This window comes from Ruegeria sp. AM7 (assembly GCF_056535965.1).
This window is the reverse complement of record NZ_JBQFJE010000003.1, coordinates 1,289,821-1,400,041: the sequence shown is the minus strand read 5'-3', so window position 1 is coordinate 1,400,041 and position 110,221 is coordinate 1,289,821. Positions and strand designations below refer to the sequence as shown.

Genomic DNA, 110,221 nt, shown 5'->3' with positions numbered 1-110,221 from the left:
CGCCTGCATAGTGTTCAATGAGACCCATATCCGAACGACGCAAGGGGCGTAGATCGAACCGCTCGGTTTCGATCACCGGCTGGTTTATTATTGTCTCAAACTTCATGAGTGCGGTCCTCCTCCGAACAACACGTAAATTACGGACGCAACAGTGAAACCAATTAACGTCCACATCAGATATTTGCGGCCCAGACGATCTTCAACCGCATGGGCAATGCGTCCCTGAAACAGGGGCGGTATTGTGCTTGCTGCGTGTGTCATCGGGCTCATAGGTCAAAACTGTGTTAAAAACGAGAAAGGGGACCGGCATTTTCTGCCGGTCCCCCATTTATTTCTAAACCTTTAGGGTTTCGGCTTACTCTGCGGCCTCCGCCACTGGCAGGACCGAAATAAAGGTGCGGTTCTTGAGTCCCTTGTGGAACTTCACGGCGCCATCAACAGTTGCAAAGATGGTGTGATCTTTACCCATGCCCACGCCTTCGCCCGGCCAGAACTTGGTGCCGCGCTGACGTACGATGATGTTGCCTGCGATGGCCGCCTGGCCACCATAGAGTTTCACGCCAAGGCGGCGACCAGCTGAGTCGCGACCGTTACGGGAGGAACCGCCAGCTTTTTTATGTGCCATTCTCTCTCTCCTTAGCCTTGAGCCAGCTCTTTGGCTTGCTCAACCCATTCGGGCTTCACTTTGATGGTGTCGATAGCAGCAATCTGCTCATCCGACAAGGCGGCCAGAGCGGCAAAGCTCTCGATACCTGCGTCGTTCAGCTTTTTGGCAGCGGCGGGGCCGACACCGTTCAGCTTGGTCAGATCGTCAGCAGCAGCAGCGGCGGGTGCCTCTGCTTTGGCTTCCGCTTTCTTGGCAGGCTTTGCAGCAGGTGCCGCTTCGCCAGCCGGTGCAGAACCGGTAGCCGCTTTGATGCCCGACTTGTCAGCGCCCGACGACAGGATGTCGGTGATCTTGACCAGGGTCAGTTTCTGACGGTGGCCAACGGTACGCTTCGAGCTGTGCTTACGACGGCGCTTGACGAATTTGATGACCTTGTCACCTTTGATCTGTTCGATCACTTCGGCCTGAACGCCTGCGCCTTCGACAAACGGTGCACCAACAACCGGAGCGTCGCCGCCCAGCATCAGAACATCGTTGAATTGAACTTTTTCACCTGCGTCGGCAGCCAGCTTTTCAACGCGGAGCACATCGCCCGCTTGAACCTTGTACTGCTTGCCGCCAGTCTTGAGGACCGCAAACATGCGTCTTTCCTTTTCCAACCCGCGTTCTGTGGTCCCCGATTGGGTGTTTCTGGCTTTCGCCACCTCGAACAGCGCGCCCTTTTCGGGCTGTGTGACGACCCTTGGGACAGGCCCGATGGGTCAATAATAACGAGACCCGGCGCGGAGGAACCGGCCGGGATGCGCGCTTATTTCCGGAATGCTCGTGAAAGTCAACAGCAAAAGCCCGCCTACAGCTCCGAAGCCGTCAACGCATGTGAAACTGCCTGACCAAGTCGGTAATAGATGTTGTCATACATTTGGTCAAAGCTATCAAAGAAAGCCTTGTTTATCGCGCGCCCCGTCTCGGTACGCGAAAAGGCGATGTTTTCTCGCATCTGCCCATCCTCTAACGGCTGATAGGCCATCAACAAAAACGAATACAACCATGTTTCCGTATCTTGAGTGATGGCGTCCTTTTCGGTTAGCAGTTGGGCCAATATTTCCTGATCATCCGCGCCGACATCCTCGTTCAGCCCTCGAAAGAATTGGAAATCTGCACTGATGGCGCTGTGGACGTTTTTGGCGATCAGATCGTTAACCTCGATGTATTCGTCAATAAGGCGGTAAAGAGACACATCGTGATTGCCCGTCAAAAAGCTGTCCTTGGCCATCTCTAGGATGGTCTCGTCGCCAATCGCCTCGCGCGCCGAATTCTCAAGGGAAACAAGCGTCTGGCCAAGGTCACTTTCATAGAAAACGATTGCGCGATCCAGTTGACCTTCAGTCAGCGCCTCTTGGAAAACATCGCTGATCTGATCGTGCATCCATTCCGCATCGTAAATGACGTCCAGTTGCGCCGAAAAATATGACCCACCGGAATTGCCCAGAAGCGTTTCGTTTAACTCCTTGGCCTGTTCGCGCCCTTCACTTCGAAGAATGTCGATTACCTGTTCAAGGCGTATGGCATCCATCAGACGATCCACTTTTTCCGAGGCCGACCCGATTGTCGCCGACAGCGTGATCACCAAGAAAAGGACACCCACTCGCATCAGATATCCTGAGCCGGATGCAGATCCGCCATACGTGCTGCAAGATCTTCGAATTTCATGGCCATGATTTCATACTGGATCGCGTTCAGAAGTTCATAAACCTCCTGCATCAGGGGTTCCTCAAGCGCGTCTGAGTACGCGATGATATCCGCATCCGAGAAATCCTGGTACGTATAAGCCGCGCCTGCCAGAGCAGACAATTGCAGCGACTGACGCATCCCGGCTTCGTTCTGGCGCATCAACAGTCTTAGGTCGTCTGCTCCCATCTGTAGGTCAATAACACCCGAAGCGCTTGCTGCGAGAAGGAACCGCAGCTGGATTTCTTGAATGGCACGCAGGGCTGTTCCACTAGAATCAACGGCTGCGTTCATCCGCTTCAGCTCTTCCACCCGCATCGAGCCCTCACGGATCAGGTCTGACACGATCTGCTGACCCTCGAGCTGCTTGGCGTCTTCATCTTCAATCAGATGCGACGCATTTTCGGCCTTGACCAGTCTTTGACCCAGATCGGAGGCATAGAACTCAACTGCATGATTCAGAGCGTCATCACTAAGTGTCTGCTCTAGAATTGAAACGGCGGTTTCATGCATCTCTTGGACGTCAAACACATCTTCGGTCAACCGCGCCCAATCCGAACCGAATCCGTCTGGGTCAATCCCCAGCATTTCCGGTGCTGATGCCGAGGCCAGCGCGATACTTTCCAACGCGACGTCAAAGCCGGTGGTTGCCAGAAATGCCTCGATCCTGTCCCGCTCGGCAGCGAGCGATGAAACCGGAAGGGCGAATAGCGTTGCGACCAACACACAAAAGGGCAGAAAGGCGGTGCGATAGATATATGTCATGCCACAGAGCCTAGGTGTTTTACGCCGTCAGGCAATGGAAAATCCCTTCTTAGTGAATTTCGGGAATTTTCTGCTTGCACCCCTGCCCGTTCCTCACTAAATCCCCCCCTCACAGACCCCCGCGGAGAGGTGCCGGAGTGGTCGAACGGGGCGGTCTCGAAAACCGTTGTGGGTGCAAGCCCACCCAGGGTTCGAATCCCTGTCTCTCCGCCACTATCCCTACGCAAAAAACGGAAAACAACGCATTTCGGGGTGTGATATGATTTCCGTTGTTGCGATAGTTTGGATCAAAGCCGCTATACTAATAGCCTTTTTTGAACTTTGGTAACGCCAGCCTTATTCCTTTTGAAGCCTACTACGGCGACTTTGCTCTATTCTCACACTTAGTCAGACAACCCAAAAATACCCTGCGTCCGCAGGATAGCTTTTGAATTTTGAGGTTTTTGTCGACTTCAACAGACTCATTGTCTCCATCAGCTTGCACCCGGGCGATTTCCACAAGTGTGAGGCAAGGCAGGAAACAGCGCTCTATGTTAAGCACCCGTGCTGAAATTCCGCAGGAAACGTCAGGCTAAATCAATTAAGAAAGATGCCAAAACTCAGCCAAGACTGAGGTATGGTCGCGTATCGACCGTGGCACCTGAGCGCGCTCAGTCGGCTCAGCCATGAACTGCGAGGGCATTGCCCTTACCGACCTGCATTTCTTGACTGCCGGAATGGGCGCGAGGCAACTATTGCACCTTGGTCCCGCCGCCTACTTTGTAAAACAAGCGTATTTCTCGACGCATTAAGCCAACAGGTCGCTGCGTCTGGACGAAAACGAATAGTAAAACCTGTGCAACCTGTTGCGTTGACATATAAACTACTGCTTAGGTTGGCGGGTACTGGCTATCTGTGCCGTCCAGTGCAGATTTCAAAACTCCATCCTGCGTTAGGAAAGCCAATAGTGCTGATCCACTTAAGCGCACTACAACGGCACGTGATCCTTCCGGCTCAAAGTGATCTGATTGTAACCACTTAGTCATGCATGATTACTACAAAAGCCTCTGCTCAGTTCACTCCAAGTTCTTTTGACAATACTTCAGCTGACATTTTTCCTCGGTCAAACAAACCTGTTCACATAGTTTTCCAGAATTTCCTGACGCCCAGATCGCGGTTCCGGGTTGATATTGTCCTGTAAAACTCGCGCAGAGATGTCCTCAAGACTACTGTTCAGCATAGACGCCGCTTCCGGAGCGTTCCAACCGGAATACCGTTCAGACAGCGCATCCTCCAGACCGCCATCTTCAATCATAGCAGCCGCGGCTTTCAAGCCTCTTGCACAGATGTCCATTCCGCCGATGTGTGCTGCAACAAGATCTTTTGCATCAAGCGACTGGCGACGTACTTTAGCGTCAAAGTTGGTGCCCCCAGTTGTAAAACCTCCGGCTTTCAGAATGTAGTAATATGCCAAAGCAACCTCTGGCGTGTTGTTAGGAAATTGATCTGTGTCCCACCCTGACTGATAATCGTTTCGGTTCATATCAATCGAACCCAGCATCCCCTCGGCAGCGGCAACTGCTATTTCATGCTCGAAACTATGGCCGGCGAGGATCGCGTGTCCCTGCTCAAGGTTCAACTTCACTTCGCTTTCCAAACCGTATTTCCTGAGGAATCCAATACAGGTCGCGGCGTCGTAGTCGTATTGGTGCTTGGACGGCTCCTGAGGTTTGGGCTCTACAAGGATGGTGCCTTTGAAGCCGATTTTGTGTTTGTAATCTACGACCATGTTCAAGAACCGGCCCATATGGTCCAGTTCTGTATTCAGGTCCGTGTTTAGCAGAGTTTCATAGCCTTCACGCCCGCCCCACAGTACATAGTTTTCGCCACCAAGCTTGTGGGTCGCATCCAAGCACGACTTTACCGTTGCTGCCGCAAAAGCAAAAACATCCGGATCGGGGTTGGTGCTTGCTCCTGACATCCACCGACGGTGGCTAAACATGTTGGCGGTACCCCAAAGGAGCTTGGTGCTGGACGTTTGCATTTTTTCACCGATGTAATCGGTGATTTCTTCCAGAGTTTTCAAGTTATCGGCAAAATTGCCCTGCTCGGGCCGAATGTCAGCGTCGTGCCAGCAGAAAAAGGGCTGACCCAGAAGCTCGAACATTTCAAAAGCAATGTCCGCCTTTAATCGGGCCCGTCCCATGTCGTCCTGAGGATGCCACGGGCGTTCGAATGTAGGTCCGCCAAAGGGGTCTCCACCCTCCCACGCGAAGGAGTGCCACCAGGCGACCGCGAACCGTAGATGGTCTTCCAAGCGCTTTCCCATGACAACTTCGTCGGGATTGTAGTGGCGGAAGGCCATGGGGTTGTCGCTGTCTACGCCTTCAAACCGGATCTCTTCGATCCCTTCAAAAAATCCGCTTGGCATATCTGCCCCCTATTCTGCTTTTTGTTCTGGCTGCTTGCCGAGAATGATCATCGACAACAAATCGTCATCTGTTACGTCTGCAATATCGACGGTCCCAACCAATTTTCCGTTCTTCATGACCGAAGCGCGATCGCATAGCTCCATTACAGCATGCACGTCGTGATCAATCAGGAAGATGCCGATGCCTTGCGCCTTTAACTGGTGGATCAGGTCGGCCACCATCTTTGTCTCATGCGGCCCCAGCGCCGCTGTCGGCTCGTCCATAATCAGAATACGAGCGTTAAAATAGACAGCCCGGGCAATCGCGACCGACTGTCTTTGTCCACCCGACAGCGCAGAGACAGGGTCATTAAACTTCTGAAAGTTCGGATTGAGCTGCGCCATGATCTTTCGGCATTCGGCCTCCATGGCGGCATCGTTGACCAACCCCAATGGCGTCGTCATCTCGCGTCCCAGGAAAAGGTTTGATGTCGCGTCCAGATTGTCCGCCAGGGCAAGCGTCTGGTAGATCGTCTCAATATTGTTCGCCCGGGCGTCACGGGGATTGCCAATCTCGACTGGCTTGCCATCGATCAGAATCTCGCCGTGATCCATTTGATATGCGCCGGACAGAACCTTGATCAACGTCGATTTTCCAGCCCCGTTGTGCCCAAGCAGACCGACCACTTCACCCGGGTAGAGATCGACTGACACGTGGTCGACAGCCTTGATCCCACCGAACGAGATCGAAATGTCTCGCATTTCGACCAATGGCGCTGCGCCGGAGCCGCGCCCAGATTTTGAGGGTGTTTTCTGCGTGCCTTGATCTTGCATCACTTGGCCCCCAATCGTTTGCGATAGACGATGTCGATATAGACGGCCAACACAAGAACGCTGCCGACCACAATATTCTGAAACGGCGCGTCTACGCCAACCATGGCCATACCGGATTGGAGCGCTTGCATGATCAATGCACCAAGGATGGCGCCGTAAATCGTCCCGATGCCACCGGACAACGCGGTCCCACCAATTACAGCGGCAGCAATAACCCGTAGTTCATCCAGCGTGCCAATGTCGTTTGAATGGTTCGCGAGGCGCGCAGAAGCAACCACCGCAGAAACGGCGCATAGGAAACCCATCAGTGCAAAAATCTTTACGGTCAGCAGCCGCGTATTGATGCCGGAAAGCTCTGCCGCATCCGGGTTTCCACCGGTGGCAAAGATGTAGCGTCCAAACCGGGTTTTCCGCGCCACAATTGTCAGGGTTACGGCTACGATGATCAATATGAGGACAGAAATCGGTATGCCGTATCCGACGACCAGCCCCTCTGGCATTGTCTCTCCGCGCGCTTCGAACATACGTTGCAACCGACGCGTCGGAATGGCGTAGCTGTTTACGATGTAAACGTAACCAAGGATGGCAATTGCGATTATCCCGGCCAGAGTGGCCTCTGCCCAGACGGGTTTGACAGGGAAACCATGTGCCGCCTTTGCACGACGACTGCTCCACAACGCCCAGATCGCGATTGCGGTGGCGAACAAGCCGAACAGCCAGCTTGTCGTCGTGCCTAATGTTCCGTTCGTCCCGCCAAACATCAGGAACGTACTATCCAGAGGGCCAATCGTCTGGCCGCTGGTCAAATACCACGCCACGTTTCGCCAAACCAGAAACCCGCCAAGCGTAACGATGAAGGCTGGTATCGTCAGATACCCAACCATCCAGCCATGAAACGCACCAATCAGCGTGCCGACAAACAGGCCGACGACAATGGTGATCACCCAGGTTGCAGGGTTGTTCAATCCCATCCCAAGTACCTGCGGCAAAAGCTCGGTTTGCGTCATTGCCATCACGGCTGACGTCGTTGCAAGCAGCGCTCCAACGGATAAGTCGATGTGTCGCGTAACAATGATGAACACCATCCCGCACGCCATTATGGCCACCGAAACCGTCTGAATGGACAGATTGAACAGGTTCCGAGGCGTAAGGAACCGTCCATCCGTAAAGATGTTGAACCCTATGCACAGGATGACAAACGCGCCGATCATTCCCAAAAGCCGCATATCCAGTTCCAACTGCTGGAACAGGCTGGGTTTTGCTTTTTCCGGTATCGGCTGAGACGAAGTTTCGGTCATTTCCGATCTTTCATATTCAGCAATGGTCCCCGGCCCAGACAGGGCCAGGGACTTTGAAGTTTAGTTACAAGGGGCAGGTCCGTTTTCGACACCCTGGCACAAATCCTCCAATGGGATCCATCCGGCGTCCACAACAACAGACAGGTTGTCCTTCGTGATTGGTACAGGTGCAAGGAAGACCGAGTTCATCTGGGTACCGCCAGGCGACGTCCAACTGGCCGCACCCTCCACGTCGGCGGGGCTTGTTCCCCCACTCAGCGCGACTGCGATTTCACCTGCTGCCTTACCAAGTTCGCGGGCATCTTTCCAAACCGAAACGGTCTGAGTTCCCAGCGCGACACGGTTCAATGCTGCATGATCACCGTCCTGACCGGACACCGGGATGCCTTCCATGCCCTGCGCAGTCAAAGCTGCCACAACGCCACCTGCAGTACCATCATTTGATGCCACGACTGCATCCACATTGTTTTCATTGGCGGTCAGGATCTGTTCCATATTTCGCTGTGCGTTCGCGGGCAACCAGCCGTCCGTGTAGGCCTCACCAACGATGACGATATCGCCACTGTCAACAGCAGCCCCGATGATTTCTTGCTGACCACCCCTGAGGAAATCAGCGTTGGGATCAGTAGGAGAGCCCTTGATCATCACGTAATTACCCTTAGGCATGGCTTCGAAAACAGCTCGGGCCTGCATTCTGCCGACTTCCACGTTGTCGAAGGTCAGATAAAATGCACGGTCGTCTTCAATCAGGCGGTCATAGGCAATGACCGGGATACCTTCGTCGGCCGCAGCTTGAACAGCTGGTCCGATTGCCTGCGCGTCCTGCGCCAAAATGATAAGCGCGTCCACGCCTTGCGCAATCAGACTTTCAATATCTGACAACTGCTTTGCAGAGGATGATTGAGCGTCTGCCGAAATATACTCGGCACCGCCTGCTTCAAGCGCAGACTTGATGGCCGCTTCGTCCGTCTTCCAGCGTTCTTCCTGAAAATTCGACCAACTCACACCGACCACTGGCTCTGCGAATGCGGTCGAAGCCAACAGCGTGGCCACAGCAGAGAAGCTGAGAATTCTTTTCATGTTTTCCTCCCATTTGCCGAGCCATCGTGTTTCGATTCGCGGCTCTCACGAAATTGAATACCATATTTAATTCAGCCGGTAAAATATTTACTCTGTTAGGGCGGCCGGAATCCAAATAGACTGAGGCAAGAACCAGATTCGCGAGACCAAGATGCTGAAAAGCAAAGCTTCTCAAAATGCTGCGGACCAGCGGAACATCACCCGACTTCGGGTGTTGGAACATATCCGGACAGAAGGCTCGATTTCGCGGATAGATATCGCCAGCGCTTTGCAAACCAGCCCGGCGACAGTTACTGCAGCGACAGCCGATCTCATTTCGGCAGGATTGATCAAAGAGATCGAAACCGAACACCAATCCAAGTCCGCCAAAAGGGGACGACCCAGAGTTTTACTTCAGTTGGATGGCGGATCTTATCTTATTGCGGGCCTTAAAGTCGCGCGCCACATGATCTCGGTCATCCTTGCAGATTTCGAAGGAAACGAGGTTACGTCATACAAATATCCGCTGGATGACGTCCGGATGACGCCAGGCGCATTCGTAGAAACCATTCGCACGGCCATAGATCTAGCCTGTGCACAGATCAACGCGACCCTGAACTCCCTGTCCGGAGTGTCAATCGGGATTGCCGGTCTGGTAGACGCTGAACGGAACTTTGTACACTGGTCCTCATCCCTTACCGAGAGAAACGTCGACTTTAGCCAGTTTCTGGAAACAGAATTGCCCTGCCCTGCCTTTATAGAAAACGATGCCAACCTGGTGGCAAAGGCCGAACAACTTTTCGGGTTAGGCAAGGGTCTTAAGAATTTTTTGGTCGTGACGATCGAACACGGCGTAGGGCTTGGAATTGTGCTGGACGGCAAGCTGTATCGCGGGGAAAGAGGCTGCGGAGCAGAGTTTGGCCACACCAAAGTTCAACTGGACGGCGCGCTTTGCCAATGCGGCCAGCGAGGGTGCCTTGAAGCCTATGTCGGCGACTATGCATTGATCCGGGAAGCAACCGTTGCCGATCAAGGCACTGGAACGGAAACGGTTGCAGAGATCCACAAAAACGCGCGATCCGGAGACGAAAGGGCGAAGTCCGTTCTGACCCGCGCGGGCCAGATGTTTGGCCTGGGGATATCCAACCTGATCAACCTGTTTGACCCTGAATGCATTATCCTGTCCGGGGCTCAAATGGACTTGGAACACCTGTATTCGGACGAGGTGATGGCCCGAATCCGCAGCGGCGTCGTGAATGTCGACACCCTCTTGCCGGAAATCAAAGCGCATCACTGGGGCGATCTTATGTGGGCCAAGGGTGCTGCGGCGTACGGGATTGAGCAGGTCTCGATCCTTAAGGTAAAAGAGCTGGCAACAAATGCGCCCTGAGCTTTTTATCCTGCTCGCTTTTGCATCTGCGGCCAGTGCAGAAAGTCGCGCTCCTCAGTTCCAAAAGATTGACATAGGTTCTCATATCTATGACGGCGGCTGGGAACATTTTGTGGGCGGCGGGGTCGCCGTTTTCGATTGTGACGGCGATGGGCTGCCCGAACTCTTTGCCGCGGGCGGCACCAACACATCCAAACTGTTCAGAAACACATCGCGCGAAGGATTATCGTTTCGCGCCGACACCCCCGAGCCGCTTGCCATAACCGGCGTAACTGGGGCTTACCCGCTGGATGTCGACAGTGATGGAATTCTGGATCTGGCCGTTTTGCGCGTGGGCCCCGATTTGCTTTTGAAGGGTGAGCCTGATTGCAAGTTCCGCCGCTTCAGCACCCTTGGCTTCCAGTCGGAGGATCATTGGACAACCGGATTCTCTGCCACATGGGAAACCAATCAGACCCTGCCAACACTGGCCTTCGGAACCTATGTTGATCGTCGCAATCCCGACGGCCCATTTGAAACTTGCGGACCCACGGTCCTATTCCGCCCAATTGGTGACAGCTACCAGCCACCGGAACATCTTGAACCAGGCTATTGCGCGCTGTCTATTCTGTTTTCTGACTGGTCGCGCACCGGGCAAGCGGATCTGCGCGTCAGTAACGATCGCCATTATTATGTGCGTGGCGGCCAAGAGCAGTTATGGGCAATGGAGGAAACACCACGCCCTTATTCTAAAGAAGACGGATGGTTGCCGTATTCGATTTGGGGGATGGGCATCGCTTCGCGGGATTTGACAGGAGATGGCTTTCCCGAAGTTTACCTGACGTCGATGGGCGATCAGAAGTTGCAGATTTTCGATCCCAAAGCCGGTGGTCCGACCTGGCGAGACGCCACCTTCGGCAAAGGCACGACCGCTCACAGGCCGCATACGGGAGGCGACGGCCGCCCATCGACCGGATGGCATGCACAATTTGGGGACGTCAACAACGACGGTCTGGACGATATCTTCGTCGCCAAGGGAAATGTCGAGCAGATGCCAGATGCGGCTTTGGATGACCCCAACAACCTGCTTTTACAAAAGGAAAATGGTCAATTTCTAGAAGCTTCAGTCGAGGCTGGCATTGCCTCTTTGGCCAAGTCTCGCGGTGCGGCTTTGGCTGACCTCAATAATGACGGTTGGCTGGATCTGGTGGTGGTTAACCGAGGCTCGGAACTGGAGGTCTACCAAAACCAGCCTAACACCGAGAATTGGGTGATGCTGGACATTTCTCAAAACAAGTCAAATCGCTTCGCGGTCGGCAGCTTTATCGAGGCCAAAACCGCGTCAGGTATGGAAACCCGAGAAATCACAATCGGTGGAGGGCACGCAAGCGGCATTGCAGGGCTGCATCATTTTGGGCTGGGGGATGCAGAAGCAATAGAAGTTCGCGTAATTTGGCCAGATGGTGAAAAAGGAGCATGGAAGGAATATCAATCGGACCAGATCATTCGCATTGAGCGCTGATCATTGATCGACTGGCAGTCCACTTGGAACATGATCCGGAACTCCAAGGCGCTCTGCGGGATCTTCCAGACTGCCCAGAAAGCTCAGAAGTGCGCTGATCTCCTGATCCGTCAAACTTATCCTCGGCAGATCGCTGCTTCTGGCAATCGCATCCAAATTCTCTGGGTTCGACAATGACCGTTGATCCTGCGCACCAGGGAAATAGGGTAGTTTCGCCATTTCCAACGTGTATGACCGCAGTGAAGCCTCTGGGTTGAGATGATGGCGCACGATATCTTCAAGCCGTGCATAGGCGCCGTTGTGCCCATAAGGGGCCGTCAGCGTTACATTGCGCAACGAGGGCGTGCGAAACGCAAACGCGTCCTCTGCGTCACCAGTCACGCGCAGGCGTCCATCATCTCGGGTATGGCTTTCAAACCGCGCTGCTTTTCCCGGTCCGATCTGCGGCAGCGCAATCGAGTGAAATTTATGGTCTGTTTGGAACCAGCCCGAATGACAGGTACTGCACCCTGCTTTCCCGTAAAACAACTGCATGCCGCGCTGTGCCTCTTCGGGCAATGCTGCTTCCCCCCGCATCGCAAGGTCAAACGGGCTGTTGTCGGCGCGCCATTCGAACGCAATGAAATCTGCAATTACATTCGCAATAGCCGCGAACGTTATCGCGTCCCCAGGAGCGGTTAAGGAAAAACGGTGTTCATATTCTGGGATGGCCGCGACGCGAGCTGCAATCAGATCCCACGCCCCCCCTTCCTGAGTAAGCATCCCTAGACGTACAGCCTGACTGACATCATTCTCGGAATAGTGGCCTGCCATCTCATCCGGCGACAGCACCGGAAACATTGCCTGAGCTGCCAAAGCTGAATTGAAACCTGACCGCATATGCGTGCCCAGCGGCGTCCTGATACCGTTCTCGCGTGTCGGATCAGTTTCAAGGCGCCCATCATGAAAGAAGGTCGTGAATTCGGTTGCACCAAGATTCCAAAGCCCCGGCGAATTGCGTGGAATACGTTGCTCCGGCGGGTTGTCCATGTCAATTTTGCGTCCTGCCCCCAAACCCGCACCCCCTTCGCCGATCCCAAGCGAGAGCCCATCTGACGTGCCAAGCTTGGGGTGGTGACAAGTTGCGCAGCTGATGTTCCTGTTTCCCGACAAAATCGGGTCATAGAAAAGCAGCCGTCCCAGTTGGATACTAGCCAGATCAGATTCAACAAATTCTGGGTTCGGACCGAGGTTCTGAGACGTTGCGGTCGTGATCGACGCAATCACCACGCCGAAAGCAATAATCGGTGCAGCAAACCTCATGCGTCACCCTCGGAAATTTCCAAAATCAAGGTCTGCTCGTAAGGGGTTTCGGGCGTGCAAATGATTGACGGGAATTCGGGGATGTTAGGCGCATTGGGATAACCTGACGGCTCGATGCACACACCGGCGCTTTTGTGAAAGGGTTTCGTCAGGTGAGCGCCAGAGTAAACCTGCGCCCCTGCCTGATCTGACCAGACAGACAACTTCAAACCGTTGGGTGCAGTAAGGTCAGCGACCGGAAACCCATTATCTCGTTTGCAGTCAAAAACGAAATAGTTGTCCAAATCCGTCAAAGCGGCACTGATCGCTTTCGGCACAGTGAATTGCATCTCACTCTCACTTGCATCCACAAATTTGCCAGAGGGAATTCCCCGATTGTCAACTTGAAGATAGCGGTTTGAGGTCAGCCGCAGACAATGCTCGGAAATGCCCGCCGCTCCACCCAGGCAGTAGTAGTTGTGCTGCGCTATACTTATGGGTGTCGGCCGATCAGGTTGCGCCGAAATGGAATAGGTCAAACGCGGGTAGTCCAGCCTTACCCGCACTTCAAATTTAATTTCTCCCGGAAACCCGCCGGAACCCTCTGGGGAAGTGAGGCGCAATATGGCCTCGTTTACTGTTATCCTCTCAAGAGCCCAATTATGATGCGATAGCCCTGCGCGCCCACCATGCAAAGAATTTTGACCGTCGTTCGCGTCAAGCTCATAACGAACGTTTCCCATGTCAAAATGCGCTTGCCCGATCCGATTGGCGACACGCCCGACGATTGCGCCCAGATAATTTTTGTCGGCGACATAGTCCTGCGGGTTCTCGTATCCAAGGATCATTGGCAAACCCTTGTACCACCAGCCTTGAGTTGTGGCTCCGTAGCTAAGCAGCGACACCCGCATATCGCCATCACCCAGAACGACCCTGTCGATCTGAGGAGATATGTCCCGACTTGTGTTCATCGTTTGGCAAAAGGTGCCAAAGCCGAATAATATTGCCGGTAGCGTTGGTACTCGGTTTCGAAAGCATCGACCAAGTCCTGACGAGGTTCGATGACCCTGTCGATTTTGGGAGACGTCATTATAGTGCCCGGGGGTGCGCCAGTGACCGAGCACATTGCCAGACGGGCGGCGCCGATGGCGGCTCCGAACTCACTGCCCTGCGGCAAGGCTAGGGGCGTATTGAGCACAGTGGCCAGACTTTTCAACCAATAATGAGATCGCGCACCGCCGCCAACGGCCAAAAGGCTCGTTGGTTTTGTTCCGGTACTCTTGAGGGCCTCTAAGCAGTCCCGCATTGCAAAGGCGACGCCTTCCATGACTGCCCGCGTCAAATCGGTGGCCTCCGAGGAAATATCCACACCCAGAAACGCACCGCGGATCGCACTGTCATTGTGCGGCGTCCGCTCACCTGAAAGATACGGCAGAAACGTGATCTCTGATGGGCCATCCAGATCAGCAGGCAGCGCAGCAACCAAGTCGCCAACGGGCTGGCCAAGGTTGCGGGAGAGCCAGTTCAAACTATTTGTCGCAGACAGGATTACACCCATCTGAATCCACCTGTCAGGGACAGAATGGCAAAAACAGTGGACAGCTGTTTCTGGCGCTGGAGCATACTTGTCCCTAGACACCAGCAGCACACCCGAGGTTCCGAGAGACAAAAAGCCAGTGCCGTCGCTGATACTGCCTATCCCACAGGCAGCAGCGGCATTGTCCCCTGCTCCGCCAGCAATCACGACTTGTCCGGACACCCCCCATTCTTGCCGCAACTCGGACCGCAATTCTCCGCCCGGATCACTGCCTTCGACCAATCGGGGCATTTGTTCGATGTTCATGTGGCTTTGTTCCAGGGCAGTTTCCGACCATCGCCGTGCACCTACATCCAGCCATGAAGTCCCCGCACTGTCAGACATGTCACTGACGTAATCTCCTGTCAGCCAGAGCCGCAAGTAGTCTTTCGGTAGCAGAACTTTGGAAATTTTGACGAACAGGTCAGGTTCATTTGCACGAACCCATTCCAACTTGGGCGCCGTAAAACCCGGAAAAACGATATTGCCTGAACTGGCACGCATACCGGGTGATTGATCAAGAATCTCTGCTTCTCTCGAAGCCCTTGTGTCGTTCCAAAGAATGCACGGCCGCAACACGTTGCCATTGGCATCCAGAAGGGTCGCACCATGCATGTGTCCGCTCAAACCAATGCCACGCAGCGCGGAAAACGACGTTCCGTGTGCTTCGCGAAGCTGAAGGACAACTTCTTTGCAAGCCTCTATCCAGTCCGAAGGCGACTGTTCGGACCAACCAGGCTTTGGGCAAGACGTGAGAATTCTAGACTCGGCACTACCTTCAACGATACCCGCGTCGTTGACAAGAATTCCCCTAAGACCGGATGTTCCCAAGTCCAGACCGAGATACATTTTCAAACCACCCATATTTTATTTTAGTTACTAAAATTATTTTACGGAAAGATATTGTCAATAAAAGTTTCAAGCAATTTGGTTTCCAGTGCGTTAAACCTTCGCCACTACGGACTTTAGAAAATAGCGTGACGCGGTTTCCTAGGCCCAACTTGCCTATTTTACCGCCATTAAAACCGTTTTTTTGATGCAAGAACGTCTGATTTGATTTCGAAAAGGGTCTCGAAAACCGTCATGTGTGCAAGTCCCAACACGGTTCCAGCCGCCATCTGGCCGCCATGCTTCCTACAATGGCTAGGACGCGAGGCAAATTTGCGGCACTTTCTTGCCACGCGCTGACAAGTAATGGGCGTAGCATGGCTCATTTTTCTAAATTGCTGCGGTGCTTGAGGTTTTCCCCTTATATTCCTCTTAGCGTTTTCACATCTCATTCTTATTCATAAATCAGGAGACTACTATGTCACGTACTCTTGTTCTCGGCGTTCTAGTTGCCGGTATTGGCGCCGGTATCTACTATTATCTCACACAACCCGAGCCCACGCCGGCCGAACAGTTGCAATCCGCGGCTCAGGACGCAGGTGATGCGGTCAGCGACGCTGTTGAATCCGTTGCAGAACAGGCTGCAAACGCGTCCGACCAGGTCGAGCAATCCGCGACCGACTTGGCAAATCAGGCATCCGAAGATGTCGCCGCCTTGGCCAGTCAAGGTCAGGATCTTTTGAACAGCTGGATCGAGGACGGCACGTTGGCCGTTCAGAACTTTGACTATGACAAAATGGTCGCATCGGTGAAGGACAGCGCACTGACCAATGATCTGAAAACTCGCGCGATAGCCATTCTGGATGAAATCAAGGCTTCTCCCGAAGTGTTTGCCGCCAAGCTCGAGGAACTGAGGGCACTTCTTACCCAACAGTGATCACGATCGCCGAAGGCGCAGAGTTTGCCTGCAAATCAGAGTTTCAGGCAGACCTCCTGTAACGTCACCAAGCAGCAAAGTTGACGTTTCGATAACCGTTTGCTTGGCTACTCAAACTTGGTGCCGCCCCTTTTCGATGCAATCTGCCGAGTACAAGGGGCGGCCCTATACAAATACAGGATAGATCATGACCTCCCTTCCCTCGACCATGTACGCGGTTGTTCAAACACATGATGGCTATTCCGAAACGGCTACCGGTCCGACCATTGATGACGCCGCTGACTGGCTGGCAGCAGCCGAGATGCAAGTTCCTGTGCCGGGTCCCGGTGAGGTTCTTATTAAATTGCGCGCGGCTTCTGTAAATCCGTCGGATATTCACTTCATCAAGGGTGAATACGGCCAGCCCCGCGTTCAAGGCACAGCCGCCGGGTTCGAGGGCTGCGGCGACGTAGTTGCAACCGGAGCAGGGGCTGAAGCCCTGCAAGGACAGCGCGTGGCTTTTGTGGCCGCGCAGGCAGGGGCATGGGCCGAGTACATCACGACACCAGCGATGATGTGTATACCACTGCGCCCCGACATCTCGGACGAGGACGGCTCGGCGCAGATCGTGAACCCTATGACCGCAATGGCGATGGTAGATATCGCGCGAAATGCGGGAGATGCCTTTATCGTTTCCGCCGCGACCAGCCAGTTGGGCAAACTGATGTGCAGTCTGGGCCGGGATCTGGGGTTGAAGCCCATCGCGCTTGTCCGCCGCGACAATGCGATTACACCCTTGAAAGAGCTGGGCGCACAGGAGGTTCTGGTGACCTCGGACCCCGAGATGCCCCAGAAACTAACCGCGCTCAGCCGCGATCTCAAACCCCGCGTGTTTCTGGATGCCGTGGCCGACCAGATATCTGAACAGGTCTTCTGCGCCATGCCCAACGGCGCGCGCTGGGTGTGTTACGGCAAGCTCAGTTCGGATCTGCCCAAGCTGACACAGATGGGTCAACTGATCTTTATGGGCAAGCGGATCGAGGGGTTCTGGCTGACGCAGTGGATGACCACCACACCACCCGCCGATCAGATGCGAGTGGTAGCCGAGGTACAGGCGCGGTTCGCCGATGGGCGCTGGAAAACCGACGTTTCCCAGAGGGTTGCGTTGAAGGATGTGATTAAAAATCTGGCTAATGCTCTAAAAAAGGGTGACGGAAAGGTGATCATCACGCCATAGTAGAATAACGCGTCGGACCAAGGAGGATGGTCAGAGGCACCAAAAAGCCGGACAAACCGGCATTGGGAGGTGAATTTGGATAACGCACAGCTGCTGATCAGCGGGCTGGCGAATGGTTGTGTCTACGGCCTGATCGCGCTCGGTTTTGTTCTGATCTACAAGGCGACCGAAGCGGTGAATTTCGCGCAGGGCGATTTCATGATGCTGGGTGCTTTTGTCACCATCGGTCTGACCAATACGGAATATATGGGGCTGCCCTTCTGGCTTGCGCTGCCGATCTCATTGGGGATCATGGGGGCGCTGGGGTATCTGGTGGACCGGCTGATCATTCGGCGGCTGTTCGGCGAAAGCCAGACGGCAGTGGTGATCCTGACAATCGCCCTTGGCTTCGTGATCCGATTTGTCGCCGGGCTGATCTGGGGGCACGAGCCGCAGACGCTGCAGAACCCGCTGGCCGGGAAAGAGGTGCGGTTCGGCGGGCTGGTGCTGGGGATGGAGGATGTGGCCGTCATCATCGTCACCATCCTGCTGACATGGGGGCTGTATGTGTTTTTCAGCCGGACCAAGCTGGGACTGGCGATGCAAGGCGCCTCGCAGAACCAGCTGGCGGCTTATTACATGGGCGTTCCCGTAAAACGCGTGCAGGGCTTTATCTGGGGTCTCGCAGGCGTTGTCGCCGGGATCGCGGGTATCCTGTTTGCCGCCAAGGGTTCGGTCGATCCGACCACTGGTCTGCTGGGGATCAAGGCGTTCGCCGCCGCTGTGATCGGCGGCTTCGGTAGCCTGCCTGGCGCACTGGCCGGAGGGTTGATCGTCGGCGTTATTGAGCCCTTTGCCAGCCGCTATATCGCAGCAGGGTACAGCCAGATTGCCCCTTATGCACTGTTGCTGGCAGTGCTGATCTTCCGGCCCAACGGGCTGTTCAGCCAAGTTCGGGTGAAAAAGGTCTAGGCAGATGCGGATTGTATTCAAAACCAACTACATGCAGGATATCCGGCCGTGGAAAGACGGCTATCAATTGACCCTTTACCTGATCCTTCTAGGCGTAGTGGCCGCAGCCCCATGGTTGCTGGACGATTTCTATTTGGGTGAACTGACCAACGTCCTGATCTGGGCCATCGCCGGTCTGGGCCTGATGGTTCTGACCGGGCACACAGGGCAAGTCAGCCTGGGCCACGCGGCGTTTCTGGCCTTTGGCTGCTATGCAAATGTCATTCTGCTTGAGGCCGGCGTGCCCTTCCTGATCGCCTTTCCGCTGGCCGGTATCCTGACCGGCATCGCAGGTGTGACGGTGGCCATCCCTGCTCTGCGACTGCACGGCATCTATCTGGCGATTTTCACCATGGCGCTGTCGATCCTGATGGATGATGTCATCGTCCTGGCCGAGCCGATCACCGGCGGCGTGGGCGGCAAGTTCATCGGCGGTGTCGACATTTTCGGCCTGACAATCGACCGCTGGGGCACCCCTGCCCCGTTTTTCTGGCTGGTGCTGGCGGTCGCGGTTCTGGTGACGCTGGGCTATATCAACCTGCTGCGCGCGCCCTTGGGGCGCAGCTTTATCGCGGTGCGGGATTCCGAGGTTTCGGCACAGGCGATGGGCGTCGACATCGCGCGCACCAAGATGATTTCATTCGCGCTGTCCTGCGCCGTCACCGGTTGGGCGGGCGCGTTGATGGGGATGTATGCGGGCGCGTTCAACAATGAGACGTTCAGCGTCCTGATCTCGATCCAGTTGCTGATGATGATCGTGATCGGCGGGCTGGGGTCGATCCATGGTGCGTTTCTGGGCGCGATTGTTATCGGGTTCCTGCCGCAATTTCTGTCGATCTCAAAGGAATATGTCGGCGCCTTGTTCGGCGGCAGTACCGTCGCCATTCCGGGGCTGGAGTTCGGCATTTTCGGCATGATCCTGATCGGGTTTATCCTGTTTGAACCCATGGGCATGTATGGCCGCTGGCTGAAAGTCCGCACCTGGTTCGAGCTGTTCCCCTTCTACCGCAAGGACATGTTCAAACGTCAGAAATCCTACCTCAAGACGGAGCGCCTGAGATGAGCCTGCTCGCGTTCGAAAACGTCACCCTGAAATTCGGCGGCCTGACGGCGGTGAATGACCTGTCCTTTTCGGTCGAGGAAGGCGAGGTCTTTGCCATCGTCGGCCCCAACGGTGCGGGCAAATCGACCGTGTTCAACCTGATCTCGCGGTTCTACGACCCGTTTGACGGGGCGATCCGGTTTGACGGGCATGATCTGCTGCAGGTCAAACCCTCGGGCGTGGCGGCTTATGGCGTGGCGCGTACGTTCCAGAATATTGAACTGTTCGAACATGCCACCGTGCTGCAAAACCTGCTGGTCGGGCGGCATCGGCATCGCAAAACCAACCTGTTGTCCGAGGTACTGTTCCTGCCCTCAGCCCGGCGGCAAGAGCTGGAAAACCGTGAAAAGGTTGAAGAGATCATCGATTTCCTCGACCTGCAGGCCTATCGCGACAAGATGATCTCGGGCCTGCCCTATGGCGTGCGCAAAGTGGTCGAGGTCGCCCGCGCGCTGGCCACCGATCCCAAGCTGTTGTTGCTGGACGAACCGGCCTCGGGCCTGTCGGTCGAGGAGACGACGGATATGCGCTGGTGGATTGACGATATCCGGCGGCAAATGGGGATCACGGTGCTGATGGTGGAACATGACATGGGGCTGGTCTCGGGCGTATCCGACCGGGTGTTGGCGATGGCTGATGGTGCGATGCTGGCGCTGGGAACACCGGCGCAGGTGCAATCCCACCCGGCGGTGGTCGAGGCCTATCTGGGGAAAGCCTCATGAACGCGCCGATCCTGACTATCCGCAATGTCGAAAGCTTCTATGGCCCGATCATGGCCATTCGCGGCGTGTCGCTGGACGTACATCCGGGTCAGATCGTGTCGATCCTGGGCGCAAACGGCGCGGGCAAGACGACGCTGATGAAAACCGTGTCCGGCGTGATGGACCCCGAAAAGGGCAAGATCACCTTTGACGGCGACGAAATTCAAGGGTCCGAACCGCATAAGGTCGTGCAAAGAGGCATCGTCCATGTCCCCGAAGGGCGCGAGGTGTTCCCCCTGATGACCGTGGACGAAAACCTCAGCCTCGGGGCCTATACGGCGACTGACAAGGGGCAGATCGACCATGATCGCGAGCTGGTTTTCTCGTACTTTCCGATCCTGAAAGAGCGCCGAAATCAAGAGGCCGGAACCCTGTCGGGCGGGCAGCAGCAGATGCTGGCCATCGGGCGCGGGCTGATGGCGAACCCCAAAATCATGCTGTTGGACGAACCCTCACTGGGTCTGTCGCCGCTGCTGGTGCAGGAGATTTTCGGCATCCTCAAACGCCTCAATGACGAGCAGAACATGACCATGATGCTGGTCGAACAGAACGCCAATGCGGCGCTTGAACTGGCCCATCATGGCTATGTGATGGAGGTCGGCCGCATCGTCATGGACGGCGCGGCGGATGTGTTGATGCAATCCGAGGACATCCAGAACTTTTACCTGGGCGTGCAGGAAGAAGGCGCGCGGGAGAACCGCCGCTGGAAACGCAAAAAGACGTGGAGGTGACCGGCATGAATATCAGCACCCTGCCCCCTCAGACCAAGATCAACGGCATCCAGTTCAACGCCACCCCAGGCCAGCGCCCTGTGCTGGTGGATGAATGCACGACCCTGTGTCACCTGTTCCAGAAACGCTGCGCCGATCTGGGCCACCGTACTGCGCATCGCGAGAAAGATTTCGGCATCTGGAAATCCTATTCCTGGGCCGATTACTGGCAACACGCCAAATGGATCGGGCTGGCCCTGCGCAAACTGGGGCTGCAACGCGGTGAGGTCGTCTCGATCCTGTCCGAGGACCGCAAGGAATGGGCATGGTTCGATATGGGCATTCAATGCGTCGGCGGGATTGCCTCGGGCGTCTATACAACGGATTCCGCCAAGCAGTTGAAATACCTCGTGAATGACAGCGACAGCCGGTTCCTGATCGTCGAGAACGAGGAACAGCTGGACAAGTTTTTCGAGGTTGAGGCCGAGCTTCCCAGCCTGCTGAACGTCATCATCCTTGAGGATGAGGGCCTACACGACCTGAACCACGACCGCTGCATGATGATTGCCGACCTTTACGAGATCGGACGACAGGCCGAGGCCGAAGACCCCACCCGGTTCGACGCCGAGATCGCGCTGGCCTCACCGCAGGATACGGCCTTGCTGGTCTACACCTCTGGCACCACCGGGGCGCCCAAAGGCGCGATGCTGAGCCATGAGAATATTCTGGCCGCCATCGAGGCCGGGGCGCATTCCCTGCCCACATTCGAAACCGATGAGCAGCTGTGTTTCCTGCCGCTGTGCCACATCCTTGAACGCGACGTGTCGGTTTATTTCCCGCTGGCCGCGAAATGCGTGGTAAATTTCGCCGAAAGCCCCGAAACCGTCTTTGCCAACCTGCAAGAGGTCTCGCCCAGCACATTCACCGCCGTGCCCCGCGTTTGGGAAAAGATCTATTCGCAGGTCAAAATCCTGACGCAGGAGGCCACGCCCACAGGCCGCGCCGCCTTTGGCATGGCACTGAACGCCGGGTTTGCAAGGGCCGAATACCTGCTGGCCGGCAAACCGGTGCCCGCTGGTGTAGCCGCCCAGTTCTGGCTGTGGGATCGGCTGGTCTTGCGCAATCTGCGGCGGATGCTGGGGATGGACAAACTGCGCCGCGGCGGCAGCGGGGCCGCGCCCATCTCGGCCGATCTGCTGAAATGGTACTGGGCCATTGGTGTGCCACTGGTCGAAGGGTTCGGGATGACCGAAACCTCGGGTCTGGCGACGCTGAACACCACCGAGGACAACAAGATCGGCACCATCGGCCGTGCGGTGCCGGGCAATGACGTGCGCATCTCGGATGACGGGGAAATTCAGCTGAAAGGTCTGAACATCTTTCAGGGTTACTGGCGCAACAATGCCAAAACCGCCGAGACGTTTACCGCCGATGGCTGGCTGCGCACCGGCGATATGGGCAAGATCGACGCCGACGGGTTTGTGACCATCACCGGCCGCCTCAAGGACATCATCATCACGGCGGGCGGCAAGAACATCACCCCGGCCGAAATTGAAAGCCGCCTGAAGTTCAGCCACTATATCTCGGACGCGGTGATCATCGGGGATGCGCGCAAATATCTGACGGCGCTGATCATGATCGATCAGGAAAATGTCGAGAAATTCGCGCAGGATCGCAAGGTACCGTTTTCGAACTTTGCCTCACTCTGCGCCGCGCCCGAGGTGCTGGAACAGATCCGGGCCGAGGTGGACGCCGTCAACAAGGAATTCGCGCGGGTCGAGCAGATCAAGGACTTCCGCCTGATCAACGTGCTGCTGACCGCTGATGACGAAGAACTGACCGCCACGATGAAGCTCAAACGCAGCTTTGTTGAGAAGAAACACGCACATCTGATTGAAGACATGTACAAGTAGATAAGGGTCTACCCAAAGGGAGGAAAAACATGAGGAACGTGATCAAACGACTGGCGGCCGCCACCGCTTTGACGGCTGCGGCGACAATCGCAAATGCCGAGACGCAAGGTGTGAGCGACGATGAAATCGTCATCGGCTCGGTCAACGACCTGAGCGGTATTTTCGCCGCTGTGGGTGTTCCCGCAACCAAGGGCGCGAATGTGGTGTTTGACCGCGTAAATGCCGAAGGCGGCGTGCATGGTCGCAAAATCCGTTTCGTGGTCGAGGATAACGGGTACCAGATGCCGCGTGCGATGCAGGGCTATAACAAGCTGCTGAATCGCGACAAAGTGTTTGCGATGCTGCAATCGCTGGGCACACCCATGAACGTTGCTGGGTTCAAATTGTTGGACCCTAAAGGCATTCCCAATGTTGCACCCTTAACCGCAGCGCGGCAGATGCTGCAGGAACCGATGGACAATAAATTCACGTCCTTCTCGACCTATTTCGACCAAAGCCGCGTGGGTGTGAAATACCTGGCCGAGCAATTCGGAGGGCAAAAGGTCTGCACCATGTATCTGCCAACCGATTTCGGTGAGGAAATTCTGGAAGGCAGCAAAGCCGGTGCCGAAGAGGCCGGCATCGCCTTTGCGGCGGAAACCACGCACAAGCCAGATGAAACGGATTTCGTTGGATCTTTGAGCAAGCTCAAGGAAGAAGGATGCAATATCGTCACCATGGCGCTGGGCGTACGGCAGGCGATCACCGTGGTTGGAACGGCCAAGAAGATGGGCTTGGCCGATATGAAGTTCCTCGGAACGTCCGCCAGCTTTCTGACCGTTGTGGCGCAGGTACCCGGCGGTGTTACAGACGGGTTTTATGCCGCCGCGTCCTGGCAAGATCTATGGGCGCGCGCGGATGAGCCTGCCCCGGCCGCCTTCATCGAAGAATACAAAGCCGCGACCGGCGAAGACCCGGTTGGCTTTTCCATGCTGGGCTATTCGGCCGCCGAAATGATGGTCAAGGCGCTCGAGGCCGCCGGCCCCGACCTGACTCATGAAAGCTTTATCGCCGCAATGGAATCTCTGGACTATCAGGACGAGCTGGTTGGCAACCATATCACCTACGGCCCCGATGATCACCAGGGCGCAGACTCGGTCTATGTGAGCGTTGTAGAGGACGGCGCATGGAAGATCGTCTACGAAGAGTGAAACACCGGTAGATGTAAACCAACAAAGGGCCCGTTCATGCGGGCCCTTTTCAAATAGTCGCCACATGTGGCTGGTGTTTCTCGCTCGACATCGACAGTCGAACCTCGAAGTTCCGTTGATCCTTTGATCCTTTGATCCTTTGATCCTTTGATCCTTTGATCCTTTGATCCTTTGATCCTTTGATAGAGACCGAACAAAAGCTTTTCCCAAAAGCCCGTAATTTTTCCGAAAAATTAAATGCATGGGAATTTCCAAAATGGAAACACCCAATCTTTTCAACGCGGTTTTAGCGGAATAATGGCGCACCTGAGAGGAATCAAAGTTATCTTTGAGCTCCTTTTACCCCTTTGTTTCATAAAGATTTTATTCTACTCTCGTGGCGCACAACAGGAATTAGGCCCACAAATAGGCCCACGAGATGAGCAAAAGAAACACAGCAATTCACCGGTTGAAAGACTCTCAGCTTAGGGGCACTCAGAAAGTCGAAATAAACGACGGCGGTGGTCTCTGGTTCAAACGAGAGAATGCGAACAGCGCATCCTTTTTCTTTCGAACAAGGGTAAAGGGCATGCCGACCAAGACCGGGCTTGGCGCGTATCCGGCAATGACGTTGCAAAACGCGCGAGCACTGGCGGCAGACTGTAAGGCAGCAGTATCAGCGGGAATTACCCCCCGCGAAGTCGTGAACAAGTTCAAAGGTAAAGACGTTGACCATCTAACCTTTGCAGAGGCGGCAGAAGAAACCTACGAGAGTAAGAAGCCCGGCCTTCGTGGGAAGAATGAGTCTGGTGAATGGCTGCAAGTTCTGAAAACCCATGCGTTCCCGAAACTCGGAAAGCTGCGCTGCCGAGACATAACGGTGGATGACGTATATCAAGTCTTAAAGCCTCTCTGGAAAGACAAGTATCCCACTGCCAAAAAAGTGCGTCCAAGAGTAAAGGCCGTTTTGACGTTCGCAAAAGCGAAGGACCCGGCAGTAAACATTGACCTTACAGATGCCGCAGCGACGTTGCTGGGCCACCACAGTCATGTGGTTAAACACCACCCCGCCCTTCCCTATAAAGACGCTCCGAAGCTCTTCGACAGCTTGCTTGATGACAATATTAAGGACCTCGCATTCCGGTTTTATCTTCTGACATTACCACGGGGCGCACCTGTTAGATTCATGAAGTGGGGTCAGGTCCGAGACGAGGCTTGGCATATTCCCGGTAAAATCATGAAGAGCGGTCGAGATTTTGTTGTGCCGCTTCCTCCTGCCGCCAAAGCCCAACTGGTTCTGGCACGAAGGCTGGTGAAATCAGTATCCGCTGATGATTTTGTCTTCCCGAATGCAAAGGCGTTCAAACACGGCGTCGTCACAGAAAACAACTTCAATGACTGGCTGAAAGATAAGGGTTTTGACAGCACCTCCCATGGGCTTCGCTCAACATTTAACGACTGGGCAGATGACAACGAAATCTGTGATCCAGTGACGGCAGATTTGGCGCTAGATCATGAAGTAAAAGGACAAGTGCAAAAAGCGTACTGGCGGAGCACTCGCTTTAAGCAACGGTTTGAAGTTATGGAAAAGTGGGGGCTTTTCGTGTCAGGGGGATTTACCATTGCTAGCCCGCTGATTGTTCGAAACGATGACGACGGTAATGACTGGTCGGTTTCGCTTTCGGATATTCTTTCAGAGCAAGAGGCCTTGGCATCAAGCAAAAAGCGCAAGTCGAATGCCGCCTTCAATAGCGACAAGCAGGCTCTTGCCCAATGGTTGCGCGAGGATGTGGTGGAAACTATTCAAACAGTTACAGGCCAACGTTAAACTGTTTCAATGGACCAATAGAGTCTCGACCGTCACATTTTGCGTGATTCGTTTTTGTGTGCTAAGATGTGTCAAGAGAAAATTCCCCTCACACATCGGAAACACTAAAATGGCTATCGACAATCTGACGTCGTTCAAAAAGTTGATCAACGGCGAAAACAACCAAGAAATGAAAACGTGCGCTCAGGAAGCCGCTGCAAACGTCATCGCGCAGGCTGCGCAACAAGGCATTCAGATGACCGTTGATGAGGCGTACAGCCTTCCGTCCTTGCGTTTGCAAGTCATGCTGAACGAAAGCGAACCCGTTGGCGACTGGATTGCGGAAGCTGAGGCCCATGGGCTGGAAAGCTTCCGTGCGGCTGCGGAAGAAAAAGCGCTTATGTCTGCCGTTGCCGATAATAAAAACAGCGATCACGCCCAAGCTGTTGAAGCGCTGGAAGCTGAGCTTTCCAAAATGTCACCCAGTGAGCGCATGGCCCGTGGTCGCGCGCTTGGTCAGCGCCTCCCCGGCCCGAAGACCGGCAAACAGAGGGCACCGATGACACCCGACGAAAAAGCCCACGCGCTGGCAGAAATGGAACGCTTGCCTGCCAGTATGAAAATGGCGCGGTATCGCGAGGTTTTCGGATGAAATACGTTAGCAATTCGGACATGGCGGAAGCTCTGGGAGTCGACTTGCCCACGTTTTCGAAGTTTTTGCGGGTTGCTGGACGCCCGCAAGCGCCCACGGAATCAATCCGGTCACGCCGGTCTGCATGGCAAGAGCGCGGCGTTCCAGTGAATGTCGCTGTTGACTTCCTGTATCGTCACAGCCGCCACTTCGGGGCAAAAGCTGAGGCCCGGTTGCGGGGATTGGCGCGCCCTGCGGTTCGCGAGGCAGTGTGATGACTGGCGTCAATGCTGAGGCGGCAACCGATGGCACGTAGCAAGTACGATTGCCCAGACGGATCACTGCCGCCGGATGACCCGGAGGCGGAAGCGTTTTGCGTGTATGTTGGTGTGCATCAAATGGGCCTGCAAGACGCATATTGCGCTGCCCGTGGCGTGCCGAAGTCCGACTCCGCGCGGGTTCAGGCGACCCGTTGGAAATCCTACTACGCAGTGCGGATTGAATTCCTTCGCGCCGCGCACGCTGCGGCTCAAAATGACGCCCAGCCGGTGGACACTTCACCACAAGCCATCGCGATTTTGCAGCGGGAGATTTCTTCAGCTCTCCAAGAAGCCGCCCGTCAGGCCAAGGCTTTTGGCCATTCCCGGCTGAGCAATCAAATCAAGGCCAGCTTGGTTCGCCATGTCGGGCGCGTCCAACGCGTCGAAGCGCGGCGCACAGAGCCATTGCAGCCTGAAACAGATGAGGGTGAAGTACAGATGTTCGCACACAACATCCGTTTGAATCTGCGTCGCTGTGAGTGCAAACAATGACTGACACCCCGCCAGAAAGCCTCGTCTTTGTCGCAGAAACCTCTCTCGCAGACCTGCGCCAACATCTCCGCCACCTACAAACCGCACCGTCGAAAACCGTTCCTAATTTACTCAAACAAATCAAAGAAATCAGCGACGTGCTAAGCCAAAGCCTCGATAAGCTTTCGGTCTATACAGATACGCTAGAAGGTGATCAGCGCACGACTAACAGTGCGCCAGAAGCCAACCGTGGCCTCTTGCTAGCCGCACTTGAGCTAGGGCGTGCCGTTGAAAACGGTTTCTGTACATGCGGCGGCGTTAGCCGTGGCTGACATGCCAACGACAAAGGAAGAGGCCATTGCCATGGGGTTGCGCCTCTATTGTACCGGCACACCTTGCCCCCGGTGCCATCAAATTGCCCCACGCAGGCTACGTGGCGGGCGGCGCGGATCAGAATGCGTCGGGTGCATCAAGCGGCGCGAACGCCGCCGCCGGTTGCGGCGCATGAATGAGGATTCCTGAAATGACACGCAAAAACCGACTTGACAGCGGGCACAATCCGCAGGCCGTAATCCTCAGCAAGACTGGTGCGTTGCAAACAGGTGCCGGTCAACAATTCCTTGGATTGGCGTTCCCCTGCGATCTGATCAGTTACGAAGCTGGGACATTCGATGTGGCGCAGGACGAAGCCGAATTGCGGACAGCAATCGAACGTATCGGGCGTGTGCTGGGCAAGAGCTTCGATGCTGACGCTGCAATCGCCGACGCCATGCAGTCAGCACCCGTCAGGGTGCGGAACGAATATGCCGAACAATGGGCGGCGCAGGCGCTGGATGTGCGTTTCCTAATGTACTGAGCACATTTCAAGTTGAAAAGTTTTCATTACAATTCGAGTGAGCATAATTCTCATTCATTAAATTGTATGAATTGGGAGGGGTTTGGAAACAAAAACAACCAATTCGACATAATCAAGTGAAAATGGAAATTTAGCTTGCAAGAAAATACTTGACACCGAAACCGAGGTGATTCGACAGGCGACAAAACCGCGCCTATAAGAAAAGGTATGGCCCGCACTCATCGTTGGAAGCGATGTGTTTGCGAAGGAAAGCAAACGGGCGGGCCAAGTAATATCAACACCCGGAACCATAGTGGCAAATGCCGAATGAAGCAAGCTGCGATGGTCCAAAATCGAAGGAAAACAATATCAAATGAAAGGTAATACTGCGCCCGTTTATTCGGGTAAGAAACCCGGCCCCAACGTTATGGCGGCGTGGGCAGAACAGGAACGTCAAGACGCCAAAGCTGCTCTGACAGGCCAGAGGGCTGCCGCGAAAGAGGCAGAATATCGGGGAAATGTCGGTGCTATCGAGATTGACCTTGATGCACTCGATCTGACGCCCAAACCGGCTCTTTCCCCCGACCATCCCGACTATCAAGAACGCGAGCACGAGAACGCGAAGCTTGTTGATCTGGCAGAATGGCGTGAAGGCGCGCGTATGCGCGCAGCCGCAGCCGCATTTGAACTGCCGAAAGATCGACCCACCCCGCCGCCTATGGTTTCGCTTATCAAAGTGACCGATGAAACACGCCAGTTTGCCGATAGCGCCTTGGAGTGCGCCCGCGAACTGATCGCGTCTGTCTCGTCGGAGGATGACGTGCGCGAAGTCTGGCGCGACATCGCCAGCGAGCTTGTAGAGGCTGAGTTTTTCTCAATGGGCGGGCTGAGCGTAGACCCGGACGGTGCAGATTGGGAACCTTTGCCCGACCAAGCCGCCATTCTCGATCAATTCGCGACCGATCACCGGGACGCTTGGCCGGGCCAAGCGGAACAGGAAGGACTCTTTGCATGGAATAATGCGCGCCAAATGCTGCGTCAGGAGAAGTGGGCAGTCCTGAAAGCTGAGCGGGCGGCTGGGGTGCGGCGTGAAGCGGAAAAAGCTGAACGCAAAACCAAAGCCGAACTGCCTGTCGAACTCCGCGTGGTGGACTCGTACCTCCACAAGATCAACGGTCCCGTTTCAACGCATAATCTCAAGTCTGGTTTGCGTGGGTTGATCAAGCGGAACCATCTGGAAGACGATGCGCAGGCGCAAAACCGGCTGGTGGAAGGACTTGTGACAAATGCCCACGTCTCGCTGGGCAGGCTCCCTGCACGGCGGCTGGTGGCGGATGCCGTTAGCGACGTGTTGAAGGAAAACAAGCCTTCGCGCAAGATGACCGGCAACATCATCAATCAAGATGATTTCAAAGATCAATTGGCCTATGCCCGCGCCCAACTGGAAAAAGCACACGCGAACGAGCCGGGAATCTTCCGCTATGGTACTGGTGTCGGGCGTGCCGAGCACGTCGTCGAGGAAGGCACTACCTCCGTGAATGTCCTGAACCAAGCCGGACTGCGGGCCGAAATCAACAAAGTCACCAACTTCAAATCCATCGACGGAAAGGGCGATTTCAAAGGTAAGGCCACGCCGCCGGACGTAGCAAGCGACCTCTACCACGATCACCAGTTGCCTCTGCCATATCTGCGCGGCGTCAGCACTTATCCTCAATTCGACGCGGACGGGGTGTTTCTGGCAAAGGGCGGATACCACGAGTCCGCATATCTGTTCATGCAATTGCCTGATGATCTGGTGTTGCCAGACCTCAGCACCACCCCCACCAAGGCCGAGGTTACGGCGGCGCTGCGCCTGTTGATCGAAGAGTGGCTGGCGGACTTTCCGTTTGATGGATACAGCCGCCGCGAAATTCTGTTGGCCTGCGGACTCGAAAAACCGCGCCCGCCCGAGGCAACAAAAGAAATTCCGCCGTCGCTGGCGAACTTTCTGGCCTTCTTGCTGCAAATGATCACGCGGGCGATGATTGGGAACCATCCCGTTCCGGCGACCCTGATCACCAAACCCGAAAGTGGCACGGGCGCTTCGCTTCTGGTGTCGCTGGTGCAACTCTTGATCACCGGCAAGCCGTCCGTTCGCCCGCCCTTTCCGAAAGATCAGGACGATCAGCGCAAGGAAGTGCTGGCGGCACTTCTGGGAGGCGATCCGTTTATCTTCCTCGATAACGTAGTCGGCAACATGGATAGCCCGGTGCTTGCCTCGCTTCTGACCTCAACCTATTTCACAGGCCGGATTCTGGGCCGTAGCGAGGAGGTGAGCGTACCCAACCAAGCTTCAACGATCATCACTGGCAACAACCCAAGGTTCACCCGCGAACTACAACGCCGGTTGAGCCTCGTGCGGCTGAACGCCGGGATGGATCACCCGGACCATCGGAAAGACTGGCACCTTGACGATATTGAGGAATGGACAACAGGGCATCGCGGCGAGCTTCTGGGGGCGCTCGCGACGCTGGTGATGTACTGGCAAGCCCAGCCGGAAGAGGAACGTAAGCCTTCCGGTACGCCGCTAGCGTCCTATCGTGCATGGTACAATGTTGTCGGTGGTGTGCTGACCGCCTGCGGTTTTGGCGATGCCTTCCAAGCAAACCGCGACCAAATCGAAATGGTTGCCGGGAACGACGATGACGACCCGATGCGCGAGTTTGTAGGGAAGTGGTTTGAAGTGGCTACTAAGCCCGGTAGCGATCTGGACCTTTCTGGGGTATACGCCAAGGATTTGGCGACGTTGGCAACCGCCTATGAAATCGAGCTTCCAGTTGCCAAACATATGGTGGACGACGAGCGCGTCTATAAGACCGACGCATTCGGCAAATATCTCGGAATGCAGGCCGAACGGGTGTTTGCGATGGACGGGGTAAGCCTGCGGATCGAACCCGGCAAGAAAACGAAGTCCGGGAAGCCGTGGGGACTGGTGGTGTCGCACGACGAGTAGGTTCTACACGACTGAAATATATAAGGCCCGCGTTAGCGGGCCTTTTCTTTTTTGGCGGGTGCGATACTTAGCGGCGTCAGCCGCGAGTAACTGTTCTCAGGTTCGACTTGCCGGGTTTTGGCGACTCCCGCCCCGCAGGGTGACGGAGGATGACGGCGGGTGACGGTGAAAAATCTCCGTCACCTCTTCCGTCACCCATTTTTGATCAATTAACACAGTTACTTAATTCGGAAAGGTGACGGAGTGACGGAAAAAAGGAGTCCTAGGTGAGAATCCTGAATTTTATTTTTTGGATGGATTTGCCAAGAATTGGTGCGCAACACCTTCCCAACTTGGGGTGATGAAACCCCTGCGAGGCCAGCCTCGCCAGAAATAGAAAAAAGGGATTCGTATATGGCGGGGGAGACCAGAATCTCCGTCACTGTCACCTCTTCGACGATAAGGTACTGATAATACGCCGATAAATTCCAATGACGGAGATTTTTCACCGTCACCCGCCGTCACGCCCCGTCACCTGCTGTCCTGAAAAGCCGCAATCCGCTATCCTGCTCGCAAACAAGAGGCGAGCATGTTGACCCCGACACTGACACCACATCCCGCAAATCAGGCGATCCGCTTGCGGAATATCATTTGCCCATATTGCGGCTGCGATCTCGCGTCCGACAACACCACCAAAGAACATGTCGTGGGTCGCCGGTTTGTGCCCAAGGGAAAACTGAATGGGCACTGGAATCTGATCGTGAATGCTTGCGGACCCTGCAACAACCGCAAGGCTGATCTGGAAAACGACATATCGGCAATCACACTTCACCCGGAGCATGGCGAGGCGCATCCCGACTATGACGATGCTGCCAAAGCGGATGCGAAACGGAAGGCCGCGAATGCGATAAGCCGTCGGACGAAAAAGCCGGTGAAGGATAGCCACGAAAACATGAAATTCAATGCGCCCCTTTCGGCGGGGGCGAGTGTCAGTTTCAACATGACTTCGCCACCCCAAATCGACGAAGCTCGCGCCTTCGAACTGGCGCGACTTCAACTTGCCGGGTTCTTCAACTGGATCACGTACCAAGAACACGAGCAGCGCGGCTATTGGTGGACCGGCGGCTATCATCCGCTGATGATGGTGCGTCGCGCAGACTACGGCAACACGATCATGACGGACTTTGCCGACGCGGTTGTGGATTGGGAGCCGCGCGTGTTGGGGCATACAGCCGAAGGGTATTTCAGTGTTTGCATCCGACGCCAACCAGACGCGGAATGCTGGTCATGGGCGTTGGAATGGAACGGCTCTACCCGCCTTGTCGGTTTCGTGGGTAACAAGGACGCCGCCCAGACTATGGTGGACGGGTTGCGAAAGCTTGAAATGCACCACCAAGACTTACCTGGTGGCGGGCACATTCGCTTTCGAACTGAGGTGCCGCTTGCCCCTGAGAATGACCGGCTTTTTGCTCCACCAGCTTGAAAGAAGATGCGTTAACATCTGTGTTTTGCGTGAACAGGCATAGGCGCAATGTGCAAGTCGGAAATACAAATGTGAAAGCCCCACAAACGCGAACGATCATTGGCCCCAAGCCGCTAAATTGGGGCACACAAAGGCTGCGACATTTTCGGTAGAATTCGCCGAGCACCGGGCGCGTGAGCGCCCAGAGTCAATTTATTTTTGTAAACGATTTGAAATCACATCAAGGCGCTACCGGGCTTCCATCAGTCCTTCCGAAAAAACAGAGCATTTCCTCATTATCTATCGGGTCAAGATACTCCGAAAAATTCTGACGCAATTCCGGTTCGTCTTCCACGGCGATGGAGAACGTCGCGGCGAATTCACAAATCATTGTTGCACCCATTTTCGCCCAGAGAGCTTGTATAGCTTCCTGTGCTTTGGCGTCCTTGTGCTTGAAGATCATGATGTGTGTCGGTGCGCTCACAGCGGAATCCTTTCAATGAATGTTACGAATGCAGAACAACTACATAAAGCAATAGCGCTATCAATAGGCACGTCCCCAGTGATCTTTGAGAAAACACCGAAAAAGCCTATCAAAAACGGCTGGAATCGACCCTATTGATAGGTTATCATTGACTCTAAAAGCTTATGAGAATCGGAGTGTTGAGGTATGGAGAAATGGGGTTACGTCCGTGTCAGCGTAGACCGGGCCACGCAAGCGGCGGGATGGGCAGACCAAATCGCTAAACTTGAGCAAATGGGCTGTACGAAAATCTACAAGGAAGAGGAAAGCACCCGCAATCGCCGCCCGGTGTTTGAGCGTATGCAGAAAGAAGCTCTTCTGCACGCCAAGAAGGACGGCACGGTGTGTTTGGTCGCAACCAAGTTGGACCGCGCTTTCCGCGACCTCTCTGCCGCTGACGCGGCCATTAACGACATGCCCGATAGTGGCGTTGTGTGGCTCTTGCCTGATGTATCAGATCGCCCGCTAGACCCGTCTGACGCAGGGCAGATGCTCTTAATGCGCCTATTGGGCAGTGTGGCACAGTTTGAGCGCGACAGGCTGGCTGAACGCCGTGCGGTTGGTATCGCAAAAGCAAAGGCGGACGGTAAGTATAAGGGCCGCAAAGCGACTGCGCGCGCCAAAGCCCCGGAAGTCCTGAAACTGAAGGAACAGGGCTTGAAACCGGGGCAGATAGCCAAAGTCGCAGAGATTGGCGTTGCATCGGTTTATCGGATACTGGCTGACGCCAAGGCCGGGGCCTCATAAGTGATCCGGTTGCTCGACATAACGCTTCTCTGCGCCGCGCTCATAATCCTTCTGCCAATGTGGGGCTAATGCCCGTGCCTTCAATCTATCGCTCTGCCCCCACCAGCCCGCCACAGCGGCCCTGACGGGCCTCAATCACACTCTTCCAACCAACCAACCCAACCAACCCGACAAGCCCGTTCAGTGACCATCTGAGCGGGTTTCTTGCTTTTTGATATGGCGGGGTACTGGGTTGATGGTAGCCCGCGTTTAGCGGGCGGTGTTGGTCAGATTGGCGGTGTTTTGGTGACGCCTGAGCCGTACCCTGATACGAGGCCGCGTAGCGCCACGTTGAGCGCCTAACTCATTGCGTGCCTCGCTAGTCGCGGAAGGTCAGGAACGCCGCTCAGAAAACGTCTGGGGTCCCGTCTTGGGGGGGTAGGTATAGGGGTGCCCGGCGCGCGCAGTAGCTGCGCCTATGCGCAAGCCAAATGTTGCAGTAGGTGAACGGGGACCCGCCGGACGTTATGCGCGATGCGGACACGCCTTGCATAGCACTCTGAAGATTCACAAAATAGGAGCATTGTTACATACCCTCAAATATTTCATAGCAGCGTCAAAATATGAACAAGATACATAGCAAACACGACATTGTTTAATAGTGATTTAGGAGCATTCTTTTGAAGAAAGTAGTTTTGGTTATCGGCCTCGTAGCTGGGCTTTCCGCGTGCCAGTCCACCGTGATGCAAACTGGCGCGAGCTATCCACCGATCAGCCCAGAAGATGTAAAGATTTCCTTCGCTTCGACACCGAATTGCGCCAACCCCAAAGAAATTGGTCTCATCCCCCAAGTAGGAGCAAACAAACACGCTCAAAGTCGCGCAATAAATGAAATCAAGCGTCAGGCTGCGTCACGTGGTGCGAACTTGGTTTTGCTGGATACAACGGCAACAAGCCTTTTGGGCGATATGTTGATTGATGCCGTGATGTATCGGTGCTTGTAGTCAGGTTCGGGGAAAAACCTTAATGTCTAAGGTGTTGCAACGCCTAATCGATAGTGATGATCCATTTGAGAACGACTTAGCCAAAGTCTATCTACACTGGCAAGATGTTAGAAGAACCCAAGGGGAGCACGCGCGACTTGGCTATGAGCCGCGAGACATCAATGCCCGAGGAACCATTGAGGTCGTTTCAAGGCGCGTATTGAACGCGTCCCAAGGATTTGAGGAAATTGATCCTAAAAAGAGCTATGAAGCGCTTGTTCTAAAGTACCCCGAAAAATTCTCCAGCGAAGTTGTTTCAGCAGCGCAAGAGCGATTGAAACTTGGGCCGAGTAGAGCGCGTTCCTTTCGCCAACAGGATATCCAATTCTTCGTCAAGTCCCGCGCAATCGAGCTATTCGAAGAAAGTGGCGTCCAACCATTGGCAGAAAGCTGGGCTGGGCGTGAGGCAACACTTCCCGAACTTCACAAGGAGAATAGCTATGCAGACGAATTCCTGTTCAAAGGTTTTCGGGGGCTTGTATGGTTGCATGAACAAGAACAGGACGGCGAGCGCGGACGGGGGTTAACGGCCGTGATCGAATTTGGCCCCATGCAGCCGGGGCGACGTGCACAGGTACTTGATGCGGTGTTTTTTGAGCATCCTGTGGGAAAAGAACTTCTGGAAGCGCACAAAGATGATGGGAGTTTCATTTCCCAGATTGGCGCGAGCCGCCATAGCCGCATTTGGCCGATTTCAGAAGATGACGTGGACGTACTGCTATCAGCAGTACGACAGAAAGTTCATAAGATTGCCGAGTACGAGAACCAGACCCCAGACCTTGAGGACGCCCTGAATCTTGAGGCTATCGAAGATAAAACAGTCCTGCGCCAAGTAGTCTTGCGCCACTATCAAGGTGCGTTTCGGAAGGCGCTTTTGGCGCAACGCCCAAACTGTTGTGCGATTACCGGCACCAGTGAGGTTTCGGTACTCGAAGCCGCCCACATCATCCCGTATGCAGAGAGATTTGCTGACCGTGACAAACCGGAAAATGGCCTGTTATTGCGAAGCGACATTCACAAACTTTTCGACGCGCACCTTATCTCTATCAACCCGGAGACTAAGGAGGTTGAAGTGTCCGAACGCATCGGATCGCAAGACTACCTACGCCTGCGTGGCAACGTTGTCGAAGACGCTGTATCAGGTAAGAGCCTGTCGTATCACTTCGATAAATTCTGTAGCTCGTAGTTTCCAGATGCCTTGGGGCGGGACGGCCAATAGCTAACGGAAAGAGCGACTGTTAGCCGCTATTCGGCGGCTGACAGCGTGCTTTTTGATTTCCGATCATAGTTTGACTGACCGTCAAGCATTTTCACAAACGCTTCATTGCGATTGCTCGCCCGGTCTACTAATCGGTCGAATGCAAGGACCTCGATTATCAGGTTCAGTTCCTTATAATACCGGTAAGCCATCTGACCTCCAAAATTGGTCAAAATGAAATCTTCGATTTTTAAGTAACGCTCAAGTTTGTCGTTCCAATCAGCCAAGATGTACCCGCGAACCATTGATGTTTCTTCTATGACCCTTTCGCGCCCGCCGGAATCTATAATCTTACCCCGCTCGCGAATGTCCATAATTTGGTTTTTCAGTTGGTCTACTGGATTTTTGGTGTCGGATTCTTTGGAGCTATCGTAATCTTTCTTTTGAGGTCGTTTCATCTCAACAACCATAAGCTCATTTTCATTATTTATGAGCAAATCATGGGCAAAATCGCCTTTCCTACGCGCGTTACCTTCGGGTGTCCGGTCGCTGGAAATATATCTGGCATAGGCCAAGTCATCGTCTATCAACCAAAGGTTATGCGATGAATAATCAATCTGCTCACTGTCCCGATAGCGTGGGTAAATCAGTTGATGTACCCTGTCTTCTGTTGCAAGCCCGTCTTCATCCCGGTTGAGTAACTGCCGGAAGATTTGAATGACGTGGTTGCGGTAGGCGACATAAACGGCGAGCGCCTCTTTGGCGTCTTCCGGTATCTTGTTTCTGACCACGTTTACAAGATCATCTATGCTGGCGTCTTCGCTCAATTTCGTGAAGTCAAACTTCTGCCGAAAACGTTCCACGAAAAGGTCTTGTGCAAGTTGTTCGCGCGTTTCGGTAATACCACGTTTTTTCACGAAATCTTCGCTACTTTTGCCACCCAGCCCGCGTCGCAAAAGCGGATCAATGGCAATAAGATGGTCAACCTGATCCTTCATTTTTGTCCTGCGACCAGATGTGTAGGCTTTCTCCAACTCAAGAATATGCGCTTTGGCAAGTACTATCAGATGTTCCTTAATGGTCTTCTTTTTCTTGTTATGTTCGATTTTGCCGTGAAGGTTTGTGATACGGTCGCGCGACTGCGACGACTTGAAAAAATCACTTGAGACAGCGACAAGGTAATAATAACGCACCTCATCGTCACCTTTGGTTTCAGTAAAGGGGTTCGCATTTAACCCCGACGATATGTTCTCCAATTCACTCGCGGCGCGGTTATTAGCATAAAAATACAATCTGTGCTTTTTGGCCTGCTCTTCCCCAACCTTGAAATAATCAAATGTGAACTCTACGGTCTCATTTCCGATTAATATTTCCTCCGTGCGCTTTCCGCCCACGGCAAGAGATTCATGGAAGTAGTTGTATAAATTGAACTTAGCGCCTTGGATTGTAAGCGTGAAATGCTTCGGCACTTTCTTTTGAATAAACTCAATTAGAAAATGATCCAGTACCGCCGATACAATGTCTTCTGCGGTGTGGTTGTGCTTCCGGTCTTTCCCTTCAAGAACGAAGTAATCTTCGAAATCCGCCTTGGGTAGCTGCATTAACACGGTTACTCCCGTGTCATGACGATGTACGCCAGCCCCGTCCGCCTCTTTGACGACAATAAGGTTGTCTTGATCTGAAAATGGATCGTATCGGTAGCACCCCTTGGTCATCATGCCGTCAACTTGCTTCTGCCCAGATGAGTAGAAGACTTTGCTATAGATTTTGAACGCCATGAAACGTCCAAAGCCTTTTCCGCCACGTTCGTACTTGTTGCCCGTTAGAGGCGTCAAAAATGCCGACAAATTTCCTTCGTCAAACCCTGCTCCGTTGTCCGCCACAATCACTTCGCGCTTGAGGTCGTCGAAGGTCACATCCAGACGGCCTTTATCTTCAAGCTTGTCTTTCCAACGGTCCTCAATCGAGTGAAAGGCGTTTGAAATCGCTTCGTACATTGGGAAGAGGAACCCGTGGAGGCCGTCAGGTAGTGCTGCCCGTTTAACTTCGGATGCCAAATCAATCGTCTTATGTTTCAACTCAAATGACCTTTCTCAAAATTCCCGCGCGAATACATTGTGCGTTTGTACTACCCTAGCGATACTACCCCGGAATCAAAGGGGCTTTTGCTCCCACGGGTGCTACATATTGCTACAAAAAATGAGGCAGAAAAATGAAGTACAAAATCCAACGCATGGCAAGTATAAACGCCCCCGACGGAACCGAAGCCATTCACTATGAAGTCTGGGACGTATTCAGCGTGGACGGCGAAGAGCGCGTCCACCCGAACCGTGAACGGGCGTTTAAGACGGAAGCTGAGGCTCAGGCGTGGATTGAAAAGCAGTCCGATTGAGTAAGTGACATAGGCCCCCGTCAGGGGGGGGCTGATACCTGATATCTGGAAACTACGCGCATCGAATCAAAACGGGGGTGACTAAGTGGCAAGAGGCCAACACTGTCTTTCGAAACCTCACCCCTGCCCGCTGCAATTGCATTCGGCAAATCAAACGCCTTGTTCCTTCGGTGTCGAATAGGCCCACTGACAGGCCCACGGCATAGCTGATGGTATCGTAATTCACTGTTATACAACAATATTTTTTGATAATGGCGCACCTGAGAGGTATGCGCATATTGTTTGTTTTCATGTGCTTATTCTGGAAACACAAAACCCTGCCCTCCACCAAGTTTCAATGACTTAGGAGGCGTTTTGGAAACTCAATCCCAATCATCAACGCGGGGTGTGATCCCGGTGTAAATCCCCGAACTGCCGCCGTGGTACCCGTCATCAAGGCCCCGCAACTTCCAACCGATGCGGAAATAGATCCGAAGCCAATAGAAGCTGATACCGGGTTGAAACTCGAAATATCTCCGGCCGTTTGCTGTTGCTTCGATGTACGAATAGGACACCCCGACCTTGCGGGGCTCTAATCGGCCCTTGATCTTGGTGAGTTCCCATTCCGGCCCCTGATCGAGCCGCATCCCCATCCAGTACCGCAACGTGTACGCCTTATTGCGCCACAACCAGCGCCGTAGAGCCTTTCTAGGGTTGTCCATATGCTGCGCGGTCGCTTCCTCGGTTAGAGGCCCCTCCCAGCCGAGGTTGTCGTGTGTTTCGAGCCATCGGAATACGAGCGGCAGGCGTCCGTACTTGTCGGAGAAGGCAACCGCGATCGGGACCAAAGGCCAGGGAAGCACCAAGACCCCGAAAAACCAGATGGGCAAAAACAGGAAGAACCGAAGTATCATTTCTTCACCTTTCGATGAAAGGGTGTCGTCTAACAGTCACGAAAGGTATTCAAGGCTGACGCTGTCGATGAACCCCCTCAAGATGTTGCCCCTGTCGTTTCCGATGCGGAACGGGACGCCGACCGCCGGGGCAAAGATATCATACCCAACCGCCAGCGTGTCCGACGCGGGCGTTCCGCCGTCTAGCGTCATTGAGATGTTGGTCCCGACACGGCGCACCTCAAGGTTATGCAACGTATCCACCGAATAGGGGATTTGACCGACCAGGTTAGCGCCGTTCGACGTGTTGGTTACATAGAGCTGCACCGAGCCACTGTTGAGCCTTACCAGAAAAGACTGGTTACCAGTGTTCCAATCACCGATGACACCCTGTCTTCCTGTACTGTCTGATTCAAACGCGCATTTATAGACGAAGTCGCGCGTTGACAGCACAGGGCGTGTCCCGGCCCACTCGAAATACGAACTTCCGTCAAACACAAACCGGTCATTTGCAATCGAAACGCCCGCAACAGTCGGGTTCGGCAGAGTCCCTGTCAGGCTGGTAAACGACCCGCTCGCAGCATTCATCGCAAATGCGGTTTCAACATTCGACGCATCAGGCGTAAAGAAGTCATCGGGGTTGATACCACCACCGCCACCGCCTGCATCAGCGTATTTAGTGAGAATATTTGCTGATATAGTGGCAATCTCGGCGTCAGTCAGTGCGCTGGTAAATGCCAAAATTACCCCGGTGAGGCCGTCAAAGTTTCGCCCCTGATTGAAATTATCGTGCCAAAGCGTTCCGATCCGATGGGTCGACTGCGTTGCCCCGCGTATCGCGATCACCTTTTTATTCATCGGCAATACTGGATCCGCGCCACTGCCCTGACGCACCCCGTCGATAAACAAGTCAGTAAAGTCACTGTCTAGCAGGCGATTTGTGGAGGCATATCCAAGCATTTGAAATTCTGAGTTATCGCTCGGAGGACCAGAAACAATCCCTTGGTGATGGCTGTCAAAAGACGTTTCTACGCCCGTCCGATAGGTCAACAAAGCGATGATCGTCTCGACCTGTATGTCATCCGCCGTCGTTGCAAACTGATATGGGGCATTTCCCGAAATCACGGGCCTCGCACCCCATTCAGGCAGCGTGACAATCTGCATTTTTGATGCGCCGCGTGGCGTTGCATCCAGCGGGCCAAAGGTACCTTTGTTCTGCAAAGAATCAATGGCGCTGCCCGCGGTCGTGGCAGTGTCTGCTTCATAGAAAACCACAGGCTGTTCAATGCCGTTGGGGACGATCACGGGGCTAACTGCTTTTGATGACCTGCGGCGTGAACGTCTGGCCAATAGAGCGCCGTACATCTTACGCACCTGATCCCAAAAGGACACTAACGCTGCCAGCACTACCGCCGGACAAAACCGGACGGATAAACACAGCTCCGGTTGAAAGCTCGATCAATCCATCTGCAGTGAGCGTTGGGGCTGCACTCCCATCCAGAAGCGTCAACGGGAAGAAGTTGGTTCCGTCGTTAGAGACTTGCACTGTCAGAGTGCCGCCACCAAAGTCCCCTGTCGCTTGAAGTGAGGCCCCTAGCGAAAGGTTCGGCGGTAGGCGCTTACCTTCACTGGTCGCGCCGTTTGAAAGTGTCCATGTCGTCATCTTATAACCCTCTTTCTTGGTTTCGGTTTCCGTCCAGAAAGTGTTTCCACCTTGTCACCGCAGTTCAGCAGTTCAGCCCGGTCACGCGCCCACAGGGTTTCTACTTCCCGATCATTCAGCCACCGTTCGGGAATGGCTACGGGATCCGCGCAGGGATCGGCCTGCTTAACGAATGGATTGGAGCCGCCGCACCCTGTCAGGGCCAAGACAGCGCTCAACAACAATAGGTGTCGCATTTGCTTCCTCCACGAGTTTCCGGGTAAGGGCGGCACGTTCAGACGCCATCTTACGCCGTTCTTCTTCCAGCTTTTGCCCGGCCTCGATCTGGGCCAGCTTTTCGGCGCTGTGCACGGCCTCGCATTTGGCAATGCCCTGCTGGTAGGACCACCACATGACGCCGACTTGGAAGACAAAACCGATCGCAAACATGAAAGGTCGGATCATGCTGCCCATGGCTGCTCCATTCTCTGCTGAACCAAGTCACGCAGACGATCACCGACCATGATGGGATCACCCGGCGCGTCCATGTCTGGCAGCCACGTGATGTCCCATTTCCAACGCTGACGAATGCCAAGGGTCGGTTGAATTTCAGCATGGGTCAAAACCGAATACCGGCTGACAGGAATGTCGAAGGCTTCGCAGTAGTAGGCGATGCGATCCGCCAGCGCGTGAACCTGTTCCCGAGTCATCGGGGCCGAGCCTTTGTCGAACGGTCGCTCTTTTGCTCCGGCCATGCAATCCAACGCGATACCGATAGCCCCCGTGTTGGCATTCAGCGTGTGAGACGCAGCGTGGCCGACGCGGTACATGGCCTGTGCTGTCGCGGGAAACACACCGCTATGAACGTTCCCGTCGTGGTCAATGACTTCGTTATAGCTGCGGCGCTCCAACTGAATGACGCCCGCCGCGCCCGCCGTCCAATGCGCGTGGATGCGGTGAAGCCCTGAAGGATGGAACAGATCCGGCAAACGCCGCCCTTCACGCTCTCTCAGCGCCCCGGAGATAGCCGCGCGGGTCTTTGGCCCCATCATGCCATCAATCTCACCTGGAGAATGACCTAGAGCGGCGCAGCGGGCCTGTATGTCACGGATGGAAAACGTCATATCACTGCCCCTTGATCTGCTTTGCGTATGCGTCCAGCCCCATAGCTGCGGTCAGGAAGGCCACGGCGAACGGTGTCAGGTATTTGCCAACATCAATCGCCGCTGCATCCGGGGCTAAAATGCCGTAGGAAAAGCACCCGACGACAAAGCCACCAAAGGCCCATGCGGTCTCACGTTTGCCTGTTTTTTCCATGGTCAGTGCTCCCCGATCATGAGCAATTCGCGGATCAGATCGTTGGTCTGCCCGACCTCTGTTCGAAGGCGTTCAACGCTTTTGTTCGTGTTGCGGAGCTGCTCAACGACGACGACGACACTCTCTCGCCCGTTAACGATCGAGGCTTGGTTCCGCTTCACATCGACCATGAGCGAGAGGGTGTCTTTCTCGACTTCGTTCATGCGTGTGTTCATGGACGCGGCCCACCAAATCGCCGTCATGCTTTGAATGATGAGTGTTACGATCAACGCTATCGGGACACGTTTATCCAAATGCCAACCCGTATCTTCCATGCATCACCTACTACTGCTGGTTTACGCCGAAAATCTGATCGAGCAGCGCCGTCGCCCTGACCTGATCACCATCTGAGGCGGCAAGCGCCAACCCCTTGAGAGTGTCCGCGCTGTAGTGAATGATTGACGCGGCTGCCCATTCGATTTGCAGGTCGGTCGCGTCATCTTCTGAAATGCTTGCCGTGAAAGTGCTGAACGTATCTGGCCACTCCCCACGTGCAGCCTTGATGGCCTCGGTCTTGGGCAAGACACCCATCCGCCACAACTTTTGACAGAACGATTTCCGATCCAAAGCTGCTACAGCGCGCATCTCATCCAATGTCGGTTCCGGTTCTGTCATGGATGCGCCATCAGGAACCGTCTGACCCAACGCAGAAATGGTCTGCCTGTCACCGCCCATCCAATATTCGGTGCCTCGGTGGTCTTCTACGGCTTCCCACGCGCCATCGCGGTAAACGGCAACCTCACCTTGTGACGTGGCCGGCGGCTGATCTTGTGTCGCAAAGGCCGGGATGTGAAACACGTCTTTTTCAAGCGGGCTTCTGGTGGCCTTATCGGCGCCCAGGTATTCGCCGGTTTCCGGGTGATAATGATAGATGTCCATTCCTGACCCCCTAGAACTTGATGGATGCCAAAAGCGCGACGTTGCGCGGGCGGGTCTCGTTGGCAACTACCGCGTTAACCGGAACAATATCCGAGTGCGACCCATCGAACTGATTAACGTTCGCTCCAATGAGACGATCAAGGGAAGACGACACAGCGCCAGAGCCGTAAATCAGGTTATTGTGCACGCGCATGAAGCTCGTCACCGTAGCGCCAGCGTTGGCTCTCCCCAGACTTGAAAGCCTGAAGTTTTGCAGCGCATTGGCCTGCAAACTCCCGAAAAAACGCCCCGGATCAACACCGCGACCCCCGTCCCAGAAACGCATGAATTCTCCACGAAGATCGGGGATGCGGTAGGTTCCATCTCCATTGCTAGCGAATTGGTACTGACCGGCCAGCCAACTACCGATGCCAGTTGTGAGAAAATTGTGGGTGGCCCAATGTGCCAGAGCGCCATAGGTAATGTCGGAGACCGAAGATCCATCAAGCCTTAGATGCCCCGACCTCGCGGAAGATTGGCCATCGAAAGACGGTCTCCCTATGTCCTTGGAGGCATATCCGGTGTAGTTTGCCCCGTTAGCATTGAAGACCTGCCAAGTCATAATTGACGCATAGTCTTCATGCCAAATCGGTCCAATGTTCGATGTTGGCAACGCCGCGCCCGTCCCGTAAATCGGCACATAGGAGCTAACTAGGTCGGACATGCCAACAGCATCAGTGACCCCCAGAAACTGCGCATAGAACGCCGTGCCATCGCACTGAATACGCGCAAACCTGTTTTGCTTGATCACAAGCGTTGCTTCGCCATTGATCGTCTCTGACCCAGCAGGATCAATCGTCAGATCGCCACCATCTGCACGCACATCGGCATACCAACCGTCGCCAAGCGTGGCCGCCGTGGCTAGAGACAGAGTCATTGCCCCCGTCGCCCGGATCAGCTTTGCCCGGTCAGACACAACTGCGGTGTAATTGCTTCCCCGCGTGACAACCTGGGCCGACATATCGAGATTGAGGCGCGCGGCTGCTTTGGTGCTGCCACCCGTCCCCCCTGCAACGATCGGCCGCAGGGCATTAGCGTCGGCGGCTAAATCTTCAAGCGGGAGGTTGTGCTGAGACGCTTGTGCAACTTGGTTTGTGGTGGCGACATATCCCGCTGGGAGGGAATAAACGCCAGAGCCGTTTCGGGGCATTCGAACTGTCCTGATGGAAATCACAAGCCAGTTCGATCAGAAGGGCTTTCCCCGTATCTTAGCACAAATAGAAAAACGGGGCAGCAAAGCCGCCCCGTCTGGTTGGTTGGTGGCCCTACGTCACTGTGCGGATAGTTTCAGCGTTGCCAGTATATTGTGCAAAACGTGGCCGTCGAGGTCGCCTACAACGCCGCCAGTCAGTTCGAAGTTTGCTTCATCACTCAGGGCAAATTCCAATTGAGCGGCGGCACCCTCACAGGTCTTCGCAGGCGTCGTGCAGATGAGCTTGTCCAATTCCCGCATGCGCATCAATTCCGGGGCACCTGTATCCAGTTCTGGCGCGTCCGGCGCATAGATCCGGTCAAAGATTGCCTTCCGTTCATCCGCCCAAGCCATGTGGGGGTCAGATGCTTCCAGCAAAGTTGCTGCAGCAATACCACTGGCAAGCACGGGAAGCGACGCAGCGCCGGTTAGAATAGAGCGGCGGTTCATGATGCACCGCCTTCCAGAAGCTTGCGCTCCAAAACCCCTGCATCTTCAATCAATTCGGAAGGTGGCATAGGTAGCCCAAGCCTTTCCCACTCTTCCCGAGCCGCCAGAATCCCCTTGGCTCTGCGCACGTCCGCAACTCGGTCCAGTTTTGACTGAATTGCAGCCCATTTGGAGGTTTGGTTATGTGTCATGCTGCGCCTCCTTCCTGAAACTGCCCTTCCGCTTCTAGCGCGTCAGCATGTTCCAATCGCGCCTGAGCCGACTTGCGCAGTTGATCGACGTTCCAAGCCCTCTCATCGGCTGTTAGATGCCCACGCAGCTTGTAGACTGGTTCCTCACCGCTCTTCTTCGGTAAAGGATAACGACCTTGCAGAGAGCCGGAAAACAGATCGCCCTGATGCGCCTCTGTTTCGTCACTGTCATGGTCAAACCGTTTGCTCAGAAGTTTACGAGCCATAGCGGTAAGCTGCTCAATCGTCAGGTACTCAACCAAGCGATCACCAGATGACGTCGCGATTTGGTCATAGGTGGAAACAGCAAGCGCGCGAGGAAGAACCAGAACATCTTGGTCAAACGCCTCCAACTCGACCTGCATAACGGTCATCACTTCGGAATGTTCACTCATAGCGATTTCTCCAGTTCAGCAAGGTACGTACGCACGTCAGGCAGGAGTGCCGAAACTTCCGCGCGCATCGGGTCAGTCATTTTCTTCGCCAGTTCGGGAGCGGGAATCTTCAAGATGTTGTCGCGGTGAAAGTCCTTAATGCGCCCCCAAACCCAAAGCGGCTCCCGGGACATGGAGAAGTCAGACGGTTTCAGAATCTTGCTGCGCGAAGCCTTGCTTTCACCCGATAACGCCGCTTCGAACTCATCTTTCGGAACCTCGGCCAGCTTTTGAAACTGGTGGGCCGTTTGGCGAGACATTCCAGTTTCTTCAAGAGCTTCGGCATAGGGTGATTTCGGCGTCAACGGCTTTGACGCCGATTTTACGCTCCCTCCTTTCGAGGTCTCTGCGCGAGCAAGATCCTTCAACAACTCCCCTGCCCTACGTTCCGCACGCAGACGAATGTTGCAGGCTTCGATCTCGGCAGCTTTGTTCCTAGCCTGACGATAGTAGACCTCCAGAGCGATGGCTTTGTCGTGGATAGTCTTGACCTCATCCACCTTGGCGCACTCAGCAATGGCACTCACCATCGCCTCATACAGCGCCATTTCGGGGGTAGAATTAACCGTGGGTACATTCATGCTGTCACCTCACTTGGGATCGAGAAACTTGACTGGGTTCCCCAAAATTGTACCACGCCCGCAGGCCTGATCTGCCCGATGCTGAGCATCGTTTGACTTTGGTTAGAATTTTCAGGTAGATTCATTTTCGAACCTTTCATTGTGATGTGTGGTTTCAAGAAGGCCGTCAGTTCCGCCAAGAACTCTGACGGCCTTCACTTTTCCGAAGCTTGCTGCGCCTCCGCTTTCATTGCATCAAGACCTTTCCGAAGCAGAGTTCGGATCGAATCCGCGCGAGACCGCATTCCTGCCGGAACACCCCACGCATCAACTTCAGCTACCAACTCTCTATCCAGATCAGTAACCACTCGAGACATGCTGTCTTGCTGGCTCTTATTCTGGGCATATACGTTCATGATGTCCTTCCTTATACAATTGTTGTGACATCAAATGTACGCATCAATTTCCACTTGTCAACTTTTAATATGACAACGTATCTGACGTGAAAGTAATCAAGGAATATGTAGATGGCAGACAGAGACGAATCCCACTCCGATGCTTCAACAATAAAGCGCAGAGTTTACGACTTGCCCGTGGACTTGGTTGATAGGATTTTAGCTTACCAAAAAAACAAAAACCTCCCTTCGGAGGTAGAGGCCGTAAGACGACTTTTGGACAGTGCTTTGAAGGAAAGCGACACGCTGACCGATCTACTTATCCAACTAGCAATACGACTGGATAACTACGAAGACCCCAACATTGCTGCAGTAGCGGTTTTGGCAGGGCACCCGAAAGTTGCATCAATGGACTTTGTGGATGACCATATTTCATTCCGGTTCCGTGATAAAAAGTCAGACCGACATGTCATAATGTACTCAAAATTAGACATCAGGTTTTCCGACGACAATTCCGTTTATGCGTTACTGCCCAAAGGCCCCGGAGGGCGACTTATTTTGGTAGGTCCCGATGAAACTCAGCCGTACTGAGTGTGCCACCTAGACGCCGTGCGTAATTGTTACTAAGTCTTCGGCATGGATTTTTACGACATTTTCACCGGTGTTCTGTTTGCAAACTTGGTGACCGTTATGTTTGTGGGCGGCATCATCCAAATCTACCGCGAAGACAAGGAGGGCAACGGTCACTCTTGGGTGAGCTTAGGTTGCGCAGCCTTTCCGTTGATCTTGCTGGTGCTCGGACTGCTCAGCGTGGGACACTACCAGCCGTAGCGCGCCTCACCTAGCCCCGACGAACCGGGCCATGACCGCCTAGCCACGTCTAGCCATATCGGGCCAAACCTTGCCATGACCGCCTAGCCAAAACCAAGCTCGCCGGACCAATCCTAGCCACTCCTAGACCGCCTGAACCCGCCATAACGCAACTGCCCAGACCCCGACTCTCCCCGCCGCAACTTGACCGCCTCGACCGCCTAGCCGAGCCGGACCAAACCAAGCCGAACCGCAACTAGACCGCCCTGCCCCGCCTGAACTGACCTCTCCTTACCGCGACCGCCTCGGCCCGCCACGACTTGACACACCGTAACTTGACCGTCTCACCTGGCCTCGACGCACCAAGCCTCGCCCCGCCTGGCCTGACCAAGTCTCGCCATGACCGTCTTTCCTTGACCAGCGAAGGCGGATTAACCCGCTTTCGCCACGTCTCCGCTCATCTGGGAAACGATTTCCTTAATTGGGCTTACATCAACCCCTTGCACGACCGCAACGCCCTCGTATCGGGTGAGCCAAGCGCGCAGAGCCGTAGCTCCTTGCGCCCGCAGTTCTGCCCTTGCCGCCTCGTCTTGTGGGTCAAACGGGGTGTAGCCACCCCCTGACCTGCGTCCCGCGACAGCCGACACCATGGCCGGATACTCGTGAACCTTGACGCTGACCGGCTTCGACTTGCTTGGGGCTTCACTGACCTTGGCCGAGATCCGCAATCCGCTGACCATCCGCCGCGCCAAAGAAATACGATGTTGGCGCGCGGCCTCCTCGTCTGTATCGGAGAAGAACCAATCGTATGCCAAATGGTCCGGGTGCTCGGCCAGCCAGTCGATAAACTCACCCGGCACGAACAGATTGCGGCCCGTTGTGTTCAAATAGTCATCGACGATCTTTTGCCGCTCAGCCGTTGGAAAGCCAGCCATCAGGCGGCCCTCCGTTCGCGTTCCTCTTCCAGCAGCGCCATCAGTTCCATGGTCTCGTCATCGTAGCACTCGGGCGCTTCCAAGGCTTGCTGCTGGACTTCGCGGCCTTCGGTCATAAGATCGTCCCAAGTCGCCTGCCAATCGCCCATGTTCTCGGACCCGGCGACGGCGAAAGTGCCGAAAGAACCTTTGCCTTTTTCTTGTCTGTAGTCACCGATTCCGCAGACCACACCAGCGTTTGCCAGAAGCGAGACAATGCTGTGAACACTCAGGGTCGGAGTGACAAAAGCAATATCGACCTCGGCACACCAACTCGGCAGGAAAGCCCGCGTCCTGATATCCGGTGTTTTGTTCATGTCGGCGCTGCGAACCACGTCCATTTTCAGGAATGGCTTGCCCCAGATACGGATCTTCTGCTCAGGCAGGAAAATCAGTCGATTGACGCTCGACTTGGTGACGCCCGGTGTTTCCAGTGCCGCCGTCGCCATCGCGGCCTTGACGCCCGGTGCAGGAAAGCCAAGCAGGGTTTCGCCCCTTGGCATCCGGTACACGCTTGACCGATATTCCGCCTCCGGATCATGTTTGATTTCTTTTTTCTGCGCGGCGGTTTTCTTGCCCCCGCCTATCAGAAGGTCGCGTTTGGCCTTGGCGCTCATCGCGTTGAAGTAAAAGCCCGTCGTGCCGATCAGACGAAGTGTCACGCGGCCTTGTTTCAGAGCGTCGATTTCAAGATTTTCGTTTTTCTTAACAGCCATCGTTATGTCTCCATCGGCGGGATCAGACCGGCTTCGAACAGCCTGTCGATCAGTTCTGCGATTTGTTCCTTGGTCATGGTCTTAACCATGTCTTCGAATGTCGGCTTAGCCATCACACCGATACCTCCCGAAGAGATTGCGAGATTGAGCGCAGCAGTATGCTGGCGTCATCGCTCGGGTCGCCCGCCAAGCCGAACGCATCGTCGGCCGCAAATTCGGCTTGCGCCAGAACACCCGCCAATGCGCGCGCCTTTGTGTGGCTGATCTGATGAACCAGTTGCCACCGCTTGGCGTGTCGCGGGTCATCTACTGGCCATCCGAAATCATCAGCTTCGAGTTGCTTGACGATATCGCGCCATTCCTCCAACCAAGCGCGGTGCGGGTCAGCGAAACCAGTATTTACCGGCTTCTGATCCTCTACCGCTATCGCGTTTTGTGCGACCCGCTCAGCCTCAGACACAGAAACACCGGACAACCAGTCGGACCATGTGTCCATGCTGACACCTGTGGACCGACGCAGAGACTTCAACGCGTCAAGCATCCGCTGGTCCTCATCGTCGGTAAGATCGGCCCAGCTTGAAACGCCAGCCAAGGCCATAGCGCCCGCCAAAACCGGGATGGATGCTGCGCCGCCCAGAAGGGATCGACGGTTTAATTTATTGGGAAAGTTGAAACTTCCAGTTTCAGGTGTTACATTCACGTTTGAATTTCCTTCTGAACGAGTTGGGGTTCATCGAAAGCCGGTGTCTGTTTGGCGACGTCACCGGCTTTCACTTTTTCGAAGCTTTTGTTCATCTCTAACTGCTGCCTGAGCATCAGATTGATTTGGGCTGTCACAGAGCGGTGCTCTTTCTCTGCAAGCGCTCTAACCGCGTCCAGAAGATCGGGCGGCATGTTCAGCTTGAAGCTTATCCTTTTAGCGCTCATTCTCTTGATCGGCCTCTTTTGACAGCGTCATGACGATAAAAGTGTTCAGGCTTTGACCCCGCTCACCCGCCATGACTTTGCACCTATCCCGAAGACTTGAAGGCAAGCGCAATCCAAATTGCACTGTCCCGGTGCTGTCTCCTGATCTTGTCTGAATGATTGAGTTCATTTGATGCTCCTTATTCCACGGTGGCATTACTGTATATGTCACCGTGGTATTATTTCGTCAAGAAAAAATTTGTGCCACCGTGGCAGCACCAAATTGAGCAAAGTGAAAAATGGCAAATACGAACAGAGAAAGTGACCGCTTCATGCTCCGTCTTCCAGAGGGTATGCGGGATCGCGTAAAGGCTGCCGCTGAGGAAGCCGGGACATCAATGAACCATGCTCTCGTGTTGGCGCTCGAAGAAGCATTTCCCACCGTGTCACAACGAGAAAGTGACCTCCAAGCGCTGTTGCGGATATCGAAAATTCTAAAGTCCAACGAAAACAAATACTCGAAGCACGGACTCAACGAGCTTGAGAAGAAGTACAAAATTCTGTGCGACATTGTATCTGAGGACCTTAAGGACCATCCTCAAGTAGAGACTGGGTTGGATCGCGTCCCGGCTCGAAGTCGCGAATTGTTTCGAAACAGCACTTGGGAAGATTTGAAAAAATGACGACATTTGACCAAGCAGTTTTGGGAATGATCGGCACGACCATAGTGGTTGCTTTGGTCGCCATCCCCTATTTGCTGTACGCCGGTAAGCGTCTGGATAGACAGTTGGGATCCGAGAAGTTCAGGCAGGATGTTCCAGAGTGAATTTTGACTGTGCTGTTCTGTTCAACCGGCGCATAGACGAGCAATCGGCAAACGCGCTCCTATCCACCTTGTTGACCGTACAGAACAAAGGCTACCAGCACCCGTTTGTCGCGTTCGCCTCTGCTGGTGGTGTCGCAAAAGACGGTATCTGGCTGTCAGAGACTATCGAATCCCTCGGCATGACGATCACCGCGCAGGCAACATCAGAGGTCGCCTCAGCCGCTGTTCCCGTGTTTCTGTCGTTCACCCAACGGTTCGTTTCTCCGGGCGTATATTTCGTCATCCACCCGACCTTGATGGCTGGTTCCGCCCAAATGAGCGCCCACGCGCTTCAATCCCTCGCCAATGTTGCCCGGGCGCAAGACAGGCTTATCGCTCAGACCCTCAGCAAGCGGACCGCTATCCCCAACAACGTTCTTGAAGCGGCTACCCAACAAGAGGTCCCGATCAGTTCCGCCGACGCTGTTACCTGGGGCATCGCGCATGAGATCCGCGAGTTTCAGCTTCCAGCGGGCAAGGAAATCTTCCAAATCTAACATGTGGTCTTGAATCTCTGGGGACATTTTCAACTCCTTGACTTTTCAGGTTGGAACGCAAAGGTTTTGCGCATGGATATTGTTGATTTAGCCGTTGCGGTTTTTATCGGAAATTGCCTTACGGGCAGTCTCATCTGGGGTGTACGAAGCTGGGGCAAATATGATGACGAAGCCCCATGGGTTGCATATGTGGCCGTTCTACTACCTATCATCATTGGCCTAACAACCCTTTGGTCTAATGGGATTGTACCACCCCAGTTCGACGGGCTAGCTGCTCAATAAGCTGACGCCTTGCATCGGAAAGCTGCGGTAGATTTTGCAGCTTGCCGTTTGCAACCAGAGCCTTCGCTATCTCCATTTGCCGAGACGCAAGACTGTCATTTAGGTTCGAAGCAACTTCGCTCAAGCCGCGACCGGCCATCGCGCCGATAGGGCCGCCAACGGCACCACCGCCAAGGGTCGCCACCTTCTGCCCCAAACCATCCCCCACCAAGCGCACGGTTCGGCCAATAGCAGTGTTGCCGATCACCTTTTTCAAGGCTTCTTCCTCTTGCTTGGTGAACAGCTTTGTCTTTTTGTTCTTGCGAAGCAGGGATTTGACCTGATTTCGCAGACCGCTCGCGGTCCCTCCAAGATAGTTGTCCGCCTCGTCTGTGGCATTTTCCAAAAGCTGCGTCTTGATGGATGACCGCCACATTGAACGCGCTTTTTTCAAGGCCGATATTGCGGCGTCAGCATCGCCCGCAACCATGTCACCGGGTTGTAGATTATCAATGAACTGGTCGATTTCGTTGACAGCCTGATTTGCGATATTGGCGTTGCGTGTGGGGCGGAACGCGTTATCGACCTCACGCCCCAGAATGCCAGCTTCCCTACGCACATCCTCAATCGCCTTGAGCGGAATGCCGAACTGGCCGGGGCGATCTCCGATCTTGGGCGGCCCTTCAATAGCCAGGTGCGGGCCAGCCTGTCGGGGGCGTCTCGCAGCCTCATCTGCTGCGTTAGCCACTGTCTGCGCTGCGTCGGCTTCTGTCAGCATCGCGGCCAAGGTTTTGTTGATGTCCCGGCCTGCGCGGGGCTTTCTGCCCAATGGTCCGGGGATATTCGGCGCGCCTGCGTCATCAATCCGTTGCCCAACTTGCTTTTGCAGTCGCTCCATGGCCTCTGGCCCGATCTGGGCATCTGCGTTTTCAAACGCCCTGTATTGCTGGCGAGATCCCGCCCGTTGGCTTGCGGCCGATTGTGCGGCCCTCAACGCAGCCTGCTTGGGTGCGCGCTGCAACAGGGCGTCAACAATGCGTTTGGCCCCAGCGCCAACGGCAGGGGCCGCCAGCCCTGCACCTGCACCTAAGAACGCTCCTGACGCCAAACCATCCATACGGCCCTGACTGCCCTCGCCTTCTGCGAATCCATAAGTGGCCCCCATTCCAGCCCCGGCCGCTGTAGATGCGGCTGCCTTTAGCGCCCTGCCCCCTTTGGCGATATTGCCGATGGCACCGCCGGGAAGAAGCGCGCCAAGGACGCCCCCGCCGATCTCTGCCGCAAGTGCCGTTTTGGGGTTTTCCTCTTTGAACTGCTTTTGTTGGTCGCGGTAATGATCTCGACGGCTTTGATAATCTACGCCCGGCAACAGGCTTTCCACGGTCGCCGATGTTTCATCACCCACAAGGCCCAGCGTCATAGCTTCACCGCCGAGATTCAGGAATGATCCGAGTTTCTCGCCTGCGGACATAACGCCGTCATCAACACCGACAATGTTGTCCTTGATGCGGCCCCAGACCGACATATCGGCTTCTGGGGGCTTTGCCTCCTGCCGCTTTTCCCGTTCCCGCTTGGCGCGCTCTAACTGCGCCAATCTCAGTGCGTCATTCATTGGCTGTGCTCCGCGATATAGGCGTCAAGTTCTTCGTCAGACATGGCGGAGAAATCAGGCAGGTTGCTGGATGGTACTGCTCGCGGCTGTCCGGTTGGCATATTCTCCGATTGACCCGTGAGGTAGGCTTGAGCCTCAGGGGTGAGCTTGCCAAACACACCCTCAATGGTGTCCAGAGTATTGATAATGCGCTCCTTGGACATGTCTTGTCGCAACGCACCAAGTTGGGCACCCAGCAGGTCGATTTCCTTCTCGGTCACCTGCCCAAGCCCGCTCGCGCCGGTCGCGCTGGCCCTCTTGAGCTGCTCAAGACGGTCGAACACTACCATGCCCTTGAGAGTTTCCAACATCCCGGACATGTCAGCGGCTTCCTGATTGAAGAAATTCAGCTTGCTGCCAACTACCCCAACCTCAGGCAAGTTGAATATGCCACCTTCGTCAAGCATGCTCCGGATATCTTTAACGGTGTCCATGACCACGTTGCTGCGGGTGATTTCCGTTTGTGCCGCCGTCTGAGATGCCTGCGCATCCTGTTTGCTCGTATCCTCGGGTCCGCCGACAATCGGAGCCATGCTCGCAATACCTTGGTCATTCAGCACGACTTGACCCGTCGCCGGATCGCGGACGTACATAAATCCACCTGGTGCCTTCGGATACGCCGGTACAGGCGCTTCACCGCCTCCCACATTCACCGTGCTTGTCGGTGCTCCTGCCCGCTTATTCGCCATCACCCAATCACTGTATTCCGGGTTCGCCTGCGCATACTCAAATTCCTGCACCGAACTTGGCATTTTAGGCTGCTGCGGCGTCAAATCCTGATACGCATTTGCGACGGAAATGGCCTTGGATGGGTCAACGCCTTGCGAAAGCATTGCCGCCATCATCTGCTGGGGTGAACGCTGCACGGCCTCGGTTTGCAGAATACCCAGATCACCACCAGATTGCGCGCCTGCCTGTGCCGCTTCAACAGTCGGGCCGAGCGCAACGCCGTCACGCTGCTGGACGCTGGGCATAAGAGCCTGTGCAATCGCCCGACGCTGCCTTGCGGCCTCTTGGTCCTTTGCCGCCGCTCTGGCCGCTGACGCCCCGCTACGGGCCTGTGCGCGCGCCTCTGCGTCCCTGCGGTCCAATAGCTGCATCACGGCCGAATCTCGCTGGCTCGGGTCCATACGCCCAAAGATTGCCGCGCGCTGCGGATCAAGCCCAAGGCCGCCGACTGTCTCTTGCCATTGCGCGTCCATTTCCTCGCGCTTCGCATCGACCTGCTTGCCCAGCCCTCTAGCCATAAGGGCGTTGCCAATCGCTGCCAATCCTTCACCGAGATTTCTAGGGGTCGATGACCGCGCAACAAGAGCCTGCGCAACCTCACGGGATCGCTTCAAGTCTTCATAGCTACGGTTTGTATCCCCGCCGAAGATAAAGCCTCGCATCACAAATACCCTCCGCTCAGTGCCCCTGCCCCGAGACCAAACAGACCACCCAGAACTTGGTTGCCTCTGCTCTGGTTCTGCTGCCACGCACCAAGCTGCTGGTTGTAATTGCTGTTAATCAGCCCCGCGACATCGGTTGTCGGGATTGATGACGGCGTGTTCTGCGCGAAGTTCGGCATGCTGACCTGAGACCCGGACAACAGCGCCGTGATTTCGTTGATTGGCTGGTTACGCTGGGCCGCCATCTGCTGCACCGCCTGTGCGTTGCCGTTCAGAAGCAAACTGTTGTAAGCGTCATTTCGGCCTTCGTTGAACGTCCGCATTTCGGCGTTCCAGGCGTCCGACCCCGGCACAACACCTTGATTGGCTAACCGCGATTCCAATTGCTCTTGCTCACGTGCCAGACGCGGATCAAGCCGGGACGCGCCCAGATCATACAGGTAGTCCGATGTAGCGGAGTTTGAGAAATCTGCCGGTTCGCTCAAATAATCCTGTAAAAACCCGGACTGGTTTGACGCGATGTTGGCAAGGTTCTGTTCGGCCTGCTGATTTGTATCATAGATACCCTGCGCCGTATCCGAAAGTTGCTCGGTCGCCGTGAACGTCGGAATATCGTAACTCTGCCCTGTAAATGGGTCTCGATACGTATAACTTCCCGTCTGATCATAGGACAAAGTTGAACCGTCAGCACTCACCTGATTGACGTTGCCCAGCATTGTGTTGGCAACGGCCGTGCCGATGCTGGTGCCGGTCTGAGCGGCGGATGTTTGCTGTGGATCGGGGGGCTTCGGAGCTTTGCTGCTCTTTCCCATGGTTGGCCTCATTCGAAAATATGAAGCCAGTTCGCTTTGAAGGGCTATTCCCCGAATTTTACAGCAAATCAGGATTTCTAGCCATGAACCGCCGGGTGAACCTGCTCTCGCGCCACACCTCATCCGTCATCGTAAACAGTATCCCGTTCTCGTCGCGCCCCCTCAACCTGGGGATCATATACCCGTCATAGCCATAGGCGCGGGCGATACGGCACATGCGTGTGTTGTCTTCGGAAACATCCAGCGCCACAAGCTGGCACCCACATTGGTCAAAAGCGTAACGGTGTGAAAAGAACAGCGCCTCTTGGGTTAGCCATCCGGGCTTTCCGGCCGCCGAGAACACAATGGTTTCATTCTCGGGGCACCAGTCATGGAACACAAAAGCCCCCTGAAACGCTCCGTCCTTAAACGCACCCATGCTGGCGGTGCTTGATGTCTCCCACCCGCGCGGCGCAACCTGGTTAGCGACATATTGGCAAAAAGCTGCGTTCTCTTGTGACCCGGCTTTTGCAAACAACACACTCAAATGATGTTGCCCTGTTCGTAAACCACGTCCATCGCGATCACCTCAAGGTTCGGAGCGACGGGCCGATTGACAGGTAGAATAACGGCAGGCGACAGGGCGGCCCCAAAGCCGGTTACAGACTGCCATTCGGAAAGATAGGCGCGATACTCATCCCCACCCCACCGCATGACACCCCACAAGCCCACATCCCACAGGTTCTGATTGCTCGTTCCGGTTACAACCGGCGAAGATACCGCGCCGATCTCATAATCTGAGAAGCAGGCCAAACCGATATTGTAGGTGTCGTTCGTGCGTCCCCGAAACCGAGCCAGCTTGGACACCTTCATGGATGCATCGCCCTCCTGGAACTTCGGCACCCACAGGCCCGCAAACTCCGACCCCTGATCGTTACCGCCTACCTCGCCCTCAACGATGGTCGACGCGGACGTCCCGAAAAAGAACCGATCGTTAAAGACGATGGAACAGCGGACATCCCAGCCCGTATAGCGGCACCAAGCGCCGGTGCGGGTGTTGGCAACAAAAGCCACATTGCTGTCACCGACGATATTGGGCGTGCCGATGACAAGCTGCGTCAGTTTCGAGTGCAGGGTAACGCTGATCGGGTTGTTCGAGGTCCGGTTTGCAATGGCCTCCTGCCACGCTTCCTCTATCGGATAGGTCAGTGCCGACGCCTGCAGGGCCCCGCGCTCTTTGCGCAGCGCCTCAGATACCGACACGATCCCCTCATCCGTGGCTATGGCCAAATCACCACCGGCGCGGAAATGGGCGTGTTTGCTGACGGGCCTGCCGATAAAATACACCCCGGACAAGGCAAAGTTAGACGACGGATCGGTGCCCGAGTACACGGCGACCTCGCCCAGATCCGAGACGAACACCATTAGGTCATCGATGCCGTCGCCCGCATCAATCGACCAGCTCGCACCAAACAGCAGGTTGCCGCCAAGGTTGAATATCCCACGCAACGGGAATTCGGTCGCGGCCCCCGAAACAGCGTTGGTCCCCAGATACCATGCGGAATTGCTGTTCTTCTCAACGAACCAGAGGCGGTTTTTAAACGCCCAGACATAAGACAGATCTTTGGACGACGGCCCCGTGATCGTCGGGGTGGACCATGTGGTTCCATTATACTGGCGGACGTTATCCAAGCCGTTGGCAATGGTCAGGAAGCTCCCGCCGCTGGTGGTGAACAACCGGCTGGACCAATCGCCACCTGCCAGCCCTGTGACGGACGCGGTTGGGGAAACATCCGGGCTTGATGGATTGGTGATGTCATAAATGGCGTCGTCGGTTGCCGCGAACATCTCGACCGTGGTGCCGCCGTTAAAGGCAAACAGGCTGCGCGGTTCTGCCGCCACCGTGGCGTGTTTATTCGACCCTTTGCGCAAGCGCGCGCCCTGTGCCGTTGGAAAGATGTTGTCCAGAATCTCGGCCGCATCAATCGGGCTTTGCGATAGGTTGGCGTTTTTCATCCACCCACGGCGCGGGGCCGGAAATGTGATGTTCTGGTTCCGCATCAGGCCCCCGGTATGAAATCAGGCACGGGAACGCGCATCGGCTTCAACCCGTCGCTGCTGTCGCCAAAGTTAATCCGGGTCCGGCCTTTCAAACGATTGGCCGTTGTTGCAACCCACGCCTCATATTCCGCCATCAGCTTGTCCGCATCGAAGCCTTTGTTCATGCGCCACCGGGCCACCGTGCCGATCTCAACCGGACGACGGGGAAACAACAGAACATCGCTCGCATCCGTCAGCATCTTGCCCGTCGCGCCCGATCCATCCGCCATCCAGTTCGTAGACATGTAAGACACGGTGATATTCGCACCGGCACCGGGGTTCGGGTACAGAGACAGTTTCCAGTTCTCATCATACCCGGTCAGGCGGTAGTAACGGTTTGTTCCGGCTGTCCCGATGTTTTTGAGCCGGGTCCAATCCCCGTCGCTTTCAATCGGAACGCCCCAACGCCGCGTGGTAGTGGTCTCATAGATCGACGGGTCGCCGAACTGCAGGCGGAGGAAGTCCGAGGGCAGATCATAGTCCTCTGCCCCCGTGCCCGAGATCACCACCTGCTTTCCGATGGGGCTGGGCCAATCAATCCGTTTGGCGAGGTCGTCAATCGTCTCGCGCAGGAAGTCGTCACGGATTTCGACATGGGTGTTGCTCGTGGCGTTCACCCAATTCGACGGCGACGACACCCGGCATTGCCGCGCGATACGATCTAGAACCTCAACAACGGTTGTCATGCAGCGTCCTTGTTAGCGGGCTTTTTCCCGGACTGCTCTTCCAGCAGCGCCATAGCCGCAGCCAGTTGGTCTTCCAGCTCGGTGATCCGGCTTTGCGTCTGCACAGAATTGGCGTTTTCAAGGAACACCTGCGCCTGTTTACGCAAGTCCCGCGCGTTCGGCAGAGCCACCTTGTCTAGCGACCCCTCAGACATTCCGGCCACATCCTCGACCGACTTGATACCGGCGCGGTTCAGCTCGAAAATTTCGGGTTCGCTCACACCCACCCATGCCGTCAGGGGCATTCCGGTCTCGGGCATGTCTTTGCCGTTCTTCCAGGCTTCGTAGTGGGGTTCGATCTGGCTCCACACGGCTTTCATATGGAACATCTTGGTCCCGGCCGGGTCGCGCTCATCGGCAAACTCAGGCGGCGGGATCAGGTCATTGACACGCGCATGGTTGATCGACGTATTGATGGCATGTGCCGGTGCGTAGTCCACGTAATGAACCGTTTTGCCTGCGGCGTTCACCTTTGCCTTGAAGCCCAAAACTCGGATATCGAGACCCATTTTTCTACCTTTCCATGAAACGGGATAAGGGGGCCGCTACAGCCCCCTTTAAATCATTTGCTCATCAGGCCGGCATGTTCTGTCATACCGTCAAGCCACTTGCTTTCGGGCACCTTGTTGTCGATGGCATAGGTGATGGCGGTCTTGCGTTCGCCACCCTTCCATAGCCGCTCGACAACTGCCGCGTGATCGGTTTTCGCCATCGCGATCACCAAGGAAAGCAGCACATGATTTCGCGCGCCGACGCATCGTCAGCAATCGCGCAAACATGCGATGTCACAGCCGCCGTGACGTCCAAAGTGCCGTCTGTGGCACCAACGGGCGTCAGGGCGTTGCCATCAGCACCGGCGGTCAGAGCGATAGCCAGTTTGGCCGGGCCTTGGATCTGAACCCATCCGAATTCGCCATCGCCCGGAGCCGCCTGCAGAACACCAGCACCGATACTAACGCTGTCCGACACGTCCGAGGTAACGACGCTGTCTTGCGCGCCGCCTGCCTGATAGTAATAGGCCACCTGACCGGCGACAGCGGCCACGGAGCCCGCGCCTGTGTCGTATTTGACGAACTTGTAAACCTTGCCGTCATGGGCGCAGTAGTGATCGCCCAGACCGGGCGCATTGCCCTCGTCAAGCTGGTCAGCGGTGTACGTGCGGGTGAGATTTGCACCAATCATGATGTCACCTCCTTACGCTGCATCAAGCAGGACGCCCTGCAAGCTGCGGTTCGAACACACAAGATTGCCCATCCAGTACATCGGGATCACAACAGCATCCTGATTGGTCGGCTTTTTCTCGTCGTCCATGGTCCACTGCGCTTCCTTGTGCTGGATCAGGTACAGATAATCCGTGTTCAGGAAGTACATTTTCTCGGCGTTGGTTGCGAAATTCGAGTTGTCATCGAAAATCACGTCCGCCGTCTTGTATTTCAGGGTCGAGAACCCCTCGGTGGCGCTGTCCTTGTCGGCATAGCGCGCGCGATCTTCCACACCGGCCTCAAAGGTCGAGTAGAAGTCATGCGACATGACGATAAGGTCGGGCTTGTCGTCCCCACGATTGAGCCCCAGCCAGAACTTGCCCATCTCGTTTTTCAGCGTTGCCGTGGTGTAGGAATTGGACCCGGAGATTTCCTGAGCCTTATTCTGCCAGAACGCGAAGGTGGCGGAATTGATGCCCCCAACTGTACCCTGCCCTGCCGTCTGCACGATATGCGACAGGCCGCCCACCTGGTTGTCCAAAGACCCGTCCGAATAGATGTCGATCGACATGTTATTCGCGGCGGTTTTCAGCGCGTTTTTCTTCCGTGCCTTGACCAGATTGATCATGCGCTCTTTGGAACCCATGTTCATGCGGATCTCGCGACCCGAAGCGGTCACATGCAGCGCGGCCTGACGCCATTCGAACTTGGCGGTGGTCAGAACGTCCGACGCATCCGTGTTCAGTTCTTCATAGCCTGCATAGCGCTGGTATGTCTGGTTTTCGGCGTATTCCAACGGCAGTGCGATTTCATACCCGCCGTCTTCGGTCTTGATGTTGCCCTTCTTCTTCATGCGATTCAGAAGCGCGTTGTGTTTGCTCACGTTGTCCGCCAGCTTGGTGGACCAGTTGCGGTCAGTGGTTGTGACCATCTCCGTGAACACTGCCGATGGTGATGCCATCTCTCATGTCCTCTCAACTCCGCATGGCCTTGTCATAGGCCGCCGCCATCATCTGATCTTCTGTGAGTTGGGCGGGTTTCGTGCCACGCGATTGAACATTTGCGGATTTGGCGTTCAGGGCTGCTTGCGCTCTCTGGGGGGCTTCCGTCGTTGCCGGCGGTGTGCTTGCCCGGAGACCAAAGCTCCTAACTGCCATGTCATACGCGGTGTCCAGAATGTCCGTATGGGAGGCGCTGGGGGCCGCTGTCTGCTGCGCCATCTGAACGAACTGAGGAAGGTGCTGCTCTACCACTTGGTAATGCTCTTTGCCGCTTGACCACTGTTGGATCTCGGACTGCACCCGGCTCTCTTCGAAAGATTGCGCCGCTATTCCCCGAATTGTATCAGGATTTGCAGAAGTTTGCAGTTGAGTTTGCAAATTTTGGATTTGACCGCGCAAATCGGCAATCACCGCCTGATCGTTGGTCGGAGCCGCCGGGGCCTCACCTGACAGCGCCTGTTTAAGCCCGTCCAGAGACCCGGTGGACTGAGCGACCTGGATCAGCGTGTTGACGGGATCACGCATAAGCTGGACGCGGGTTTTTGCCAGTTCCATGGCGTCTTGCGCCACCTGATCGGGCGTCATGTCGGCCAGTTCCGGCAAGTCTTTGACCGCGGCGGCCAGTGTATCCCGGATCGGCCCCAGACCCTTCATCATGCGGCCCGCATTGGTCGATTGAACCTGCATCTGGTGGTAGCTGGACAGGATGGCGCTTTGCACTTCGGGTTTCAGGTTTTCCCAATCGTTGCGAATTTCGCTCGGCAAGGCGCTGAAAATCGGTGCTTTTTCAACAACCGGCGTTTCTTCCGGTTCTTCTTGTGTGGCTTCTACGTCGGGTTCTTCTTTTGCCTTGAACCGTCCCTTTTCGTCTCGAGTCGTATCGCCTGCCGCAGAAGCGTCATCCACTTCCTCGGCTTCAACCCCCTCTGATTGCGCTTTTTCCCAAATCGCATCGAGTTGCTGATCCTCCGTCAATTCCGGTGTCTCAACAGGGGTCTCGGTCGGCGCGCTTTGCGGTGCTTCGACTGCTGCTTCGATATCACTCATTTATCATCGTCCTTGGTTTGTGCGGCTCATCCCGGTATTTTTCGGACAGTTTCAATCCACGCTTTCGGGCAAAGCGCTCGTTTCGGATCTCGCCATTCGTGGGCGATCCCAACTCCTTCTGCTCAATGCAGTTGTGCTTTTTCAGATTCGCGTTGTGCTGCTGCAGAGTGCGGATTTCCTTCCCCGTGACGGGGCACGCATAGGGGCTGAACCCCATGATTTGCGGCGTTTCTGGCTTTCGGGTGCGCTCTGCCTCAGTCAGCATCGGTTCCCCCGTCGCCTTGTTGACCGCTACGCCATTTCGATAGACATAAGTTGCCATTGGTCCTCACATGCTAAACGTCAGGGCGCATCTGGAACTGTTGCCCCTGCAAGAACCCTCTCACCCAAGCTGAGCAAGGCTCGGACGGCGGCCTGATCGCCATCCCCATCAGGAGACTCTTTCGACGCGGTGAGCGCCGCCATGCTGGCTTGAAACGCCATTTCCTCGCGCTTCAACCGTTCCTCGCGATCCAGCTTTTCCCGCTCCCATGAGATCTTGCGTTCATCCGCCAGCAGTTCCGCCTGAACCTTGGCCTGGAATTCCTGCAGCTTTCTCGCGGCCTCCCGTTCACGGGCGCGCTCATCGGCCTGTAACTTGGCTGCGTCTGACTGTGCGCCTGCCTGCAGCTTGCGATCCTCAATGGCCATACGAGCTTGAATTTCGCCTTGCTTGGCCGCCATATCCGCTTTGGCCTGTTCCTCACCCGGATTTGGCCTTGGTTGCGCGGCCGCCTTCTTTGCCACATCAATCAGGTTCTCAAGCGCTTCCTCACCTTGCTTGCCCAGATTGAACATGCGGGCAAAAGCGCTGAATATCTGGATCACAGGCTCTGCTGCTTCCGGGCCGCCCTGGTCAACCAGAGGGGCCATTGTCTGGAAATAAGACGCGGCGCCCTGCATGAACTGGCCCATCTCGCCTTTCATCCGGGTCAGATCGCCGCGGATGATGCTATCGCTTTCAACGTCGATGGCGTACTGCATCAAGCCTTGGCGCAGGAATTCCAGAACCATCTCATCCAGCAGCTTCCCGCGCAGCTCATTGAGCCGCCGGTCCGAGAAATGGTTCATGATGATCTCGGTGGACAGCACGAACAGATCCCGGACCATGCGCTCGATCTGACGCTGCATCTTGCGGATGCGCAGTGATCCCCATTGGGTCTTGATTTCCTGAGCGTGGGCGGTCTCGTTGGCGTTGGATGCGCCCCGCACGATGTCAGAGATACCCGTGATCTCGTAAATCGACTGCTTGGTCTGTTCCCGCGCGGTGTATAGCTCACGGACCACGGTTATTGCCAGATCCACCGGCCACCACACAATGGCCTTGTCCAACCCGCCTGTCTGCGCCAGCCCCTCGACGTTCTCAATCGGGATCAGCTCGTTGTCGTCGGCCTCGGCGACCCGCTTGATGTTCGCAGCATCCCCAACAACGGCACCCCGGACCTTGAGGCCCTTCATGATGGCGTTGATGCGTCGCGTTGCACGGTCGGCTTCCTCAGCCAGCGTCTTGTACAGACGAAACGGATTGATTGGCGTTCTGCGTCCGGTCAGGGTGATTGGCTGCACTGGGCGCGGATTGGGGAAGAAACCCGTCAGGCCAAGCGGGTCATCGACCTCTTTCAGCAGCATGGAATTCGACGCATCCACAAAGATGACCTGCCCCTTCGCCTTGTCCCAAATCTCCCAGATCGTGTGCTCGTCCAGCTTTTTCTGATCGTCATCCGGGTTCTTCTGCAGGTCCATGTAGGCTTGGTCGAACTGATCCATGTCCTCGTCATGCACAAACAGGCGATAGGCGACCCACGGAACGTCTTCCCACCGCTTTGCCGGTCCCTCGACATAGTCGCGCCATGCAACGACTTCGTACTGCACCCGTTCGTTGACGGGGCTTTCCTTAGTGATCTCCTGCGAGATCATCTCGCCCGTCTCGGGGTCTTCCTGCTCGACCACCTCTGCCGCGGTTTCAATGTCGGCGTCAAACCGAACACGGATCACGCCCCGACCCGACAGAAACGCGTCCTGCGTCCCGGCTTCGACCTCGATGTCCAGCACGTTGTCGTCAAGCTGGGCCTCTACTGCGCATTCCAGCGTCTTGGCGGCCTCGGACAGTAGTTCATAGTACCCGTCGTCTTTGCTGACGTATTTGACGCGGATATCGGGGATCGGTGTCGAGTTGTAGAGAGACGGGACGATGGTCTCGACATTCGAGAACAGCATGTTGAAGTCGTACTTCTCGCCCTCGCCCGTCTCGCTGTTGCTGTACGCGGTTTCGGCGGCTTCGGCGTCCTTGCGCCATTCTTCCTCGGCCTTGAGACGGTCGTTGATGCGCTGCATCCATTTTTCGCCGCGCTCTTTGAGGTCTTTTGCGTTGATGTCTGCCACGATCGGGGGTCTCGCTCTATCGCGGCCTGCACCGCCTTCCCCGAAATTATATCATGGTGACGGGTTCAATCCCGCTGCCGCTTGCGCCGCCGCACCATCGCGTCAACGGCCTCTTTGACTGACATGTTGCCTTGTATCGTGCCGTCTGCCTTTGCCTTGTATTCCAGATCCTTCGGCTTCTGCTGTTCCTCTTGCGGCTTCTGATCGCGCCATACCAACCCGAGATAGCGCCACGCCGAGCCGATATGTTCGGCCCAATCCTTGACCGGGTTCTCGCGGAAGGTTTTCAGATCGTCATCCCATTCCCGCCGATACGCCCGCAGCCCTTCGATACCCACGGCGCAACGCTCGTCGTCAAACACAGCTGCGTTGATCGCCATACGGCCCGCCTGCTGCCCATCTGCGACTGAGACCTTGGGAATACGGACCGGCGTCCTCTTGCGCTCTCTCAGCCGCTCTATGCGGGTTTTCTTCTGCCCCCATTCCGTTGTCAGGATGTCATGCGGCACATAGTCGTTGCCGTTGTAGCCCCGGTTTTCGAGTTCTTTGATCCAGTCGTCCAGGTCTTCGGATTCGGGCTGATAGAAATCCACAATGCGCAGATCGCCCTTGATGACCTGAAAGCACCAGATTGGGTTGTTCACGGCCTTGCCCAAATCCCAGACAGTGTGGACCGGATAGCTTTCATTGATCGGGACCGTTGTCAGCCTGCCTTGCCGATCCGCGCGGGCCATCTCAGCGCCGTAGATCGCGCCGATGATCGCCCCAGCGAATGAGCAATAATATTCCTGTTCGAACAGCGCCAAGCCGAGGTCGATGCCATAGAGCGCCTGATATTCTTCCAGCGCCTCGGTAAGCTGTGCCTCTGTCAGCGCCTCAGTATCCGTCACCGATGACAACTCGGCAAACCAACTATCTGACCGGGTGGCGAGATCATACATGGCCTTGGCGTGGTTGTTTCCGCGCGGTGTGGTGATGAACGCCGCCGTGCCGTTGCTTTCCTGGATCATGGGACGGTGATAAGCCCACGCCGCCGGGTTGCACAGCGCCCACTCCGAATAGGCTATGCCGACCGGGCCAGAACCAACCGTCGCGTCATATCGGTCAGAGCCGAGCAACTGCCACGTGGACCCCCACACCGTTTCGATGAACATATCGGTGTCGTTGGTGCGTTTGCGGATCTCGGGCGGGAATGCCTCGTCAATCCGTCGCTTGCCCGTGTGGCTGTTGATGCCGTTCCAGATCGCCTTGCGCGCCTGCGCGTATTCCGGGAAGCAATGCCAGTATGTACCGACGCGTCGCTGTGACAGTTCCCGGAAGCCGTTCAGAACGATCTCATCCTTGCCCCATCGGCGGTGCGCTATCTCGATCAGGCGGCGCTTCTTCTGCTGAACCAGTGCCTCATGGAATGCGCGCTGATACCACCGGACGCGGAACTCGAACTCCATTACTTCTTGTCTTCATAAACCGTTTTAAACAGGATTTCCCCGGCTTCGCCTGTGCCGCTAACCTCGACTGCCTTGAGGTTTGGAATGGTCTTATCCAGCAACCCGAACGCGGCCCTGACCTGGCTGTCCGACATGACCGTTTGGCGTTTTACCTTGTCGTAATTTTCCATGTCCGGGTCATCGACAAAAAGCGCATGATTTTGCAGCCTGTTAATAAGCTGACTGGTCTGGATTTTTTTCTTCACCTCATCCGGGTGAAACAACTGCTTTCGCTTTGCCATAGTCCTTACTCCTTCCCCGATATTTTACCGCTTTCCGCTGCGGGCGGCCAAACCCGCGCTTATGTTGTACCTGTAGCGATAGTTGCTGACGGCCTTGCGGGTGGTGTTCAGCAGCTTAGCGATTTCGAGGTCCGATTTTCCCATCCCGGCCAAGGTGCGAATTTGATAGATGACGCCCTGCTGCCTGCGGCGCCCTACTGTCCAAGGCTTTTTGACCTCGACGGGTTCGGATGACACGCCGGTTGGTATGCGCGTCACCTTTCCCTCGGCAATGGCCTCGTCAATCAAGCGGCGCTCATCTTCGGTGATTTTTGCTACCATGTTCACGTCCGGATAACCTTCCTGATCAGGCGGCCAAACCTGCCGGTAATTGCGCTCCACCATCGCGAAAACGAGAACTTATTTTTGCCGTGGACCATGGCTTGGCTTTCCTGCCGTAGGCTGAGTGTCAGTCTGTTCTGAGTTTCGACCAATTGACGCTGTTTTGCGGCGAGTTGGCCCTCGTACAATTTGATGAGGTGGTTTTCGCGCTGACTTTGATCTAGCTGACCTTCTGCCACCATGTTGGCCACGTGATCTCGGTTGCTGGCAATGGTTGGCACAAAGTATGTCGATCCATCTGGCGCGGTGCATTTTAGCTTGCACTCAACATGGCCGACGCCGGAGTTGTTGTATTTGGATGTTTTGCCGTTCTTGCTCATGTCCCTACCTCTGCTTTGATTTTCTGGATGGCCGGCGCATTTCCCGCAGCCTGAACAGCTTCAAGTTCTTGATCTGGTGATACATCGCGGGGCCGTCACCGGGGATGTCCTTCATCCCGAGAACCTTGGCGCGCTCCTCGTCGGCGATGCGCTCGATCTCTTCCACGGTGTCTGCATCGCGCAGCCTGTCCTTGATGCGGTGGCCTTCCTCGATCACGTTCATGCCGCAGCTCCTGCATTAAACTTGTCGACTTGATCACCAAACACATCCCATCCCGGTCTTTTCTGCCTGCTGAACAGCTCAAGGCGCGGAACATCGGGACAAAGTTTTTCGGCAGCCTGAAATGCTTCCTCCGGCTTGCGAGAATGCTCGCGGGCTACACCTTCGATGACAGAACGCACCGATTTCGATGTTTTCGGCTTGCCAACGGTTCCAATCAAGAACGGCTCGCCAGCACTGCGGAGAATGTAACCTGTGCCAAATGCCTGATTGCCGTGGACGGTCTTTTTTGACCAATGGCCAGCGGTTTTGAAGGTGAAACCCCATGCGTCCAAGACTTCGAAAGCCTCACGCAAAAGCGGGTTGCAGGCCCACAGCCAGAGAACGCAATCATGAGCAGCCAGATGACCAACCGGTAGTGATTTTATCCAATCGAGATCTTGGCATTGGTATTTTGCGGAGGCATTCTTGTGCTCCCCGGCCTCGGACCAGTTTTCGAACTGCCAAGGCGGGTCAGCCATGATCAAACCGTATCGAAGCAAGGGGATTTGGCTGAAGTCAGCGTATGCTTTCATCAGAATGCAATCTCCGCCTGCTGGTCGCGCGCCGACACCTCATCAATTGCCTGATATCGTCCGAAGACCTCGGCAAAATCGACCTCTATTCTTGATTTGCGGGTGCCGTAGAGCAGAGCGTCGCGTGTTTTCCAATTGATGATATGAACTCTGAAATCGTGGTTCCCTTCCGGATGGACCGTGATCCCAAGGCCGGGTTTGTTGAAGAACGCAGCGCTATCCGCGATGTCATAGCCCGTTGGGGGCGGTATCTTGCCCTGCGAATATATCTTTTTCGGGTGCGCGACGATTGCGATATGTATTTCCAGGCGCTTCGCCAGCTTCCGAATGAACCTGAGCGCGAAATTGATGTAGTGCGTCATGTTCTCGCCCGGTTGGGGCAGGTGTTCCAGTTCATTCCACGGATCGACCACGATCAGCTTGCATCCATCCCGCAAGGCCAGAACCTTGACCATGTTTTCCAGCCACCCGAGGTGGTTTTCGCTTTCGTCTGACGGATGAACCAACCTCCAACGCTCATCCAAATCCTTAAGCAGAATGGCTTGCTGATCCGGCGTCAGGTCAACCCACGGCAATTTGGTGAGGTTACGGCTCAGTTGATCCCTGATGCGGTGCGTATGGGTTTCAAACCCGATACTGCCGATCCTGACGCCCTCGCTGCGCGACACCTCATCAGCAACCCAAGTGATCAGGGTGGATTTTCCACATCCGGGAAGGCCAGTCCAAACGGATACCTCGCCCAACTCCAATGCGATGACCTTGTCGAACGGGTGCTTGTTGACCCGCAAAATGCGCTGTTCTGACATTGGAGGAACATCCGAGAAGCCAGAAATTGTGCCGCCTGGGGGATCAATCCGCACCGCCTCAACCAGACAGCGGGACAGCTCCCCTTCCCCGTACTTCATCAGGACGTTGTTCGGGTCTTTGCAGTCCTCCGGCCACTTGGCGTATCGCACGTCATGACCGGCCAGAATGTTCGCCACCGCCCGCGGAAGGCTTTCCCCAGCCTTATCGCTGTCACCGGCCACAATCACCCACGGTGACGCCCGCAGTAGATCCTCTGCGGCCGCCAGATCTTCCGTTTTGTTCCCCTGTTCGGTCCATCCGTCCGGCAATGACACTGCCCGCAGATGACCGGCCTGCATCACCGACAAACAGTCAATCTCGCCCTCGGTAATCACGACCGGCTTGTCCTGATCCTGTGAAAGCACGTCGGCGTTGTAGAGCCCCCGGCTCACGCCCTTGGTGCTGAGAAACTTCTTGTCGATGGTTCGGAACTTCGCCGCCTTGAATTCGCCGCTGACCAGATACGGAAACATCGCGACCTGACCCAGCGAAGGATGATCGGTGGCCCGTACCTGCATTTCGGTCAAAAGCTCTGCGTCCAGTTTGCGAACGCTTCTGAGCCATTCCATCACGTCCTGTGTCATCGAAAAACTCGCCTCCTTGAAAATCGCAGTGCCAGCAGTGCCATTGGACGCCGTCAGGCTTCCGTGTGACGCTCAGGCACGGGTCTCGTTTCTTCTTTCGGGTTCCGCTGCATTCCGGGCACACCGTCCGTGCGTTGTTGCCTGTCCATCGCCTGACCTCGATTCCGTTGTCCCTGAGAATTTCGCTTTCGGATTTCATTCATCACCTCGTGCCGCTTTGCGCCTTGGGCCTCTGCCGCAAGGGTTTCCGCCTTGAACCGAGACAAGCCACCATCGAATTCCATGATTGCTGCCCGTTCCTCGAATGCGTCGATGTCGATCATGTGTGGACCTCATTGCCGAACCAGAAATTGCCTGAACCCGCCATGCCTGACCGACTGGGTTCATCCTTGAGGCGTTTTCGAATCCAATTCCGCCAAGTGGCATTCCAATCCAGCTTGACGCCCTTCTGACCGGGAACGCCGATCCAATAATCTCGGAATGTCTCGGCTTCCCGCCTGATGTCTTCTCGGCTGAGCCCCTGTTCGAGCGCCCATTCACCCAAGGTCTTTGGGAGCACCCAGTCGGCAGGCAATCGACAACCTTTTTTTTGTAAAGAACCGTTAGGTTCTTTCTTTTTATCTGGTTCTGGTTCTGGTTCTGGTTGCTTGGGCTTTGCTACAGCATTGCTAGAAGTCGTTTTGTTTGTTTTCAGTGCTTTAGTTCGACCGCCCTTAGAACCGGCACTTTTCCTTTTTTCGTGCGCTTCATTTGCGGCGCAGAATTCTTTCGTCAGCCTAGCATTGCTATAACGCCCACCTTTGGCCTCAAAGAACTCGCTCAAGACGCCCCGGACAGCTTCCTTTTCTTCGTCAGAGTGAGCCCGAACCCGGCGCATGATCCAGTCCTCATCTGCCGGTATCGAGCATCCGGGTGTCATCCAGCAGATGCGCAAAAGCCGGTTATATGCCCCGTCCTCAGCTATCGTGAGATGTGATGTTTTTGCCTCGAAGTCGGCAGGATACATCGGGAAGTATGGAAGGCTCATTTCGCGGGCCCTCCCAAAGCGAGAATGGTCTGGCGCGCGGCGACCCAATCAGGATCTGGCGATACTGCGTCCCGCACAGCTGATAGAATGGTTCCGTACAGTCTGTCTGCCCGATCTTCCTGACCGGGCAAGAACGTGTCCACTGCATCACCGGCAAAGGCTTCTGCTTTTTCGGGGAAGGCTGCGGCCATTCGGCAGAGCTTTAAGCATTGTAAAAACTGCTTCGGCCCGTCTGTTTCGATAGCAATCTTGAAGATCACTGAGGGGCGAATCTGATCTACGGCATCAATGAGGTAGAACAACAACTCGGCTTCCGTTTCAGGGTCGGTGAGATGAGTTATCCCCGCGCCCTCGATCATGCAGCTAATCGGATCGCCCCTGCTCATTTCACACCTCGTATGTTCGAAAAAAGTTCGCCCGTTGGCTTCGCCTGAAAGCCGCGGACCTGTGTTGCGCACGCCCAATCCCATGTTGCCGCTGCGTCGGCCGCATCCAGATCGGGCACATCCCACCCCAGCAAACGGCACCGCGCGGCAATCTCTTCCTTGATCGCCAACTTGGCCTTTGCGGGTTTCAGGTGGGGAAAATCTCGGGACGTTTTAGCCTTGCCCATGAAGTGGCGACGAACAGTAGCGGGGTAGACAGGGATCAAATTTATCCCCCGATTGGCCGCGCAGCCCTGAACGCATCCAAAGAGCTTGATCAAGAACGAATTCGCGTTCTTCCCCCCGATGGCAGCCTCGACTGCCATCAAATCCGGCTGATAGGTCTCAATCAAACCCTGCGTCATGGAGAGGGATTTGCTCAATCGCCTGCTTTCAAGCTTGAACTTGTCAGCCTGGGACATGCCTCCACGAACAAAGGGGGCATCACCAAGGCTGATGGACCAGCATTTGGGTTTTTCGCCGGGACGGCCCACGGTGATCCCGGTTTTCGTTGCGAGGTCCAAGGTGAGTATTTTCATTACTCGGGCCTCGCAAATTTGCCATGAAGATTGCGACAAGCCGTGACATATGCGGCGTGTGCTTCCTTTGGACTGTCAAAAACACCAAGATGTTTGCGTTTACCCCGGATGCAGATCGCAGCCCGCCAGTTTCCACGCTGCTTGCTGAACGTGACCCCTTTGAAACCGGTCGAGTTGTCGGCGTGGGCACCGCTGTTGCGGGCGTTTTGTGACTTGTCCGCCAGCCGAAGATTCTTCCTGCGATTATTGAGGCCGTTGCCGTCTCTGTGATCCACTCCAAGGGCCGGTTCACTCAGAAGAACACGATGCATCAACTCCAGCCGATTGGTTTTTTCTTCCGGCACCCAGACGCTTCTGCCAGCGTAAATCTTTGAGCCGCGTGTAACGGCGCACCAATTCTTACCTTCGACCAGTTGCCGATCTCCGATGTCTACAATGGTCTCGTACCCCCGGGTTAGGGGTACGATCACGATGTCACCACGGACGCTGACAGGGCGGACTTTCATGACTGCGCGTTCCAAACCTTATCTTGGGGAAGGCGCGGCTTATGGCCCTCAGCAACCGCCCGATCTTTCATCAGGCGGCCAATATGAGCCTCTGCAGCGGGCGATACCTTGAACGGACCAAAAGCTTTGACCAGAACCGTCACGCTGCACCCCCACCAAAAGGTGTGATGTTGCCGTCGTCGCCCATGTTGGCGTCAACAGCGGCGTTGAAATCGACCGGGTCGTCGTCGCCTGCCCCGTGTTCTTCCGCGATGGCATTGGCTTCATTCGCCGCTGCCTGTTGGGCATCCTCGTTCGGGTTGTCCAACGGCAGATCCGGGTCGTTGTCGAAAATCTCACGCTCGGCCACGGGCAAAAGCATCTGCATCGACCGCAGCCAGTCCTTGCGCTTGCCCTCGTTCTTGATTTTCAGCCCGGACCGGAATTGAGACAGAGCTTTAGTTTCAAGGCCGCATTTCTCGGCATACGCACCGATGGCCTGCCGCCGTGTTCCCGAATTGGACGCGTCAGACCCTTCGCCCTTCGTCCATTCATTGTGCTTTTGCAGCAGTTCGTCGCCGTTTACAGAAATCTTCTGCGTTCCATCAGACATTTGATGACCTTTCGAAAATGAGGGGCCGGATTGTGACGGCTCGACCCCGTGGCCGTCGTCATGAAAAAACCCGACGCCAAGGGGCATCGGGGTGGTCGGTATCTATTCAGCCGCGCCAAGGTGTTTGTCGTGAGGCGGTACGGAATTCTCGTTTCCGGACTTGTATTTCGGAGAAGCGTTGCCATTTTTTTTGTCAACAGACTTCCATACGAAAGCAGACAAGGGACAGAAAACACCATGACTCTCGCACAAGGTTTTCAATGGCGAATACCAACCACCCGGAAACCGCCCTTGACGCCGGATGTGTCTCAGATTTCTTTCGGTGAAGCCAAGCTCATCAATGAGCCGCTGCTCCCCGAGCTTATCAATGATTTCAGAAGCGGTGATTTGTGTCATGCCGCCGTTATGACAAATTATTTGTCCTTTCTCAAGACAAGAGAAGGGACCTGTAGCAAAATTTCTTGTCAAAGTACCATGTCCTACATGGAAACGAGCGACAAACCTTTCGGCGATATTGCCGCCCGCCTTCGATGGCACAGAGACCTAGAGGGCCTTACCCAGAACGCCTACGCAAAGAAAATAGGCGTCAAACGTGCAACTCTTAACAATTGGGAAAGCGGCGACTACCGCCTTTCTTTGGACGGTGCTATCGCCCTCCGAAAGACATATGGGTTGTCACTGGATTTCATGTACGAGGGCATAGACGATGCGTTGCCGATGACCCTGCGCAGAGCTTGGCAGTCCAGACCCTGAGTTAACCACTCTAAAAAATCTATTGTAAAACCACTTTGCTGCGCACCTTTGCGCAGCATTTCTATTTTATCCATTTTATACCCCTCCGAAATGAGCCTAGAGAATGATTAGCGCAATTGAGGCGTTAATTTGGCGGCTATCTTATTTTGTCTCAATTTGAGTTGATGACAAACTTTTTGTCTTTTTGGCCTTGCATTGACAAATTTTTTGTCTTATCTGTTTCTCAACGAAACGGAGGAACGACGATGCAAATCAGCAAGATCATCGAAGCGGCACAGGTTCAGCGTGGGATCATCCCCCAGACCTTCGTTTGTGGCTGCTGTGGCGATGAGTTGGACCGTGATGACCATATGCGCGGCCATTTCCAGCCTGAGTTCGAAGAAGCCGTTTTCAATCTGTTCGGCCCCAACGTCTGCTTTGGGTGCGCCGACAACATGGACAAGGACGGCGACGATCAAGAAGCGGAATACGGCGCTGATGATCGCTACGACGAATGGAAGGAGGCGCAGGTATGACAAAAACAATCGCATACAAAGGCTTCAACGCAGATTGGACGTGCCGTGGCTTTCAATTTGAGGTTGGGAAAACCTATGAGCATGAAGGCGAAGTAGAGGTTTGCGGTGCAGGATTTCATGCCTGCACACATCCGCTTGACACCTTCGCATATTACGAACCGAGCCGGTCCAAATATGCGCTTGTTGAGATGTCGGGCGAAACTGACAGAGAGCAAGGCAGCGACACCAAGCTGGCTGCGGCGCGTATTGAAATCAAGGCGGAACTGCACCTTGGCGAGTTGATAGAAGCCGCCGTTAAGCACGTTTTTGACGCGGCTAAATGGGTCAAGGGTAGCACGGTAAAGAAAGATCAGGGCGCAGCGTCAGCCACAGGTTATCAGGGCGCAGCGTCAGCCACAGGTTATCAGGGCGCAGCGTCAGCCACAGGTGATTGGGGCGCAGCGTCAGCCACAGGTGATCGGGGCGCAGCGTCAGCCACAGGTGATCGGGGCGCAGCGTCAGCCACAGGTAATTGGGGCGCAGCGTCAGCCACAGGTGATCAGGGCGCAGCGTCAGCCACAGGTTATCAGGGCGCAGCGTCAGCCACAGGTGATTGGGGCGCAGCGTCAGCCACAGGTGATCGGGGCGCAGCGTCAGCCACAGGTGATCGGGGCGCAGCGTCAGCCACAGGTAATTGGGGCGCAGCGTCAGCCACAGGTGATCAGGGCGCAGCTATGGCATCTGGGCCCAATGGAAGGGTCAAAGGCGAAACAGGCTGCATGATAGCGCTTTCTGAGTTCAACGACGCCTACGAGCGTATCGCAGCGTGGGCAGGAGTTGTTGGGCAAAACGGCATCAAACCTGACACTTGGTATGAGCTGCGTAACGGTAAGCCTGTTGAGGTGACGGAATGACCGCCCTTCTTGCCATCATCGCCACGACAGGCGTGTGTCTCATCTTTCTTTTTCCCGGCAAAGCTGCCCTAAACGCGAGGTCAGGCAAATGACCAAGTACATCCCGCAAGCCCCGGATCACGAGTTTTCCCAAGGCGATTTCCGCGCCGAATACGAGAACATCGAAGTCTTGGACTGGCCCATTAACCCCGACCGGACCAACGGCTCCAAAGCCGCCACTCACTACGAACCTTTCCGGTCGGACCCCGCGCGCCCCGTTGTTGATGATCGTTGTAACGAGTACCGGCGCGCAACAGAGAACGGCCCTCGTTCCTCCTCCCCCGAGGGCCGTTCTCAAGATTTCGGCAGGCACTTTGAACGCCTGAACGAGCCGCAGATGATGACGGACCAACTTAATCCCGTCTTGCGGTTTCTACAGGGCGAAGAATGGGCCTGCAAACTCACCATCGTTTTCGGTCTCGTCATCCTGTTTTGGGCGAACTGGCCGTTTTGATTGCCTCGTGCGGGGGATTTCACTGTTCTCCCCCGCGCCTCAACTGGCGGGCGGTTCCATCCCCCAAAGATAGACTGCCCGCCTTTTTTCTACACACAAAACAATGGAATGAACAATGCCAAACCACGTCACAACGAAGCTGAGAATTACGGATTTGGGCGGTGCAAGTCTCGCTGATGTTCGGGCGACATTCCTGAACGACAACCGCAAGGTAGATTTCAACGTGATAGGCCAAATGCCCAATTGCCTTGAGGGATTCGAGCCCCACACAGGCATCATCAGCCGCGCGCAAATGGCGTTGGGCTTGCTTGAAGACCCCACCAAAGACCCTGAAAACATACTTGCGCGGCTTTCTCTTTCGAACGCGCTGCGGGATGCAACCACACCAGCGAAGCCCGAAGATATCCCAGCAATAATTCGCGCGATATCGAACCATACAGAATGCGGCTACTTGTACTGGTACGACTGGGCGAATGACAACTGGGGTACCAAGTGGAATGCCTACGATCAGCCTGACGACGGCTTTGCTGACGACGAAAGCGAGTTCCAGTTTCAAACGGCTTGGTCACATCCTCGCGGCCTGATTGAAACGCTTTCAGCGCGCAACCCAACCGTAAAATTTCAGGTCGAATACGCCGACGAAGACATTGGATCAAACTGCGGATCGTATTCCCTGCTAGGCGGCAAAGTGACCGAGGAAAACATTGCGCCAAGATGGGGTGAGCAAAGCGACAAGCAGAAGAAATCGTTCACTGAATTTGCCTTCAAAGTCTGCAACGGAAACGTAGATCCTGCATCCCACGGGTACGATGAGAATTGGCAGTACAGCGACGAAGTTTACGACGCCTATCACAAGGCATCCTGAGCAACACGCCATGACCCTACCCATCACCGATATCGCAGACGGCCAGCAAGTGACGGAACCCGGCGCGTACCGGATGAGCATGAGTTGGTATCATAGCCAAGAGGTTTGCCCCGGCCCGTCTGTGTCCTCGACAGGGATCAGGAAAGCCGCTCTGGAAAGCCCACACGCGTTCTGGAAGACGTTTGACGGCAATCCGAACCGCTACCCCAAGAAAGAGGAAAGCGATAGCCTGATACTCGGTAAAGCCGCGCACTCGCTGATCCTGGGTGATGAAATCTTTGACGAGCATTTCGTCTACGTCCCCAAGGATGCGCCCAAGAAACCGACCAAAACTCAGATCGCGGCATTTGAGAAAAACGGCTTCTGGTCTGACGCGGCAAAGGACGGCGCGGCCTTTTGGGAAGACTTCGACGCTAAAGCCGCTGGCCGCCTGATGCTGAAAGAGGAACAGGTTCAGAAGATTTTCTACATGGCGGAAAACCTGAACGCTAATCCGCTGGCCGTGGAAGTTCTTAAATCCGATCTGATCGAAATTTCAATGATCTGGCAGGATGAGCTGACCGGGCTTTGGCTGAAAAGCCGTCCTGATTGCATCCCGTCAAACAACCATGATTTCGGCGATCTCAAGACCTTTGCGCCTAAAGGCAAAGACCTTCGGTTGTCCGTTCAGCGGTCGATCACTGACTTTGGCTACACCCTGCAGATGGCCTTGGCCGTCATGGGCGCGGAACATGTCTTTGGCACAACCGCTGAGAACTGCGCTTTGGTGTTCTGTCAGACCTCGGAGCCCTATGACGTGATCCCCGTGAACATCCATACGGACACACTTTATTGGGCGCGGGTGTTGATCCGTGACGGTTTGGACAAGATCAAACACGGCCTTGATACCGGCGACTGGCCCGGCGCTGGGTTTGAAATCTTCAACTACGAATTCCCCCCGAGAATGACCGAGCGCCTGTCTGACATGCAGGCAAACGGCTTAATGCCAAGCGTATGAGGCTACAATGATCCTTTTCTACGACACTGAAACCACGGGTTTTTACAACTACCGACTTCCCGTCGACCATCCCGATCAGCCGCATCTTGTCCAGTTGGCGATGCAGCTTTGTGAGGATGACGGATCAATTGTTTCGCAGGTATCGGTGATCGTGGATTGCCCGATCAAGATTCCGGAACAGGCGTCATCCGTGCATGGGATCGACAATCATAAGGCGGCGCAGCTTGGCGTGAAGCCCGAAACGGCCGCTGGCCTATTCAACTTCTTGGCCTCGCGTAGCGAACTAGCAGTTGCCCACAACATCAAATTTGACGCGGCGATCATGGCAACGGCCTGCGCCCGTGCCGGTCACGAAACCGTCTTACAACTCCCTGAGTACTGCACGATGGAAGCGGCCGCGCCCATCGTAGACCTACCGCCGACGGAACGGATGATTGCCGCAGGTATTAACAAGCCCAAGTCTCCCAAACTGGAAGAATGCATAAGGCATTTCTTTGATGAGGATTTGGACGGTGCACATGACGCTTTGGTCGATGTCAACGCATGTCGCCGTGTCTTCTTTCACCTCAAATCATTGGAGGATGCAGCATGAACGCACCCGCCCCCCAAAGCCAAGTCCACCCCGTTGTCGGGTTCAAACAAGACCTAGACCGCCTACAAACCGCTGGCGAACTGGCCCTGCCCGAAAGCGTCCCGTTCAAGGCGTTCAAGAATGCGGCGGTCGTGGCTGTTACCGACAACCCCGGTATTCTGAACTGCAATCCTGCGTCAGTGTTCAAGGCCGTGCGCACATTGGCCGGGGCTGGTTTGGTCCCTGATGGACGAGAAGCCGCCATTGTTCCGTTCCGAGGCGAAGCGCAGGCCATGCCCATGGTGTCCGGCTTGGTCAAGGTCGCCCGCAACACGGGCAAGGTCGCGTCCCTCTGGGCCGAAGTCGTCTATGCCGGCGAAACCCTAGAGGTCTGGGTTGAGGACGGCGAACGCAAGTGGAACCACGTTAACGCGGACGGTAGCCGTTTGGACGCTATGGAGCGCGGAGGTGAAATCCGTGGCGCTTATGCCGTCGCCAAGCTCACAGACGGGACCGTCGAGTTTCAGCCGATGTCCCGTGTCGAGATCGAGAAGCGCCGCAAGGCCAGCGCCAACCAAAAAGGCGACAAGCCCACGGGAATTTGGGAAAAGTGGTACGATCAGATGGCCTTGAAAACGGTCATCCGCAATCTGTGCAAGCGCCTGCCCATGTCGACAGAGGACATGGACCGGATCATGACGGAACAGGATCAGCCCGAGCCGATCCGCGACGTTACCCCCGAGGCGAAACCAAATCTCGCCCAGCGTTTGCAGCAACACAACGAGGCGGCAGAACCGCCCGAGCAGGAACCCGGTCAGCCCATTGACGGCGAAATCCTCCCGCCAGAGGACGAACACGTCGATGAGCCGCCCATTGATCCGTCTGAGATGTCGTTCGCCGAGGGCGTTACAGCCGCCAACAACGGAGGGACCGCAGCGGATTGCCCGTATGGCGATGATCAGATGGTGGACAAGGCGCACTGGCTGGCCGGGTTCAAACAACAATTAGCAGTGAATGCGGGGGCGGATGGATGAGCAAACCGTCTAAAGCCGAAATGAAGGCGGAAATAGCCGAACTACAAACCGCGATTTTGGAGGCCAATCGCAAACGTATCGTTGCTGAAAACTTGGGAACGGACGCCTTGCAGCGCCTAGATCGCGCCCACGATGAGATCAGACGACTGCAAAACGTGGTCGAAAATGAACGCGACAAACGTGGCGATCTCATCATGGAGACACAGCAGGCAATCCCATTGGTCATTCGTTTGATGACGGCGAAGCGTCCAAAAAACAACGAATTCGACCACTTTCCGTTTTGAGGGACGCTATGATTACCGACAAACTCTGCCCCCTTGCCCGCTGCTTTGGACTAGAAGGCCCGGACCTGAAAAAGAACTGCATGGGGCCTGAATGCGCGCTGTACCGTCAGTTACCGCCAGACGCATCAGAGCCGAGCTTTCAGGCCGCAGTTCAACGTGAACAAGCCGCTTTGGCGCAAGATGAAGGTAAAGGCCGAGAAGCCAAGCTGTTCCACAAGAAAGCCGTCGCCAACGTGTCGAAGGCCCCGGAACGCTACGGTGTGAAGATGGAGCGGCGCGGATACTGCGGGTTAGGCGGTCGGCCATGATGCACCACAACCCTCATATGCTGCCGAAAATTAGATCCGACGCCATCATGTCGGCCGCCAACGGTGCGCCTTGCACTCTCAAACTCGCTGGAATGGTCGGAGAACGATGCGCGCCTGCTGATACCGTTGTGGGCTGTCACCTACCCGTCTGGGGGAAAGGCATCGGCACAAAGGTTACAGACTTGGCCGTCGCCTTTGGCTGCGCCCGCTGTCACCAGATCCTTGATGGCGTCGATAAAGGCAAGCGGGACTACATCGAAGCCCATTACCGCCAAGCCTACGAATTGCGGCTTCTTCACGCCCTTACCGAAACCCACGCCCTTTTGCTGTCCCGCGGGATCATCGTCATCCCCGACGGCGAAATCATCTGAGCGGCGGAAACAGGAGAGACGGATGACCGCACAAACGAAGATCGAGTGGGCTGACCACCCTAGGCGCATCCAACTCAAACGCGCCAAAGGCTGGAAGAAGCCGGACAACACAACGGTCGTTGCTCGACCCGGTCCGTGGGGCAATCCGTTTAAAGTCGGTGAGCACGGTGATGCAGCCGAGTGCGTGAGCAAGTATCGCCGCTTATTGGGTGGACTGATCGACATGACAACTCCGCCCTGCCCGTCATATGCGGAACAATCTGCAACGCTGGACCAAGTGAAAGAGCAGTTGCACACCTTACGCGGCCGAAGTCTCGCATGTTGGTGCAAGCCAGATCAGCCATGCCATGCCGACGTCCTGTTGGAACTGGCGAACACCACCCACCCCAGCGATCGATGGGCCATCACCGCAGCCATCAGAACGCCGGCGGACATGCTGCCGTGGCTTGGTCAATCATGCCCCAGAACAGTGGCAAGGACTACAAGGCTCGCCCTGTCGAAGTATCCCAGCCCCTAATGGCCGGCGGTCCGGTCGGAGGGAACCAAGGCGGCGACTACATCCAGGATCAACCATGGGCCGTGCGCCGTCTGACGCCCACTGAATGCGAAAGACTGATGGGATTTCCAGACGGATGGACCGAGATCTCGTGGCGCGGAAAACCGCCCGAGAAATGCCCTGATGGCCACCGATACAAGGCGCTTGGCAACTCGTGGGCGAAAAACAGCGGCCAGTACATCTTCGACCGGATCAAGGTGGTTGAGGAGTTCTTCGCATGACCACCCCGGCCCGCATCTTTATCGCCCCCGTCCAGTGCATGGGCCTGCACGTAAGCCGGAGACAACATGGAACCCTGTGAAAGAGCGGGCCCGGTCGCATGGGCAGCGGCGCGGGTCATTAAGGAGAGAGAGTATGACGGACCCTTTTGGTATCTCAGCAAGGACGGAGACCGCACACTCCTTGCGTTGTACGAGCGACACTATAGCGCCTATCAGTACAAAGACGGGCGCGTGCGCAGCCTGTTTGCGGGGCCGGGAGAAAAAATCGTTCTTCGAACAGCCGCAGGAGACGCCGGATTTGTTTGGCGAAACTTCATTAGTGACAGCGGAGAACACGGTATCAACTGCGCATTCTTCCGGAATGAAAGCCAAGTCCTATCGTCCGAGCTTATCCGACAGGCTTGCTCTATCGCTGATGCGGTCTGGTCTTGTCGCAGGCATTACACCTACGTCGATCCGTCGTGTGTGCGGAGCCGCAATCCCGGATACTGCTTTTTGGTCGCTGGATGGCGAAAGTGCGGGAAAACTCAATCAGGAAAACTCATTTTCGAAAGGGTCTAACGCATGACGGACATCAGCAAGGAAGCGGTCGAGCGTTGGTTGATTGAAGCGGAGAACTTGAACGCCGTGGATTACCCCAACCGATGCGAGGAAATGATAGGCGAGGCTGATAACATGCTCCGCGCCCTCTCAGCCCGTGTTCAGGAGTTGGAGGCGAAGCTTACGAAGTGGCGCTCCGCGTCGGCTTTAATGGTCAAAATGATTGACGCTTATCAAGCATCTGAGGAAGCGGCCGAGACCGTCGATGAGTACACCGAAGTCTTTAGAGCATGGGACAGACTGCAAGACGCGGCCCGCGACCTCGAAACCCTCAAGGGAGACGCACAATGAGCGAACTAGAACGAACACCGCAGGACGTTTTCCGCACGATTGAAAGCGGAGAGTTCTACCAAGACTATGACCAGTCGGTTGCTGACCTTGGAATACTTCGCGAACGCCTGATGCACACCCCTCTGCCCCCCGCTGCGGTGACGGTGAAGCCTCTCGTTTGGGACAAAGGAATTGTCGATTGGGCGCGACCTTTACCGGGCATGAAGTACGTCGCGTGTTCTTCCTCAAGTATCCGAGGAGGTTGGTCATGGTGGCTGGAAGAAGAAAAACCTACGAAACCAAATTGGGCCAAGACAGAATCCGAAGCCAAAGCCGCCGCTCAAGCCGACTACGAACGCCGCATTCTCTCAGCCCTCACCCCCGCGCCCGTTGTCGGCAACACCGACGCCATGACCATTGGCCAGTATGACGACGAACTGCGGAAGGTGCAGGGCGGATGGCGGGGTATGGGTCCAGTATTGGGCTATATAAACGTATACCGCGATGAAGATGGCGACTTCGAACTTGGGTCAACCGATTTGGACGACACGCCATCAGACCCGGTTTTTGCGGGAGACTTCATGGAATACGTCGGCAAAGGAGCAGTTGCCATTGTCCCGGGAACCGAGACATTCGACCCTTTTACACTACGGCCATCTCCCCCAGCCCCCGGCGCACAGAGCGACCCGGTAGCAGAGGCGGCGCGGGGGAATCTGAACAAAGCAGACTTACGGCAAGCGCTTCGCATTGTTCACCACGTCTTAGAAAACAGCACAGACGAAAAGACCGTCAACGCCGCCTCTTTAGCGCTGTCAGGACCGAATGCAACGCATGAACAGGACGATGAGGCCGGGCGCAACATACGCGCCGCCCTGCGTTCCTTGGCTCAGGAGGGCGAGTAGATGACCCTAGGAGACGCGCTGGTTTTGATAATCATGACCCCTTTCGGCTGGATCGGGATGATTTGCCTAGCAATCCTTATTTCAGCGATCCGTGGATAACAAACAGGAGAACCCCCATGCACTATGAGGTCGTAGTTCGCGGAAAGCAGCACGAATGGGACTGTCGCATCCCAGAGAGTCAAGTCGAAGGCATGCGGGAAGACGGGTTCGAGGTAATCGAGGTCCACAATTCAATGCCGATGTGGGTTGTCGACATGGGCCTCACCCGCGCCTGGGTCTTTGTCGAGGACGTCTGGAACATCCCGTCTCGCCTGTTCGGGAGGGGAAACAAATGACTGACACCGACAAGCTGACCGAGCCCTTCGTATCCCCTGCCCGCGCGCAAACTATGCTGCGGGACTTTGAGGCGCACCGGAAGGCCGTTAGGTCAGGCGATTTCGCAGCCATAGACCAAACATGGGATCGGTGCGAGCGTTGGGTGGACCAGTTGCGCCCTGCCACCGCCGACACCATCGCAGCCCTCCGCGCACAATTAGATAGAGCACTAGATGCAATCACTTCGATTGCGGATCAGTCAAAGTCCAATGAACTGCCCGATGGTGTCTTGGAGAGCATACCTGCCGAAAAGGAATGGCACGCGGGATATGACGCAGCAATCGATAGCGCTCGCCGTATCCGCGCCACCCTAGCCAACACAGGAGGGGAGTAGGATGGGTTGGAGCGTGGGTGATAGAGTTACGACCAATCTTGAACATGCTTGGGTTTACGAAGGTACGGAACGCGAAGGGCTCATGGGAAAACTGCGCAGCGGCACAGTCCTTGATATGTCTGAACACGCGAAACGAGAGGGCGAAGGACTGCTACTCATACGCTGGGAAAGCCTTACTGCAACACCGCTAAAGAGATCGGATTGGTGGACGCATTCCGATCTAATCACCCTGCAGGCCAGCACAGGAGTGGAATGATGACCGCCAACCCACAAGACTGGCGCGGCGAGCACCTTATCCGCACGGCTACGGTGACACCCGACTCAGGCCAGATCACCAAAATGGGTGAGATAGCGATCCGCAGAGCCAAGGTCCGCGAACATGTCGCCAGAGGTCTTACGGCAAGCGATATCGGCCGCCAGCTCTGCGTTGACCCCGCCACCATTTACAAGGACGCAAAAAAGCTCGGGCTGACGCTCAAGTCTGGAAAGACGAAGGCAAAATGAGCTTTCAGTTTCCGCCACGACTGATGCAGGCAAAGGCAGCCGCGCACTATCTGGGCGTATCTCCGTCCAAGCTGCGCGGCCTCGATCTGCCCTGTAAAGTCGACGGTGGAAACAAGTTGTACGATCGCACCGACCTTGACGCCTATGCCGATTCACTGCCCTATGACGGCAAAGAGGGGCAGGAAAACACGTGCGACGCGGTGTTCGATTGAGGGGTATCAAGCGGATAACCAAGCCGAATGGCAGCGTTTATGTCTATCGCCGCGTTGGTGGTTCTTTGATCCCTCTGCCGAATCTCCCAGAGAATGACCCAAGGTTTCTTGAGGCATATCTAGCCGCCGGGAACACCGAACCCGAAAAGAAAGTGCGCGCTAAAGCCGGAACGATTGCAGCTGCTATCGAAGCCTTCAAGGCGTCAAAGTCGTTTGAAAGCCGCGCACCAAGCACACAAGCCGTCTGGCGGCGCATTCTCGATCAGATGAGCGAAGCCTACGGCGTTGGAAAGATCGCCGACTTGCGCACCCACCACATCAACAAGGATCTGGCAAAGGTCTCAGCAGGCGCGGCCCGCCCCCGCAGGACAATCTGGCGCGCGCTCCTGGAGTACACGAAAGAACAAGGCGCGATCGAGACGAACCCGGCGCGGGATGCTGTGATCGCGAAGTATGAGGCGAAACCCCATCAGCCTTGGACTGCCGACGACATCAAGAAGTTTCGCAAGCACTGGGCCATCGGAACCCCGGAACGGCAGGCGATGGAGGTTGTTTTCTGGACCGGGGCAAGATGTGTCGACGCCCGCACCCTTGGGTGGCAGAAAGTCGAAGGCGGGATACTGGAATTCGTCCAGCAAAAGACCGGCGGGACCGCGGTTGTCCCGATCACGGCCCTGCCCCCAGCTGCCCTTGAAGCCGATCAGAAAATGTTTCTCGACTGCATCGGCAAGGACATGATTTGGATCACGACCCGCAACGGACGCCCGAGAAGCCAGAAAGCGCTATCTCAGTTCATAAGCGCCGCCGCATCAACGGCAGGTCTACCCGATGACAGGACTGCCCACGGCTTACGAAAGTCCCGCGCCATATCTCTTGTTTACGCTGGCTGGACCCCGCATCAGATCGGGGCTTGGACCGGCCACGACAGCCTGAAAGAAATCGAAGACTACACCAAGGACGTGAACAAAAGAGCGCTCGTTTCTGGTGGAAATGGGAAACTGGTAGAAATTAGTTTCCAAACAGGTCGAAAAACTTAACGTTTTCAATGGTGTTTTTTGATAATGGCGCACCTGAGAGGATTCGAACCTCTGGCCTCTGCCTTCGGAGGGCAGCGCTCTATCCAGCTGAGCTACAGGTGCCTTGGCTGTTAGCTAACCTTGTTCCGATCCGGGTGCAACTGCAAATCTGCCCGGATCAGTCAGGTTTCACGCAAACAGATCATGCGCCAATTCCAGCGCGTCGATCAATGTGTCGACCTCATCTTTGGTGTTATAGAGGCCAAAGCTCGCCCGGCAGGTGGCAGTTACGCCGTAGAAATCCATCAACGGACCGGCGCAATGATGACCAGCGCGCACCGCGACGCCTTTCTTGTCCAGAATGGTGGAAACATCATGCGCGTGCCCCGCCCCGTCCAGCGTAAAGCTAAAAATGGCGGCCTTGTCAGCACGGGTGCCCTGAACCTGCAACCAGTTGAGACCCGTCAGCCGCTCCATCGCGTAATCACGAATACCCGCTTCATGGGAGGCGATGTTCTCCATCCCCAAATCCATCATGTAGTCCAGCGCCACGCCCAACCCGATGGTTTGCACGATACCCGGCGTTCCGGCCTCGAATTTCATCGGTGGATCATTATAGATCACCTGATCCTTGCTGACCTCTTTGATCATGTCGCCGCCCCCGATAAAGGGACGCATCTCAGCCATACGTTCGGACTTTATGTAGATCGCACCAGACCCGGATGGGCCATATAGCTTGTGCCCAGTGATCGCGTAAAAGTCACAACCGATGTCCTGAACATTGACCGGCATATGTACTGAACCCTGGCTGCCATCGACCAGAACCGGGACACCCTTGGCATGCGCGCCTTGGGTGATCGCCTTTACATCAACCACAGTGCCCAAAACATTCGAACACTGAGTGACGGCGACCAGCTTGGTCTTGGGGCCAATGGCGTCGAGGACCGCCTGAGGGTCCAGCCCTCCGTCGGAATCCACATCAACCCATTTCAGGACAACGCCCTGTCGTTCCCGAAGAAAATGCCAAGGGACGATGTTGGCGTGGTGTTCCATCACGGAAAGCACGATCTCATCCCCGGCCTCCAGACGCGGCATCGCCCAACCATAAGCGACCAGATTGATGCCCTCGGTCGTACCCGAGTTCAGAACGATCTCATCCTCATCCGCCGCGCCCAGAAAGCGCGCAATGGTGCCGCGCACGGATTCGTATTTCTCGGTCGCCAGATTGGACAGATAGTGCAGTCCACGGTGTACGTTGGAATATTCCTCGGCATAGGCGCGTGTGACTGCATCAATCACAACCTGCGGCTTCTGCGCCGATGCTCCGTTATCCAGATATGTCAGTGGCTTTCCGTTCACCTCTCGGGACAAGATCGGAAAGTCCGCACGGATTTTATGTACGTCATACATGGTATTTTCTTCCCTAGACAGGGCCGCTGGGCACCAACACGAGGACAAATGGGACTGCAACCAGTGCAGACAACACGATGACCCCAAAGGATTTTAAGATCGAACCGAACTTATGCGCTTCATTGATGAAATGCAGTGTGACGTAAAGGCTGATTATCAAAGTCGCCACAACAAACATCACCAGTAGAAACGGGACTGCAAGCGAGATCACCAACGTTAAGACCAGCGCTGCAACCTGAAGGAACTGCAACCAGACCATTAGGATCATGAAGTCGTTGAACGTTGCCACCCCGCCCAGAAAGCGTCCGATCACAAGAAACGCAACGATACTGAACATCATTGCCCCGGCCGACCTCAGCAAACCCAGAACAATAGGTTCGGGTGGTAAGGCGATTTCACCTGGCGGCACCGGAACAAGCTGCTGGATACCAACCTGGCCCAAGCTGTTCATCACGATAGCCAGAAAAAATGCCAGCCAAAGAACCTCGCGCCCCGGCTGCAAAGCCAGCAATCGCCGCGCGGCATCAGAAGGTTTGGTCACTGTTAGAACAGCTAGGTTTAGTAAGGACTGAACTGTCATTGCGACACCCTCTGCGCCTGTCTGAGGCCCGAGAGCCAGAACCACAGAAAGACCACAAACCAGATCAATCCAACACCCGTCAATGCCGGACTCGGCCCGATAAAGCCTGCCACAAGGCCATTCAGCAACACCAAAGGTGTCGACGACAAAAGCGCCCAGAACAGCGCCACACGGGCGCCATAGGCTGATCCTTTGCCTCCGACCAGCCGTGCCGCGCCGTAAGACACAAAGGCCAATGCGTAGAAAAACAGCGGCAGGATGATAACAGTGCCCAATAGCGCACCGCCCATAAGCATGTTCAACTCAAGACCTTCAAGATGCGCACGGCGGGACAAACTGGGTAGTTGTGCGATGAACGCCACCACACAAAACGCCATCACAAAGACCAAAGCCCGATCTTCGCGCTGTCCCAGATCCAGAAGCCGGCGCACAACACGCCCCGGCCCCCGATACGTGGCCACTATATCCGACGTTACCGGCATTAGCTGTGCCGCGACATCCAGCCTTCAAGGCGATCGACAATGGCCTGCGACAGGGCTTCGTCCTCGATCTCGTCCACGGCCTCCGCCAGAAACGCCAGCGTCAGCATGTTGGTCGCCTCTTTGGTCGGAACCCCGCGCGAGCGCAGATAGAACAACGCTGTTTCATCAATCGCGCCCGAGGTCGAACCATGAGAACAGGCGACATCATCGGCATAGATCTCAAGCTCAGGCTTGGCGAGGAACTGACTGTCATCGTCCAGCAGCAGAGACTGGCTGATCTGATAACCATCGGTCTTTTGCGCGCCCTCCTTCACAAGGATCTTGCCCTGGAATACGCCGGTCGCGCCGTTACGCAGCACCTTTTTGAACACCTGACGGCTTTCACAATTCACAGCGTCATGAGTGATGAAGACGGTATCGTCGTGATGGAAATCGCCGTCACCAACGCAGGCACCGGCAACATGGGCCACCGCATCGTCTCCGGTCAGCTCGACCACCTGTTCGTTGCGCGTCAGCACGCCATTCACGGTCAGGGTGAAGGATTTGTAGACCGATTCCTGCCCCAGACGCGTGAACATGTGGGTCGCGGCACGACGCTCGTGGTCGCGGCCTTGCGCCCGCACGTGATGCAACACACCGCCATCGGCAATGTCGATCTCCATGCATTTGTTGAAACGCGAAGCCGCCGGGCCGTTTTCAAGGATCGTCACCTCGGCACCGCTTTCGACGCGGATGATATGGTGCAGCATCGCGTCCGAGGTTTCCGAGGCATGGCGATAGATAAAGCTGATCGGCTTGGACGGTTTGCCCGAGACATGGATCGCGATCCCATCCGCCGCGAAAGCCGTGTTCAACGCCGCCAGAGGGCGCTGCACAGGCGATTGACCCCGCGCTTCCAGCACGCCGTACAGCTCTTTCGCCCAATGAATATCCTTGAAGCAAATGTCCTCGATCCGATCGATAGTGACACCTTCCAGCGTCAAATCATCGGATTCCTCAGGGCTGAACACGCCATCGACGAACACGATTTTCAAACGGTCCAGATCGGCGAACAACATTGCCTCATCCGGATCGAACAGCGCGGCCCGAGGGGCCTCGGGCGCGACCAGCGTATCCGGGCGGGTGTATTTCCAATACTCATCCCGGCGACCGGGCAGACCCATTTCCAGCACACGGGCCAGCGCGTCTTCGCGCGCGGCTCGAGTGCAACCGGCGTCGGGCATGACCAGATTGGCCAGCCGCGCCTCGGTTGCGGTTTGTTTCACTTCGGGCAACGCCATCAGTTCACCTCGGCCAGAATGTCTGCGTAACCGTTGTTTTCAACTTCCAGCGCCAGATCGGGGCCACCGGTTTTGACGATCTTGCCGTCCGCCATGATGTGCACAACATCCGGTTTGATGTGATCCAACAAACGCTGATAGTGCGTGATCACCAGAAACCCACGTCCTTCGTCGCGCAGCGCGTTCACACCCTCGGCCACCAGCTTCATCGCGTCCACATCCAGACCCGAGTCGGTTTCGTCCAAGATGCACATCTTGGGTTCGAGCATCGCCATTTGCAGGATCTCGTTGCGCTTTTTCTCACCGCCCGAGAAGCCAACATTGACAGGGCGTTTCAGCATGTCTGCGTCGATCTTCAGGGACTTGGCCTTGGCGCGGACTTCTTTCAGGAAGTCAGCCGCCGACAGCTCATCCTCGCCGCGCGCCTTGCGCTGGGCGTTCACGGCGGTGCGCAGGAAGGTCATGTTGCCCACGCCCGGAATTTCGACCGGGTATTGGAACGCCAGAAAGACACCAGCGGCGGCGCGCTCTTCCGGTTCCATCTCCAGCAGATCTTCGCCGTCCAGAGTCGCCGACCCATCGGTCACTTCATACCCGTCGCGCCCAGAAAGCACATAGCTAAGCGTCGACTTGCCCGAGCCATTCGGCCCCATGATCGCGTGCACCTTGCCAGCCTCGACGGTCAGATCGACACCTTTGAGGATTTGCTTTTCTTCTTCCTCAAGTTTCACGTGCAGGTTTTTGATTTCCAGCATTTTTTACCCTTTTGCGTAGCGCAAGGGACCGCGCGGCCCCGATATTTTGTGAATTTCGAAATGATGCGGCTTTAGCCGACCGAACCCTCAAGGCTGATCGCGACAAGCTGCTGCGCTTCCATGGCAAACTCCATCGGCAGCGCCTGCAGCACGTCCTTGCAGAACCCGTTGACAACCAGCGCCACGGCCTCTTCCTCGTCCATGCCGCGCTGACGGCAGTAGAACAGTTGATCGTCATCCACCTTGGATGTCGTCGCCTCATGCTCCACACGGGACGAGTTGTTCTTGACCTCGATGTAAGGCACCGTATGCGCCCCGCATTTGTCGCCGATCAGCAAGCTGTCACACTGGGTATAATTGCGGCTGTCCTTGGCCTTTGGATGCATCGAGACCAGACCGCGATAGGTGTTCTGCGCCTTACCCGCGCTGATACCCTTAGACACGATGCGCGACTTGGTGTTCTTGCCCAGATGAACCATCTTCGTGCCGGTATCGGCCTGCTGATAGTTGTTGGCAATCGCGATCGAATAGAACTCGCCCTGGCTTTCCTCGCCGCGCAAGATGCACGACGGGTATTTCCATGTTACGGCCGAGCCGGTTTCAACCTGTGTCCACATCACCTTGGCCCGATCGCCCCGGCAGTCGGCGCGTTTGGTTACAAAGTTATAGATGCCACCCTTGCCATTCTCATCACCGGGGAACCAGTTCTGAACGGTCGAGTATTTCACCTCAGCGTCTTCTTCGATGATGATCTCGACCACAGCCGCGTGCAGCTGTGCGGTATCGCGCTGGGGTGCGGTGCAGCCTTCCAGATAGGACACGTACGAGCCCTTATCGGCGATGATCAGCGTACGTTCAAACTGACCTGTGTTCTCCGCGTTGATACGGAAATAGGTGCTCAGTTCCATCGGGCAGCGCACGCCCGGCGGGATATAAACGAACGAGCCATCCGAGAACACGGCTGAGTTCAGAGTGGCATAAAAGTTGTCCGAGACCGGAACAACCGACCCCAAATACTTCTTGACCAATTCGGGATGCTCGCGGATCGCCTCAGAGATCGAACAGAAAATAACGCCGGCTTGTTTCAGCTCTTTCTGAAACGTGGTTCCAACAGAAACCGAGTCGAACACCGCGTCCACGGCAACCTTGCGACCCTCAGCCGGGGCATCCTCGGCACCTTCTACACCTGCCAGAATCATCTGTTCTTTCAGTGGGATGCCGAGCTTTTCGTATGTAGCCAGCAGCTTGGGGTCGACCTCGTCCAAGGACTTGGGCTTTTCCTCCATCGACTTGGGACGGGCATAGTAATACTGGTCCTGAAAGTCGATCTTGGGATAGCTGACCATCGCCCAGTTCGGCTCATCCATCTGAGTCCAGCGCTCGAACGCGGCCAGACGCCATTCGGTCATCCACTCTGGCTCTTCGTTCTTTTCCGAGATCAGGCGGACGATATCAGGGTTCACGCCCTTGGGCGCGTATTCCATCTCAATATCGGTTTCCCAGCCATATTTATAGGTTCCAACCTCGCGTACCGCATCCACGGTTTCCTGATCGACACCCTCTTTTACCTGGGTCTGGTCCAAAGCGGCCATAAGACACCCTCCGTCTGATCACGCGGCTCGCGCGCGATGCTTTTTCTCTTTTTCAAGCCACGTTTCAGCGAAACGCAGCACATCTTCTTCCGTTGTCGAAGGCCCCAGCGAAACGCGAATTGCGCTGGCAGCTGTTACCTCGTCAAATCCCATCGCGGTCAGCACCGCACTTGCGCGCACCTTGCCGCTGGAACAGGCCGAACCTGCGCTGATTGCAAATCCAGCCAAATCCATCTGCATGACCTGCGTCTCACCCTTCCAACCGGGGGTGGCGAAGCACAGGGTGTTCGGCAGGCGTTCCTGATCTTTCCCGACAAAAATAGTAGATTTAGAACCGGCCTCAAGGGCCTTTTCTAGAATATTTCTAAATTCTTTGACCTGCTCCCAAACGCCATTGGCCAGATCGCGCGCTGCCGCTTCAGCTGCGGCCCCGAACCCCGCGATTCCAATAACATTTTCCGTCCCGGAGCGCCGTCCCATTTCCTGACCGCCACCCTTGATCCGGGCGGACAAATCCGTGCCGCGCCTCATCACAACCGCGCCGATACCCTTTGAACCACCAAGTTTGTGCGCCGAGACCAGCGCCATCTGCGTGTCCAGCCAGTTGAACGCGATCGGTAATTTTCCAAACGCCTGAGTCGCATCGGTCACCGCCAACCCTGCCGGCAATGATTGAACGATCCCTGTCTCGGAATTCGCGTATTGCAGCGTCGATTGGTCCGGCGCTGAAACCGCAACCATACCTTCTTTCGACACGCTCAAATCTTCCACTGTCCACGCGCGGACCGCATCATGTTCGATCGCAGCCCCATGCAGGCCCCGCCCCTCTAGTGTCAGCGCAGCCCCTTCGGTCGAACCCGAAGTAAACACGATATCAGCCCCTTCGGCCCCAAAAGCAGCCGCAATCTGTGCTCTTGCGCGCTCGACCAGCGTCTTGGCTGCGCGCCCTTCAGCGTGGACCGAGGACGGGTTGCCGCAAATCTCCATGGCGGAGATCATCGCCTCGCGAGCCTCTGGACGCAGAGGTGTGGTGGCATTGTGATCCAGGTAAATACGACTCACGGATTCACCTTTTCAAAGCGCAGAAATTCGTTTCAGCAAATGCCATCCTATTCGTCCACAACTGCAAAAAGGCTGGGCACGGCCGGACAAGGTGCGAGGTCATTCTTGATCACGTCCGAAAGGCGCGTTTGATGCAAGAACACATACACATGGGCGCTCAGGCCCTCCCATAGACGATTGGTTAGGGATTGCGCCCGGCTGCCGGACAAAGCTCCGGTTGCGCCAGCGCCCTTTTGCAAAGCATCGACCGTTTCATCTACGGCGGCCAGAATCTCAACAACGCGAATTTCGGACGCTGGGCGGGCAAGGCGATAACCCCCGCCCGGTCCCCGAACCGAAGACACAAGCTCGGCCCTGCGTAGCTTGACGAATAACTGCTCGAGGTAAGGCAGAGAAATGTCTTGCCGTGCTGAAATCTCGCTGAGCGTCACCAGCCCGTCCGAGGGCTGAAGGGCGATATCGGAAAGAGCCACCATCGCATAACGACCCTTGGTCGACAGCTTCATTTGCATTCCCTCATGGCAGTTTACGCGCGAAATCATTGACGCCGCCGCTGCCAGTGCGTATCTCCGACAAGCAGCGCTCATGCGCCCAGCATCACAATTAGAACCGTTCTAAGGTGTCCGACGATTATCGTCAAGTATTTCCGGGCACCCAGAAGAAAAAGACAGGACCATCGCACACATGCCCGAGGTGATTTTTCCCGGACCCGAAGGCCGCCTGGAAGGCCGCTACCACCCGCAAAAGGAAAAAGACGCACCGATCGCCATCGTGCTTCACCCGCACCCACAATTCGGCGGGACGATGAACAACAAGGTGGTCTACAACCTGCATTACGCGTTCTACAACATGGGTTTCACCGTTCTGCGGTTCAACTTCCGTGGCGTGGGTCGCAGCCAGGGTGAGTACGATCAGGGCGTGGGTGAGCTCAGCGATGCGGCATCCGCACTGGATTACCTGCAATCGATGAACAACAACTCGAAACACTGCTGGGTCGCAGGGTTTTCATTCGGGGCTTGGATCGGGATGCAACTGCTGATGCGCCGACCCGAGATCACTGGCTTTATCAGCGTGTCTCCTCCGGCGAACATGTATGATTTCTCGTTCCTCGCGCCCTGTCCGTCCTCGGGCTTGATCATCAATGGGTCGTCGGACCGCGTGGCCCCGCCCGCAGACACCACTGCCTTGGTCAACAAGCTGCACGAGCAAAAAGGCATCACAATCACTCATAATGAAGTGGAAGGTGCCGACCATTTCTTCCAGGATCGCCATATGGACACGTTAATCACGGATGTCAGTGACTACGTGAAGCGCCGCCTGACCGAGAACACGCGCTGATGTCGGATACAGTCTCCACACTTGCCGGCAGACTGGCCGAAGACACGTTGAAGGTGATGGATGAAACCGGCGAGGATCGCTTTTATGTCGAAGTTGGCGAGCTGCTTGGGGCATCCTCTCAGTCGCTGGAAGAGGCATTTCTGACCGAAATTCGAGTGCGCCTGTCTGAGCGCCAAGCCCGCCAATTCGTGATCCAGCGCCTTGCAGAGCATCGCAAGAAAGTTAAGGCGATAGAAAAGAAATGATGGATCGGCTGTCCGCGCAAATAGAATTCCTGAAACGCGCGGACCAGCTGAAATCGGTCGAACGCGCGAACACGCTGCTGGATCAATCCCGACAAGAAAACTCGGCGGAACACAGTTGGCATCTGGCGCTGTGGGCATTGGTAATGGCCCCCCTTGCCGACGCCAATGTTCGGATTGACCGGGTCATTCGGATGCTTTTGCTGCATGATCTGGTCGAAATCATCGTCGGTGACCATCCCATTCATCTGAAAACCGACTGGAATGCGGTTGAGCGCGCGGAACAGAACGCCGCTCGGGAACTGTTCGGGATGTTGCCCAGCGACCAATCCGACGCTTTTCTGATGCTTTGGCAGGAGTTCGAAACGGATTCTACGCCCGATGCGAAATTCGCAAAATGCCTTGATCGCTGCCAACCTCTGTTTCAGGTCCTGAACGCTCTGGAACCCAAACCAGAGCATCTGACGGTCGTCCGCGACAATCTGAACGGTGGACGCGCAGCCTATCTTGAAACTGCTCTTCCTGACGCTTTCAAGGCTGCTTACGCTTTGTTCGACGGCCAACCTGCTCCACGTTCAGAGTTTTCGGATCGGCTGCCGTTCCTTGCGGAATGCGATCAACTGAAATCCGTCTATCGCGCATCCAGGCTATTATCTGGTGAACGATTTGAAAACTCGGCCGAGCATTCGTGGCACATCATGTTGTACGCATGGGTTCTGGAAGACAGCGCCGACTCTGACGTCGACATTGACCGTGTTCTAAGGATGTTGCTGCTGCATGATATTGTGGAAATCGACGCCGGGGACTATCCAATTCACGGTCAAGTCGATCACGAGGCCCAAGCAGCCGAGGAACAAGCGGCTGCCAACCGTTTATTTGGGTTGCTACCGCACCCGCAACGAAACGAATGCCTCGCCCTATGGCATGAGTTTGAAGCCGCCGACACCAACGATGCCAAATTTGCAAAGGCCGTCGACCGCTTTCAAACACCTGTTGGCAACCTTGCCACCGATGGCGGATCATGGGTCGACTACGATGTGACATTCGCGCAGATCGAGTCGCGCGTTGGCACACCGATTACCGGTGGCGCACCGCAACTATGGAATTGGTTGGAACCACAGCTCAAGAACTATTTCTCAGAAAAGTTGACCACTTGAATGGTAAAAGAGAAAGAGGCACGTCGCCTCTTTCCCCCCCAAGTACCAGCGGACGCTCAAACCTGAGAACCGTTTACCCGCTCAACATCTTTGGCTGCGCTTCTCTCAGCGGACCCCCCGCCAGCTAGCCACCCAAGCGCCACAATAATCGCCGATACGACGATGACAGATTTAGCAAAATTCGTCATAGCTTACTGATTAAAAAAACACTGATAACTGGCCGAACAGTATCTCAAAAAGCTCGTGTAAAAACAGTATGGTTATCCTGACCTCAACTCACTTGTGCACAGGAATAAGCGAAACAACTTGCCACATGCCTGAAATCTGTGTTCAACGAGCTCAACAACACTCAATCCGAGACTTATTTTGCCTAAAGCCTATCTTTTCCTGCTTTTTGCAGTGGTCGCAGAAACGATTGGCACAACTGCGTTGCAAGCCAGTCAGCAATTCACGCGGCTCTGGCCCTCTGTATTGGTCGTGGTTGGCTACGCAATCGCGTTCTATCTGCTTGGCTTGACTCTAAAGTTCATGCCAGTTGGGATCGTTTATGCCATTTGGTCGGGCTTGGGCATTGTGCTGATTGCTGTGATCGGTTTTATCGTTTTTGGGCAGAGGCTGGACTGGCCCGCAGTGATAGGTTTGGTCATGATTTTGTCTGGAATTCTGGTTATTCACCTGTTTTCCAACACTACGGGTCACTGACGGGCGGTTAGGGCTGGCATATTTTGCCGCGTCGCGTTATGCGCGCGGCAACTTCCCGTTCAAAGGCTGACCTCATGGACCTGCGCAATATCGCAATCATCGCTCACGTTGACCACGGCAAAACGACCCTGGTGGATGAGCTGCTTAAACAATCCGGCGCGTTCCGGGAAAATCAGGCTGTGGCGGAACGCGCCATGGACAGCAACGATCTGGAGCGCGAGCGCGGGATCACCATCCTTGCCAAAGCGACTTCGGTCGAGTGGAAAGGCACCCGTATCAACATCGTTGACACCCCCGGCCACGCCGATTTCGGTGGCGAGGTTGAGCGTATCCTTTCGATGGTCGACGGTGTTGTTCTGCTGGTCGATGCCGCCGAAGGCCCGATGCCCCAAACCAAGTTTGTGACCTCGAAAGCGCTGGCGCTGGGCCTGCGCCCGATCGTGGTGTTGAACAAGGTCGACAAACCCGACGCCGAACCTGACCGCGCACTGGACGAGTGCTTTGACCTGTTCGCCAACCTCGGTGCCGATGACGATCAGCTGGACTTTCCAGCCATGTATGCATCGGGCCGCTCTGGCTGGGCCGATATGGAACTGGACGGCCCTCGCAAGGACCTGACCGCGCTGTTTGATCTGGTCGTGGACCACGTCCCGGCCCCCAAACAAGCCGAAAAGAAAGACGAGCCGTTCCGCATGCTGGCCACCACGCTGGGAAGCGACCCGTTCATCGGTCGTATCCTGACCGGCCGCGTGGAAAGCGGTACGCTGAAAGCAGGCGACAGCCTCAAGGCGCTGTCGCGCGACGGCACGCTGATCGAAAACTTCCGCGCCTCGAAAATCCTGGCGTTCCGCGGCCTGGCGCAACAACCCATCGACGTGGCCGAAGCTGGTGACATCGTCACCATCGCGGGCATGAGCAAAGCCACCGTAGCCGACTCGCTGGTCGCGCCGCAGGTGGACGAGGCCCTACCCGCCCAACCGATCGACCCGCCGACTATCACCGTGACTTTCGGCATCAACGACTCGCCTCTGGCCGGTCGTGACGGCAAAAAGGTGCAGTCCCGTGTTATCCGCGACCGCCTTATGAAAGAGGCCGAATCAAACGTCGCCATCCGCATCACCGACACTCCCGGCGGCGAAGCCTTCGAGGTTGCAGGCCGTGGCGAATTGCAGATGGGTGTTCTGATCGAGAACATGCGCCGAGAGGGGTTCGAGCTCAGCATCTCTCGCCCGCAGGTTCTGTTCCGCGAAGAAGATGGCCAGCGTCTGGAGCCCATTGAAGAAGTCACGATTGACGTTGACGACGAATACTCCGGTGCCGTGATCGAAAAGATCACAGGCGCACGCAAAGGCGAGCTGGTCGAAATGCGCCCCGCCGGTGCAGGAAAGACCCGCATCATCGCGCATGTGCCTTCGCGCGGACTGATCGGCTATCACGGAGAGTTCCTGACCGACACGCGCGGAACCGGTGTTCTGAACCGCGTGTTCCACGGGTGGGCAGCACACAAAGGCCCGATTCCCGGCCGCCGCGCAGGTGTTTTGATCTCGATGGAGAACGGACAGGCCGTCGCCTACGCCCTGTGGAACCTTGAAGAGCGTGGCCGCATGTTTGTGGGTCCGCAGACGGATGTCTATCAAGGCATGGTCATCGGAGAGCATTCACGGGACAATGATCTGGAAGTGAACCCACTTAAGGGCAAAAAACTGACCAACGTACGTGCCAGCGGATCGGATGACGCCGTCCGCCTGACACCTCATGTTCAGTTCTCACTTGAGGAAGCCATCGCCTATATCGACGATGACGAACTGGTTGAGGTGACGCCTAACGCCATCCGGTTGCGCAAACGCTTTTTGGATCCGCACGAACGCAAGCGCATGGCAAAATCTGCGTAGACCTTTCAGTGAAATAGTTCACTGATTGGAAACATTGCCCCACAAGTGACATTTTTGCGCACATTAATGCAAAATTAACAAAAACAAGGCCCGCCACTCCGGCGGGCTTTTCTTTTGTTTTTCAACATCGTTCCACCATAACGGGAGTTTTTTCCCGTTTTCTTGTTGACACACATCTTGAAAATACGGCGAGGGATTGATCTATTTATGTTTAAATTGTGGCAACAGTGTGCTCAAGTAGCACAGGTTAAAGAGTACCAGGGGGCGTAATCATGCGCGTTAAAAGTCGTTTGTTATCTATTGTTTTTGTGTCAGCAACTATTCCAATTGTGTCGACAACGGCAGCTACGGCTGCCGAGAGGTGCACTATTAAAACAGCTCGCCAGTCCGTTGATACGGAAACGCTCTGTGCGTGTGAGGTCGTTGAATCCAGGATGTTGAGGTACCTACAACGCAGGCCTGATTTTGATGACATCTTGGCCAGAACGTTGGAAAGTTGTCCGGCTTTCGCAGCCGTGTTGACTGATATTCCCACCGCCAGCATTTCAAACAATCAAAGATCCGGTGATGGCGACGCAAATCCTGGCGAGGGCCCAACTGTCGGCGGTGGTACCGGTGGCGGTGGCCCTACTAATCCAGGCGGTGGCCCTACTAATCCAGGCAATGGCCCGACGAACCCAGGCGGCGGTGGCGGAACCGGCGGCGGCGGTGGCGGAACCGGCGGCGGCGGTGGCGGAACCGGCGGCGGCGGTGGCGGAACCGGCGGCGGCGGTGGCGGAACCGGCGGCGGCGGTGGCGGAACCGGCGGCGGCGGTGGCGGAACCGGCGGCGGCGGTGGCGGAACCGGCGGCGGCGGTGGCGGAACCGGCGGCGGCGGTGGCGGTGGCGGAACCGGCGGCCCAGGAAATGGTAATGGTAACAACCCCAACCCTGGTAACGGCGGTGGCAATACCGGAGGATCCGGCCCCGGCACCGGCAATGGCGGCGGCAACAATGGCAATGGCAATGGCAATGGTGGTGGCAACGGGACCGGAAACGGGAACGGCAACGGAAACGGTGGCAGCATCTTCGGCGGACCCGGAAATGGCAACGGGAATAACCCCAATTCCGGCAACGGCGGCGGTAACACAAATGGATCAGGCCAAGGTTCCGGAAACGGCGGCAACAACAACGGCAACAGCGGCGGCACCAACGGCAACGGCAATGGTGGCAATGTCGGTGGTGTCGGCGGCGGCAACGGCGGGTCAGGTGGTATTTTCAACTAACTGACTCTGGTTGAACGCGAAGAGGATCGTAAAACACTCTTGTTGCGAACAATACAAACAAAGATCAAAAGAAACGGGGCGCCAAAATTGGCGCCCCGTTTCTTTGGTAATCTCCATCGACCGAGTGGTCACCAATTAACTACGGCGGTAGACACCCACCCAATTCTCTGGCTGTCGTGGGTCTTGCATCCGTAAGAAAAGATACCGGGTATCCGACCACGGTTTGATCGTGTTGGTCAAATTATCCAGCACCAGATCACCCGCTGCGGATCTGTAAACCAAAACGGCATGCGCATTTCTTCGCGTATCCAGCACCGTCGCAATCAGCAACTTACTTGGGTCAATTCCTGCGCGAATTAGATCTCTTTTTTTCAAAAGAGCAAAGTCTTCGCAGTCCCCACCACGTCTGGTCGGCAACGCCCATCTCTCTACTGTTCTATACTGAGATTGATCCGTAACTTCACGCGTGGTCCGGTTGATCTTACGATTCACGCGTTTAACAATCTTCAATTCCTGCTGGCTTGTCATCGCCACCGAAGCAGTGCTGGAACATGCCCATGAGTATTGGCGACACAGCTGTCTTGCTCCGGCAGGCGGAGGTGTAGATGCCACGCTTCTGATAAAGTCTCCTTCGCTGGCTTCCACAGATTTCCCAACGACACTGACTGCCGCGAGAATCGCGCAAACACCCAAAACCCTGCCTGTCGCGGTGAACGCCTGCTCTACAAACGAATTCATGCCTGTCCCTCGATCCTGGTCTCTCCGAACGATTGTCGACAGACAGGACCGTATTCCGATTTAGGAAACTATCGGTAAACGGACGCGGCAGCGCAATCTGGGCTTAAGGTGGATGGAAAAAGAGGCGGAAATTCGTCACTTTTCATGACCATTTCGCGCTGAATTTGTCGGGTTACTGCCACAATTGAGGCAACCAACGAGACCGAAAAGTGCATCTAAGAATTACAAGATGTTGTTATTATTTAAAAAACAGAAAACATTCTCAAAATTAAATTCACTGAAACGGCCAGATAACATATAGGCCGAAATCCGCGCATTCTTTAGGCCGTCCGGCAGCATTCACCAGACGGCCTTGATGATTCTATTCGGTGATTTCGACGACGACCAATTCGCGTTCACTCGCACCACGCGCGTGATCAAGGGCCTTTTGGTAGTCGGGCGAATTGTAACACTCGACAGCGGCTTCGACCGAGGGAAATCTGGCAACTACATTGCGCGGGCGCTCTTTTCCCTCAAGCTGCACATAGCGTGCAGCACGTGCAATGAATTGCCCCCCATGGGCGGCAATCGCCGGCCCCGCCAACTCGGCGTACTTTCCGTAAGCCTCGTTGTCCGTCACAGTGACATGTGCGATCCAAAGTGCGGGCATGTTACCCCTCCAATATCTGTTCGGCGGCTTTGATGGCCGCATCCGCATTCGACGCATCTCGGCCACCGCCTTGCGCCATGTCCGGGCGACCACCGCCGCCCTTGCCGCCCAGCTCGACCACTGCGGCGCGCACCAGATCCACGGCCGAGACCTTTTCGGTCAGGTCCGCGGTCACTCCGGCCGCTACAGCCGCCTTGCCACCCGCATCCGCGATCAGCAGAACCGCGCCCGTGCCCAGACGGCTTTTGTGTTCGTCGATCAGCGCTGGAAGGTCTTTTCCAGAAACGCCGGTCAGCGCCTGCGCCAAAAACGGCACACCGTTCACTTCCTTGGCCTCGGCACCGCCCTGCCCGGAACCGCCCGCCATCGCCAGATCACGGCGCAATTGGGCCACTTCGTTTTGCAGCGCCTTGCGTTCGTCCAGCAGAGATTTCACACGGCTGACCACATCGTCAGGCTGCGCCTTCAACTCGGACGCAATCTGGCCCAACCGTTGATCCTGCGCCGACAGGTGGCGGAACGCCTCATCCCCGGTCAGGGCTTCGATCCGGCGCACACCGGCGCTGCTGGCGCTGTCGCCCAGCACCACAAACGTCCCGATGTCCCCGGTCTGGCGCACATGGGTGCCGCCGCACAGTTCAATCGACCATGTTTCGCCATCCTGACCTTTACCCGTGGGCGCCTTGCCCATCGAGACAACCCGCACCTCGTCACCGTATTTCTCACCAAATAGCGCCTGCGCGCCCAGATCCCGCGCGTCGTCGGGCGTCATGATCCGCGTCTCGACCGAGGAGTTCTGGCGGATGAATGTGTTCACCTCACGCTCGACCTTTTGCAGTTCTTCAACGCTCAGCGCCTTGGAATGGCTGAAGTCGAACCGCAGCCGGTCCGCCGCGTTCAAAGAGCCGCGCTGCGCCACATGGTCGCCCAGCGTTTCGCGCAGCGCCTCGTGCAGCAAGTGCGTCGCCGAGTGGTTGGCCCGGATCGCGCTGCGGCGGGTGTGATCGACCTCAAGCTCGACCGCGTCGCCTTTGCTCAGCGTGCCCTGGCCGACGGTCACCTTATGCGCATAGACCTTACCTTCGGCAAATTTGCGCGTGTCTTCGACCTTGGCCACATCCCGCATATTCTCAAGCCGCCGGATTTCGCCGGTATCGCCGACCTGACCCCCGGCCTCACCATAGAACGGGGTCTGGTTCACGATAACCCAACCGGTGCCACCCTGCGCGATGGTGTCGACCAGCGCGCCATCCACGACCAGAGCAGCCACCTGCCCTTCGACTTTTTCGGTGTCATAGCCCAGGAAATCCGTGGCCCCGGCGCTGTCCAACACGTCAAACCAAACGGCATGATCCGCCGCCTCGCCCGAACCCGCCCAAGCCGCGCGCGCCTTGGCCTTTTGTTCGGCCATGGCTGCATCGAACCCGTCGGTATCCACGGTCCGGCCCTTTTCACGCAGCGCATCCTGCGTCAAATCCAGCGGGAAGCCATATGTGTCGTACAGTTTGAACGCCGCATCACCAGGCAGAGCCTCGCCTTCGGGCAGGCCCGCGACCTCATCATCCAGCAGTTTCAGACCGCGATCGAGGGTCTGCTTGAACCGGGTTTCCTCAAGCAGAAGCGTTTCTTCGATCAGCGCCTGCGCCTGTCCCAGTTCCGTATATTGCGCGCCCATCAGCTGCACCAGCGAGGGCACGAGGCGATGCATTACCGGATCTTTCGCGCCCAGCAGATGCGCATGGCGCATGGCACGGCGCATGATCCGGCGTAGAACGTAGCCGCGGCCGTCATTGCTGGGCATCACGCCATCAGCAATCAGGAACGAGGTCGACCGCAGGTGATCCGCAATCACGCGGTGATGCACGTTCTGATCGCCATAAGGATCGACACCGGTGGCATCGGCAGACGCTTCGATCAGCGTTTTGAACAGATCCGTGTCATAGTTGTCATGACTGCCCTGCAACAGAGCGCCGATCCGCTCAAGCCCCATGCCGGTATCAATGGACTGCATGTCCAGCTCCACCATCGAGCCGTCCTCGAACTGCTCGTTCTGCATGAAAACGATGTTCCAGATTTCGATGAACCGGTCGCCATCTTCCTCGGCCGAGCCCGGAGGGCCGCCCCAGATGTGATCGCCGTGGTCATAGAAAATCTCGGTGCACGGACCGCACGGGCCGGTTGGGCCCATCTGCCAAAAGTTGTCGCTGGTGGCGATGCGGATGATCCGGTCCTCGGGCACGCCGACCTTTTTCCAGATCTCAAACGCCTCGTCATCGGTGTGATAGACCGTCGTCAGCAGACGGTTCTTGTCGATGCCGAATTCCTTTGTGATCAGCTCCCACGCGAAGGGGATCGCCTCATGCTTGAAGTAATCCCCAAACGAGAAATTCCCCAGCATTTCAAAGAATGTGTGGTGGCGCGCGGTATAGCCGACATTGTCCAGATCGTTGTGTTTACCACCTGCGCGCACACATTTCTGCGCCGTTGTCGCGCGGCTGTAGTCGCGCGTCTCAACCCCGGTGAACAGGTTCTTGAACTGCACCATGCCCGAGTTCACGAACATCAGGGTCGGGTCATTTCGCGGCACCAGCGGGCTGGAGGCAACAACCTCATGCCCCTGTTTGGCGAAATAGTTCAGAAAGGTCGATCGGATATCGTTCAGCGTGGGCATAAGGCTCTCTCGGCGCGCAATCATCTTGTTCGAAAACGGGTTTATCGCTGTCCCTGCGGATAGTCCACAGGATAGGCGGCGCAAACGAAACAAGGCGGCCCGAATGGACCGCCCTGCATTCATAATTCCCATATGCCGTCAGGCTTCGAGGATATCGTCATCCTCTTTCGCGCCGGGCGGCATGTCGAAATCCAGCCCGTGCGCGGCGCGAATCTTATCCTCAATCTCCAGCGCGGCCCGGCTGTTGTCGCGCAGATATTGCTTGGCATTCTCACGCCCCTGCCCGATCCGCTCATCGCCATAGCTGAACCACGAGCCCGACTTCTCGACCACGCCAGCCTTGACGCCCAGATCCAGCAACTCGCCCATCTTGCTGATGCCTTCGCCATACATGATGTCGAATTCCACCTGCTTGAAGGGCGGCGCCACCTTGTTCTTGACGACTTTGACGCGGGTTTGGTTGCCGACCACTTCATCACGGTCCTTGATCGCGCCGATACGCCGGATGTCCAAACGAACCGAGCTGTAGAATTTCAGCGCGTTACCACCAGTGGTCGTCTCCGGGCTACCGAACATGACGCCGATTTTCATCCGGATCTGGTTGATGAAGATCACCATGCAGTTCGAGCGGCTGATCGAGCCGGTCAGCTTGCGCATCGCCTGGCTCATCAGACGGGCCTGCACGCCGACATTGCTGTCGCCCATGTCGCCCTCAAGCTCGGATTTCGGCGTTAGCGCCGCGACCGAGTCGACCACGACCATGTTCACCGCGCCCGAGCGCACCAGCGTATCGGTGATCTCAAGCGCCTGTTCTCCGGTGTCGGGCTGCGAGATTAGCAACTCATCCAGATCGACACCCAGCTTGCGGGCATATTGCGGGTCCAGCGCGTGTTCCGCGTCAACGAACGCACAGACACCGCCACGCTTTTGCTGTTCTGCAATGCAATGCAGCGTCAGCGTTGTTTTACCCGAGCTTTCAGGCCCGTAAATCTCAACAATCCGGCCCATCGGCAAGCCGCCAATCCCCAGCGCGATATCCAGACCCAGCGACCCGGTCGAGCTGGCCTCGATATCCTGTTTGGAATCCTCGCCCAACTTCATGATCGAGCCCTTGCCGAACTGCCGTTCAATCTGGGCCAGCGCGCTGTCGAGCGCCTTTTGCTTGTCTGCGTTTTTCTTGTCGCTCATCGTCAGAAGATCCGCCATTGTCCTGTCGCCTTCCCTTGTGTCACACCCTTGAACGGGCGGCAATCACTGCTTTGTTCGCCTCTTGTTCCTTATGAGATCAAAAAGAGAACATTTCAACTAAAACTTACAATATTTACTCTTGGGCAATTGTGTTAAAGAGTCGTTTACACCACTGTACAAAGATAACCACTCGTTCTGGCGGACACATAAATGCTTGTTTTCTATGAGGAACGCCTGGCGTTTCTGGCTGTTCCCAAAACCGGCAGCACCGCATATCACTCAGCGCTGAAAGACCGGGCGGACCTTGTCGTGACCGGTCCTCCGGCATTGAAACACGCTCCAGTTCGGCGATATGACAGGTTTTTTCAGAATATCTTTCGAAAAATGTATGGCACCGACATGGAGATCATGGCCGTCGTCCGGGAACCAATCGACTGGTTAGGCAGTTGGTACAAGTTTCGTAGCCGCGACGAACGGATTGGGCATCCGCACTCGACCCGCGACATTAGCTTCGATGACTACGTTCAGGCCTATATGAAGTCACCCCGCCCCGAATACGCAGATGTCGGCAGTCAGAGTCAGTTTTTCCGCACGCGCAGCAATGGCCGCGGTGCGGATCATGTGTTCAAATACGAAAACCAAGACAAGATTCTGGATTTTCTGGAAAACCGACTGGACATGAAGATTGCTCTGCAGCGCGAAAACATCTCTCCAACCCGTGACTTGGCGCTAAGTGCAAAGACTGAACAGAAGTTCCGCAAACGTCATGCGCTGGAATTTGAGTGTCACGAAAAAGCGCAGTAGCGTATCAGTTCATTTGCCGAAACACCGCTTCGGTCAATTGGTTCAATGAGAATGGTTTCGGCAAAAAGGCCGAGTTTGCGATCTCAGGTCCCGAATCTCCGAACGCGCCTTCGGTGTAACCGGACATGAAGATAACCTGCACATCTGCGCGCTTTTCCATCGCAGTTCGTACCCAGGTTGGACCATCGAGTCCGGGCATCACGACATCGGTTACAAACACATCTACATGCAATGTTTCGTCTTCTAGCAGTCTCAGCGCTTCTTCACCCGAGTCGGCCTCGAGCACCGTGTAACCTTTCAAGCGCAGAGCCCGCGTAGCAAACGCACGAACCGGTGCTTCATCCTCAACCAGTAAGACGACGCCTTCGCCCTGGCGAGCATTCAGAACTTCGGGCTGTACATCTTGGCGGGGCTCGATCTTTTGCGGCGTGGCTGAAATCGGCAAGAACACCATAAATTCCGTGCCCTGCCCTTGCACACTGTCGACAAAAATGAACCCGCCGGTCTGTTTGACTATGCCATACACCGTCGAAAGACCCAGCCCCGTACCTTCACCGGTTCTTTTTGTGGTATAGAACGGCTCAAAGACTTTTTGCAGCTTGTCTGCCGGTATACCCACCCCACTGTCGACGACTTTTACAGTGACATACTCGCCCGGCGGAACTGTTGCGCGGTCGCGGCGCAAAGGATCCGTCAGCGAAACGACTTCGGTTTCGATCCGAACCTCCCCGCCTTCGGGCATCGCGTCACGGGCATTGACCACGAGGTTCATGAACACCTGTTCAAGCTGCCGTTTATCAGCACGGACAGGCTTGAGAACCGGATCATGGCTGAGTGTCAAACGCACTTTCTCACCGACCAGCCGGTTCAACAAGTGGATCAGATCCGAAATTGTGTCGCGCAGGTCCAGAACCTCTGGCTGAAGTGTTTGCTTGCGCGAAAAAGCCAACAATTGACTGACCAGAGCAGCCGCCCTGTTCGCATTCTGGTTTATCTGCACCAGATCACCGTAGTTCGGGTCATTCTGATCGTGCCGCAGCAATAGCAGGTCACAATGACCGGATATTGCTGTCAGCAAGTTGTTGAAATCATGCGCGACACCCCCTGCAAGCTGCCCGACAGCCTGCATCTTTTGTCCCTGCACAAACTGAGCCTCAAGTGTCTTAAGCTCGGTCGCATCGTTGAGCACTGCGATCAGGCACACCTGACCATCATTCACCACCCTGTTCAGCGTCACCTGAACGAATACGTCTTTGTCTTGCCGTGACAGACGCAAAAATTCGGATTTGGGGGTGGCGTCCTCGACAGCGGCGCGCGACAGCCACTCTTGAATCGGGTACCCTAATCCCTGCATCATTTGCGCGACATTCGTCTCGCCTGTCTGAAAGTCGCCAACCAGTTTGATTGCCAATCTGTTTGCATCCAGAACGACCCCGTCCGGTGCGATGCACATGATTGGAACCGGCAAATCCGCAAAACGTGTTTCTGTTGCCGGTGGCGTGGTCACTTGGACAGGCAGAACCAGCATTTCTCGCGCAGACCCCGATCGAGAAAGCTCTGCCACGGTGACATTCAACGGGGCGCTTGACGCGTTGGCCTGTGTGACCTCCCCCGGTGCAGGTTGGCGGGAATTGAACACTTGATCTGTGTTTTCCGGTTTGTAGCCCAATACATGCTCGGCCATTCCATTGGCCCTCAGCACAGTTCCATTTCGCCCAAGTGTCAAAACAGGAACTGCCACATCATCCCAACGGCCTTCAGCCCCAAGGTGAAACCGCCAGCAATACAGATCGTGCCCGACCGAGAATACTGTCACCGGGATGGTAGACCCGATAGTCACCACATCTTCGCTGGACTTTCCGTGAATCTCAGCCAGAGACTGGAGCCTTAAAAGGATTGACGCTGGATTGGCGAAAACTGACATCAAGCAGTTTTCCAATCGATTACCGGGGAAAGCGTGCAACTGGATTCTGGCCGCTGCGTTTGACGAAAGAACAAGCCCGTCCGCATTGGCAATGACGCCTGGAAATAAGTCCTGCTCAGTGAAAGTATTCATAACCTCAATGGCACGTCGGATAGACCAATCCGCAAACCAACCCTTGAGCGCGACCAGAACTCCTGCCGTGAACAATGAAATTCCGGCAACGGCGAACTCAGTCTTCCAGCCGGTTGGCAAAACATCTGTCAGAGGTGCAAGTCCGATGACGATGCCAAATACCAACACGGACATCAGTCGCAGTTGAATCGGAGATTTCCTTATGGAAGGATCAGACAATAAACTTGAAACTTCAGTCATTAAGAACTCAGCATGTTGGGCCTGTCGCCAGTGAGCCCAAATAAGGTTAAAGACCGCTTAATGAAATCGCAGTCACTCTACCTGTGATTGCTATTTTTTTGACAACTACCGCGTCAAGTGTGCGGTGAAGAAACCGTCTGTTCCGTGTGCTGCGAGCCACAATTTCTGATAGGACATGTTCCAGCCGGAATGCGAGCCGAGGAAATTTTCAACGACTTCTTGGTTTTCCGGGTTCAGCATAGAACAGGTCGCATAAGCTAACGTTCCGTCCGGGGAAACAAAACCAGATGTTTCCTCGAGAATGCTTGATTGCAGCGCGCTCAACTCCTTTAGACGCTCCGGGGTCAAAGCCCATTTTCCTGCCGGGGCGCGTCTCCAGGAACCGCTGCCCGAACATGGAGCATCAACAAGCACCACATCGAAAGGTGCTTGCGACCGCACCACATCAGGCGTCAGGATTGTGACTTGCGCCCCTGCGCGGTTGGCCCGATCAGGCAAATCTCTCATTCGCGCAGGATTAACATCATGAGCAAAAACTTCGACCCCGGCATGCGCCGCAATGGCGAGTGATTTTCCACCTCCGCCCGCGCAATAGTCCAAAACGCGCTGACCTGGTTGCAAATTCAGATCGGCAACGATGGCTTGACTGGCTGCGTCTTGCAGTTCGACCAGCCCAGTCAAAAACGCCTGACTCTGGGCGACTTTACGCGCGCCATCCAGAACCTCCAACGCCGTGTCGCAGGCGTCATGCGCGCGGGCAGTGATACCATCTGCCGCCAACGCAGAAATCGCGCGATCCGAATCCGATTTGATCAGGTTGACACGCAAATGCACCGGAGCACGGGTTTGCAAGGCTTGCGCTACGTTGATTGCCTGGTCCTGCAAAGAGGCTTGAAACACTGGCCACAACCAGTCGGGGATGTCGTATTGCTCGGCTTCAGACAGGAATGCGCGCCCAGTTTCGTTCTCTCCAACGGGCGCAGGGGCGTGCCCAACACCCGTAAACAGATCGTTCGGGTCACTCCTTGCCGCCCTCAGGGCCCCAAGCATCAAGCCACGCCCAGTTTCGGCCCCGCCCAACGCCGCGAAAGACCGCTTGCACCGCAACGCTCCGAACACGTGATCCCGAACAGCCGCCCGGTCCTTGGAGCCGGCAAAACGGCTGCGCCGCGCCCATCCTGTCAGGGCCTTTTCGACCGGAACATCCCTGAGAATTTCGTCAAGGATTTCAATAGAGGCCTGAATGCGGGCTGCGGGGGTCATAAAGTCGTCCCATGCGTCTGTAGAAACACAAAACGGCGCCCGAACGGGACGCCGCAATGTAATTTAAAGCAGGTTACATCACCCGATAGTTCGGGCTTTCACGAGTGATCTGCACGTCATGCACGTGGCTTTCTTTGAGCCCCGCGCCAGTGATCTTTACGAAATTGCAGTTCCTGCGCATCTCTTCCACGGTGGCACAGCCGGTATATCCCATGGCCGCGCGCAGACCGCCGACCAGTTGATGCACAACCGCGCTCGCGGATCCTTTGTAAGGCACCTGCCCTTCGATCCCTTCGGGCACCAGCTTATCGTTGGCGGCGTCCTTCTGGAAATAGCGATCCGCCGAGCCACGCGCCATTGCGCCCAGGCTGCCCATGCCGCGATAGGATTTGAACGAGCGACCCTGATACAGAATGACCTCACCGGGGCTTTCATCGGTGCCCGCAATCATCGAGCCGACCATGGCGCAGGACGCCCCCGCCGCAATCGCCTTGGCGAAATCGCCAGAGAACTTGATGCCGCCATCGGCAATCACCGGAACGTCTCCGGCGGCCGAGGCACAATCCATGATCGCGGTCAGCTGGGGCACACCCACACCGGCCACCATCCGCGTGGTACAGATCGAGCCCGGCCCGATCCCCACCTTGATCGCGTCCGCACCCGCATCAATCAGCGCCTTGGTCGCGTCACCCGTCGCGACGTTGCCCGCGATGATCTGAACCTCGTTCGACAGGGTCTTGACCCGCTTCACCGCGTCCAACACACCTTGCGAATGACCATGTGCGGTATCGACCACGATGATGTCGACGCCTGAATCTACCAGCTGTTCGGACCGCTCGAACCCTGCATCCCCGACTGACGTCGCCGCGGCTACGCGCAACCGACCCAGACGGTCTTTACATGCGGTCGGGTTCAACACAGCCTGCTCGGTGTCTTTCAGCGTCAACAGACCGGTCAGTTTACCTGTGCCATCGACCACCAGCAGTTTTTCGATCCGACGCGCCTTCATCAGGCTTTTGGCTTCTTCCAGATCAGCTGGTTCCTGCAGCATTGCCAGATTGTCGGTGGTCATCATCGCGTGGATCGGTTGATCATCAGAGGTCGCAAAGCGCATGTCCCGGTTGGTCACGATACCCACGACGCGACCATCGGAATCAATGACGGGGAAGCCGGTGAAATTGTACCGCTCGACCAGCGCCTGCGCGTCGGCCAGCGTCTGATCGGCGCGCAAGGTCACGGGGTTATATACGATACCGGATTCGAAGCGCTTGACCCGGCGCACTTCGCGGGCCTGTTCCTCGGTCGTCAGGTTCTTGTGGATCACTCCGATGCCACCAGCCTGCGCCATGGCAATCGCCATGCGGGCTTCGGTCACCGTGTCCATCGCCGAGCTTAGCAGCGGTATGTTCATGGTGATCTCGCGCGTCACACGCGTGGTCGTATCCGCCGTTGCGGGCAGCACAGAAGATGCGCCCGGAACCAGAAGTACGTCGTCAAAGGTGAGTGCCTCACGAATCTGCATCTGCTAACCCCATGCAAAACCCCGTTTGACGGCGACCCTATGACATGGATTGCAGCCAAGGAAAAGCCCCTGACCTAAACTAGTTGTCCAATGCGAGCCAATGCCGCGGCGAAAAACGACGCAAGTTGCGCAAAACCTGCCGCTGATTGGCCTTTCCCTTTGCGCACAAACCCATATCTTCCCCGGCATACGCGCGAATACAAAAGGCAGGCCCGACATGACCACCGACCCCCTTGTTGTCTTTACCCCCTCGGGCAAACGCGGGCATTTCCCCGTTGGCACCCCGGTTCTGACCGCCGCCCGGCAGTTGGGTGTCGATCTGGATTCGGTCTGCGGCGGGCGCGGGATTTGTTCCAAATGCCAGATCACGCCAAGCTATGGCGAGTTTCCCAAACACGGCGTGACGGTATCCCAGGACGCGCTGAGCGAATGGAACGCGGTCGAACAACGCTATGACGACAAGCGCGGGCTGAAACCGGGCCGCCGTCTGGGCTGTCAGGCGACGGTTCAGGGCGATATCGTGATCGACGTGCCGCCAGAATCTCAGGTCCATCGTCAAGTGGTGCGCAAAGCGGCTGCGGCGCGCGCCATCACTATGGACCCGGCCACACGACTGTATTTCGTGGTGGTCGAAGAACCCGACATGCACTCGCCCACCGGCGATCTGGAGCGGCTGGAACGCGCCCTGCGCGAGCAATGGAAGATCGAGGCTGTCACTGCCGATCTGTCGCTGATGGCCAAGCTGCAACCGGTGCTGCGCAAGGGGAAATGGGAGGTCACGGTAGCCCTGCACAAAGGCCACAAGGATGAGGTCGCCAAGGTGGTCGAAATCTGGCCTGGCCTGCATGAACACGGCCTGTATGGTCTGGCCATCGACCTTGGTTCCACCACCATCGCCGCCCACCTGACCGATCTGGAAACCGGGGAGGTCAAGGCGTCCTCGGGCCTGATGAACCCGCAAATCCGCTTTGGCGAAGACCTCATGAGCCGCGTCTCCTATGCCATGATGAACCCCGGCGGCGATCAGGAAATGACCCGCGCCGTGCGCGAGGCGATCAACGATCTTACAGTTTCGATTGCCGACGAAGCGGGAATCGATGCCACGTTGATCGTGGAAACGGTTTTCGTCTGCAACCCGGTCATGCACCACTTGCTGCTGGGTCTGGACCCCGTCGAACTGGGGCAAGCCCCCTTCGCGCTGGCCACGTCCGAGAGTATGTCCCTACCCGCGCGTGAGATGGACCTGACCAAGATGAACCCCCGCGCGCAGGTCCATATCCTGCCCTGTATTGCGGGCCATGTGGGGGCCGACTGTGCCGCCGTGGCGTTGTCCGAAGAACCCGGCAAGTCAGAAGACCTCGTGCTGATCGTCGATGTGGGCACCAATGCCGAAATCCTGCTGGGCAACACCACGCGCGTGCTGGCCTGTTCTTCGCCCACCGGCCCCGCGTTTGAGGGCGCGCAGATCAGTTCCGGCCAACGCGCCGCCCCCGGCGCAATTGAACGGATCGAGATTGACCCCGTCACCAAGGAACCCCGTTTCCGTGTCATCGGGTCGGACAAGTGGTCCGATGAGGACGGGTTCGATCTTGATATCGCCACCACCGGGATCACCGGCATCTGTGGCTCGGGCATTATCGAGGCTGTTGCCGAAATGCGTATCGCCGGGCTGCTG

130 protein-coding genes, 2 tRNA genes and 1 pseudogene (2 of these 133 running past the window's edge) are annotated in these 110,221 nt (G+C 55.8%); 58 read left to right on the top strand and 75 right to left on the bottom strand.

Annotation, left to right across the window (positions count from 1 at the left end):
• The 3 genes from ACR3EG_RS10930 to ACR3EG_RS10920 all read right to left on the bottom strand — a co-directional run.
• Positions 1-106 carry the beginning of a GNAT family N-acetyltransferase gene (locus ACR3EG_RS10930; protein WP_480495645.1) on the bottom strand. 431 nt of this gene lie to the left of the window's left edge, so only the first 106 of its 537 coding nucleotides appear in the window; the start codon lies at positions 104-106; its stop codon lies off the left edge, out of view.
• A 249-nt stretch (positions 107-355) separates the two neighbouring features.
• A complete protein-coding gene (rpmA, locus tag ACR3EG_RS10925; RefSeq protein WP_010440093.1) occupies positions 356-625 on the bottom strand; it encodes a 50S ribosomal protein L27 in 270 nt (89 codons plus the stop codon).
• 11 nt (positions 626-636) lie between these two features.
• Positions 637-1,248, bottom strand: coding sequence for a 50S ribosomal protein L21 (locus ACR3EG_RS10920; protein ID WP_480495642.1), 612 nt, complete (start codon positions 1,246-1,248; stop codon positions 637-639).
• On the opposite strand from ACR3EG_RS10920, the gene ACR3EG_RS10915 reads away from it, so the two are divergent.
• Positions 1,247-1,375: a hypothetical protein gene (locus ACR3EG_RS10915; RefSeq protein ID WP_480495640.1), complete on the top strand. Its 129-nt coding sequence runs from the start codon at positions 1,247-1,249 to the stop codon at positions 1,373-1,375. The two genes, ACR3EG_RS10920 and ACR3EG_RS10915, sit on opposite strands and share 2 nt — an antisense overlap.
• 82 nt (positions 1,376-1,457) lie before the next feature.
• Here the strand turns inward: ACR3EG_RS10915 and ACR3EG_RS10910 are convergent, their stop codons facing one another.
• Both ACR3EG_RS10910 and ACR3EG_RS10905 read right to left on the bottom strand, forming a co-directional pair.
• Positions 1,458-2,258: a DUF2059 domain-containing protein gene (locus ACR3EG_RS10910; RefSeq protein WP_480495638.1), complete on the bottom strand. Its 801-nt coding sequence runs from the start codon at positions 2,256-2,258 to the stop codon at positions 1,458-1,460.
• Complete coding sequence (locus ACR3EG_RS10905; protein ID WP_480495636.1) at positions 2,258-3,100, bottom strand: DUF2059 domain-containing protein; 843 nt, start codon at positions 3,098-3,100, stop codon at positions 2,258-2,260. Before ACR3EG_RS10905 ends, ACR3EG_RS10910 begins: the two co-directional genes overlap by 1 nt.
• Positions 3,101-3,223: 123 nt before the next feature.
• Here ACR3EG_RS10905 and ACR3EG_RS10900 point away from each other — a divergent pair.
• Positions 3,224-3,313 (top strand) — tRNA-Ser (locus ACR3EG_RS10900).
• A gap of 889 nt (positions 3,314-4,202) precedes the next feature.
• Here the strand turns inward: ACR3EG_RS10900 and xylA are convergent.
• Genes xylA through xylF form a run of 4 tightly spaced genes read right to left on the bottom strand, consistent with a single transcriptional unit; the run spans position 4,203 to position 8,701 of the window.
• Positions 4,203-5,510 (bottom strand): xylose isomerase, encoded by a 1,308-nt coding sequence (gene xylA, locus ACR3EG_RS10895; protein ID WP_480495634.1) that lies wholly within the window; start codon positions 5,508-5,510, stop codon positions 4,203-4,205.
• Between the two features lie 9 nt (positions 5,511-5,519).
• A complete protein-coding gene (locus ACR3EG_RS10890; RefSeq protein WP_170751252.1) occupies positions 5,520-6,323 on the bottom strand; it encodes an ATP-binding cassette domain-containing protein in 804 nt (267 codons plus the stop codon).
• Positions 6,323-7,621, bottom strand: coding sequence for a sugar ABC transporter permease (locus ACR3EG_RS10885; RefSeq protein WP_480495632.1), 1,299 nt, complete (start codon positions 7,619-7,621; stop codon positions 6,323-6,325). Before ACR3EG_RS10885 ends, ACR3EG_RS10890 begins: the two co-directional genes overlap by 1 nt.
• 60 nt (positions 7,622-7,681) lie before the next feature.
• A complete protein-coding gene (xylF, locus tag ACR3EG_RS10880; protein WP_170354203.1) occupies positions 7,682-8,701 on the bottom strand; it encodes a D-xylose ABC transporter substrate-binding protein in 1,020 nt (339 codons plus the stop codon).
• A 151-nt stretch (positions 8,702-8,852) separates the two neighbouring features.
• Between xylF and ACR3EG_RS10875 the strand changes: the two genes are divergently transcribed.
• Entirely contained in the window at positions 8,853-10,070 is a 1,218-nt protein-coding gene (locus tag ACR3EG_RS10875) for an ROK family transcriptional regulator (RefSeq protein ID WP_480495630.1), read from the top strand.
• Positions 10,060-11,571: a CRTAC1 family protein gene (locus ACR3EG_RS10870; protein ID WP_480495628.1), complete on the top strand. Its 1,512-nt coding sequence runs from the start codon at positions 10,060-10,062 to the stop codon at positions 11,569-11,571. Before ACR3EG_RS10875 ends, ACR3EG_RS10870 begins: the two co-directional genes overlap by 11 nt.
• Here the strand turns inward: ACR3EG_RS10870 and ACR3EG_RS10865 are convergent, their stop codons facing one another.
• Genes ACR3EG_RS10865 through xylB form a run of 3 tightly spaced genes read right to left on the bottom strand, consistent with a single transcriptional unit; the run spans position 11,572 to position 15,277 of the window.
• Positions 11,572-12,873, bottom strand: coding sequence for a cytochrome-c peroxidase (locus ACR3EG_RS10865; RefSeq protein ID WP_480495626.1), 1,302 nt, complete (start codon positions 12,871-12,873; stop codon positions 11,572-11,574). It abuts the gene before it with no gap.
• Complete coding sequence (locus ACR3EG_RS10860; protein WP_480495624.1) at positions 12,870-13,823, bottom strand: aldose epimerase family protein; 954 nt, start codon at positions 13,821-13,823, stop codon at positions 12,870-12,872. The genes ACR3EG_RS10865 and ACR3EG_RS10860 overlap by 4 nt, the downstream gene beginning before the upstream one ends.
• Complete coding sequence (xylB, locus tag ACR3EG_RS10855) at positions 13,820-15,277, bottom strand: xylulokinase (RefSeq protein ID WP_480495943.1); 1,458 nt, start codon at positions 15,275-15,277, stop codon at positions 13,820-13,822. The genes ACR3EG_RS10860 and xylB overlap by 4 nt, the downstream gene beginning before the upstream one ends.
• 457 nt (positions 15,278-15,734) lie before the next feature.
• On the opposite strand from xylB, the gene ACR3EG_RS10850 reads away from it, so the two are divergent.
• The 16 genes from ACR3EG_RS10850 (at position 15,735) to ACR3EG_RS10775 (ending at position 32,572) form a co-directional block, all read left to right on the top strand.
• Positions 15,735-16,193, top strand: coding sequence for a hypothetical protein (locus ACR3EG_RS10850; RefSeq protein WP_170724299.1), 459 nt, complete (start codon positions 15,735-15,737; stop codon positions 16,191-16,193).
• Positions 16,194-16,380: 187 nt separating this feature from the next.
• Entirely contained in the window at positions 16,381-17,409 is a 1,029-nt protein-coding gene (locus tag ACR3EG_RS10845) for a zinc-binding dehydrogenase (protein ID WP_480495622.1), read from the top strand.
• 75 nt (positions 17,410-17,484) lie between these two features.
• On the top strand, positions 17,485-18,360 hold the full coding sequence (locus ACR3EG_RS10840; RefSeq protein WP_170724298.1) for a branched-chain amino acid ABC transporter permease: 876 nt from the start codon (positions 17,485-17,487) through the stop codon (positions 18,358-18,360).
• A 4-nt stretch (positions 18,361-18,364) separates the two neighbouring features.
• On the top strand, positions 18,365-19,462 hold the full coding sequence (locus tag ACR3EG_RS10835) for a branched-chain amino acid ABC transporter permease (protein ID WP_480495620.1): 1,098 nt from the start codon (positions 18,365-18,367) through the stop codon (positions 19,460-19,462).
• Positions 19,459-20,223: an ABC transporter ATP-binding protein gene (locus tag ACR3EG_RS10830; protein ID WP_480495618.1), complete on the top strand. Its 765-nt coding sequence runs from the start codon at positions 19,459-19,461 to the stop codon at positions 20,221-20,223. The genes ACR3EG_RS10835 and ACR3EG_RS10830 overlap by 4 nt, the downstream gene beginning before the upstream one ends.
• Positions 20,220-20,993, top strand: coding sequence for an ABC transporter ATP-binding protein (locus ACR3EG_RS10825; RefSeq protein WP_480495616.1), 774 nt, complete (start codon positions 20,220-20,222; stop codon positions 20,991-20,993). The genes ACR3EG_RS10830 and ACR3EG_RS10825 overlap by 4 nt, the downstream gene beginning before the upstream one ends.
• 5 nt (positions 20,994-20,998) lie before the next feature.
• Positions 20,999-22,885, top strand: coding sequence for an AMP-dependent synthetase/ligase (locus ACR3EG_RS10820; protein ID WP_480495614.1), 1,887 nt, complete (start codon positions 20,999-21,001; stop codon positions 22,883-22,885).
• Between the two features lie 29 nt (positions 22,886-22,914).
• A complete protein-coding gene (locus ACR3EG_RS10815) occupies positions 22,915-24,075 on the top strand; it encodes an ABC transporter substrate-binding protein (protein ID WP_209197246.1) in 1,161 nt (386 codons plus the stop codon).
• Between the two features lie 418 nt (positions 24,076-24,493).
• Complete coding sequence (locus tag ACR3EG_RS10810) at positions 24,494-25,882, top strand: tyrosine-type recombinase/integrase (RefSeq protein WP_480495612.1); 1,389 nt, start codon at positions 24,494-24,496, stop codon at positions 25,880-25,882.
• Positions 25,842-26,513: a hypothetical protein gene (locus tag ACR3EG_RS10805; protein ID WP_480495610.1), complete on the top strand. Its 672-nt coding sequence runs from the start codon at positions 25,842-25,844 to the stop codon at positions 26,511-26,513. The genes ACR3EG_RS10810 and ACR3EG_RS10805 overlap by 41 nt, the downstream gene beginning before the upstream one ends.
• Positions 26,510-26,767, top strand: coding sequence for a hypothetical protein (locus ACR3EG_RS10800; RefSeq protein ID WP_480495608.1), 258 nt, complete (start codon positions 26,510-26,512; stop codon positions 26,765-26,767). Before ACR3EG_RS10805 ends, ACR3EG_RS10800 begins: the two co-directional genes overlap by 4 nt.
• A 123-nt stretch (positions 26,768-26,890) precedes the next feature.
• Complete coding sequence (locus tag ACR3EG_RS10795; RefSeq protein WP_480495606.1) at positions 26,891-27,304, top strand: hypothetical protein; 414 nt, start codon at positions 26,891-26,893, stop codon at positions 27,302-27,304.
• Positions 27,301-27,615, top strand: a complete 315-nt coding sequence (locus ACR3EG_RS10790; protein ID WP_480495604.1) for a hypothetical protein — start codon at positions 27,301-27,303, stop codon at positions 27,613-27,615. The genes ACR3EG_RS10795 and ACR3EG_RS10790 overlap by 4 nt, the downstream gene beginning before the upstream one ends.
• 191 nt (positions 27,616-27,806) lie before the next feature.
• Entirely contained in the window at positions 27,807-28,139 is a 333-nt protein-coding gene (locus ACR3EG_RS10785; RefSeq protein WP_480495602.1) for a hypothetical protein, read from the top strand.
• 352 nt (positions 28,140-28,491) lie between these two features.
• Positions 28,492-31,110 (top strand): hypothetical protein, encoded by a 2,619-nt coding sequence (locus ACR3EG_RS10780; RefSeq protein WP_480495600.1) that lies wholly within the window; start codon positions 28,492-28,494, stop codon positions 31,108-31,110.
• A gap of 568 nt (positions 31,111-31,678) precedes the next feature.
• Positions 31,679-32,572, top strand: coding sequence for an HNH endonuclease (locus tag ACR3EG_RS10775; RefSeq protein WP_480495598.1), 894 nt, complete (start codon positions 31,679-31,681; stop codon positions 32,570-32,572).
• Positions 32,573-32,792: 220 nt separating this feature from the next.
• On the opposite strand, the gene ACR3EG_RS10770 is transcribed toward ACR3EG_RS10775, so the two are convergent.
• Positions 32,793-33,035, bottom strand: a complete 243-nt coding sequence (locus ACR3EG_RS10770; RefSeq protein WP_480495596.1) for a hypothetical protein — start codon at positions 33,033-33,035, stop codon at positions 32,793-32,795.
• A gap of 186 nt (positions 33,036-33,221) precedes the next feature.
• Here ACR3EG_RS10770 and ACR3EG_RS10765 point away from each other — a divergent pair, with 186 nt between their 5' ends.
• The 3 genes from ACR3EG_RS10765 (at position 33,222) to ACR3EG_RS10755 (ending at position 36,029) form a co-directional block, all read left to right on the top strand.
• Complete coding sequence (locus ACR3EG_RS10765; protein ID WP_480495594.1) at positions 33,222-33,821, top strand: recombinase family protein; 600 nt, start codon at positions 33,222-33,224, stop codon at positions 33,819-33,821.
• A 659-nt stretch (positions 33,822-34,480) separates the two neighbouring features.
• On the top strand, positions 34,481-34,804 hold the full coding sequence (locus ACR3EG_RS10760) for a hypothetical protein (protein WP_480495592.1): 324 nt from the start codon (positions 34,481-34,483) through the stop codon (positions 34,802-34,804).
• A 22-nt stretch (positions 34,805-34,826) separates the two neighbouring features.
• Positions 34,827-36,029, top strand: a complete 1,203-nt coding sequence (locus ACR3EG_RS10755) for an HNH endonuclease (RefSeq protein WP_480495590.1) — start codon at positions 34,827-34,829, stop codon at positions 36,027-36,029.
• Positions 36,030-36,088: 59 nt separating this feature from the next.
• Here ACR3EG_RS10755 and ACR3EG_RS10750 read toward each other — a convergent pair whose 3' ends face one another.
• Complete coding sequence (locus ACR3EG_RS10750) at positions 36,089-38,119, bottom strand: ATP-binding protein (protein WP_480495588.1); 2,031 nt, start codon at positions 38,117-38,119, stop codon at positions 36,089-36,091.
• A 134-nt stretch (positions 38,120-38,253) separates the two neighbouring features.
• Between ACR3EG_RS10750 and ACR3EG_RS10745 the strand changes: the two genes are divergently transcribed.
• Positions 38,254-38,433 (top strand): hypothetical protein, encoded by a 180-nt coding sequence (locus ACR3EG_RS10745; protein ID WP_480495586.1) that lies wholly within the window; start codon positions 38,254-38,256, stop codon positions 38,431-38,433.
• A 362-nt stretch (positions 38,434-38,795) separates the two neighbouring features.
• Here the strand turns inward: ACR3EG_RS10745 and ACR3EG_RS10740 are convergent, their stop codons facing one another.
• The 14 genes from ACR3EG_RS10740 to ACR3EG_RS10675 all read right to left on the bottom strand — a co-directional run bounded on the left by ACR3EG_RS10740 (position 38,796) and on the right by ACR3EG_RS10675 (position 46,503).
• The gene (locus ACR3EG_RS10740) at positions 38,796-39,326 is read right to left on the bottom strand and encodes a DUF7338 family protein (protein WP_480495584.1); all 531 of its coding nucleotides are present in this window, start codon (positions 39,324-39,326) and stop codon (positions 38,796-38,798) included.
• Positions 39,327-39,362: 36 nt separating this feature from the next.
• Positions 39,363-40,670: a hypothetical protein gene (locus tag ACR3EG_RS10735; RefSeq protein WP_480495583.1), complete on the bottom strand. Its 1,308-nt coding sequence runs from the start codon at positions 40,668-40,670 to the stop codon at positions 39,363-39,365.
• Between the two features lies 1 nt (position 40,671).
• On the bottom strand, positions 40,672-40,968 hold the full coding sequence (locus ACR3EG_RS10730; RefSeq protein WP_480495582.1) for a hypothetical protein: 297 nt from the start codon (positions 40,966-40,968) through the stop codon (positions 40,672-40,674).
• A gap of 165 nt (positions 40,969-41,133) precedes the next feature.
• Positions 41,134-41,412 carry a hypothetical protein gene (locus tag ACR3EG_RS10725; protein ID WP_480495580.1) on the bottom strand — a complete coding sequence of 93 codons (279 nt, stop codon included), beginning with the start codon at positions 41,410-41,412 and terminating at the stop codon, positions 41,134-41,136.
• Complete coding sequence (locus ACR3EG_RS10720; RefSeq protein WP_480495578.1) at positions 41,409-42,071, bottom strand: peptidoglycan recognition protein family protein; 663 nt, start codon at positions 42,069-42,071, stop codon at positions 41,409-41,411. Before ACR3EG_RS10720 ends, ACR3EG_RS10725 begins: the two co-directional genes overlap by 4 nt.
• A gap of 1 nt (position 42,072) precedes the next feature.
• Positions 42,073-42,264, bottom strand: a complete 192-nt coding sequence (locus tag ACR3EG_RS10715) for a hypothetical protein (RefSeq protein WP_480495576.1) — start codon at positions 42,262-42,264, stop codon at positions 42,073-42,075.
• 2 nt (positions 42,265-42,266) lie between these two features.
• Complete coding sequence (locus ACR3EG_RS10710; RefSeq protein WP_480495574.1) at positions 42,267-42,578, bottom strand: hypothetical protein; 312 nt, start codon at positions 42,576-42,578, stop codon at positions 42,267-42,269.
• A 10-nt stretch (positions 42,579-42,588) separates the two neighbouring features.
• Complete coding sequence (locus ACR3EG_RS10705) at positions 42,589-43,182, bottom strand: hypothetical protein (RefSeq protein WP_480495572.1); 594 nt, start codon at positions 43,180-43,182, stop codon at positions 42,589-42,591.
• Between the two features lie 10 nt (positions 43,183-43,192).
• Positions 43,193-44,371 (bottom strand): hypothetical protein, encoded by a 1,179-nt coding sequence (locus ACR3EG_RS10700; protein WP_480495570.1) that lies wholly within the window; start codon positions 44,369-44,371, stop codon positions 43,193-43,195.
• Positions 44,372-44,491: 120 nt separating this feature from the next.
• The gene (locus ACR3EG_RS10695; protein ID WP_480495568.1) at positions 44,492-44,863 is read right to left on the bottom strand and encodes a hypothetical protein; all 372 of its coding nucleotides are present in this window, start codon (positions 44,861-44,863) and stop codon (positions 44,492-44,494) included.
• Complete coding sequence (locus ACR3EG_RS10690; RefSeq protein ID WP_480495566.1) at positions 44,860-45,054, bottom strand: hypothetical protein; 195 nt, start codon at positions 45,052-45,054, stop codon at positions 44,860-44,862. The genes ACR3EG_RS10695 and ACR3EG_RS10690 overlap by 4 nt, the downstream gene beginning before the upstream one ends.
• A complete protein-coding gene (locus tag ACR3EG_RS10685; protein WP_480495564.1) occupies positions 45,051-45,488 on the bottom strand; it encodes a hypothetical protein in 438 nt (145 codons plus the stop codon). Before ACR3EG_RS10685 ends, ACR3EG_RS10690 begins: the two co-directional genes overlap by 4 nt.
• Entirely contained in the window at positions 45,485-46,108 is a 624-nt protein-coding gene (locus ACR3EG_RS10680; protein WP_480495562.1) for a hypothetical protein, read from the bottom strand. The genes ACR3EG_RS10685 and ACR3EG_RS10680 overlap by 4 nt, the downstream gene beginning before the upstream one ends.
• A gap of 194 nt (positions 46,109-46,302) precedes the next feature.
• A complete protein-coding gene (locus tag ACR3EG_RS10675; protein WP_480495560.1) occupies positions 46,303-46,503 on the bottom strand; it encodes a hypothetical protein in 201 nt (66 codons plus the stop codon).
• Between the two features lie 111 nt (positions 46,504-46,614).
• Between ACR3EG_RS10675 and ACR3EG_RS10670 the strand changes: the two genes are divergently transcribed.
• Together ACR3EG_RS10670 and ACR3EG_RS10665 are read left to right on the top strand one after the other, a co-directional pair.
• Positions 46,615-47,073: a hypothetical protein gene (locus tag ACR3EG_RS10670; protein ID WP_480495558.1), complete on the top strand. Its 459-nt coding sequence runs from the start codon at positions 46,615-46,617 to the stop codon at positions 47,071-47,073.
• Between the two features lie 45 nt (positions 47,074-47,118).
• The gene (locus tag ACR3EG_RS10665; protein ID WP_480495556.1) at positions 47,119-47,313 is read left to right on the top strand and encodes a hypothetical protein; all 195 of its coding nucleotides are present in this window, start codon (positions 47,119-47,121) and stop codon (positions 47,311-47,313) included.
• A gap of 410 nt (positions 47,314-47,723) precedes the next feature.
• On the opposite strand, the gene ACR3EG_RS10660 is transcribed toward ACR3EG_RS10665, so the two are convergent.
• The 5 genes from ACR3EG_RS10660 to ACR3EG_RS10640 form a co-directional block, all read right to left on the bottom strand.
• Positions 47,724-48,227 carry a hypothetical protein gene (locus ACR3EG_RS10660; protein ID WP_480495554.1) on the bottom strand — a complete coding sequence of 168 codons (504 nt, stop codon included), beginning with the start codon at positions 48,225-48,227 and terminating at the stop codon, positions 47,724-47,726.
• Positions 48,227-48,982: a hypothetical protein gene (locus tag ACR3EG_RS10655; protein WP_480495552.1), complete on the bottom strand. Its 756-nt coding sequence runs from the start codon at positions 48,980-48,982 to the stop codon at positions 48,227-48,229. The genes ACR3EG_RS10660 and ACR3EG_RS10655 overlap by 1 nt, the downstream gene beginning before the upstream one ends.
• Before the next feature lie 112 nt (positions 48,983-49,094).
• On the bottom strand, positions 49,095-49,682 hold the full coding sequence (locus tag ACR3EG_RS10650; protein WP_480495550.1) for a hypothetical protein: 588 nt from the start codon (positions 49,680-49,682) through the stop codon (positions 49,095-49,097).
• Positions 49,679-49,909, bottom strand: a complete 231-nt coding sequence (locus ACR3EG_RS10645) for an Arc family DNA-binding protein (RefSeq protein ID WP_480495548.1) — start codon at positions 49,907-49,909, stop codon at positions 49,679-49,681. Before ACR3EG_RS10645 ends, ACR3EG_RS10650 begins: the two co-directional genes overlap by 4 nt.
• Complete coding sequence (locus tag ACR3EG_RS10640; RefSeq protein ID WP_480495546.1) at positions 49,899-50,078, bottom strand: toxin-antitoxin system HicB family antitoxin; 180 nt, start codon at positions 50,076-50,078, stop codon at positions 49,899-49,901. Before ACR3EG_RS10640 ends, ACR3EG_RS10645 begins: the two co-directional genes overlap by 11 nt.
• 109 nt (positions 50,079-50,187) lie before the next feature.
• Between ACR3EG_RS10640 and ACR3EG_RS10635 the strand changes: the two genes are divergently transcribed.
• Genes ACR3EG_RS10635 through ACR3EG_RS10625 form a run of 3 tightly spaced genes read left to right on the top strand, consistent with a single transcriptional unit; the run spans position 50,188 to position 51,250 of the window.
• Positions 50,188-50,571, top strand: coding sequence for an Arc family DNA-binding protein (locus ACR3EG_RS10635; RefSeq protein WP_480495544.1), 384 nt, complete (start codon positions 50,188-50,190; stop codon positions 50,569-50,571).
• Positions 50,568-50,714 carry a hypothetical protein gene (locus ACR3EG_RS10630; protein ID WP_480495542.1) on the top strand — a complete coding sequence of 49 codons (147 nt, stop codon included), beginning with the start codon at positions 50,568-50,570 and terminating at the stop codon, positions 50,712-50,714. Before ACR3EG_RS10635 ends, ACR3EG_RS10630 begins: the two co-directional genes overlap by 4 nt.
• A complete protein-coding gene (locus ACR3EG_RS10625) occupies positions 50,711-51,250 on the top strand; it encodes an ATP-dependent Clp protease proteolytic subunit (protein WP_480495540.1) in 540 nt (179 codons plus the stop codon). The genes ACR3EG_RS10630 and ACR3EG_RS10625 overlap by 4 nt, the downstream gene beginning before the upstream one ends.
• Positions 51,251-51,485: 235 nt before the next feature.
• Here the strand turns inward: ACR3EG_RS10625 and ACR3EG_RS10620 are convergent, their stop codons facing one another.
• The 26 genes from ACR3EG_RS10620 to ACR3EG_RS10495 all read right to left on the bottom strand — a co-directional run bounded on the left by ACR3EG_RS10620 (position 51,486) and on the right by ACR3EG_RS10495 (position 71,584).
• A complete protein-coding gene (locus ACR3EG_RS10620) occupies positions 51,486-53,123 on the bottom strand; it encodes a hypothetical protein (protein ID WP_480495539.1) in 1,638 nt (545 codons plus the stop codon).
• A complete protein-coding gene (locus ACR3EG_RS10615; RefSeq protein ID WP_480495537.1) occupies positions 53,120-54,553 on the bottom strand; it encodes a hypothetical protein in 1,434 nt (477 codons plus the stop codon). Before ACR3EG_RS10615 ends, ACR3EG_RS10620 begins: the two co-directional genes overlap by 4 nt.
• Positions 54,553-55,365 (bottom strand): hypothetical protein, encoded by an 813-nt coding sequence (locus ACR3EG_RS10610; protein WP_480495535.1) that lies wholly within the window; start codon positions 55,363-55,365, stop codon positions 54,553-54,555. Before ACR3EG_RS10610 ends, ACR3EG_RS10615 begins: the two co-directional genes overlap by 1 nt.
• A 58-nt stretch (positions 55,366-55,423) precedes the next feature.
• On the bottom strand, positions 55,424-55,783 hold the full coding sequence (locus ACR3EG_RS10605; RefSeq protein ID WP_480495534.1) for a hypothetical protein: 360 nt from the start codon (positions 55,781-55,783) through the stop codon (positions 55,424-55,426).
• Between the two features lie 104 nt (positions 55,784-55,887).
• Positions 55,888-57,405, bottom strand: a complete 1,518-nt coding sequence (locus tag ACR3EG_RS10600) for a hypothetical protein (protein ID WP_480545846.1) — start codon at positions 57,403-57,405, stop codon at positions 55,888-55,890.
• On the bottom strand, positions 57,405-58,130 hold the full coding sequence (locus tag ACR3EG_RS10595; protein WP_480495530.1) for a phage adaptor protein: 726 nt from the start codon (positions 58,128-58,130) through the stop codon (positions 57,405-57,407). The genes ACR3EG_RS10600 and ACR3EG_RS10595 overlap by 1 nt, the downstream gene beginning before the upstream one ends.
• Complete coding sequence (locus tag ACR3EG_RS10590; protein ID WP_480495528.1) at positions 58,127-58,678, bottom strand: hypothetical protein; 552 nt, start codon at positions 58,676-58,678, stop codon at positions 58,127-58,129. The genes ACR3EG_RS10595 and ACR3EG_RS10590 overlap by 4 nt, the downstream gene beginning before the upstream one ends.
• A gap of 53 nt (positions 58,679-58,731) precedes the next feature.
• Entirely contained in the window at positions 58,732-58,881 is a 150-nt protein-coding gene (locus ACR3EG_RS10585) for a hypothetical protein (RefSeq protein WP_480495526.1), read from the bottom strand.
• 5 nt (positions 58,882-58,886) lie between these two features.
• A complete protein-coding gene (locus tag ACR3EG_RS10580; protein WP_480495524.1) occupies positions 58,887-59,351 on the bottom strand; it encodes a hypothetical protein in 465 nt (154 codons plus the stop codon).
• Positions 59,352-59,363: 12 nt separating this feature from the next.
• Entirely contained in the window at positions 59,364-60,332 is a 969-nt protein-coding gene (locus ACR3EG_RS10575; protein ID WP_480495522.1) for a phage major capsid protein, read from the bottom strand.
• Between the two features lie 13 nt (positions 60,333-60,345).
• The gene (locus ACR3EG_RS10570) at positions 60,346-61,419 is read right to left on the bottom strand and encodes a hypothetical protein (protein WP_480495520.1); all 1,074 of its coding nucleotides are present in this window, start codon (positions 61,417-61,419) and stop codon (positions 60,346-60,348) included.
• A complete protein-coding gene (locus tag ACR3EG_RS10565) occupies positions 61,412-61,741 on the bottom strand; it encodes a hypothetical protein (protein ID WP_480495518.1) in 330 nt (109 codons plus the stop codon). The genes ACR3EG_RS10570 and ACR3EG_RS10565 overlap by 8 nt, the downstream gene beginning before the upstream one ends.
• 20 nt (positions 61,742-61,761) lie before the next feature.
• A complete protein-coding gene (locus ACR3EG_RS10560) occupies positions 61,762-63,840 on the bottom strand; it encodes a cell envelope integrity TolA family protein (protein WP_480495516.1) in 2,079 nt (692 codons plus the stop codon).
• A 65-nt stretch (positions 63,841-63,905) separates the two neighbouring features.
• Entirely contained in the window at positions 63,906-65,288 is a 1,383-nt protein-coding gene (locus ACR3EG_RS10555; protein ID WP_480495514.1) for a hypothetical protein, read from the bottom strand.
• Positions 65,288-65,569, bottom strand: a complete 282-nt coding sequence (locus ACR3EG_RS10550; RefSeq protein WP_480495512.1) for a hypothetical protein — start codon at positions 65,567-65,569, stop codon at positions 65,288-65,290. The genes ACR3EG_RS10555 and ACR3EG_RS10550 overlap by 1 nt, the downstream gene beginning before the upstream one ends.
• A gap of 24 nt (positions 65,570-65,593) precedes the next feature.
• Positions 65,594-65,890 (bottom strand): hypothetical protein, encoded by a 297-nt coding sequence (locus ACR3EG_RS10545; RefSeq protein ID WP_480495510.1) that lies wholly within the window; start codon positions 65,888-65,890, stop codon positions 65,594-65,596.
• 2 nt (positions 65,891-65,892) lie between these two features.
• Positions 65,893-66,270 (bottom strand): hypothetical protein, encoded by a 378-nt coding sequence (locus ACR3EG_RS10540; protein ID WP_480495508.1) that lies wholly within the window; start codon positions 66,268-66,270, stop codon positions 65,893-65,895.
• Between the two features lie 4 nt (positions 66,271-66,274).
• Positions 66,275-66,493 (bottom strand): hypothetical protein, encoded by a 219-nt coding sequence (locus ACR3EG_RS10535; protein ID WP_480495506.1) that lies wholly within the window; start codon positions 66,491-66,493, stop codon positions 66,275-66,277.
• Positions 66,490-67,011, bottom strand: a complete 522-nt coding sequence (locus tag ACR3EG_RS10530) for an MT-A70 family methyltransferase (protein WP_480495941.1) — start codon at positions 67,009-67,011, stop codon at positions 66,490-66,492. Before ACR3EG_RS10530 ends, ACR3EG_RS10535 begins: the two co-directional genes overlap by 4 nt.
• A gap of 53 nt (positions 67,012-67,064) precedes the next feature.
• Complete coding sequence (locus tag ACR3EG_RS10525; RefSeq protein ID WP_480495504.1) at positions 67,065-68,495, bottom strand: toprim domain-containing protein; 1,431 nt, start codon at positions 68,493-68,495, stop codon at positions 67,065-67,067.
• A gap of 53 nt (positions 68,496-68,548) precedes the next feature.
• Positions 68,549-68,818: a hypothetical protein gene (locus ACR3EG_RS10520; RefSeq protein WP_480495503.1), complete on the bottom strand. Its 270-nt coding sequence runs from the start codon at positions 68,816-68,818 to the stop codon at positions 68,549-68,551.
• Complete coding sequence (locus tag ACR3EG_RS10515; RefSeq protein ID WP_480495501.1) at positions 68,815-69,522, bottom strand: YdaU family protein; 708 nt, start codon at positions 69,520-69,522, stop codon at positions 68,815-68,817. Before ACR3EG_RS10515 ends, ACR3EG_RS10520 begins: the two co-directional genes overlap by 4 nt.
• On the bottom strand, positions 69,519-69,881 hold the full coding sequence (locus tag ACR3EG_RS10510; protein ID WP_480495499.1) for a hypothetical protein: 363 nt from the start codon (positions 69,879-69,881) through the stop codon (positions 69,519-69,521). Before ACR3EG_RS10510 ends, ACR3EG_RS10515 begins: the two co-directional genes overlap by 4 nt.
• Before the next feature lie 23 nt (positions 69,882-69,904).
• A complete protein-coding gene (locus tag ACR3EG_RS10505; RefSeq protein WP_480495497.1) occupies positions 69,905-70,486 on the bottom strand; it encodes a hypothetical protein in 582 nt (193 codons plus the stop codon).
• Positions 70,486-70,992 (bottom strand): HNH endonuclease, encoded by a 507-nt coding sequence (locus ACR3EG_RS10500; protein ID WP_480495495.1) that lies wholly within the window; start codon positions 70,990-70,992, stop codon positions 70,486-70,488. The genes ACR3EG_RS10505 and ACR3EG_RS10500 overlap by 1 nt, the downstream gene beginning before the upstream one ends.
• Positions 70,993-71,131: 139 nt before the next feature.
• Positions 71,132-71,584: a hypothetical protein gene (locus ACR3EG_RS10495; protein WP_480495493.1), complete on the bottom strand. Its 453-nt coding sequence runs from the start codon at positions 71,582-71,584 to the stop codon at positions 71,132-71,134.
• A 60-nt stretch (positions 71,585-71,644) separates the two neighbouring features.
• Between ACR3EG_RS10495 and ACR3EG_RS10490 the strand changes: the two genes are divergently transcribed.
• From ACR3EG_RS10490 to ACR3EG_RS10390, 21 genes and pseudogenes are all read left to right on the top strand, one after another.
• Positions 71,645-72,337 (top strand): helix-turn-helix transcriptional regulator, encoded by a 693-nt coding sequence (locus ACR3EG_RS10490; protein WP_480495491.1) that lies wholly within the window; start codon positions 71,645-71,647, stop codon positions 72,335-72,337.
• Positions 72,338-72,582: 245 nt separating this feature from the next.
• Complete coding sequence (locus ACR3EG_RS10485; protein WP_480495490.1) at positions 72,583-72,852, top strand: hypothetical protein; 270 nt, start codon at positions 72,583-72,585, stop codon at positions 72,850-72,852.
• On the top strand, positions 72,849-73,745 hold the full coding sequence (locus ACR3EG_RS10480; RefSeq protein ID WP_480495488.1) for a DUF7666 domain-containing protein: 897 nt from the start codon (positions 72,849-72,851) through the stop codon (positions 73,743-73,745). The genes ACR3EG_RS10485 and ACR3EG_RS10480 overlap by 4 nt, the downstream gene beginning before the upstream one ends.
• 88 nt (positions 73,746-73,833) lie before the next feature.
• Positions 73,834-74,238 (top strand): hypothetical protein, encoded by a 405-nt coding sequence (locus ACR3EG_RS10475; protein WP_480495486.1) that lies wholly within the window; start codon positions 73,834-73,836, stop codon positions 74,236-74,238.
• A 115-nt stretch (positions 74,239-74,353) separates the two neighbouring features.
• Positions 74,354-75,103, top strand: coding sequence for a DUF1281 family ferredoxin-like fold protein (locus ACR3EG_RS10470; RefSeq protein WP_480495484.1), 750 nt, complete (start codon positions 74,354-74,356; stop codon positions 75,101-75,103).
• 10 nt (positions 75,104-75,113) lie between these two features.
• Positions 75,114-76,100: a PD-(D/E)XK nuclease-like domain-containing protein gene (locus ACR3EG_RS10465; RefSeq protein WP_480495482.1), complete on the top strand. Its 987-nt coding sequence runs from the start codon at positions 75,114-75,116 to the stop codon at positions 76,098-76,100.
• 7 nt (positions 76,101-76,107) lie between these two features.
• Entirely contained in the window at positions 76,108-76,692 is a 585-nt protein-coding gene (locus tag ACR3EG_RS10460; protein WP_480495480.1) for a 3'-5' exonuclease, read from the top strand.
• Positions 76,689-77,705, top strand: coding sequence for a recombinase RecT (locus ACR3EG_RS10455; protein ID WP_480495478.1), 1,017 nt, complete (start codon positions 76,689-76,691; stop codon positions 77,703-77,705). The genes ACR3EG_RS10460 and ACR3EG_RS10455 overlap by 4 nt, the downstream gene beginning before the upstream one ends.
• A complete protein-coding gene (locus ACR3EG_RS10450) occupies positions 77,702-77,989 on the top strand; it encodes a hypothetical protein (protein ID WP_480495476.1) in 288 nt (95 codons plus the stop codon). Before ACR3EG_RS10455 ends, ACR3EG_RS10450 begins: the two co-directional genes overlap by 4 nt.
• Positions 77,990-77,997: 8 nt before the next feature.
• Positions 77,998-78,297, top strand: coding sequence for a hypothetical protein (locus ACR3EG_RS10445; RefSeq protein ID WP_480495474.1), 300 nt, complete (start codon positions 77,998-78,000; stop codon positions 78,295-78,297).
• Positions 78,294-78,668: a nuclease domain-containing protein gene (locus tag ACR3EG_RS10440; RefSeq protein ID WP_480495472.1), complete on the top strand. Its 375-nt coding sequence runs from the start codon at positions 78,294-78,296 to the stop codon at positions 78,666-78,668. Before ACR3EG_RS10445 ends, ACR3EG_RS10440 begins: the two co-directional genes overlap by 4 nt.
• Before the next feature lie 22 nt (positions 78,669-78,690).
• A pseudogene (locus ACR3EG_RS10435) lies at positions 78,691-78,975 on the top strand (DUF4326 domain-containing protein); the annotation flags it as partial.
• Between the two features lie 89 nt (positions 78,976-79,064).
• Positions 79,065-79,445: a DNA cytosine methyltransferase gene (locus tag ACR3EG_RS10430; RefSeq protein ID WP_480947280.1), complete on the top strand. Its 381-nt coding sequence runs from the start codon at positions 79,065-79,067 to the stop codon at positions 79,443-79,445.
• Between the two features lie 133 nt (positions 79,446-79,578).
• Positions 79,579-80,013 carry a hypothetical protein gene (locus ACR3EG_RS10425; protein ID WP_480495468.1) on the top strand — a complete coding sequence of 145 codons (435 nt, stop codon included), beginning with the start codon at positions 79,579-79,581 and terminating at the stop codon, positions 80,011-80,013.
• Positions 80,010-80,336, top strand: a complete 327-nt coding sequence (locus tag ACR3EG_RS10420; protein ID WP_480495467.1) for a hypothetical protein — start codon at positions 80,010-80,012, stop codon at positions 80,334-80,336. The genes ACR3EG_RS10425 and ACR3EG_RS10420 overlap by 4 nt, the downstream gene beginning before the upstream one ends.
• Positions 80,333-81,217, top strand: coding sequence for a hypothetical protein (locus ACR3EG_RS10415; protein ID WP_480495465.1), 885 nt, complete (start codon positions 80,333-80,335; stop codon positions 81,215-81,217). Before ACR3EG_RS10420 ends, ACR3EG_RS10415 begins: the two co-directional genes overlap by 4 nt.
• A 116-nt stretch (positions 81,218-81,333) precedes the next feature.
• The gene (locus tag ACR3EG_RS10410) at positions 81,334-81,552 is read left to right on the top strand and encodes a hypothetical protein (protein ID WP_480495463.1); all 219 of its coding nucleotides are present in this window, start codon (positions 81,334-81,336) and stop codon (positions 81,550-81,552) included.
• Entirely contained in the window at positions 81,549-81,926 is a 378-nt protein-coding gene (locus ACR3EG_RS10405) for a hypothetical protein (RefSeq protein WP_480495462.1), read from the top strand. The genes ACR3EG_RS10410 and ACR3EG_RS10405 overlap by 4 nt, the downstream gene beginning before the upstream one ends.
• 255 nt (positions 81,927-82,181) lie before the next feature.
• Positions 82,182-82,430: a hypothetical protein gene (locus tag ACR3EG_RS10400; RefSeq protein WP_480495460.1), complete on the top strand. Its 249-nt coding sequence runs from the start codon at positions 82,182-82,184 to the stop codon at positions 82,428-82,430.
• Positions 82,427-82,642, top strand: coding sequence for a DNA-binding protein (locus tag ACR3EG_RS10395; protein WP_480495459.1), 216 nt, complete (start codon positions 82,427-82,429; stop codon positions 82,640-82,642). Before ACR3EG_RS10400 ends, ACR3EG_RS10395 begins: the two co-directional genes overlap by 4 nt.
• Positions 82,621-83,679 carry a site-specific integrase gene (locus ACR3EG_RS10390; protein ID WP_480495457.1) on the top strand — a complete coding sequence of 353 codons (1,059 nt, stop codon included), beginning with the start codon at positions 82,621-82,623 and terminating at the stop codon, positions 83,677-83,679. The genes ACR3EG_RS10395 and ACR3EG_RS10390 overlap by 22 nt, the downstream gene beginning before the upstream one ends.
• A 25-nt stretch (positions 83,680-83,704) precedes the next feature.
• Here the strand turns inward: ACR3EG_RS10390 and ACR3EG_RS10385 are convergent.
• The 9 genes from ACR3EG_RS10385 to iscR all read right to left on the bottom strand — a co-directional run bounded on the left by ACR3EG_RS10385 (position 83,705) and on the right by iscR (position 91,325).
• Positions 83,705-83,781 (bottom strand) — tRNA-Arg (locus ACR3EG_RS10385).
• A 66-nt stretch (positions 83,782-83,847) separates the two neighbouring features.
• The gene (locus ACR3EG_RS10380; protein ID WP_480495455.1) at positions 83,848-85,068 is read right to left on the bottom strand and encodes a cysteine desulfurase; all 1,221 of its coding nucleotides are present in this window, start codon (positions 85,066-85,068) and stop codon (positions 83,848-83,850) included.
• A 13-nt stretch (positions 85,069-85,081) separates the two neighbouring features.
• Positions 85,082-85,648, bottom strand: coding sequence for a YIP1 family protein (locus ACR3EG_RS10375; protein WP_480495453.1), 567 nt, complete (start codon positions 85,646-85,648; stop codon positions 85,082-85,084).
• Positions 85,645-86,130 (bottom strand): YIP1 family protein, encoded by a 486-nt coding sequence (locus ACR3EG_RS10370; protein ID WP_480495451.1) that lies wholly within the window; start codon positions 86,128-86,130, stop codon positions 85,645-85,647. Before ACR3EG_RS10370 ends, ACR3EG_RS10375 begins: the two co-directional genes overlap by 4 nt.
• Entirely contained in the window at positions 86,130-87,410 is a 1,281-nt protein-coding gene (sufD, locus tag ACR3EG_RS10365; RefSeq protein WP_209197253.1) for a Fe-S cluster assembly protein SufD, read from the bottom strand. Before sufD ends, ACR3EG_RS10370 begins: the two co-directional genes overlap by 1 nt.
• Positions 87,410-88,165 (bottom strand): Fe-S cluster assembly ATPase SufC, encoded by a 756-nt coding sequence (gene sufC / locus ACR3EG_RS10360; protein ID WP_170553354.1) that lies wholly within the window; start codon positions 88,163-88,165, stop codon positions 87,410-87,412. Before sufC ends, sufD begins: the two co-directional genes overlap by 1 nt.
• A gap of 71 nt (positions 88,166-88,236) precedes the next feature.
• Entirely contained in the window at positions 88,237-89,757 is a 1,521-nt protein-coding gene (sufB, locus tag ACR3EG_RS10355; protein WP_480495448.1) for a Fe-S cluster assembly protein SufB, read from the bottom strand.
• Between the two features lie 18 nt (positions 89,758-89,775).
• Positions 89,776-90,819 (bottom strand): cysteine desulfurase family protein, encoded by a 1,044-nt coding sequence (locus ACR3EG_RS10350; RefSeq protein WP_480495446.1) that lies wholly within the window; start codon positions 90,817-90,819, stop codon positions 89,776-89,778.
• Between the two features lie 47 nt (positions 90,820-90,866).
• On the bottom strand, positions 90,867-91,325 hold the full coding sequence (iscR, locus tag ACR3EG_RS10345) for a Fe-S cluster assembly transcriptional regulator IscR (RefSeq protein ID WP_480495444.1): 459 nt from the start codon (positions 91,323-91,325) through the stop codon (positions 90,867-90,869).
• Positions 91,326-91,503: 178 nt separating this feature from the next.
• On the opposite strand from iscR, the gene ACR3EG_RS10340 reads away from it, so the two are divergent.
• The 6 genes from ACR3EG_RS10340 (at position 91,504) to ACR3EG_RS10315 (ending at position 97,415) form a co-directional block, all read left to right on the top strand.
• On the top strand, positions 91,504-92,157 hold the full coding sequence (locus ACR3EG_RS10340; RefSeq protein WP_142633729.1) for an alpha/beta hydrolase: 654 nt from the start codon (positions 91,504-91,506) through the stop codon (positions 92,155-92,157).
• A complete protein-coding gene (locus tag ACR3EG_RS10335; RefSeq protein ID WP_209197259.1) occupies positions 92,157-92,402 on the top strand; it encodes a hypothetical protein in 246 nt (81 codons plus the stop codon). The genes ACR3EG_RS10340 and ACR3EG_RS10335 overlap by 1 nt, the downstream gene beginning before the upstream one ends.
• On the top strand, positions 92,402-93,556 hold the full coding sequence (locus ACR3EG_RS10330) for an HD domain-containing protein (protein ID WP_480495441.1): 1,155 nt from the start codon (positions 92,402-92,404) through the stop codon (positions 93,554-93,556). The genes ACR3EG_RS10335 and ACR3EG_RS10330 overlap by 1 nt, the downstream gene beginning before the upstream one ends.
• Positions 93,557-93,922: 366 nt before the next feature.
• The gene (locus tag ACR3EG_RS10325; RefSeq protein WP_170354226.1) at positions 93,923-94,258 is read left to right on the top strand and encodes a DMT family transporter; all 336 of its coding nucleotides are present in this window, start codon (positions 93,923-93,925) and stop codon (positions 94,256-94,258) included.
• Positions 94,259-94,332: 74 nt separating this feature from the next.
• Positions 94,333-96,150 (top strand): translational GTPase TypA, encoded by a 1,818-nt coding sequence (typA, locus tag ACR3EG_RS10320; protein WP_480495439.1) that lies wholly within the window; start codon positions 94,333-94,335, stop codon positions 96,148-96,150.
• 518 nt (positions 96,151-96,668) lie between these two features.
• The gene (locus ACR3EG_RS10315; RefSeq protein WP_480947279.1) at positions 96,669-97,415 is read left to right on the top strand and encodes a hypothetical protein; all 747 of its coding nucleotides are present in this window, start codon (positions 96,669-96,671) and stop codon (positions 97,413-97,415) included.
• Positions 97,416-97,550: 135 nt separating this feature from the next.
• On the opposite strand, the gene ACR3EG_RS10310 is transcribed toward ACR3EG_RS10315, so the two are convergent.
• From ACR3EG_RS10310 to recA, 4 genes are all read right to left on the bottom strand, one after another.
• Positions 97,551-98,153, bottom strand: a complete 603-nt coding sequence (locus ACR3EG_RS10310) for a transglutaminase-like cysteine peptidase (RefSeq protein WP_480495435.1) — start codon at positions 98,151-98,153, stop codon at positions 97,551-97,553.
• A gap of 361 nt (positions 98,154-98,514) precedes the next feature.
• Positions 98,515-98,802 carry a DUF1330 domain-containing protein gene (locus tag ACR3EG_RS10305; RefSeq protein ID WP_209194592.1) on the bottom strand — a complete coding sequence of 96 codons (288 nt, stop codon included), beginning with the start codon at positions 98,800-98,802 and terminating at the stop codon, positions 98,515-98,517.
• A 1-nt stretch (position 98,803) separates the two neighbouring features.
• A complete protein-coding gene (alaS, locus tag ACR3EG_RS10300; RefSeq protein ID WP_480495433.1) occupies positions 98,804-101,473 on the bottom strand; it encodes an alanine--tRNA ligase in 2,670 nt (889 codons plus the stop codon).
• Positions 101,474-101,611: 138 nt separating this feature from the next.
• Positions 101,612-102,679 (bottom strand): recombinase RecA, encoded by a 1,068-nt coding sequence (gene recA / locus ACR3EG_RS10295; RefSeq protein WP_480495431.1) that lies wholly within the window; start codon positions 102,677-102,679, stop codon positions 101,612-101,614.
• A 192-nt stretch (positions 102,680-102,871) separates the two neighbouring features.
• On the opposite strand from recA, the gene ACR3EG_RS10290 reads away from it, so the two are divergent.
• The gene (locus ACR3EG_RS10290; protein WP_480495429.1) at positions 102,872-103,465 is read left to right on the top strand and encodes a gamma-glutamyl kinase; all 594 of its coding nucleotides are present in this window, start codon (positions 102,872-102,874) and stop codon (positions 103,463-103,465) included.
• 4 nt (positions 103,466-103,469) lie between these two features.
• Here the strand turns inward: ACR3EG_RS10290 and ACR3EG_RS10285 are convergent, their stop codons facing one another.
• The 3 genes from ACR3EG_RS10285 to guaB form a co-directional block, all read right to left on the bottom strand.
• Positions 103,470-105,695 (bottom strand): ATP-binding protein, encoded by a 2,226-nt coding sequence (locus tag ACR3EG_RS10285; protein WP_480495427.1) that lies wholly within the window; start codon positions 105,693-105,695, stop codon positions 103,470-103,472.
• Positions 105,696-105,866: 171 nt separating this feature from the next.
• Entirely contained in the window at positions 105,867-107,024 is a 1,158-nt protein-coding gene (locus ACR3EG_RS10280) for an RsmB/NOP family class I SAM-dependent RNA methyltransferase (protein WP_480495425.1), read from the bottom strand.
• A gap of 73 nt (positions 107,025-107,097) precedes the next feature.
• Positions 107,098-108,546, bottom strand: coding sequence for an IMP dehydrogenase (gene guaB / locus ACR3EG_RS10275; RefSeq protein ID WP_480495423.1), 1,449 nt, complete (start codon positions 108,544-108,546; stop codon positions 107,098-107,100).
• A gap of 217 nt (positions 108,547-108,763) precedes the next feature.
• Here guaB and ACR3EG_RS10270 point away from each other — a divergent pair, with 217 nt between their 5' ends.
• Positions 108,764-110,221 carry the 5' portion of an ASKHA domain-containing protein gene (locus tag ACR3EG_RS10270; RefSeq protein WP_480495421.1) on the top strand. It continues 588 nt past the right edge of the window, so the window shows 1,458 of its 2,046 coding nt (coding positions 1-1,458); the start codon lies at positions 108,764-108,766; the stop codon falls past the right edge of the window.

Coding starts and splice junctions, on each gene's coding strand:
- ACR3EG_RS10845 (WP_480495622.1), top strand. CDS start 16,381: ATGACCTCCCTTCCCTCGACCATGTACGCGGTTGTTCAAACACATGAT.
- ACR3EG_RS10505 (WP_480495497.1), bottom strand. CDS start 70,486: ATGAAAATACTCACCTTGGACCTCGCAACGAAAACCGGGATCACCGTG.
- ACR3EG_RS10340 (WP_142633729.1), top strand. CDS start 91,504: ATGCCCGAGGTGATTTTTCCCGGACCCGAAGGCCGCCTGGAAGGCCGC.
- ACR3EG_RS10680 (WP_480495562.1), bottom strand. CDS start 46,108: ATGAATGTACCCACGGTTAATTCTACCCCCGAAATGGCGCTGTATGAG.
- ACR3EG_RS10510 (WP_480495499.1), bottom strand. CDS start 69,881: ATGATCGAGGGCGCGGGGATAACTCATCTCACCGACCCTGAAACGGAA.
- ACR3EG_RS10290 (WP_480495429.1), top strand. CDS start 102,872: ATGCTTGTTTTCTATGAGGAACGCCTGGCGTTTCTGGCTGTTCCCAAA.
- ACR3EG_RS10885 (WP_480495632.1), bottom strand. CDS start 7,621: ATGACCGAAACTTCGTCTCAGCCGATACCGGAAAAAGCAAAACCCAGC.
- ACR3EG_RS10785 (WP_480495602.1), top strand. CDS start 27,807: ATGACACGCAAAAACCGACTTGACAGCGGGCACAATCCGCAGGCCGTA.
- ACR3EG_RS10480 (WP_480495488.1), top strand. CDS start 72,849: ATGACAAAAACAATCGCATACAAAGGCTTCAACGCAGATTGGACGTGC.
- ACR3EG_RS10515 (WP_480495501.1), bottom strand. CDS start 69,522: ATGAGCCTTCCATACTTCCCGATGTATCCTGCCGACTTCGAGGCAAAA.
- ACR3EG_RS10330 (WP_480495441.1), top strand. CDS start 92,402: ATGGATCGGCTGTCCGCGCAAATAGAATTCCTGAAACGCGCGGACCAG.
- ACR3EG_RS10655 (WP_480495552.1), bottom strand. CDS start 48,982: ATGGCTGTTAAGAAAAACGAAAATCTTGAAATCGACGCTCTGAAACAA.
- ACR3EG_RS10610 (WP_480495535.1), bottom strand. CDS start 55,365: ATGGGAAAGAGCAGCAAAGCTCCGAAGCCCCCCGATCCACAGCAAACA.
- ACR3EG_RS10450 (WP_480495476.1), top strand. CDS start 77,702: ATGAGCAAACCGTCTAAAGCCGAAATGAAGGCGGAAATAGCCGAACTA.
- ACR3EG_RS10525 (WP_480495504.1), bottom strand. CDS start 68,495: ATGACACAGGACGTGATGGAATGGCTCAGAAGCGTTCGCAAACTGGAC.
- ACR3EG_RS10305 (WP_209194592.1), bottom strand. CDS start 98,802: ATGCCCGCACTTTGGATCGCACATGTCACTGTGACGGACAACGAGGCT.
- ACR3EG_RS10440 (WP_480495472.1), top strand. CDS start 78,294: ATGATGCACCACAACCCTCATATGCTGCCGAAAATTAGATCCGACGCC.
- ACR3EG_RS10665 (WP_480495556.1), top strand. CDS start 47,119: ATGGATTTTTACGACATTTTCACCGGTGTTCTGTTTGCAAACTTGGTG.
- sufD (WP_209197253.1), bottom strand. CDS start 87,410: ATGGCGTTGCCCGAAGTGAAACAAACCGCAACCGAGGCGCGGCTGGCC.
- ACR3EG_RS10470 (WP_480495484.1), top strand. CDS start 74,354: ATGCCAAACCACGTCACAACGAAGCTGAGAATTACGGATTTGGGCGGT.
- ACR3EG_RS10460 (WP_480495480.1), top strand. CDS start 76,108: ATGATCCTTTTCTACGACACTGAAACCACGGGTTTTTACAACTACCGA.
- ACR3EG_RS10380 (WP_480495455.1), bottom strand. CDS start 85,068: ATGTATGACGTACATAAAATCCGTGCGGACTTTCCGATCTTGTCCCGA.
- ACR3EG_RS10595 (WP_480495530.1), bottom strand. CDS start 58,130: ATGACAACCGTTGTTGAGGTTCTAGATCGTATCGCGCGGCAATGCCGG.
- ACR3EG_RS10640 (WP_480495546.1), bottom strand. CDS start 50,078: ATGAACTCAATCATTCAGACAAGATCAGGAGACAGCACCGGGACAGTG.
- ACR3EG_RS10775 (WP_480495598.1), top strand. CDS start 31,679: ATGTTGACCCCGACACTGACACCACATCCCGCAAATCAGGCGATCCGC.
- ACR3EG_RS10645 (WP_480495548.1), bottom strand. CDS start 49,909: ATGAGCGCTAAAAGGATAAGCTTCAAGCTGAACATGCCGCCCGATCTT.
- ACR3EG_RS10395 (WP_480495459.1), top strand. CDS start 82,427: ATGAGCTTTCAGTTTCCGCCACGACTGATGCAGGCAAAGGCAGCCGCG.
- ACR3EG_RS10370 (WP_480495451.1), bottom strand. CDS start 86,130: ATGCCGGTAACGTCGGATATAGTGGCCACGTATCGGGGGCCGGGGCGT.
- ACR3EG_RS10730 (WP_480495582.1), bottom strand. CDS start 40,968: ATGACGACATGGACACTTTCAAACGGCGCGACCAGTGAAGGTAAGCGC.
- ACR3EG_RS10875 (WP_480495630.1), top strand. CDS start 8,853: ATGCTGAAAAGCAAAGCTTCTCAAAATGCTGCGGACCAGCGGAACATC.
- rpmA (WP_010440093.1), bottom strand. CDS start 625: ATGGCACATAAAAAAGCTGGCGGTTCCTCCCGTAACGGTCGCGACTCA.
- ACR3EG_RS10420 (WP_480495467.1), top strand. CDS start 80,010: ATGACGGACATCAGCAAGGAAGCGGTCGAGCGTTGGTTGATTGAAGCG.
- ACR3EG_RS10545 (WP_480495510.1), bottom strand. CDS start 65,890: ATGGTAGCAAAAATCACCGAAGATGAGCGCCGCTTGATTGACGAGGCC.
- ACR3EG_RS10820 (WP_480495614.1), top strand. CDS start 20,999: ATGAATATCAGCACCCTGCCCCCTCAGACCAAGATCAACGGCATCCAG.
- iscR (WP_480495444.1), bottom strand. CDS start 91,325: ATGAAGCTGTCGACCAAGGGTCGTTATGCGATGGTGGCTCTTTCCGAT.
- guaB (WP_480495423.1), bottom strand. CDS start 108,546: ATGCAGATTCGTGAGGCACTCACCTTTGACGACGTACTTCTGGTTCCG.
- ACR3EG_RS10765 (WP_480495594.1), top strand. CDS start 33,222: ATGGAGAAATGGGGTTACGTCCGTGTCAGCGTAGACCGGGCCACGCAA.
- alaS (WP_480495433.1), bottom strand. CDS start 101,473: ATGCCCACGCTGAACGATATCCGATCGACCTTTCTGAACTATTTCGCC.
- ACR3EG_RS10540 (WP_480495508.1), bottom strand. CDS start 66,270: ATGAGCAAGAACGGCAAAACATCCAAATACAACAACTCCGGCGTCGGC.
- ACR3EG_RS10795 (WP_480495606.1), top strand. CDS start 26,891: ATGGGCCTGCAAGACGCATATTGCGCTGCCCGTGGCGTGCCGAAGTCC.
- typA (WP_480495439.1), top strand. CDS start 94,333: ATGGACCTGCGCAATATCGCAATCATCGCTCACGTTGACCACGGCAAA.
- ACR3EG_RS10430 (WP_480947280.1), top strand. CDS start 79,065: ATGGGCCATCACCGCAGCCATCAGAACGCCGGCGGACATGCTGCCGTG.
- xylF (WP_170354203.1), bottom strand. CDS start 8,701: ATGAAAAGAATTCTCAGCTTCTCTGCTGTGGCCACGCTGTTGGCTTCG.
- ACR3EG_RS10815 (WP_209197246.1), top strand. CDS start 22,915: ATGAGGAACGTGATCAAACGACTGGCGGCCGCCACCGCTTTGACGGCT.
- ACR3EG_RS10485 (WP_480495490.1), top strand. CDS start 72,583: ATGCAAATCAGCAAGATCATCGAAGCGGCACAGGTTCAGCGTGGGATC.
- ACR3EG_RS10715 (WP_480495576.1), bottom strand. CDS start 42,264: ATGGAAAAAACAGGCAAACGTGAGACCGCATGGGCCTTTGGTGGCTTT.
- ACR3EG_RS10690 (WP_480495566.1), bottom strand. CDS start 45,054: ATGACACATAACCAAACCTCCAAATGGGCTGCAATTCAGTCAAAACTG.
- ACR3EG_RS10890 (WP_170751252.1), bottom strand. CDS start 6,323: ATGCAAGATCAAGGCACGCAGAAAACACCCTCAAAATCTGGGCGCGGC.
- ACR3EG_RS10705 (WP_480495572.1), bottom strand. CDS start 43,182: ATGGACATCTATCATTATCACCCGGAAACCGGCGAATACCTGGGCGCC.
- ACR3EG_RS10410 (WP_480495463.1), top strand. CDS start 81,334: ATGCACTATGAGGTCGTAGTTCGCGGAAAGCAGCACGAATGGGACTGT.
- ACR3EG_RS10835 (WP_480495620.1), top strand. CDS start 18,365: ATGCGGATTGTATTCAAAACCAACTACATGCAGGATATCCGGCCGTGG.
- ACR3EG_RS10495 (WP_480495493.1), bottom strand. CDS start 71,584: ATGTCTGATGGAACGCAGAAGATTTCTGTAAACGGCGACGAACTGCTG.
- ACR3EG_RS10550 (WP_480495512.1), bottom strand. CDS start 65,569: ATGGCAAAGCGAAAGCAGTTGTTTCACCCGGATGAGGTGAAGAAAAAA.
- xylB (WP_480495943.1), bottom strand. CDS start 15,277: ATGTATCTCGGTCTGGACTTGGGAACATCCGGTCTTAGGGGAATTCTT.
- ACR3EG_RS10695 (WP_480495568.1), bottom strand. CDS start 44,863: ATGAACCGCCGCTCTATTCTAACCGGCGCTGCGTCGCTTCCCGTGCTT.
- ACR3EG_RS10635 (WP_480495544.1), top strand. CDS start 50,188: ATGGCAAATACGAACAGAGAAAGTGACCGCTTCATGCTCCGTCTTCCA.
- ACR3EG_RS10585 (WP_480495526.1), bottom strand. CDS start 58,881: ATGGCGAAAACCGATCACGCGGCAGTTGTCGAGCGGCTATGGAAGGGT.
- ACR3EG_RS10865 (WP_480495626.1), bottom strand. CDS start 12,873: ATGAGGTTTGCTGCACCGATTATTGCTTTCGGCGTGGTGATTGCGTCG.
- ACR3EG_RS10425 (WP_480495468.1), top strand. CDS start 79,579: ATGACGGACCCTTTTGGTATCTCAGCAAGGACGGAGACCGCACACTCC.
- ACR3EG_RS10445 (WP_480495474.1), top strand. CDS start 77,998: ATGATTACCGACAAACTCTGCCCCCTTGCCCGCTGCTTTGGACTAGAA.
- ACR3EG_RS10405 (WP_480495462.1), top strand. CDS start 81,549: ATGACTGACACCGACAAGCTGACCGAGCCCTTCGTATCCCCTGCCCGC.
- ACR3EG_RS10475 (WP_480495486.1), top strand. CDS start 73,834: ATGACCAAGTACATCCCGCAAGCCCCGGATCACGAGTTTTCCCAAGGC.
- ACR3EG_RS10600 (WP_480545846.1), bottom strand. CDS start 57,405: ATGCGGAACCAGAACATCACATTTCCGGCCCCGCGCCGTGGGTGGATG.
- ACR3EG_RS10660 (WP_480495554.1), bottom strand. CDS start 48,227: ATGGCTGGCTTTCCAACGGCTGAGCGGCAAAAGATCGTCGATGACTAT.
- ACR3EG_RS10535 (WP_480495506.1), bottom strand. CDS start 66,493: ATGAACGTGATCGAGGAAGGCCACCGCATCAAGGACAGGCTGCGCGAT.
- ACR3EG_RS10810 (WP_480495612.1), top strand. CDS start 24,494: ATGAGCAAAAGAAACACAGCAATTCACCGGTTGAAAGACTCTCAGCTT.
- ACR3EG_RS10800 (WP_480495608.1), top strand. CDS start 26,510: ATGAAATACGTTAGCAATTCGGACATGGCGGAAGCTCTGGGAGTCGAC.
- ACR3EG_RS10490 (WP_480495491.1), top strand. CDS start 71,645: ATGAAAAAACCCGACGCCAAGGGGCATCGGGGTGGTCGGTATCTATTC.
- ACR3EG_RS10555 (WP_480495514.1), bottom strand. CDS start 65,288: ATGGAGTTCGAGTTCCGCGTCCGGTGGTATCAGCGCGCATTCCATGAG.
- ACR3EG_RS10670 (WP_480495558.1), top strand. CDS start 46,615: ATGGCAGACAGAGACGAATCCCACTCCGATGCTTCAACAATAAAGCGC.
- sufB (WP_480495448.1), bottom strand. CDS start 89,757: ATGGCCGCTTTGGACCAGACCCAGGTAAAAGAGGGTGTCGATCAGGAA.
- ACR3EG_RS10285 (WP_480495427.1), bottom strand. CDS start 105,695: ATGTCCGTGTTGGTATTTGGCATCGTCATCGGACTTGCACCTCTGACA.
- ACR3EG_RS10280 (WP_480495425.1), bottom strand. CDS start 107,024: ATGACCCCCGCAGCCCGCATTCAGGCCTCTATTGAAATCCTTGACGAA.
- ACR3EG_RS10790 (WP_480495604.1), top strand. CDS start 27,301: ATGACTGACACCCCGCCAGAAAGCCTCGTCTTTGTCGCAGAAACCTCT.
- sufC (WP_170553354.1), bottom strand. CDS start 88,165: ATGCTGGAAATCAAAAACCTGCACGTGAAACTTGAGGAAGAAGAAAAG.
- ACR3EG_RS10415 (WP_480495465.1), top strand. CDS start 80,333: ATGAGCGAACTAGAACGAACACCGCAGGACGTTTTCCGCACGATTGAA.
- ACR3EG_RS10860 (WP_480495624.1), bottom strand. CDS start 13,823: ATGAACACAAGTCGGGACATATCTCCTCAGATCGACAGGGTCGTTCTG.
- ACR3EG_RS10805 (WP_480495610.1), top strand. CDS start 25,842: ATGTGGTGGAAACTATTCAAACAGTTACAGGCCAACGTTAAACTGTTT.
- ACR3EG_RS10520 (WP_480495503.1), bottom strand. CDS start 68,818: ATGATCGACATCGACGCATTCGAGGAACGGGCAGCAATCATGGAATTC.
- ACR3EG_RS10570 (WP_480495520.1), bottom strand. CDS start 61,419: ATGAGTGATATCGAAGCAGCAGTCGAAGCACCGCAAAGCGCGCCGACC.
- ACR3EG_RS10375 (WP_480495453.1), bottom strand. CDS start 85,648: ATGACAGTTCAGTCCTTACTAAACCTAGCTGTTCTAACAGTGACCAAA.
- ACR3EG_RS10685 (WP_480495564.1), bottom strand. CDS start 45,488: ATGAGTGAACATTCCGAAGTGATGACCGTTATGCAGGTCGAGTTGGAG.
- ACR3EG_RS10905 (WP_480495636.1), bottom strand. CDS start 3,100: ATGACATATATCTATCGCACCGCCTTTCTGCCCTTTTGTGTGTTGGTC.
- ACR3EG_RS10675 (WP_480495560.1), bottom strand. CDS start 46,503: ATGAACGTATATGCCCAGAATAAGAGCCAGCAAGACAGCATGTCTCGA.
- ACR3EG_RS10605 (WP_480495534.1), bottom strand. CDS start 55,783: ATGGGTGCGTTTAAGGACGGAGCGTTTCAGGGGGCTTTTGTGTTCCAT.
- ACR3EG_RS10530 (WP_480495941.1), bottom strand. CDS start 67,011: ATGGCTGACCCGCCTTGGCAGTTCGAAAACTGGTCCGAGGCCGGGGAG.
- xylA (WP_480495634.1), bottom strand. CDS start 5,510: ATGCCAAGCGGATTTTTTGAAGGGATCGAAGAGATCCGGTTTGAAGGC.
- ACR3EG_RS10910 (WP_480495638.1), bottom strand. CDS start 2,258: ATGCGAGTGGGTGTCCTTTTCTTGGTGATCACGCTGTCGGCGACAATC.
- ACR3EG_RS10755 (WP_480495590.1), top strand. CDS start 34,827: ATGTCTAAGGTGTTGCAACGCCTAATCGATAGTGATGATCCATTTGAG.
- ACR3EG_RS10745 (WP_480495586.1), top strand. CDS start 38,254: ATGAAGTACAAAATCCAACGCATGGCAAGTATAAACGCCCCCGACGGA.
- ACR3EG_RS10575 (WP_480495522.1), bottom strand. CDS start 60,332: ATGGCATCACCATCGGCAGTGTTCACGGAGATGGTCACAACCACTGAC.
- ACR3EG_RS10400 (WP_480495460.1), top strand. CDS start 82,182: ATGACCGCCAACCCACAAGACTGGCGCGGCGAGCACCTTATCCGCACG.
- ACR3EG_RS10455 (WP_480495478.1), top strand. CDS start 76,689: ATGAACGCACCCGCCCCCCAAAGCCAAGTCCACCCCGTTGTCGGGTTC.
- ACR3EG_RS10720 (WP_480495578.1), bottom strand. CDS start 42,071: ATGACGTTTTCCATCCGTGACATACAGGCCCGCTGCGCCGCTCTAGGT.
- recA (WP_480495431.1), bottom strand. CDS start 102,679: ATGGCGGATCTTCTGACGATGAGCGACAAGAAAAACGCAGACAAGCAA.
- ACR3EG_RS10870 (WP_480495628.1), top strand. CDS start 10,060: ATGCGCCCTGAGCTTTTTATCCTGCTCGCTTTTGCATCTGCGGCCAGT.
- ACR3EG_RS10830 (WP_480495618.1), top strand. CDS start 19,459: ATGAGCCTGCTCGCGTTCGAAAACGTCACCCTGAAATTCGGCGGCCTG.
- ACR3EG_RS10780 (WP_480495600.1), top strand. CDS start 28,492: ATGAAAGGTAATACTGCGCCCGTTTATTCGGGTAAGAAACCCGGCCCC.
- ACR3EG_RS10590 (WP_480495528.1), bottom strand. CDS start 58,678: ATGGGTCTCGATATCCGAGTTTTGGGCTTCAAGGCAAAGGTGAACGCC.
- ACR3EG_RS10740 (WP_480495584.1), bottom strand. CDS start 39,326: ATGATACTTCGGTTCTTCCTGTTTTTGCCCATCTGGTTTTTCGGGGTC.
- ACR3EG_RS10825 (WP_480495616.1), top strand. CDS start 20,220: ATGAACGCGCCGATCCTGACTATCCGCAATGTCGAAAGCTTCTATGGC.
- ACR3EG_RS10580 (WP_480495524.1), bottom strand. CDS start 59,351: ATGATTGGTGCAAATCTCACCCGCACGTACACCGCTGACCAGCTTGAC.
- ACR3EG_RS10615 (WP_480495537.1), bottom strand. CDS start 54,553: ATGCGAGGCTTTATCTTCGGCGGGGATACAAACCGTAGCTATGAAGAC.
- ACR3EG_RS10630 (WP_480495542.1), top strand. CDS start 50,568: ATGACGACATTTGACCAAGCAGTTTTGGGAATGATCGGCACGACCATA.
- ACR3EG_RS10500 (WP_480495495.1), bottom strand. CDS start 70,992: ATGAAAGTCCGCCCTGTCAGCGTCCGTGGTGACATCGTGATCGTACCC.
- ACR3EG_RS10725 (WP_480495580.1), bottom strand. CDS start 41,412: ATGATCCGACCTTTCATGTTTGCGATCGGTTTTGTCTTCCAAGTCGGC.
- ACR3EG_RS10850 (WP_170724299.1), top strand. CDS start 15,735: ATGTCACGTACTCTTGTTCTCGGCGTTCTAGTTGCCGGTATTGGCGCC.
- ACR3EG_RS10465 (WP_480495482.1), top strand. CDS start 75,114: ATGACCCTACCCATCACCGATATCGCAGACGGCCAGCAAGTGACGGAA.
- ACR3EG_RS10565 (WP_480495518.1), bottom strand. CDS start 61,741: ATGGCAACTTATGTCTATCGAAATGGCGTAGCGGTCAACAAGGCGACG.
- ACR3EG_RS10310 (WP_480495435.1), bottom strand. CDS start 98,153: ATGAATTCGTTTGTAGAGCAGGCGTTCACCGCGACAGGCAGGGTTTTG.
- ACR3EG_RS10710 (WP_480495574.1), bottom strand. CDS start 42,578: ATGGAAGATACGGGTTGGCATTTGGATAAACGTGTCCCGATAGCGTTG.
- ACR3EG_RS10700 (WP_480495570.1), bottom strand. CDS start 44,371: ATGCCCCGAAACGGCTCTGGCGTTTATTCCCTCCCAGCGGGATATGTC.
- ACR3EG_RS10915 (WP_480495640.1), top strand. CDS start 1,247: ATGCGTCTTTCCTTTTCCAACCCGCGTTCTGTGGTCCCCGATTGGGTG.
- ACR3EG_RS10620 (WP_480495539.1), bottom strand. CDS start 53,123: ATGAATGACGCACTGAGATTGGCGCAGTTAGAGCGCGCCAAGCGGGAA.
- ACR3EG_RS10735 (WP_480495583.1), bottom strand. CDS start 40,670: ATGTACGGCGCTCTATTGGCCAGACGTTCACGCCGCAGGTCATCAAAA.
- ACR3EG_RS10920 (WP_480495642.1), bottom strand. CDS start 1,248: ATGTTTGCGGTCCTCAAGACTGGCGGCAAGCAGTACAAGGTTCAAGCG.
- ACR3EG_RS10335 (WP_209197259.1), top strand. CDS start 92,157: ATGTCGGATACAGTCTCCACACTTGCCGGCAGACTGGCCGAAGACACG.